Raw genomic sequence first — 106,641 nt, 5'->3', positions numbered from 1 at the left:
GTGCACGTCAGCGCGGCCGTAGAAGCGCTTGCCGATCCAGAAGTTGCCTTCGGGCAGGATGTCGAAGCCCTTGCCTTCCACGTAGATCTGGTTGATGCCCAGCTTGCTGTGGTCCAGCGACTGGTTCTTCGCGTCCTGGCCCGTCGCCCCGCGATCCACAGCGCCCGTGTCCGATCCGGGGCTGAACAGGTTCGTCATCAGCGCGGCCTTGTAGTCCACGCCGTCCGCCTTGAACCCCTGGCTCAGCAGGAACTCGCCGTACAGGTCGCACTCGTTGCCCAGCCGGTACTTCATGCCCTGGCCCGACAACCCGTAGCACGCCCGCGACGAGTCTTTCGACGTCGCGCCCGGGCCCGTTCGGAAATAACCGCCCCAATCGACGGCTTGTGCAGAGGTGGCGCCCAACAGACCCATCGCGGCGGCAACGGTCGCGAGCTTGAACTGACTCTTCATCAACTGACTCCTCAGAGGTTTTGCTTTGAAATGTGCCGAGCGCCTGGTCTGGGGGGACCCATTGCTGCAGCGGTTGGGGGAAACAGGGTGGGGCGAGCGGGTCGCAGTTCGCCCGGAATGGCTGGAAACGTGCGTTGTCTTCCTTGTGTCCAGCGAGTAGCACGGCTACATCGTTGGCTGTAAGGTTTTGTCAAGGTTGACTCTAGTAATCCGACTACAGCCGGTAAACGCGGGTTTTCCCCTCGTTTATCACAATAACCACACCCATCAGGGAAGTCCCGAATGCCCAGCTGTCGATACTTTGCAGCCGGCTTGGCTATCATGAAAAGTAGTTTGGCTACAAAGTCGAGCGCACGGTCCGGGTGCATGGCGCACCGAGGCGGGCCGCATCAGGGGGGCGCACTCTGCGTCGGGAGGCCGCGTGCGAATGGTCGCGCTGCGGCGAGGATCGTTGCCACGGGGTTTGCCTGCGGTGACTCGAACGAGAGAACGTTGACATGCAGGCAGATTCATTTCCGCGTTGGGTCGGTGACGTCGGTGGCACGAACGCGCGTTTCGCGCTGCAGCTGGCGCCTGGTGCCGAGCTGACGTCCATCGACACGCTGCCGGCTGCCGATCACCCGACGCTGCAGGACGCGATGGCGCATTACCTGCACACGCATTCGCCGGCCGTGCGGCCGCGCTGGTGCGCGATCGGCATCGCCAACCCCATCGTCGGCGACCAGGTGCAGATGACCAACCACCACTGGTCGTTCTCGATCGAGGCGGTTCGCCAGAAGCTGGGCCTCGAGCGCTTGTTGCTGATCAACGACTTCACGGCGCTTGCGCTGTCGCTGCCGTCGCTGAAGCCGGCCGAGCTGCGGCAGGTCGGCGGCGGGGCGGTGGTCGAGGGGGCGCCGGTCGGACTGATCGGTGCCGGCACCGGGCTCGGGGTGTCGGGGTTGTTGCGGGTGCCCGGCAGCGAGCGCGTGGTGCCGCTGAACGGGGAGGGCGGTCACGTGACGCTCGGCGGCGCCACGCCGCGGGAGGATGCGGTGATCGCGGCGTTGCGCCAGCGCTACGGCCACGCGTCGGCCGAGCGGGCGTTGTCGGGCCCGGGGCTGGTGAGTCTCTACGAGGCGCTGTGCCAGGTCGATCGCGCCACCGCCCAGCCGCTGAGCGCGGCCGAAGTCAGCGAGCGTGCGGTGGCGGCGAGCGATGCGCATTGCGTCGAGGCGCTCGACATGTTCTTCGCGCTGCTGGGCAGCGTGGCCGGCAACCTGGCGTTGTCGCTGGGCACGCGCGGCGGGATGTACATCGGCGGCGGCATCGTGCCGCGCCTGGGGGACCGGATCGACCGGTCGAGCTTCCGCGAGCGCTTCGTCGCGAAGGGGCGGTTCCGCGACTACCTCAATGCGATGCCGACCTTCGTCGTGCAGGCCAGCACCTCGCCGGCCCTGTTGGGGGCCTTGCGGGCGCTGGACGACCTGTGATCAGACTTCGGTGATGCCGCCCATCGCGTGGCTGAAGCCACCGTCGACATAGGTGATTTCCGACGTGACGCCGGCCGCCAGGTCGGACAGCAGGAAGGCGGCGACGTTGCCGACATCGTCGATCGTCACGTTGCGGCGCAGCGGCGCGTTCTGTTCGACCACGTCGAGGATCTTGCCGAAGCCCTTGATGCCCGACGCGGCCAGCGTCTTGATCGGACCGGCCGAGATGCCGTTGACCCGCACGCCCTTCGGGCCGAGGCTGGCGGCCAGATAGCGCACCGAGGCTTCGAGCGAGGCCTTGGCCAGCCCCATCGTGTTGTAGCTGGGAACGCTGCGCATCGCCCCCAGATAACTCAGTGTCAGCAGCGCGGCCTTCGGCGTCAGGCGCGACGCGGCCGCCTTGGCCAGCGCCGGGAAGCTGTAGCTGGAAATGTCGTGGGCGATCCGGAAACCCTCGCGCGACAGGCCCTCGAGAAAATCGCCGGCGATCGCTTCGCGCGGCGCGAAACCGATCGAATGGACGAAACCGTCGAATTGCGGCCAGGTCTCGCCGAGCTGGTTGAACATCGCGTCGATCTGTTCGTCGCTCGCGACGTCGCAATCGAACAGCAGCGTGGAGTCGAACTCGGCGGCAAACTCGGCCACGCGGTCCCGGAAGCGTTCTCCGACATAGCTGAACGCCAGTTCGGCGCCTTCACGCCGGCAGGCGCGGGCAATGCCGTAGGCGATCGAGCGGTTGGACAGAACGCCGGTGATCAGGAAGCGCTTGCCGGCCAGGAATCCCATGGAGTCTCCAGTCTGGTGTCATCGAAAAGGGGGTGCTCATTCTGGCACGCACACGTGCTTGACGGTCACAACCCTTGCCGGGTACTCGTTCACCGGGATACAATGCGTCTTTCGCAAGAAAACTGCATGGGCGGATTCTTCCAGCCCATTTTTTTTGCTTCTCCACATTTTTCATAACCTCTGAAGACACTCGCTGGATGATTTGGCAAGACGTTGTTGAGCGCACCGTGACCGGGCTGGGTTACGACCTCGTGAATTGCGAGCGCAGCCCCAAGGGTTTGCTGCGTGTCTTCATCGACCGTCTGCAGAATGATCCGAACGGCGAGTTCATCGTGGTCGAGGATTGCGAGAAGGTGACCCGCCAGCTGCAGCACGTGCTGGAGGTCGAGGGGTGCGCCTACGAGCGCCTGGAAGTGTCGTCGCCGGGGCTGGACCGCCCGCTGAACAAGCCTGCCGACTACCAACGCTTCGCCGGCTCGGAAATCGAGCTGACGCTGAAGGTGCCTTTCGAGGGCCGCAAGAAATTCCGCGGCGTGCTGGAGGCCCTGGGAGAGCAGTGGCGCCTGGTGTTCAACGACGGCAAGGTTGACCAGGCCCTGGATTTTTCGTTCGAGGAAGTGCGGGAGGCCCATCTGGTGCCAGTCCTCGATTTCAAGGGCCGGCGCTTTGCGCAGCCGGCTGCTGTGCCGCACGACGCCGACGTGCAGGCCGAAGATGTTGACGGAGATCCTAAGAATGAATCGTGAACTCTTGATGCTGGTCGATGCCATCTCGCGCGAGAAGAGCGTGGATCGCGAAGTCGTGTTCGGCGCGGTCGAGGCCGCCCTGGCCTCGGCCAGCAAGAAGCTGCACGGCGGCGAGGTCGACATGCGCGTCACCGTCGACCGCGACAGCGGTGAATACGAAACCTTCCGCCGCTGGCACGTGGTGCCGAACGAGGCCGGCCTGCAACTGCCCGATTCCGAGATCCTGTTGTTCGAGGCGCTCGAGCAGCTCCCCGACATCGAGGTCGACGACTACATCGAAGAGCCGGTCGACTCGGTGTCGATCGGCCGCATCGGCGCCCAGGCGGCCAAGCAGGTCATCCTGCAGAAGATCCGCGACGCCGAGCGCGAGCAGCTGCTCAATGATTTCCTGTCGCGCGGCGAGAAGATCTTCGTCGGCACCGTCAAGCGCCTCGACAAGGGCGACGTGATCGTCGAATCCGGCCGGGTCGAAGGGCGCCTGAAGCGCAGCGAGATGATCCCGAAGGAAAACCTGCGCTCCGGTGACCGCGTCCGCGCCTACATCGCCGAGGTCGATCCGACCCTGCGCGGCCCGCAGATCGTGCTGTCGCGCAGTGCGCCCGGCTTCATGATCGAGCTGTTCGCCCAGGAAGTACCCGAGATCGAGCAGGGCCTGCTGGAAATCAAGTCCTGCGCCCGTGATGCCGGTTCGCGCGCCAAGATCGCCGTGATCTCGCACGACAAGCGGGTCGATCCGATCGGCACCTGCGTCGGCGTGCGCGGTTCGCGCGTCAACGCGGTCACCAATGAACTCGCCGGCGAGCGCGTCGACATCGTGCTGTGGTCCGAAGACCCGGCACAGTTCGTGATCGGCGCGCTGGCGCCGGCCAACGTGCAGTCGATCGTCGTCGACGAAGAGCGCCACGCGATGGACGTCGTCGTCGACGAAGAGAACCTCGCGATCGCGATCGGCCGCGGCGGCCAGAACGTGCGGCTGGCCTCCGAGATGACCGGCTGGCGCATCAACATCATGACGGCCGAGGAATCGAAGGCGAAGCAGAGCGAGGAGTCCGACAGCGTTCGCAAGCTGTTCGTCGACAAGCTCGACGTCGACGCCGAGGTGGCCGACATCCTGATCGCCGAAGGCTTCAGCAGCCTCGAAGAGGTGGCCTACGTCCCGATGCAGGAAATGCTCGAGATCGAAGGCTTCGACGAAGACACCGTCAACGAACTGCGCACGCGGGCCAAAGACGCTTTGCTGACGATGGAGATCGCCCGCGAAGAGAAAATGGAAGACGTGTCGCAGAACCTGCGCGATCTCGAAGGGCTGGATGCGGACCTGATCCCGAAGCTGACCGAGAGCGGGATCAACACGCGCGACGACCTCGCCGACCTCGCGGTCGACGAACTGACCGAAATTGCCGGCATCGACGAAGACAAGGCCAAGGCATTGATCATGAAGGCACGCGAACATTGGTTCACGACCTGACATTGAACGACCTGATGCCCCAACGCCCGATCGAACGCTGCACTGCAAGTACCACGCAAGGATATTCACAATGGCTGTGACCACCGTCGCCCAGTTGGCTGCTGAGCTCAATCGCCCGGCGGCAGCGCTGCTCGAGCAGCTCCAGTCGGCCGGCGTCGCGAAGGCGTCGAGCGACGACGCGCTGACCGAGTCCGACAAGGAGCGGCTGCTCGACTATCTCCGCACGGCCCATGGCACGGGCGGGGGCGAGCGCAAGAAGATCACGCTGACCCGCAAGTCGACCAGCGAGATCAAGCAGGCCGATTCGAGCGGCAAGGCGCGCACGATCCAGGTTGAAGTGCGCAAGAAGCGCACCTTCGTCAAGCGCGATGAATCGGCGCCGTCCGAAGAGCCGGCAGCGCCGGTCGTCGACGACGCCGAGCTGCAGCGCCGCGAGGTCGAGGCGCAAGCCCAGGCCGAGCTGCTGCGTCGCCAGGAAGAAGAGCTGGCCGAGAAGCGCCGCCAGCGCGAGGAACAGGAAGCCCGCGAACGCGAGGCCGCCGAGGCCCGCGCACGTGAAGCCGCCGAAGCCGCCGCGAAGGCTGCTGCCGAGGAAGCAGCGAAAGCGGCGGCCGCAGCGGCTGCTGCCGCCGCGGCCGCCGCTGCTGCGCCCACGCCGGCTCCTGCCGCGAAGGCCGCCGCAAATGCCGCTGCCAAGGCTGCGCCGGCACCGAGCGCCGCGCCGGTTGTCGCCGCTGCTCCGGTGGCGCCTGCCGCCCCGGTCGAGCCGCCGAAGCCCGCACTGCGCGTGATCAAGGCCGCCGACGTCGTCGACGAAGAGAAGCAGCGCGCTGCCGACCTCGCCAAGCGCCGCAAGGCCGCCGAGGACGAAGCCGCCGCGATTCGCGCGATGATGAATGCACCGAAGAAGGTGCTGATGGCCAAGAAGCCCGAAGAGCCGCCCAAGCCGGAAGTCGGCAAGGAAGGCATCAAGGGCACGATCCACAAGCCGGCCGCCGCGCCGGGAACGACCACGGCCACCGCTGCGAAGCCGGGCGACAAGCCGGGCGACAAGAAGTCGGTCAAGTCCGAGAAGCTGTCGTCGAGCTGGGCCGACGATGCCGCGAAGAAGCGCGCACTGAAGACCCGCAACGACGCCGCGGCCCGTCCGGGCTGGCGTGCGCCGCGTGGTGGCCGCCGTGGCGACCGCAACGATTCGCAGGGCGGCAACTTCAGCGCCCCGCCGGAGCAGCAGATCCAGGAAGTGCACGTGCCGGAGACCATCAGCGTCGCCGACCTCGCGCACAAGATGTCGGTGAAGGCGTCCGAGGTCATCAAGCAGTTGATGAAGCTCGGCCAGATGGTCACCATCAACCAGCAGCTGGACCAGGAAACGGCCATGATCCTCGTCGAGGAAATGGGCCACAAGGCGTTCGCTGCCAAGCTGGACGATCCGGAAGCCTTCCTCGAAGACACCCAGACCGAATCGAGCCACGAAGAACTGCCGCGCGCACCGGTGGTCACCGTCATGGGTCACGTCGACCATGGCAAGACCTCGCTGCTCGACTACATCCGCCGTGCCCGCGTGGCCGCCGGCGAAGCGGGCGGCATCACGCAGCACATCGGCGCGTATCACGTCGACACGCCGCGCGGCATGATCACCTTCCTCGACACCCCGGGTCACGCGGCCTTCACGGCGATGCGTGCCCGCGGTGCCAAGGCGACCGACATCGTCATCCTGGTGGTGGCGGCCGACGACGGCGTGATGCCGCAGACCAAGGAAGCCATCGCGCACGCCAAGGCGGCCGGGGTGCCGATCGTGGTCGCGATGAACAAGATGGACAAGCCCGAGGCCAACGTCGAGCGCCTGAAGTCGGAGCTGGTGGCCGAACAGGTCGTGCCGGAAGACTTCGGCGGCGATTCGCCGTTCGTGCCGGTGTCGGCCAAGACCGGCATGGGCATCGACCAGCTGCTGGAGCAGGTGCTGCTGCAGGCTGAAGTGCTCGAACTGAAGGCACCGAAGGACGCTCCGGCCAAGGGCCTGGTGATCGAAGCCCAGCTCGACAAGGGCCGCGGCCCGGTCGCGACGGTGCTGGTGCAATCGGGCACGCTGAAGCGTGGCGACGTGGTGCTGGCCGGTTCGAGCTATGGCCGCGTGCGCGCCATGCTGGACGAGAACGGCAAGCCGACGACCGAAGCCGGCCCGTCGCTGCCGGTCGAGATCCAGGGCCTGACCGAAGTGCCGCAGGCCGGCGATGAGTTCATGGTGCTGGCCGACGAACGCCGGGCGCGCGAAATCGCGACCTTCCGTTCGGGCAAGTACCGCGACGTCAAGCTGGCCAAGCAGCAGGCCGCCAAGCTCGAGAACATGTTCGAGAACATGGGCCAGGGCGAAGCGCAGACGCTGGCACTGATCATCAAGGCCGACGTGCAGGGTTCGCAGGAAGCGCTGGCCCAGTCGCTGCTCAAGCTGAGCACGGCCGAGGTCAAGGTGCAGATCGTGCATGCGGCGGTCGGCGGCATCAGCGAAAGCGACATCAACCTCGCGATCGCCTCGAAGGCCGTGATCATCGGCTTCAACGTGCGTGCCGATGCCGGTGCGCGCAAGCTGGCCGAAGGCAACGGTGTCGACCTGCGCTACTACAACATCATCTACGACGCGGTCGACGACGTGAAGAAGGCGATGACCGGCATGCTGGCGCCGGAGCAGCGCGAAGAGGTGATCGGTACGGCAGAGATCCGCACGGTGTTCGTGGCGTCGAAGATCGGCACGGTGGCCGGTTCGATGGTCACCTCGGGTGTGGTGCGCCGCAACGCGCGCTTCCGCCTGCTGCGCGAGAACGTGGTGGTCTACACCGGCGAAGTCGAGTCGGTGCGCCGCCTGAAGGACGACGTGCGCGAAGTCAAGGAAGGCTTCGAGTGCGGTATCAAGCTGAAGAACTACAACGACATCGCCGAGGGCGACCAGCTGGAGTTCTTCGAGGTGAAGGAAGTGGCACGAACGCTGTAAAGCGGAGCGTGGGTCTCACCCCGAACCCCGCCCTCGACAAGACGGCGGGGTTTGTATTTGAAGACCCCCGCCCGCGTCAGCAGGAGCCTTGAACATGCGACACAAACGAGCCATCCCGAACCGCGGTTTCCGCATTGCCGACCAGATCCAGCGCGATCTGGCGGAGCTGATCCGCGACCTGAAGGATCCGCGCATCGGCATGGTCACGCTGCAGGCGGTGGAGGTCACGCCCGACTATGCGCATGCGAAGGTGTTCTTCTCGCTGCTGGTGGGCGACGTGAAGGAATGCGAGGAGGCCTTGAACGAGGCCGCCGGCTTCCTGCGCAACGGCCTGTTCAAGCGGCTGCAGATCCACACCGTGCCGACACTGCATTTCCATTTCGACCGCACGACCGAGCGGGCCGCCGAATTGAGCGCGCTGATCCAGCAGGCCAATTCGACGCAGGCGAAAGACGACTGACGCCGTGAACGCACAACGCCCGCGCATCCCGCGGCGCGCCGTCCACGGCGTGCTGTTGCTCGACAAGCCGCTCGGCCTGTCGAGCAACGACGCGTTGCAGAAAGCCAAGCGCCTGTACCGCGCCGAGAAGGCCGGCCACACCGGCACGCTGGATCCGCTGGCCACCGGGCTGCTGCCGCTGTGCTTCGGCGCGGCCACCAAGTTCTCGCAGGTCAGCCTCGATGCCGACAAGACCTACCGCGCCACATTGCAGCTCGGCAGCACGACCACCACGGCCGATGCCGAGGGCGAGGTGCTGCTGCAGCGCGAGGTGAACGTGACGCGCGCGCAGCTGCAGGCCGTGATCGAGCGCTTCACCGGCCCGATCCGCCAGGTGCCGCCGATGCACTCGGCGCTGAAGCACGAAGGCCGCGCGCTGTACGACTACGCGCGCGCCGGCATCGAGATCGAGCGCGAGGCGCGTTCGGTGACGATTCATCGCATTGCCATCGTCGACGACGACACTGCCGGGGCCGGCGACCGCTGGACGCTCGATGTGCGCTGCTCGAAGGGCACCTACATCCGCACGCTGGCCGAAGACATCGGCGAGGCACTCGGCTGCGGCGCCCACCTGGCCGCACTGCGCCGCACCGAGACCGGCGGGCTGACGCTCGGCCAGGCGCTCACGCTGGAGCAGCTGGCCGAGATGGACGAAGCACAGCGCGAAGCCGCGTTGCTCGACGCCGATGCGTTGCTGGCCGACTGGCCGGTGGTGCGACTCGGCGACGAAGACGCCGGCCGATTCCTGAGCGGCCTGCGCCGCCGCCTGCCGCTGGCAGATGCGGAGCAGGTCCGCGTCTACGGCCCCGACCCCCGTGCGTTCCTCGGCAGTGGCCGGGTCGACGCCGGAGAACTGATTTCGACGAGGCTCTTGAGCCCGGTGGAGGTGCAAGGCCTCCTGAAGACACCTTGAACGCAGAGAGCACGTCATGACCCGACAGATCCGCAACATCGCCATCATCGCCCACGTGGACCATGGCAAGACCACGCTGGTGGACCAACTGCTTCGCCAGAGCGGCACCTTCCGCCAGAACGAGAAGGTCACCGAACGGGTGATGGACAGCAACGACCTCGAAAAGGAACGCGGCATCACCATCCTCGCGAAGAACTGCGCGGTGGAGTGGAAGGGCACGCACGTCAACATCGTCGACACCCCGGGGCACGCGGACTTCGGCGGCGAGGTCGAGCGCGTGCTGTCGATGGTCGACAGCGTGCTGCTGCTGGTCGATGCGGTCGAAGGCCCGATGCCGCAGACCCGCTTCGTCACCAAGAAGGCGCTGGCGCTCGGCCTGAAGCCGATCGTCGTCGTCAACAAGGTCGACCGCCCCGGTTCGCGCATCGACTACGTGATCAACGCGACCTTCGAGCTGTTCGACAAGCTCGGCGCGACCGAAGAGCAGCTCGACTTCCCGGTGATCTATGCGTCGGGCCTGAACGGCTGGGCGACGCTCAACCCCGGCGAGGTCGGCACCGACCTGGCGCCGCTGTTCGACGCCGTGCTGCAACACGTGCCGGCACACGAAGGCGACCCGGCCGGCCCGCTGCAGCTGCAGATCTGCTCGCTCGACTACTCCACCTACGTCGGCCGCATCGGCATCGGCCGGGTCAACCAGGGCACGCTGAAGCCAATGCAGAACGTGGCCGTGTTCAGCGGCCCGGACAGCACGCCGTTCAACGCCCGCGTCAACCAGGTGCTGAAGTTCGAAGGCCTGGAGCGCCAGCAAGCCACTGAAGCCGGCCCCGGCGACATCGTGCTGATCAACGGCATCGAGGACATCGGCATCGGCGTCACGCTGACCAGCATCGAAGACCCGAAGCCGCTGCCGATGCTGAAGGTCGACGAGCCGACGCTGACGATGAATTTCTGCGTCAACAACTCGCCGCTGGCCGGCCGCGAAGGCAAGTTCGTCACCAGCCGCCAGATCTGGGACCGCCTGCAGCGCGAGCTGCAGAGCAACGTGGCGCTGAAGGTCAAGGAAACCGATGAAGACGGCATCTTCGAGGTGTCGGGCCGCGGCGAACTGCACCTGACCATCCTGCTGGAAACCATGCGCCGCGAGGGCTACGAGCTGGCCGTCAGCAAGCCGCGCGTGGTCTTCAAGGAAATCGACGGCGAGCGCCACGAGCCGATCGAGATGGTGACGGCCGACGTCGAAGACCAGCACCAGGGCGCCGTGATGCAGGCGATGGGCGAGCGCAAGGGCGAGCTCGTCAACATGGAGCCGGACGGCATGGGCCGCGTGCGCCTCGAGTACAAGATCCCGGCGCGCGGCCTGATCGGCTTCCAGAACGAGTTCCTGAACCTGACGCGCGGCACCGGCCTGATCAGCAACATCTTCGACGGCTACGAGGCCTTCAAGGGCGACATCGAAGGCCGCAAGAACGGCGTGCTGATCAGCCAGGACGACGGCGAGATCGTGACCTACGCGCTGGGCAAGCTGGACGACCGTGGCCGCATGTTCGTGAAGCCGGGCGACCCGGTGTATGAAGGCATGATCGTCGGCATCCACAGCCGCGACAACGACCTGATCGTCAACGCGGTGCGTGCGAAGCAGCTGACCAACTTCCGCGTGTCCGGCAAGGAAGACGCGATCAAGATCACGCCGCCGATCATCCTGACGCTGGAATACGGCGTCGAGTTCATCGCCGACGACGAACTGGTCGAGATCACGCCGAAGTCGATCCGCGTGCGCAAGCGCCACCTGAAGGAACACGACCGCAAGCGCGCTTCCCGCACCGAGTGACATGACCCACGGGCGGGCGGTGGCGGGCATGCTGCTCGTCACGCTGATGTGGAGCATCGCCGGCGTGGTGACGCGCCAGCTCGAATCGGCGCGCAGCTTCGAGGTGACGTTCTGGCGCAGCCTGGCCACCTTCGTGTGCCTGGGCGGCTACTACGCTTGGGCGCATGGCCGCAGCACGCTCGCGCTGCTGCGCGCGGGTGGCCGGCCGCTGTGGATCTCGAGCGTGATGTGGGCGGTGATGTTCACCTGCTTCATGGTGGCGCTCACGCTGACCACGGTGGCGAACGTGCTGATCACGATGGCGCTCGCGCCGCTGATCACCGCGGTGCTGGCGCGCTTCACGCTCGGGCACCCGGTCGCGCGGCGCACCTGGGCTGCGATCGTGCTGGCCGGGCTGGGCATCGCCTACATGTACGGGCAGGGCGTCAGCTCGGAGCCGCAGCACGTGATCGGCACGCTGGTCGCGCTGGGCGTGCCCATCGCGAGCGCGATCAACTGGAACACGCTGCAGCGCAGCGGCACGAGTGTCGACCTGGTGCCGGCCTTGCTGCTGGGCTCGCTGATCTCGGCGATCGTCACGCTGCCCTTGTCGCTGCCGCTGCAGGCGTCGGTGCACGACGTGGCGCTGCTCGGGCTGCTGGGGCTGGTGCAGCTGGCGATTCCGTGCGTGCTGGCGGTGCGCTTGGCGCGCCACCTGCCGGCGCCGGAGATGTCGCTGCTGGCGCTGCTGGAGATCGTGTTCGGCATCGCATGGGCGTGGCTCGGCACCAGCGAGCAGCCGTCGATGGCGGTGATGGTCGGCGGCAGCCTGGTGCTGGGCACCTTGTTCGTCAATGCATGGGTCGGGTTGCGGGAGGCGCGGGCATGAGTGGTTCGTCATCCAGTTCGTCGTTTGTCATCGCGGAAGTGCAGGGCGGCATCGGTCTGATGACGCTGAACCGGCCGCAGGCGCTGAACGCGCTGTCGCTGCCGATGATCCGCGACATCACGCGCGCACTGCTGGCGTGGCGTGATGATGCGGCCGTGCGGGGCGTGGTCGTGCGAGGCGCGACGCTGGAAGGCAAGGGCGTGGCCTTCTGCGCCGGCGGCGACATCCGCTTCTTTCACCAGGCGGCGCTGGCCGGCAACCCGGAGCTGGAAGACTTCTTCACCGAGGAATACGCGCTCAACCACCTGATCCACACCTATCCGAAGCCGTACGTCGCGCTGATGGATGGCATCGTGATGGGCGGTGGCATGGGGATCTCGCAAGGCGCTTCGCTGCGCGTGGTGACCGAGCGCACGAAGATGGCGATGCCGGAGACGCACATCGGGCTGTTCCCGGATGTGGGCGGCGGCTGGTTCCTCGCGCGCTGCCCGGGGCGGCTGGGCGAGTACCTGGCGCTGACGGGGCAGATCCTCGGCGCGGGCGATGCAATCGCGTGTGGGTTGGCGGATGTGTGCATCCCGAGTGGCGAGCTGCCGGCCGTGGTGGAGGCGCTGGTCGACCAACCGCATGAGAACGCGGAACAGTTGCAGGCGGCAGTGCGTGCGCGGGCGGTGACGCCCGCTGCGACGACATTGCTCGATCGCGCGTCGATCGACCGGCACTTCGCGGCGGAGTCGTTGACCGGCATCGTCGAATCGCTGCGCAGCGATGGCGGCGATTGGGCACAAGCCACGCTCGCGACCCTGGCCAAGCGCTCGCCGCTGATGATGGCGGTGACGCTGGAGCAGGTGCGACGCGCCCGCACGATGACGCTCGCCGACGACCTGCGCATGGAGCGCGACCTCGTGCGCCACTGCTTCCACCTGCGCCCCGGCGCAGCGAGCGAGACGGTGGAAGGCATCCGCGCGCTGGCGGTCGACAAGGACCACAGCCCGCGCTGGAACCCGGCGCGGATCGAGGACGTGACGCCGGCGATGGTGGCGGCGTTCTTCGAGAGCCCGTGGCCGGGGTTTGCGCATCCGCTTCGGTCGTTGGGCCAATTGTCATTTCTCGGAACTTGAGCGTAGATGCTGTGACTCAGCCTTGAGTGTGTTGACCCACCCGGGTTGGCGAATCATCGAGGACTGGAATGAACAAGATCAGATCGTGCAGGCTGGGGCCTATTGAACTCGGGCGTTTTAGCAGAACGAACGAGAACGAGCCGAGCGAGACAACGCTTACATACAACATCGACACCAACCTGATACGTGCAGAGGAGGGCTATGCGCGTGAAACTCATCCGCAATGGCGTGTCAATACGCGAATAGAGCTCGTAAAAGGAGCCGTCGGGAGCATCCTCGCTATTCATCGGCCGATGGTGGTGAACATTCAGGAATGTAGAAAGTGTGAAACCCGCTTTGGGGACACGGTCGACTCTGTCACCCCTCTTGTCGAGTTGTTTGAGTCTCATGGCTACCGTTCCTTGGTCATGGGTTACAACGAGGCGGGCGGCGATAAGGGATTCAAATTCATCACGGCTTACGATCCACAAAAACTGACCCTTGAGCGCAGCTATATGCGCTACCTTACCAAGACGCCGAAAGCACCGACACCGCGTCCGGATACGTCGAATATGACGCAGGCTGAGATCGTAGAGGTGCAGAAACGCATCAAGGACCACAATTTTGGTGAGGATTGGGAGCGAGGCGTTCTGGTGACACGGTTCAAGCATTGCGACATGACCGACCACTTCTACTCGATCAATGTCCATATGGCCATTCCAGAAGTCCACCGCCGCAAAGCCGCTGCGCTGCTCCTGGATTTCGTTGCAGAGATCGTCGCCGAGGAGTCAAACGCCAAAATTGTGATTCAGGGTGATTTCAATTCATTTTCGGATCGAGGTGGGCCTGAGCAATTGCAGGCGCTGCGAGAAGAGGTTTTTGAAGGGGAGAAGTTGCTGAACGAAGCCACGCAGGATCTTCGCTTTCCGAACGGTGAGAAGGCGAACTTATCGTTCATCGCCTTCCCATATGATCTTTTTGGATTTACTGGCCGCGATATCAAAGGAACGGATATCAGCCAAGTCATTGAATCTCTCGCTTGCGAGGATCACCGCCAGGAGGCTCATGCTGCTCTGGCAAGGGTTGTCAACCCTTTTAACGTCAACGTATTCCTTGCAGCGTTGGACGTGCCCTGCCGTAAGGTCATGATCCCCGCTTTATTCCAGCGTTGTCCCGCACTTGGGGGCATTCTCGATCGTGTTCTCCACCGTGGCTTGGACAAGAGCGCGGAAAGCACTGTGTTTCCCGTTACCCAATTCGACGATGCGTCAAAGATTGCGTCGTTTAACGACGAGGACAGCGTGCGGCAGTACATCCTCGATCACCATGAAGAGGGCCCTGCCTTCGCGTCGGACCATCAGCCAATTCTCACAAGGTTCACATGGGCAGGAGGCACAGCATCAAATTGAGTGGGTGCTCCGACCGTCATTGGTTTCGTTGATGACGGACGAGTAGATTGCGGGCTTCCCCGAGGGTCAGGGCTCGACGGCCCGCCCTAGCATCAGCCTCACCCCCAGGAGAGGCCCATGAAGCAGCTGTCCGGTCTGGACGCGTCCTTCCTCTACATGGAGACGCCCGAGATGCCGATGCACGTCGGCGCCTTGCACGTGTTCGAGCTGCCTGCCGCCTACAAGGGCAGCTTCCTCGCCGACGTGCGGCGCCACATCGGCTCGCGGCTGCCGCTCGCGCCGCCGCTGAGCCGCAAGCTCGCGTGGATGCCGTTCAACCTGGCCAACCCGGTGTGGGTCGATGCAACGCCGGACCTCACGCAGCACATCGTCGGCATCAAGCTGCCGAAGGGCAGCGGCCTCGCCGAACTCGACGCGCAGGTCAGCCAACTGCACCCCGTGCTGCTCGACCGCGAACGCCCGCTGTGGAAATTCCACGTCTTCGAAGGCCTCGCGCCGGGGCCGAACAAGGAGAAGCGCGTCGCCCTCTACACCCAGCTGCACCACGCCGCCGTCGACGGCCAGGCCGCGATCGCGCTGGCCCAGGCCATCCTCGACGTGCAAGCCACGCCGCGCGACATCGAACAGGAGAAACGCCCCGCGAAGAAGCTCGACATCGGCCTCGCCGGCATGCTGAGCGGCGTGCTCGCGAACCAGCTGCAGCAGTACGGCAAGCTGATGAAGGCCTTGCCGTCGACGGTGGGCGCGCTCTCCCAGGTGGCAGGGCAGGTGGCCGGCAAGGTGGCGAAGCTGCGCAACCCGTCCGGTGAGGCGCCGATGGCCCTCGCACCGCGCACGCGCCTCAACGCCTCGGTGACCGCCGGCCGCGCGTTCGCCGGCGTCAGCCTGCCGATCGCGCAGATCAAGGCGCTGCGCCGCGCGCACGACGCGACGCTGAACGACGTCGTGCTGATGCTGTGCGGCGGCGCGCTGCGGCGGCATTTTCTGCAGCACGGCCCGCTGCCGCGCAAGTCGATGGTGGCGGCGGTGCCGGTGTCGACCCGCGCGGCCGGCGACACCACCGCGAACAACCAGGCCTCGATGACGGTCGTGAACCTCGGCACCCACATCGCCGACCCGATGGAGCGCCTGCGCTACGTGCAGGCCGCCAGCGCCGCGATGAAATCCACGCTCGGCAGCGTCAAGAGCCTGATGCCCACCGATTTCCCGTCGCTCGGCGTGCCGTGGCTGATGAGCACCGTCACCTCGCTGTACGGAAAGGCCCGGGTCGCCGACCGCATCCCGCCGATCGCCAACGTGGTGATCTCGAACGTGCCCGGCCCGGCGTTTCCGCTGTACATGGCCGGCGCGCGCATGCTGACCAATTACCCGGCCTCGATCGTCGTGCACGGCGTCGCGCTCAACATCACCGTGCAGAGCTACGACGAATCGCTGGATTTCGGGCTGATGGCGTGCGCGAAGGCGATGCCCGAGGTGGCCGAGCTCGCGACGCACCTGGAAGAAGCGCTGGCCGAGCTGCTGGCGCTGCCGGCCACCAGCGAACCTGTCGCCAAGGTGACACCGAAGCCGACACCAAAACCCAGGCCGAAGGCCGCGCCCAAACCTAGGGCCAAGGCTCCAGCCAAAGCCGCCGCCGCCCGCTGATTGCCCACTAAGATGCAAGCGTATTCACGACGGCCCGATGCGGCCTCCCACCATGCCTCGTGACGGCGCGCAGCAGTTCTCCCCCGACGCCCGGAATGACCTGAAGGCCCCCAACGCCTTGCTCCTGATGCTCGAAGGGCGCGCGCCCTGGGAGTTCGCGGCGATGCTCGCATCGTCTCCGGTGCTGAACCGCGCGCTCGACAAGCTGCCGCCCGGCGACGGCCACCCGGTGCTCGTCTTCCCCGGCCTCGCCGCGGCCGATTTCACGACCGTGCCGCTGCGCAACTTCCTGCGCGACCGCGGCTACGTGCCGTACCCATGGGAGCAGGGCTTCAACTTCGGTCCGCGCGAGGGGGTGCTCGAACGCTGCGTCGAGATGGTCGACCTGCTGCACCGCCGCCACCAGCAGCCGGTCAGCCTGATCGGCTGGAGCCTCGGTGGCGTGTATGCGCGCGAGGTCGCAAAAGAGCGCCCGCAGCACACGCGCTGCGTGATCACGCTGGGCACGCCGTTCACCGGCCACCCGCGCGCCACCAACGCCTGGCGCCTCTACGAATGGGTCAGCGGCCAGAGCGTGCACGACCCGGCCTTGCTCGAACAGGTGCGCCGCCCGCCGCCGGTGCCGACCACCTCGATCTACTCGCGCACCGATGGCGTCGTCGCGTGGCAGTGCAGCATCAACGAAGACTCTCCGCTGGCCGAGAACATCGAGGTGCACGCGAGCCACATCGGCATGGGCGTGAACCCGCTGGCGCTCTACGCGATCGCCGACCGGCTCGCGCAGGACCCGGCGCACTGGAAGCGCTTCGAGGCCGCCGGCGCGCGCAAGTGGTTCTTCAAGACGGTCGGCGCATGAAGCTCGCGGCCAACGGCATCTCGCTCGAGGTCGAAGACCACGGTTCGCCGAACGGCGAGCCGCTGCTGCTGGTGATGGGCCTGGGCATGCAGCTCACCGCCTGGCCCGACGAGCTGGTGCAGATGCTGGTGGCGCGCGGCTTCCGCGTGATCCGCTTCGACAACCGCGATGTCGGGCTGAGCCAGGGCTTCGATCAGCTGGGCGTGCCGAACGTGCCGATGGCCGCGATGAAGTTCGCCTTCCACCTGCCGATCCGCCCGCCGTACCCGTTGCGCGCGCTGGCCGACGATGCCATCGGCGTGCTCGATGCGCTGGGCATCGCGCAGGCCCATGTGTGCGGCGCGTCGATGGGCGGCATGGTGGCGCAGCTGATGGCCATCCATCATCCGCAGCGCCTGAAGAGCCTGACGTTGATGATGACGAGCACCGGCTCGCGCCGCCTGCCGATGGCCACGCCCGAGGTGCGGCGTGCGCTGCTGAGCCGGCCCGAGAACCCGCGCGACCCGGCCTCGGTCGCGGCGCACCTGGGCCGCTTCATGCACCTGATCGGCAGCCCGGCGTACCGGCCCGATCCGGCCTGGATGCAGGCCAGGCTGCGCGCCGCAGTGGACCGCGCATACCGCCCCGCGGGCACGGCACGCCAGCTGGTCGCGATTGCGGCCGATGGCGACCGCAGCCGGCGCCTGGAGGGCGTGAAGCTGCCGTGCGGCGTGATCCACGGCCAGGCCGACCCGCTGGTGCCGGTGGCGGCCGGGCACGACCTGGCCCGCAAGATCGCCGGTGCCGAACTCGACCTGATCGACGGCATGGGGCACGACCTGCCGATGCCCTTGCTGCCGCGCTTCACGCAGGGCATCGCGCTCGCGGCCGGGCGGGCCTGAGGCTTCAGCGGCTGCACGGCAGCAGCGGATCGTTGCTGGCTTCAGGGCGCGCATCGCGCTGCACGGACACGCCTTGCTGCAGCCATTCGAGCGCGGCGTCACTCGGGTCCATGCCTTGCCAATAGGGCTCGGAGATCAGCGCCCACGCGAGGTGCTCGAGGTCGCTGCGGTCGACGCGCGGCCACTGTTCCTGCAGGCGCTCGGCGCACTTCAGCGCCCAGTTTTCAGAAGTGATGTCGGGGTTCATGGCGGTCATTCGGCGGAGTCGAGGAGCGATGCATAGTAGCCACTAACTGTACAAACGTACAGTATTCCCGAGTGCTGTCTGCAGCTGTCAGTTGCATGCCTCAAAACGCATCAGCGGCGTCTTGAAGGAAGATCGCGGGCTTGGCAGGAGAAGCAGGATGCAAGCGCCGTTCATCGACGAGTACAAGGGATACCAGCTGCACTGCGCACCGGACGCGCTGGTCGGCGGCGGCTTCGCGGCCAGGCTGCAGATCGGGCGTGCGTATGGCGCGCACCGCGATGACTACACGGTCGATGCCGGCGCGGGCGTCTTCGAGGTGCAGGTCGATGCGGCAAAGCATGCGCGGCAGGTGGGGCGGCAGTGGGTGGATGAACGGGCACAGCCGCCACGGGTGATGGCGACATGGCCTGCGGGCTGATTCCTGCCGGCATGAATGCATAGTGGTAAAGTGCATGCATCGAATGCAATCCGAAACGACGCCATGGCCATGCTCACCGTTCGCAACCTCTCCGACGAGGTCCACCGTGCTCTGCGCGTTCGTGCTGCCCAGCACGGCCACAGCATGGAGGCCGAGGTGCGCGAGATCCTGGAATCTGCGATCAGTCCCCAGGGGCGCGTGAAGCTGGGTTCGCTTCTGGCAGACATGGGCCGCCAGGCCAGGTTGAGCGACGAAGAGTTCGCCGTGTTCGAGCAGGTGCGCGACAAGGCTCCATCTCGCCCGGTGAGCTTCGAATGATTTTGCTGGATACGAATGTGGTGTCGGAACCGCTTCGCCACGCGCCCGAACTTCGCGTGATCGAGTGGATCGACGCCCAGGCGATGGAGACGCTGTTCCTCTCCTCCATCACGGTGGCGGAGTTGCGTGCGGGCGTGGCGCTGCTCCCCGCCGGCAAGCGGCGCGCGGGGCTCCAGGAGAACCTCGAAAAGCGCGTGCTGCCCCTGTTCGCCGGCCGCGTGCTGCCCTTTGACCTGGCCTGCACACAAGCCTTTGCGGCACTGATGGCGAAGGCCCGCGCCGCTGGCTTGGCCATTGCCACGGCGGACGGCTACATTGCGGCCATCGCAGCAGCCAATGGGTTCGCTGTCGCCACCCGGGACACGAGCCCGTTCGAGGCCGCCGGTGCGGCGGTCATCAACCCCTGGCTCGACAGCGCGAAATCCAATGAACCATAAGGAAAATCAAGAGGTCATGCTGGCAATGTCACCTTGGAGGTTGAGTGTCGCTCCAATGATGGATTGGACCGACCGCCACTGCCGCTACTTCCATCGCCTGCTGACGAAGCACACCCGGCTCTACACCGAGATGGTCACCACCGGCGCGCTGATCCATGGCGACCGGCCGCGGCACCTCGACTTCAACGCCGAGGAGCACCCGGTGGCCTTGCAGCTCGGCGGCAGCGAGCCGGCCGACCTGGCGTTCTGCGCGAAGCTGGCCGAGCAATGGGGCTACGACGAGGTCAACCTGAACTGCGGCTGCCCCAGCGAGCGCGTGCAGCGCGGGGCCTTCGGCGCCTGCCTGATGAACGAGCCGGCGCTGGTGGCCGACAGCGTCAAGGCGATGCGCGATGCGGTGTCGATCCCGGTGACGGTGAAGCACCGCATCGGCATCGACCAGGACGAGCGCTACGAGTTCGTGCGCGACTTCGTCGGCCAGATCGCCGAAGCCGGTTGCGAGGTCTTCATCGTGCATGCACGCAACGCCTGGCTGAAGGGGCTGAGCCCGAAGGAGAACCGCGAGGTGCCGCCGCTGCGCTACGAGACGGTGCACCGCCTGAAGCGCGATTTCCCGCACCTGACGATCGTGCTCAATGGCGGTGTCACCACGCAGGAGCAGATCACCGAGCAGCTGCTGCACCTCGACGGCGTGATGCTCGGCCGCGAGGCGTATCACAACCCGTGGCTGATGTCGCAGTGGGACGAGCTCTTCTTCGGCACGCCGCATCACGAGCTGGACCGCGCGGCGATCGAGCGGCAGATGGTCGACTACATGGAGCGCGTCGGCCTGAAGGGCGAGCCGTGGTCGCGCGTCGTGCGCCACATGCTGGGGCTGCGCAACGGGTTGCCTGGCGCGCGCCGCTGGCGGCAGGTGTGGTCGGACCACAAGCTGAAGACCGAGCCGGCGCGCGAGGTCGCGCGCATCGCGGGGGGCGAGTCAGTTCCGGCCTGAGCGCGACGGCCAGGTCGCCAGCAGCACGCCGGCGATCGCCAGCCCGAAGGCCGCCGCCTGCGTCGCGCTGATCCGCTCGCCGAGAAAGACCACGCCGACCGCCGCCGCGCTGATCGGCAGCAGCACCGTGAAGATGCCCGCCGACGACGCCGGCACATGGCGCAGCCCCGTCATCCACAGCCACACCGTCACCATGCTGGCCGCCAGCGAATAGAACAGCAGCAGCGACCACGCGCCCGGCAGCACCGCGCCGAAGTCGAACGACATCGCCTGCCACAGCCCGAGCGGCGTCACCAGCGCCAGCCCCCACAGGTTCACCAGCGCGCTGATGCGCTTGGCCGAAACGTTGCCGGCGAGCTTCTTGCCCATCACGACGTACGAGCCTTCGCACAGCACCGCGCCGAACAGCAGCAGGTTGCCCAGCAGCGAGCTGCCCTTGTCCTCACCGCCGTGCGCCACCACCGAGACCAGCGCGATGCCGCCCACCGCGCACGCAATGCCCGCGGCGACGCGCGGCTGGATGCGTTCCTTCAGGAACAGCCGCGACAGGATTGCCACCGCCGCCGGGATCGCCGCCATGATCACGCCGGCCGCCAGCGCCGAGCTCATGCCGACGCCGAACAGCATGCAGATCGAGAACAGGAAGTTGCCGAAGAACGATTCGAAGAACAGCAGCACGCGGTCGTGCCGGCTCAGCGGCGCCTCGCCCGGCTGGCGCCGCACCCAGCCGACCATCGCGACCGCTGCCATGCCGAAGCGCAGCCAGGCCAGCAGGAAGACCGGGAACACCGCCAGCAGCAGCTTCGACAGCCCCACATAGCTGCCCACCAGGGCCATCGAGCTGCCGAGGCAGAGGTAGGCGATCCACGGCGCGTGCACGCGGTGGCTGGCCGAGGCGGCCGACGAAGAGGAGTTCATTCAGGAGGCGTGGGCGAGAGAAAAGGAGGGGAGGTGCTCAGAACGCCGAAGCGTACCGCGCAATCTCCCAGCCGCTCACATGGCGCGCGTACTCCGTCCACTCGGCACGCTTCAGGCGGATGAACTCGGCCGACAGCGTCTCGCCCAAGGCCCCGCGGATCACCTCGTCGGCCTCGAGCGCGTTGACCGCTTCGCCCAGGCTCTGCGGCAGCAGCCCGATGCCGCGCTCGCGGATCTGCGCGAGGCTCAGCTGGAACAGATCCTCGGTGCACGCCGGCCCCGGATCGAGCTCGCGCGCGATGCCATCGAGCCCGGCGGCAATCAGCGCAGCCGTCGCCAGGTACGGGTTGGCCGATGCATCCGGCACCCGCCATTCGAAGCGGCCGCCCAGCGTGCGCACCAGCGCCGTCCGGTTGTTCGGCCCGTGCGCCACGTAGGCCGGCGCCCAGCTGGTGCCGGACAGCGATTCGCCGACCACCAGCCGCTTGTAGCTGTTGACGGTCGGCGCGGCCAGCGCGCACAGCGCGGCCGAATGCGCCAGCACGCCGGCGATGAAATGCCCGGCCAGCGTCGACAGCGGCTGCTGTCGGTCGGCGAACACGCAGTCGCCACCAGCCCACAGCGACACGTGAAAGTGCATGCCGCTGCCCGGCTGGTTCGCGAACGGCTTGGGCATCATCGAGAACACGCTGCCGTGCCGCTCGGCCAGCGCCTGCGCGGCCATCTTGAACAGCATCAGGTGGTCGGCGCTCTGCAAGGCCTCGGCATGGTGGAAGTTCAGCTCGTACTGGCCGTGCGCATCCTCGTGGTCGACCTGGAACACGTCGAGGCCGCAAGCGGTCAGCGCCTCGGACAGCTCGTGCAGAAACGCGGCCTGCCGAGGCAGCGTCTTCAGGTCGTACGAGGGCTTGTCGAGCGCGTCCTGCGCATCGGCCGGCGCGATGCCATCGGCGGTGCGGCGCAGCAGAAAGAACTCCGGCTCGATGCCGGTGCGCAGCGTCCAACCGCGCTCGGCCAGCTTCGCCACCTGGCGCTTCAGCACCTGGCGCGGGCAGGCGTCGAACGGCTCGCCGGCCACGAAGCCGTCGCAGACGATGCGCGCATAGCCCGGCATCCACGGCAGCGCCCGGGCGGTCTCGGGCTGGCCGCGGCCGTAGTACTCCGAGCGCGGGCCGGTGCGAGGCAGCCCGGTGCCCCAGATCGACGGGCCGGCAAAGCCCGCGCCTTCGGCCAGCAGGCTCTCCAGGTGCGCGAGCGGCACGTACTTGCCCTTGGCGACGCCGTGCACGTCGGTGAATTGCGCGACCAGCGTGTGCACGCCCTCGGCTTGCAGCCGTTCGCGAAGCTCCTTCATGCGGAGGCGGCAGCGGCCCGCAGCGACGCCTGCAGGATCGCGATCGCCTCGGCGAAATGCACGTCGGGAATCGTCAACGGGAACAGGAAGCGGATCACGTTGGCATTGACGCCGCAGCTCAGCAGGATCAGCCCGCGCTGCAGCGCTTCGGCCTGCACCTGCTTCGTGAACGCTGCATCAGGCTCGTCGGTGCCGGTGCGGTTGAACTCGACCGCCACCATCGCCCCCAGCCCGCGCACGTCGACGATCTGCGGCACGGCAGCGCGCAGCTCGTTCAGCACCGCCTTCAGCCGGTCGCCCAGCGCCTGGCCGCGCGCCGGCAGCTGCTCGTCGTGCATCACGCCGATCACCGCATGCGCGGCAGCAATCGCCAGCGGGTTGCCGGCGTAGGTGCCGCCGAGGCCGCCCGGCGCGGGCGCGTCCATGATCTCGGCGCGGCCGGTCACCGCCGACAGCGGCAGGCCGGCGGCCAGCGACTTGGCGCTGACAAGAATGTCAGGCAGCACCTCGGGGAAGTGCTCCATCGCGAACAGCCGGCCGGTGCGGCCGAACCCGGTCTGCACCTCGTCGGCGATCAGCACGATGCCGTGCTCGTCGCACAGCGCGCGCAGCCAGCGCAATGCCTCGGCCTGGATGACGTTGAAACCGCCTTCGCCCTGCACCGGCTCGAACACGATGGCCGCGACGCGCGAGGCCTCGATGTCGGCCTTGAACAGGTGCTGCACCGCCTTCTGCATCTCGGCGAGGCTGGTGCCTTCGGCAGGGAAGGGCGCGTGGTAGATCTCGGGCGGGAACGGCCCGAAGCCGGCCTTGTAGGGCTGCACCTTGCCGGTCAGCGCCACGGCGAACATGCTGCGCCCGTGGAAGGCGCCGCCGAACGCGATGACGCCGGCGCGCTTGGTGTGCGCGCGGGCGATCTTCACCGCATTCTCGATCGCCTCGGCGCCGGTGCTGAAGAAGGCGGTCTTCTTCGCGTGGCGGCCGGGTGTCAGCGCATTGAGCTGCTCGGCCAGCGCGATGTACCCCTCGTACGGCACGACCTGGTAGCAGGTGTGCGTGAAGCGCTTGAGCTGCGCCTCGATCGCCGCGATGACCTTCGGGTGGCGGTGGCCGGTGTTCATCACCGCGATGCCGCCGGCGAAGTCGAGAAAGCGCCGGCCTTCGACATCCCACAGCTCGGCGTTCTCGGCGTGGTCGGCGAAGAAGGTGCCCATCACGCCGACACCGCGCGGCGTGGCGGCGGCCTTGCGGGCCATCAGTTGTTCGTTCTGCGAGTGGTTCATCGCGGTTCTCCGGTCAATCGAGCCGTATCCAGGTCGTCTTCAGCTCGGTGTACTTGTCGAACGCATGCAGCGACTTGTCGCGCCCGTTCCCGCTCTGCTTGAACCCGCCGAACGGCACCGTGATGTCGTCCTCGTCGTACTGGTTGACGTGCACCGTGCCGGCCCGCAGCGCCCGCGCCACGCGGTGCGCGCGGTTGATGTTGCTGCTCCACACGCTGGCCTGCAGCCCGTACGCGCTGTCGTTCGCCATCGCGATCGCTTCCTCTTCGGTCTTGAAGCGGATCACCGACAGCACCGGCCCGAAGATCTCCTCGCGCGCGATCTTCATCGTGTTCGACACGCCGTCGAACACCGTCGGCTCGACGAAATACCCGCCGCTGTCCTTGCGCGATTGCCGGCCGCCGGCGGCCAGCCGCGCGCCTTCGCTCTGGCCGGCGTCGATGTAGCCGAGCACCGTGCGCAGCTGCGTGTCGTCGACCAGCGCACCCAGCTCGGTGCCGGCATCGAGCGGGTTGCCCGGCTGGTACTTCGGCGCCTCGGCCGTCACCGTCTTGACGAAATCGTCGGCGATGCTCTCGTGCACGAACACCCGCGACGGCGCGTTGCACGACTCGCCCTGGTTGAAGAACATGCTGCCGGCCACCGTCTGCGCGGCGCGCGTGAGGTCGTCGAAATCGGGGAACACGACGAAGGCCGACTTGCCGCCCAGCTCGTTGTAGACCCGCTTCAGGTTGCTGCGCCCGGCGTAGTCGAGCATCTTGCGGCCGACGCGCGTCGAGCCGGTGAAACCGATCGCGTCGACCTGCAGGTGCAGCGCGAGCGCCTCGCCGGCCTCGTGCCCGTAGCCCGGCACCACGTTGAACACGCCGTCGGGCAGGCCGGCCTGCAGTGCGAGTTCGGCCAGGCGCAGCGCGGTCAGCGGGGATTTTTCGCTCGGCTTCAGCACCACGCTGTTGCCGGCGGCGAGCGCGGGGCCGAGCTTCCACGAGGCCATGATCATCGGGTAGTTCCACGGCACGATCGCGCCGATCACGCCCATCGGCTCGCGCGTGATCAGCGCCAGCGCGGTCTGCGGCGTCGGCGCGATCTCGTCGTAGATCTTGTCGACCGCCTCGGCATACCAGGCGATGCAGCGGGCGGTGGACGGCACGTCGACGCTCAGGCTGTACTTGATCGGCTTGCCCATGTCGAGCGTCTCGAGCAGCGCGAGTTCTTCCTTGGCGCCGAGGATCAGCTCGGCGAAGCGCAGCAGCACCTTCTTGCGCTGCGCCGGCGCCTTGCGCGACCAGCGGCCGTCGTCGAAGGCACGGCGGGCGGACTGCACCGCCGCATCCACGTCGGCCGCCTGGCCGCGCGCCACCTGCGTCAGCGTGCGACCGTCGAGCGGCGAGACGCAGCCGAAGGTCTCGCCGGCGAGGGCCGCGACGCGCTGGCCGCCGATGAAGGCGCGGCCGTCGAATTGCTGTGCTGCCGCGCGCGCTGTCCAGTCGATCGAAGCCATGTTGTCTCCTTCGTCAGGTCCTTGATCAGAACGACACCACGACCGACGCGCCCAGCAGGTGGTTGCTCTTCTTGTAGCTGCCGTCGTTGGCGTCGATGAACACCGGCAGTGTCGCGCGATCCAGCCGGTATTCGGCCTTCAGGGTCGTGTTGCGGGTCATCAGGTAGTTGAAGCCGACCGCCAGCGCATAGCGGTTCGCGCCTTCGTCGCAGCCGTCGACCAGCGCACCCGGCGCACAGCCCAGCGCCGGATCCGGGCCGATGCCGTTGCGGTCGTCCGCGACCGAGTACTGCAGCAGCCCGCCGCCGTTCTTCTTGTTGTTGATGTAGTCGGCCCGCACCACGCCCTCGAAGCGCGGCTCGAACTTGTAGGCTGCGAGCGCCGACAGGCCCCACCACTTCGCGTCGCGCAGGCTGCCGTCGGCGGCAGGAACGATCGATGCATCGCGCTGCCGGCCGACGCCGATCTGGCCTTGCACCGTCCAGTCGCCGCGGATGAAGTAGCCGTCGATCTCGAACAGGTCGAGGCGGGTGTCGTCCTGCGGGATCACCTCGAGCGTGTTCGGATCGATCGCGCTCTCGGAGAAGTTGCCGGCCTTGCCGTGCACGCCGGCGAAGCCGAAGCCGTTGAACTCGCCCTTCGAGTAGTCGACGCGGTAGGCGAGCACCGGCGCCTTGTGGTTGGCGCCGTTCTTCGTCTTGTTGTAGTTGGCCAGCACGGCCTTGATGTCCCACTTGCCGCGGATGAACTCCAGGCCGGCGCCGGTGTAGACCGTCGGCTCGGTGAAGTCGAGCAGCAACCCGCGCGTGACCAGCTTGGTCAGCGGGCCCTGCACGTACTCGTAGCCCGACCAGTCGGGGATCTGGCCGAAGATGAAGCGCGTCTGCAGGTCACCGATCGGGATCGACGCCGAGGCCTCGTGCACGATCGAGTTGCCGTCCGGGTCGGCGATGGCGCCGGCGCCGCGGTTGGGCATCAGCGTCAGGCGCAGCTTGGTGCCGCCGTCGAGCTCCTTCTGGAAATCGAGGTTCGCCACGCCGAAGTAGCCGTTGTCGTAGTTGTAGCCGTCGTCCGAGACGCGGTTCAGGAACTGGAAGCCGGCGCTGTGCTGGTTCTTGTTGTAGATCCAGGTCGGGTCGAAGTAGCCGCCGATCTTCAGGCCCTTCAGCCCCTGCGCTTCCATCGCGTCTTCCAGCGCCTCGGTCTTGACCGAAATGCGGTTGAAATCCTGCGCCTGCTCCGGCGTCATGCCCCACTGCCGCTCTTGGGTCTTCTCCGTGGGCTTCGCGTCGGCGGCCGACTTCTCGGCCAGCTTCTTCTCCAGGTCGGCGATGCGCTGCTTCATCGCCTTCAGCTCGTCCATCAACTCCTTGTTCGACTGGGCCTGGGCGGGGGCCGCAAACGCGGCGGCAATGGCCAGCGCCAGGGTCGAGAGCTTCGCGAACTTCATCGGTTTTCTCCTCGGGGTTGGATTCGGGGTTGTTCTGGAGTCAGGCGCCACGCTGCGCCGCGTTCATTTCCTCGATGCGCTTTCGTTCGGCGCGTGCGATGTAGAGGCTGGCCGCGGCCACGCACACCGCGACGATCACGATGATCACGGTCGCGACCGCGTTGACGCTCGGGTTCAGGCCGAGGCGGGCGCGCGAGAAGATCACCAGCGGCATGGTCGTGGCGCCCGGGCCGGACAGGAAGGCCGAGACCACCACGTCGTCGAGCGACAGGCTGAAGGTGAGCAGCCAGGCCGAGGCCAGCGCCTGGCCGATCATCGGCAGCGTGACCAGCGTGAACACCTGCCAGGGCCGGGCGCCCAGGTCCATGGCCGCTTCTTCGAGCGACGGGTTCAGGTCCTGCAGGCGGGCCTGCACGACGACGGTGGCATACGAGATGCCGAGCAGCAGGTGGCCGAGCCAGATCGTCATCAGCCCGCGCTCGGGGAAGCCGATGGCCTTCTGCACCGACACCAGCATCAGCAGCAGCGACAGGCCGCAGATCACCTCGGGCATCACCAGCGGCGCGTTGACGAGGCCGTTGAACAGCGTGCGGCCGGCGAAGCGCCGGTACTTCACCAGCGAGAAGGCGGCCAGCGTGCCGAGCAGCACCGAGCCGCAGGCGCTGAGGAAGGCGATCTTCAGCGAGAGCCACAGGCCCGACAGCATCTCGCGGTCGCCGGCCAGCTTGACGTACCAGTCGAGCGTGAAGCCGCCCCAGACGGTGGGCAACGAGGACGCGTTGAACGAGTAGATGACCAGCGTGACGATGGGCAGGTAGAGGAACAGGAAGCCGCCGACCAGCCAGGCGCGGCCGAACCAGGCGGCCTTGGGGTGCACGGTGCCGCTCATCGCCTGCGCTCCTGGCTTTCGACCTGGTACTTGTTGAAGAGCGCCAGCGGGAACACGATCAGCAGCACCAGCACGACGGCGACGGTGGAGGCCATGGTCCAGTCGTTGTTGCTGAAGAACTCGTCCCACAGCACGCGGCCGATCATCAGCGTGCGCGGCCCGCCCAGCAGTTCGGGGGTGACGAACTCGCCGATGCACGGGATGAACACCAGCATCGAGCCGGCGATGATGCCGGCCTTGGAGAGCGGCACGGTGATGCGCCAGAACGCCTGCCACGGCGTGGCGCCGAGGTCGGCCGCAGCTTCGAGCAGGCGCAGGTCCATCTTCGCGAGGTTCGCGTAGAGGGGCAGGATCATGAAGGGCAGGTAGGTGTAGGTCATGCCGATCACGAGCGAGAAGGGCGTGTTCATCAGCTTGCCGGCGACCTCGATCATGTCGGCGCGCACCAGCAGCTGGTCGATGCCGAGCCCGACGACGACGCGATGCACCCAGCCGCCTTCCTCGAGCAGGCCTTTCCAGGCGTAGACGCGCAGCAGGAACGAGGTCCAGAACGGCAACATCACCAGCATCAGCAGGGCGGGTTGCAGGCTCGGCTTCGCGCGGGCCATGAAGTACGCGAAGGGGTAGCCGATCGCCAGGCACAGCACGGTGGTGACGAACGCGAACTTGACGCTGGACCAGTAGGCGGTGACGTAGAGCTTGTCGCTCGCGAGAAAGGTGTAGTTGGCGAACTTGAGGGTGATCTTCAGCGCCCCGTCGACCACGCTCGTCAGGTCGTTGGGGGTCACGGCGCCCATCTCCGACAGGCTGTACTTCAGCACGATCAGGAACGGGGCGAGGAAGAACAGCAACAGCCACGCGTAGGGGATGCCGATGACGGCGCTTCTTCCTCTCCACCAGGTTGGAGCCTTCATTGATTCGCTCCTTCTTGCTGCGCGCGCATGGCGTTGCGGGCGGAGAGTGTCAGGAGAAGGATTCGACGAAATGGCACGCTGGTTTTGCAGAGGCGCGGGCGGGTGCAAAGAAACCCCGTTCGCCCTGAGCTTGTCGAAGGGTCGGGCTGAGCTTGTCGAAGCCCTCGTGCCGCGAGTGCAGGCCCTTCGACAGGCTCAGGGTGAACGGGGTGCGGGTGGGCTGTCATTGCGTCAACACCACGTGAGCAGACGGAGACCAATGCGCCCAGACTTCGTCGTCCCAGGTGATCACGTCATCCCGATGCCGCTCGGAGTTGTTCTGGCTGACTTTCAGCATCGCCCCGCTCGGCAACTGGATGTGAAAGACCGTGAAGCTGCCGAAGTACGCGAGGTTCTTCACCTTGCCACGGGTCCGGTTGTGCGGCCCGTGCTCGCCAGCCGGTGCGTCCCGCGAGAGCTGGATCTTCTCGGGCCGCAACGCCACCGTCACCTCCATGCCCTCGGTGCCGGTGATGCCGTGCCCCACGTAGTGCGTGCAATCGGCGCAGCTGATCACCACGTGGTCGGGCTGGTCGACCGTCACCGCGCCGTCCATCAGGTTCACGTTGCCGATGAAGTCGGCCACGAAGCGCGTGGCCGGCGTCTCGTAGATGTCGGCCGGGGCGCCCACCTGCAGGAAACGCCCCTCGCTCATCACCGCGATCCGCGACGCCATCGTCATCGCCTCTTCCTGGTCGTGCGTCACCATCACGCAGGTCACGCCGACCTCTTCGATGATGTTCACCAGCTCGATCTGCGTTTCCTCGCGCAGCTTCTTGTCGAGCGCGCCCAGCGGTTCGTCGAGCAACAACAACTGCGGCTTCTTCGCCAGGCTGCGCGCCAGCGCCACCCGCTGCTGCTGGCCGCCCGACAGCTGGTGCGGCTTGCGCTTGCCGTACTTGCCGAGCTGCACCAGCTTCAGCATCGTCTCCACGCGGGCGGCGACCTCGGCCGCCGGCAGCTTGTCGCGCCGCAGGCCGAAGGCGATGTTGTCCCACACCGTCAGGTGCGGGAACAACGCGTACGACTGGAACATCATGTTCAACGGCCGCGCATACGGCGGCAGGCCCGCGAGGTCCTTGCCGTCGAGCACGATGCGCCCCGAGGTCGGCGTCTCGAAGCCGGCCAGCATGCGCAACAGCGTCGTCTTGCCGCAGCCGGATGAGCCCAGCAGCGCGAAGATCTCGCCCTTGGCAATGTCGACGCTGACGTGGTTGACCGCGACGGCACCGCCGCCGAAATCCTTCACCACGTCGTCGATGCGCAGGAAACCGGCTTGCGGTGTGCTGGTCATCGCCGCTCCGATCAGACGCCGGTCTTGAAGCTGGTGTAGATCCGCGTCATGGTTCGCCGGATGTCATTGGTCACCGCGTCGGGCAGCGCCATCTTCTGCATCTCGGCATCGCTCGGGAACACCGTCGGGTTGTTCGCGATCTCGGGCTTGATGAACTTGCGCGATTCCTTGTTCGGGTTGGCGTAGAACACCTTGTTGGTCAGGCTCGCGTCGACCTCGGGCTTCATGATGTAGTTGATGAACTTGTGCGCGTTGCCCGGGTGCGGCGCATCGGCCGGGATCACCATCGTGTCGAAGAACAGCACGCCGCCGGTCTTCGGGATCAGCGCCTCGATCTTCTGCCCGCTCTTGCTGTCGATCGCACGCTGGCGCGCGATGTTGATGTCGCCCGACCAGCCCAGCGCCACGCAGATCGAGCCATTGGCCATGTCGTTGATGTAGCCCGACGAGCTGAACAAGGTCACCGACGGGCGGATCTTCTTCAGCAGTTCCGGCACCGCCTGGTAGTCGCCCGCGTTGCGCGAGAAGGCGGCCTTGCCCAGGTAGTGCATCGCGGCCGGCACCACGTCGGTCGGCGAATCGAGGAAGGACACGCCGCACGACTTGAGCTTGCTCACGTATTCGGGCTTGAAGACCAGGTCCCAGGCGTTGTCGGGCATCGGCAGGCTGCCCAGCGCGGCCTTCACCTTGTCGACGTTGATGCCCACCGTGGTGTAGCCCCACAGCCAGTTCACCATGTAGTCGTTGCCCGGGTCGAGCTTGGCGAGCGTCGCCTGGATCTGCGGGTCGAGGTTCTTCAGGTTGGGCAGCTGGGCCTTGTCGAGCTTGCGCAACAGCCCGCCATCGGCCTGCAGCTTGGCCCAGTACGACGAAGGCACCACCACGTCGTAGCCGCTCTTGCCGGCGACCAGCTTCGCGTGGACGATCTCGTTGTTGTCGAAATTGTCGTAGCGCACCTTGATGCCGGTCTCCTTCTCGAAGTTGGCCAGCGTGTCCTCGGCGATGTAGTCGGACCAGTTGTAGATGTTCAGGACCTTTTCTTCCTCCTGCGCGAAGGCCTGCGTACCCCACAGCATTGCAGCCACAGCACATCCCAATGCACCGAACACCTGCTTCATGGTCATGTCCTTCATGTTGAGAAAAGTCGGAACGTGAAAATCAGATCCAGCCGCGCTGCTTGACGTCGGCGAGCGTGAGGTCGAGGCACTTGCGGATCAGCGCGACCATCTCGTCGAGCTGCGCGATCGTCATCACCAGCGGCGGTGCGACGATCATCCGGTCGCCGACGGCGCGCATGATCAGCCCGTTGCCAAAGCAGTGGCCGCGGCACACCATGCCCACTTCGAGCGCGCTGTCGAACACGCGGTTCGACGCCTTGTCCTTGACCAGTTGCAGCGCGCCCATCATTCCGCAGGTCTGCGCCTCGCCCACCAGCGGGTGCTCGCCGAGTTCGGCAAAACGCGCTGCAAGATGCGGGCCGAGTTCGTCGCGCACGCGGTCGACCAGCCCCTCGCGCTGGATCAGCCGGATGTTGGCCAGCGCCACCGCGCAGGCCACCGGGTGCCCGGAGTAGGTGTAGCCGTGGTTGAACTCGCCGCCTTGCTCGATCAGCACCTTCGCGATGCGGTCGCCGACCATCACGCCGCCGAGCGGGATGTAGCCCGAGCTCACGCCCTTCGCGAAGGTCATCAGGTCGGGCTTGAAGCCCATGGTCTCGCAGCCGAACCAGCGGCCGGTGCGCCCGAAGCCGGTGATGACCTCGTCGGACACGACGAGAATGCCGTGCTTGTCGCAGATGCGCTGGATCGCCGGCCAGTAGCTCGACGGGGGCACGATCACGCCGCCCGCGCCTTGCACCGGCTCGCCGATGAAGGCGGCCACCTTGTCGGCGCCCACCTCGAGGATCTTCGCTTCGAGCCAGTCGGCCGCGCGCACGCCGAAGGTCTCGCGGTTCATGCCTTGGCCGTTCTCGAACCAGAACGGCTGCTCGATGTGCACGATGCCGGGAATCGGCAACCCGCCCTGCGCATGCATGCCGCTCATGCCGCCGAGCGAGGCGCCGGCCATCGTCGAGCCGTGGTACGCGTTGTTGCGGCTGATGATCACCGTGCGCTCGGGCTGGCCGAGCACGTCCCAGTAGCGGCGCACCATGCGCACCACGGTGTCGTTGCCCTCGGAGCCCGAGCCGCTGAAGAACACGTGCTTGAACTGCGGCGGCGTCACCTGCGCCAGCAGCTCGGCCAGCTCGATCGCCGGCGGGGTCGCGGTCTGGAAGAACGAGTTGTAGAACGGCAACTGCTTCAGCTGCGCGGTGGCAGCATCGATCAGCTCCTGCCGGCCGTAGCCGACGTTGACGCACCACAGGCCGGACATCGCGTCGAGGATCTTGTTCCCCTCGCTGTCCCACAGGTAGATGTTGTCGGCCTTGGTGATGATGCGCGAGCCCTTGGCCGCGAGCGATTTGTAGTCGGTGAACGGATGCAGGTAGTGCGCCGCGTCGGCGGCCTGCCATTCCTGGGTGCTGCGTTGCGTGGTGCTCATCGGGATCTCCCGGTCAGACATGGAGGAGAAGGTGCTCGCGCTCCCACGGCGAGATCACCTTCATGAACTCGTCGTGCTCGATCTCCTTGATCTCGGAGTAGACGGTGATGAACGGCTTGCCCAGCACGTCGTGCAGGTCCTTCTCGTCCGCGAGCCAGCCCAGCGCCTCGCTCAGCGAGCGCGGCAGCTGGTACTCCGACAGGTAGGCGTCGCCCTTGCACTCGGCCGCCGGCTCGATCCTGTTCTTGATGCCGAGGTAGCCGCAGGCCAGCGTCGCCGCGAGCGCCACGTACGGGTTCGCGTCGGCACCGATCACGCGGTTCTCGACGCGGCGCGCCGCCGGCGTCGCCACCGGCGAGCGGATGCCCACCGTGCGGTTGTCGGTGCCCCACTGGATGTTGATCGGCGCCGCGGTCGAGCGCGCGAGCCTGCGGTACGAGTTGACGTAGGGCGCGAACAGCGCCATCGCCGCCGGCGTGTACTTCTGCAGCCCGCCGATGTACCAGAAGAATTCCTTCGACGGCGAGCCGTCCTCGTTGCTGAAGATGTTCTTGCCGGTCAGCTTGCTGACGATGCTCTGGTGCACGTGCATCGCGCTGCCCGGCTCGTTGGCCATCGGCTTGGCCATGAAGGTGGCGTACATCTCGTGGCGCAGCGCGGCCTCGCGGATCGTGCGCTTGAAGAAGAACACCTCGTCGGCCAGGCCCAGCGGGTGGTCGTGGAAGAAGTTGATCTCCATCTGGCCCGCGCCCACCTCGTGGATCAGCGTGTCGACGTTCAGCTCCATCTGCTCGCAGTAGGCGTAGATGTCCTCGAACAGCGGGTCGAACTCGTTCACCGCGTCGATCGAATAAGCCTGGCGCGAGGTCTCGGCCCGGCCGCTGCGGCCCTTGGGCGGGCGCAGCGGCTGGTTCGGGTCGGTGCTGCGCTCGATCAGGTAGAACTCCAGCTCGGGCGCGACCACCGGGTCCCAGCCCTCGGCGGCGTACAGGTCGCAGATGTTGCGCAGCACCGAGCGCGGCGCGTACGGGATCATCTTGCCGTCGCGGTCGAAGCAGTCGTGGATGACCTGCGCGGTCGGGTCGACCGCCCACGGCACGATGCGCACCGTGCTCGGGTCCGGGCGCAGGTGCATGTCGCGGTCGGTCGCGTGGATCACGTCGTAGTACGGGCCTTCCTCGGGGAACTCACCGGTGACGCCGATCGCGACGATGGCCTCCGGCAGCCGCATGCCGCGGTCTTCGGTGAATTTCTCGCGCGGCAGGATCTTGCCGCGGGCCACGCCGGTGAGGTCAGGCACCAGGCACTCGATCTCGGTCACGCGGCGATCATTGAGCCACTGCTCGAGGTCGCTGAAATTGAAGTTGTTCTTGTCCACCATGGGATCACCTGTTGGTTTCGTTGGCCGCCGTCGGGATTGACGGCGGTTGGGTCGAGCGTCAGGGCAGGGTGGAACGCACCTAACGGTCCGGGTCGCGGTGCGGCTCCCGGTGGCGATCGCGGAACGACTGGCAGGCGGCGCCGAAGGCCTTGAACAGGCGCAGCGAGATCGGGTTCTGCGCGGCCCGCCATTCGGGGTGCCACTGCACGCAGAGGTTGAAGGACTTGGCCTCGGCCATCGAGAAGGCCTCGACCAGGCCATCGGGCGCGCGCGCCTCGACGCGCAACCCCGGTGCGAGCTTGTTGACGCCCTGGCCGTGCACCGAGTTCACCTGGAACGAGGGCTTCTCGACGATGCCGGCGAGCGTGCCGCCGGGCACCACGGTGACCTCGTGCGCGAAGTCGTAGACCACCTCGGGCGGCGCATCCTTCAAATGCGGCGCGCCGCGGTGGTCGCGCTGGCCGGGCACCTCCTGCACCGCCTGGTACAGCGAGCCGCCGAGCGCGACGTTGGCCTCCTGGAAGCCGCGGCAGATCGCGAACAGCGGGATGCCACGTGCGAGTGCGCGCGGGATCATCGGCAGCGTCCAGTCGTCGCGGTCGGGGTCGAGCGGGAGGGACGGGTCGTGCACCTCTTCGCCGAAGTGGCTGGGGTGCACGTTCGACGGCGAGCCGGTGAGCAGCACGCCATCGGCGACGTCGAGCAGCTCGTCGATCTCGGCCGCGGTGGAGGAGGGCACGACCAGCGGCAGGCAGCCGGCCAGGCGCACCGCGTCGATGTATTTCTTGCCGGCGATGTGGAAGGGATGCAGGCCGACGAGTCGGTTGCACGCGGGGATCAGGACGACCGGCTTGTTGGGTGTTTTCATTGGGCTTGCTGCGCGCCGCTTGTTGAGCGGGAGCGCACTGGGCTTACTGGCAACGCAAGAGACAGCAGAAGTGGAGCAATGAGTGTGCCCGCACGGGATGCAAAGTCAATCGGCAGGCACCTCACAGCATGTCCCTCAGCCTGTAGTACGCCATGCCCATCACCAGGGCCGGCGTGCGCAGCAGCGGGCCGCCGGGGAACGGGCGGTGGCGCAGCTTCGCGAAGGTGTCGAAGCGGGCCGCGTGGCCGTCGATCGCCTCGGCGACCAGCTTGCCGGCGAGGCCGGTCAACGCAAGCCCGTGGCCGGAGAAACCTTGCAGGTAGTAGATGTTGTCGTGGTGCGGTTTCGCGCCTGCGCCTGCACCCTCGGTGGGCAGGCGCCCGAAATCGGGCGCGCGGTTCATGCTGATGTCGACGAAGCCGCCCCACGAGAACTCGACCGCGGTGTCCTTCAGCTGGGGGAAGGTGCGCGCCATGCGGCGCTGCATGCTGGCCGCGAGGTTGATCGGCGTGCTGGTGCTGTAGCTGACGCGCCCGCCGTACAGCATGCGGTGGTCGGGCGTCGGGCGGAAGTAGTCGAGCACGAAGTTGGTGTCGCATACCGCGGACTGCGACGGGATCAGCGAGCGCGCGAGTTCGGGATCGATCGGCTGCGAGGCGACGATGTAGGTGCCGACCGGCATGATGCGGCGTTCGAGTTGCGGCGCGAGGCCTTGCAGGTAGACGTTGCCGGCGAGCAGCACGTGCTTCGCACGAAGCTCGCCCTGCGGCGTGGCCAGGCGCACCGTGGCACCGGGCGTGATCGACGTGACCGGCGATCGCTCGAACAGCTGCACGCCGACGCCCGCCGCCGCACGCGCGAGACCGAGGCTGTACTTCAGCGGATGCAGGTGGCCCGAGCGCGCGTCGTGCGCGCCGCTGTGGAAACGCGGGCTCGCGATCCACCGCGGCAGCTCGGCCGGCGCGATCCAGGTGGTGTCGTGGTCGTAGCGCTCGCGCATCAGCACGTGCCAGTCGTGCAGCTCGCGCGCTTTGCGGGCATTGACGGCCACGCTCAGGTAGCCCGCCTGCCAGTCGCAGTCGATCGAGAAGCGCCGGCAGCGTTCGTGGATCAGGTCGAGTGCTTCGAGCGTCATCGCCCACACGCGGCGCGATTCGGCCAGGCCGAGCTGGTCCTCGATCACCGTCTGGTCGCAGGCGAGCCCGGCGATGGCCTGGCCGCCGTTGCGGCCCGAGGCACCCCAGCCGACTTCGCGAGCTTCGAGCAACGCGACGCGGTAGCCCCGGTCGGCCAGCTCGATCGCCGCCGAGAGCCCTGCGAGTCCGCCACCGACGATGGCGACATCGCATTCGAGCGATGACGACAGCGTGGGAAAGCCCTGCGTCCGCTGCACGGTCGCGGCGTAGTACGAGTGGCGGGTGAGATCGCTGTCGGCGCTCAGGAAGCTCATACGGTAGGCGCTAGGCAAGGCCCTTTGATGTGCGGTTGAAAGGACGGACCATGGTCAGGCCGCGCGCTTGATCGCGTCGGACAGCGTGCCGATCAGCTGGTCGATGTGCTTGTTCTCGATGATCAGCGGCGGCGACAGCGCGACCGTGTCGCCGGTGGTGCGGATCAGCAGGCCCTTCTCCCAGCAGTCGAGGAAGACCGAGAACGCCCGCTTGCCGGGCTGGCCGTCGATCGGCGCGAGCTCGATGCCGCCGACCAGGCCGAGGTTGCGCACGTCGATCACGTTCGGCAGGTCCTTCAGCGAATGCACCGCGCGCTCGAAGGTGGGTGCCATCGCTTCGCCGCGCGTCAGCAGGCCTTCGTCGGCATAGGTGTCGAGCGTGCCGAGCGCGGCGGCGCAGGCGAGAGGATGCGCCGAATAGGTGTAGCCGTGGAAGAACTCGATGGCCTGCTCGGGGCCGTTCATGAAGGCGTCGTGCACGTGCTGCTTCGCGAACACCGCGCCCATCGGCACGGCACCGTTGGTCAGGCCCTTGGCGACCGTCATCAGGTCGGGCGTGACGCCGAATTTCGTCGCGGCGAACGGTGCGCCGAGGCGGCCGAAGCCGGTGATGACCTCGTCGAAGATCAGCAGGATGCCGTGCTTGTCGCAGATCGCGCGCAGGCGTTCGAGGTAGCCCTGCGGCGGCACCAGCACGCCGGTGGAGCCGGCGACCGGCTCGACGATCACCGCGGCGATGGTCGATGCATCGTGCAGCGCGACCAGGCGCTCCAGGTCGTCGGCCAGCTCGGCGCCGTGCAGCGGCTGGCCTTGGGTGAACGCGTTGCGCGGATCGTGCGTGTGGCGGATGTGGTCGACGCCGGGCAGCAGGCTGCCGAACATCTTGCGGTTGGCGACCAGCCCGCCGACCGAGATGCCGCCGAAGTTGACGCCGTGGTAGCCGCGCTCGCGGCCGATCAGCCGGGTGCGCTGGCCTTCGCCGCGGGCGCGGTGGTAGCCGATGGCCATCTTCAGCGCGGTCTCGACGGCTTCGGAGCCGGAGTTGGTGAAGAACACCTTGGTCAGCTCGGCCGGCGCCAGCTTGACCAGGCGCTCGGCGAGTTCGAAGGCCTTCGGGTGGCCCATCTGGAAGGGCGGCGCGAAGTCCATCTCGGCGGCCTGGTCCTGGATGGCCTTGACGATCTTCGGCCGCGCATGCCCGGCGTTCACGCACCACAGGCCGGCGGCACCGTCGAGCACCTGGCGGCCCTCGGGCGTCCAGTAGTGCATTCCTTCGGCCTTGGACAGCAGGCGTGGCGCCTGCTTGAACTGCCGGTTGGCGGTGAAGGGCATCCAGTGGGCGTCGAGCTTGTTGTCCATGACCGGTTCAGATGGCTTGTGAATTTCGTCACGCAGTCTAGCCGGCTTGCCGCGAAATTTGCTTGCGCAAAGCGGCTCGATTTCGGTGCGTGCCGCAATATCATGCGACTGAACACTCATGGATTAGCAGAATATGGCAAGCAGCAAGCCGAAGGTGCAACTCGATGCGATTGATCGCCACATCCTGCGGGTCTTGCAGGTCGAGGGCAAGCTGGCCAATGTCGAGCTGGCCGAACGGGTTCACCTGTCGCCTTCGGCCTGTTTGCGGCGCGTCAAGGCGCTGGAAGACGGCGGGGTGATCGCGCAGTACGTGGCGCTGATCGATTCGAAGGCGGTCGGGCAGCCGGGCACCAGCTTCACGATCGTCAACCTCGAGAAGCTGACGCAGGCCGCGATGGCCGAGTTCGAGCAGGCGGTGCGCGACGTGCCGGAGATCCTCGACTGCTTCTACGTGGCCGGCACCAACGACTACCTGCTGCGCTTCACGTACTGCGATGCAGGCGACCTGGAGCGCTTCCACACCGAGGTGCTGGAGCGGCTGCCGGGGGTGGTGCGCTCGAACTCGATGCTGGTGCTGCGGACGGTCAAGAAGACGACGGCGCTGGCCGTTTGAGGATCAGCGGTCTGGCGTGCATACTCAAACCAGATGATGGACTTGCCGATGGAAGGCCAGCATCTTGCGGCGGGTTGCAAGGGAGGACAGACCATGACCGATCGCATCGGCAGTTGCCTCGGAGCGCCATCCACGGTCTGTGTGACAGGTGGAGCGGGTTTCATTGGGAGATGGCTGGTACAGCGGCTGATCGCCGACGGTCATCACGTGGTGGTGCTGGACGACCTGTCCAGCGGAACGCAGGCCTGTTCCGAGACACCGCGCCTTCGGTTTGTCTGCGGTTCCGTGCTGGATCGCAGCGCCGTTGAATCGGCGACGCGGCGTGCGGACCTCGTCGTGCACCTGGCGGGCCTGGTCGGGATGCGGCTTGCAACCCGCGAGCGCGAGCAGGCCTATCGGGTTGCCGTCGAGGGTACGCAGATGCTGCTCGATCGAACCCCGTCGGGCGTGCCGATCCTGATGGCATCGTCGTCGGCCATCTATGGTCTGTCGGACGATGGTGCCGTCGATGAGTCGATGGGCGACTCCGAGGCTTCGGCGCTGACCTACGACGGCGGCGTTCCGGGGTATGCGGTCGGCAAGTGGCGCATGGAAGCGCTGGCGCGCGAGGCCGATCGACCGGCGCTGTGTGTCAGGCCGTTCAATGTGGTGGGTGTCGGACAGGTCAGCCAATGGGGCATGGTGATCCCGTCGTTCGTCACTCGCGCCCTGGAGGGTGAACCCCTGACCGTCTACGACGACGGGCACCAGACCCGCAGTTTCGGATCCGTGGTCACGTTCGTGGATTGCCTTCTGGCCGTCATGCGGGCTCCCGGGGCATGGAGCCTGCCTCGACGTGCCCTCAACATCGGTGCGTCGACGCCCACGTCGATCCTTGATCTGGCGCAAATGGTGGTTGCGCGCACCGGCTCGGCCTCGCCGATCGTCCATGTGCCTTATGCATCTGCGTTTCCCGGGCGCACGGACTTGCGGTCGAGAATCCCGCAGACACGGACGCTGCAATCGTTGATCGGCCCCGTGTCGTGGCCTTCCATCGAATCCATCGTGGACGCCGTCATCGGCGCGGCACGCCCATGACGATGGCCGAGGTCCTGGTGCTGGGTGGCGGACTGGGAGGGTTGTCCGTCGCTTCGTGCCTCGGCCAACGGGCACTGCTGCTCGAGCGTGCATCGCAGCCGGGTGGATTGGTGCGATCCTTCGAGATCGACGGCTGGTGGTTCGATCACGTCATCCACCTGCTGCATTTCCGCGACGACTCGACGAAGGCACGCATCCGTCGCTTGCTGGGTGACGTTCTCCAGCCCTGCAAACCGGCTGCCTATGTCGTGTGTGAAGCAGGGACGGCACGTTTCCCCATCCAGGATCACCTCGGGCACCTTGATGCGGCCACGGCCGCGGCCTGTGTGGCGGACCTGACTCGGGAGTCGGCCGGGCCCGCAGCGCAAAGGGTTGCGAACTATCAGGAATTGCTGCTGCGCAGCTTCGGCGAATCCCTTTGCCAGCTGTTTTTTCTTCCGTACAACGCGAAGATGTGGCGCCGGGACTTGTCCACGATCGAGCACGCGGGGATGGTCTGGAATCTCTCCCGGCCCGATCCGGCCAAGGTGCTGGAGGGGCTTGCGCGCCCCGACGATTCCAAGCGCGCCTACAACGAGGACGGTTGGTATCCCCATCCGCCCGCTGGTGCGTCGCAGAGGGGAATGGGCGTGCTCTCCATGGCGCTGGCCGCAACAGTGGACAAGCTGCGTTTGAACCACGAGGTCGTCGCATTGAGCCCGGCCTCGCGCAGCGCCACCGTGCGCACGCCAGCCGGGCTGGCGACGGTCGGGTGGAGCGTGTGCTGCGTCAGCACCTTGCCGCTGTCGCGGCTGGTTCACCTGTGTGACGGCGTGCCCGGCGATGTTCGTGCGGCGGCCGGGACGCTGGAGCACAACAGGGTTCTTTCCGTGGCCTTGCGCATCAAGGGGCCGCGACCCGACGCAGGGCTGTGGCGGTACTACCCTTCCAGCGAGGTTTGCTTCACTCGCCTGGTCTTCCTGCATTCCTTCGATCCGTTGATGGCACCACCCGAAGGCTGGCCCCTGCTGGCAGAGGTCCCATGGCGATTGGACGAGCTTGTGCCGGCCGGACTCGCGCATTGCGTCGAGGCACAAGCGCGAGCGGTCGGTGCCCTCATGCCCGAACACGAGGTACTGGATGCCACCCTGATCGAGGCCGACCCCGCCTATGTCGTGTTCAAGCACGGCACAGAGCAGGCGGTGCGGACGGTGAGCGCCTGGCTGCGGTCGGTCGGGATCGAACCGCTGGGACGCTACGGACGCTGGGAATATTCTTCCATGGCGCAGGTGATGCACGATGGGTTCGTCCTGGGGGCGACGCTCGCCAATCGGCTCGCGGAGGCAGCTTGATCCGGCTGTGGCTGTTGTCGTTCGTCTGCGGATACGGAGCAACACGGGCAGCCGAGTGGATTGCCCGCGCGTGCGCATTCGTCTCCAGGCCCAATCCGATCGTTGCGCAGCATGTGACCCCGGTGGCCTATCTGGGCGGGTGGGGCGTGCTCGCAGGCCTGCCCATCGCAGGGGTGGTGAACGCTCGGGAGGGGTTGTCGTTCACGGTGTTGGTCGGCGCTGTGCTCTACACCGTGCTCGGCACGGTCGACGACGCCAGACCGTTCCGGCCGGCCCCGAAGTTCGCATGGCAGGCGGTGATTGCCGCCGTGCTGGTCTTGCTGGGTCTGCAGGCGCCGGTGACGGGCTTGTGGTGGGTCGACGGCGCGCTCAGTATGTTCGCGATGCTGGTGATGGTGAACGCCGTCAACTTCACGGACGTCTGCGACGGGTTGGTGGCCAGCCTCGGCGTCGTCACGTTGCTCGCGGTCGCCTTGTTGCTGCAGGGTCGAAATCCATCGCTGTGGATCGCCGGCAGCGGTGCATGCGCCGGTTTTCTTGTCCGCAATCGCCCGCCAGCGCGCATCTTTCTCGGGGATGCTGGTAGCCACTTGATCGGCTTCCTGCTGGCGGCAGCGTGGATCGACCCGGCCGGCATGAGTGCAGGAGGGGGGGGATTCATCGCCGCGCTGCTCGTTTGCGGGGTCTTTCTCTTCGAGCTGTGTTTCATCACCGCCGTGAGGGTGAAGAAGGGGCTGCCTTGGTGGCGCGGCAGTCCGGATCACTTCAGCCTGCGCCTGCAGGCCGCGGGCTGGTCGCGCGCGCGAGTGGACCTGACTGCCGGAGTGATCTCGGCAAGTCTTGCAGGCCTCGCGTGGGCGGTTCCAGAGCTTGGTGCGGCGAGCGCCTTGTCGCTGTACCTCCTGGCGGCAGTCCTCGCCTGCGGCTACCTGCTTCGCTTCGAGGTCAAGCGCTAGCGGAGACGAGTACATGCCGTCGGGCTGTCCGCCCGCACAGGTACGTCCACACGAAATTCGCCGCCGCATAGCTGGTAAGTTCTGCGTGGTCGTACGGCGGCGACACCTCCACGCAATCCATCCCGACGAAGGGCAGGTCGGCCAGTTCTTCCAGCACCGTCAGCACCTGCGTGGTCGCGAGACCGCCGGGCTCCGGCGTGCCGGTGCCGGGCGCGAACGCCGGGTCGAGGCAGTCGATGTCCAGGCTCAGGTAGACGGGCGGGTTGTCATGCCGCGACAGCCGGCTGCGGATCGCCGACAGGACCGGCTGCATCTGCGCCGCGCCGTCGAGGCCGCGCAGCTCGCGTGCGGTGAAGATCTGCCCGCCCTGGTCGCGCACGTACTCGCGCGCCTCGCGCTGGCCGGCCGAGCGGATGCCCAGCTGCGTGAAGCACTCCTTGATCACCAGGCCTTCGTTGATCGCCTCGTAGACCCAGGTGCCGTGGCCGCTCGGCTCGCCGAAGTGATCGGCCCAGGTGTCGCAGTGCGCATCGAAATGGATCACCGCGAGCGGCTTGCCCAGCCACTCGACATAGCTGCGCAGCAAGGGCAGCGTGATCGAGTGGTCGCCGCCCAGCCAGGCCATGTGGTGCGCGCGGATCAGCGGCGCCACCTTCGGACCCATCGCGGCGCGCATGCGCTCGAGGCTGGTGTTCGGCAGCAGCAGGTCGCCGGCATCGCCGAGCAGCCCGTCGGGCGTGCTGTCGAAGAACGGGTGGATGCCGTCGCACAGCATGTGGCTCGCCTCGCGGATCGCGCGCGGGCCGAAACGGGCGCCGGGGCGGTTCGTCACCGCGCCGTCCCACGCAATGCCGGCCACCGCGAAGGGCGTGTCGGCCGAGGCCGTGGGCGCCTTCAGGAAGGCGTTGTTCGACAGGAAGGCGAAGCTGCTCATCCTGCGATTCTGCGTTTTTATTTCCGCGGTTTCCTGTCCCGGCGCAGCGCATCGATCTGTGCCAGCCGGCTGCGGCAGTCACCTGCCACCGTCGGGCACAGGTCCTGGTCGCTCAGCTTGAAACGCTTGCGCAGCGCGTCGACGCGGGCCAGGTAGCCCCGCGCGCAGTCCTCGGAGTGCAGCGTGGCGATGCGCGCGGCCGACACGCAACCCACCAGCCCCAGGTAGGCCATGCCGAGCTGTTCCACGGGTTTGCCCGCTGCGCCCAGCAGCCGCGCATCGACACACGCCGAGAACTCGTCGGTGTCGTGGTGCATCTCGTGCAGGCAGGCCTGCGAGGTCTGCTGCACGGCCTCGTTCAGGGCGCGCCGTTGCGCCGCGGCGAGCGCCCAGGCCGGCAGCGCCTGCAGGCCGCAGAGCGCACCGACGACGGTCCCCGCCGCCGCCCTGGCCAGGCTCCAGCGACGCCGCATCAGTTGATGCGCGTGATGCGCGGGGTCGTGGGCGCGACCGGCGATTTCTCGCGGAAGTAGGCAATCATCGCGTCGAGGTCGATCACCTTGGAATCGACCACGTTGGTCCCCTGCGTCGCCAGCACGTTGAAGTTGTCGCCGCCGCTGCCCAGGCCCAGGAAGTTGTTGGTGCTGACCGTGTAGGTCTTGGCGAGGTCCAGCGCCACGCCGTTGACCTTGACCGACGAGACCACCACCCGGTGCCCGGTGCCCGCAGCCGCGCAGTCGGTCGGGCTGGCGCCGGTGGTCCAGCCGTTGACGCTGTTGTCATAGCTGTAGGTCAGGCCGTTGGACACCTGTAGCAGGCGCCCGTACTGCAGCGTCGCAGGGTTGAACTTGGCGGTGCAGTTCGGCGCTTCCCATTGCTGCTCGAGCAGGCGGATCACCTGCGCGCCGGTGACGTTGACCTTGACCACCGTGTTGGCAAACGGTGCGACCGTGTTCACCTGCGCGTAGGTCACCGGGCAGGGTGCGCTCACGCCGGTGGCGCAGGTCAGGTCGGCGCGCACGCCGCCCGGGTTGACCACCGCGAAGTCGGCGCCGTTGGGTGTGCCGTACAGGTAGGCGTCGGCCATCACCGAGCCCATCACGCCCTCGGCGGATTCGTCGCGGTTGGTGGTGCCGGTGAACAGCGCCCGCATCAGGTTGCCGCCGAGCGTGCCGACCTGCTTCTGTGCCAGCGTGTTCGAGACGTCGACATAGTGGTTCACCAGGGCCGCGATGTCCGCGTCCTTCGCGAAGGTGGCAAAGGCGGCCGGCACCGTGACGCCGGCGTTGTTGTCGGCCTGGATGACCGGCACCGTGGCGGCGTCGATCGAGGTCACGCCCTGCTTGAGCTTGATGCCCAGGTTGATGTCGGTGACTGCGCCGCCGTAGAAGCCGGTCTGCGTGACCACATAGCGCTTGCCGCTGGCCTTGCCGGTGTAGTTGCAGACGTATTCCTGGTGGCTGTGGCCGCTGACGACCACGTCGATGTCGCTGCTGAGCTTGTCCAGGATGCCGCCCAGGTCGCCGAAGCTGACCGGGCAGCTGGTGTCGTTGACCGTCGTCGCGGTCGACACGCCGCCCTGGTGGATCAGCACGACCACGGCTTGCACGCCCGCCGCTTTCAGCGACTTCGCCTGGCTGTTGATGGTGGACGACTCTTCCAGGAAAGCGAGGCCGCTGATCCCGGTGCCGGCGACCAGTTCGGTGGTGCCCTTCAGCGTCAGGCCGATGAAGCCCACCGCCACCGGGCCGAAGCGCTTGATGGCCGTGGCCGGCAGCAGCGGCGCGTTGCTGGTTTGGTCGACGACGTTGGCGGCCAGGTACTTGTACTTCGCGCCGCTGAAGCTGCCGCCGCTCGCGGACCAGGTGCCGGTGGCGGCGTCCATGAAGCAGGTATCGGCCCCGGCCACGCCCTGGGCGCCGGAGACCGGGAAGCAGCCGCCGTTCTGCTTGCGCAGCAGTTCGGCCCGGCCGTAGTCGAACTCGTGGTTGCCGACCGAGGTGATCTCGAGCCCGATGCGGTTGAGCACGTCGACCGACGCTTCGTCGTGCGTCGCCGACGAGACGAAGGGCGAGGCGCCCGTCATGTCGCCCGCGCCCACCACCACGCTGTTGGGGCCCTTGGCGCGCAGCGCCTTGATCGCGGTGGCCACGTAGGCCGCACCGCCCACGTTGACCTTGGTGCCCGCGGCATGGGCCGGGTCGGGCAGGGTCACCGTGCCGCCATTGGTGGCGGCCGGCGCGGTGATGGCGCCGTGGAAGTCGTTCATCGCCACCAGCTTGATGCTGAAGGTCTTGGCGGCGAGCGCGTCGAGGAGCTGGTCGTGCTCGTTGCCGGGCACGCCGCCCGAAGCGGCGACCAGCGCGCCGGCCAGGAAGTCGCTCACCGAGGCGGGAATGCTGATCGCGTTGGCGACCAGTTCGTCCTTGACCGCGGCCTGGGCAGCGGAGACCTTGGCAGCGCTGAGGCTGGCGCCCGCGGCGGCGTCGAAGCTCGCGAACCAGGCCACGGTGTCCGCCGAGAACTTGCCCACCACGGCTTCCGTCAGCGGCGTGATGTTCGCCGTGGCGCTGCTGCCGCTGCCCGTGGCCAGCGAGTGCAGCTTGCCGAGCGCGCCTGCGTCGGCCTCCAGCAGGCAAGGCAGCTTGCCGTTGAAGGCCGTGGAGTAGCCGCCATCGGCGCGGGTGGTGGCACTGCCCTGGCTGCCGTCGGCGCAGCGGACGGCGACCTTGGCATTCGCCAGCGCGCTGCCGGTGGCCGCGGTGCCGGAGAGGGTCAGCGAAGCGGCAGGCTCGCTGGGCGACGGCCCATCGTCGCCACCACAGGCGCTCAGGCCTGCACACACCACGGCCAGCAGACACAGCCGCACAGGGCTCGGGAAACGACGGTACGACATGGGCAGACCCTCCTCGAAAGATTCGCGATCTTGGCTGCGCAGCATGGCGCGCAGGTGACAGACGCGCACCTTGCAAGATGTGCGCCTCGCGCTGCGGCTTTCCGCATCAAGAAAACATCATTTCGCATTGCGGCATTACAAGGAGGTCACGGCGAAGTCATTCTTCCAGATGGAAGAAGCCGATTTCATATCCAGAAATCATCGGATCAAGTCATTGATTTCATTGGAGTTTATTTTTAGTCTTATATAAGACACAAGTCTTCCGAAAGAGACGGGCGGCTCCTATTCTTGGAGTCATCAAGTCCTCGTTTTTCTCACCACCTCACTTCCGGAGACCGACATGACCCAAGCGACCCGCGAACAACAGATCGCCGCCCTCGAAAAAGACTGGGCGGAGAACCCGCGCTGGAAAGGCATCAAGCGCGGCTACAGCGCGGCCGATGTCGTGCGTCTGCGCGGCTCGCTGCAGATCGAGCACACGCTGGCCCAGCGCGGCGCCGAGAAGCTGTGGGACCTCGTCAACACCGAGCCCTTCGTCAACTCGCTCGGCGCACTGACCGGCAACCAGGCGATGCAGCAGGTCAAGGCCGGCCTGAAGGCCATCTACCTGAGCGGCTGGCAGGTGGCGGGCGACGCCAACCTGGCCGGCGAGATGTACCCCGACCAGTCGCTGTACCCGGCGAACTCGGTGCCGATGGTGGTGCGCCGCATCAACAACACCTTCCAGCGTGCCGACCAGATCCAGTGGTCCGAAGGCAAGGGCCCGGGCGATGCCGACTACCGCGACTACTTCGCGCCGATCGTGGCCGACGCGGAAGCCGGATTCGGCGGCGTGCTGAATGCCTTCGAGCTGATGAAGTCGATGATCGAGGCCGGTGCCGCCGGCGTGCACTTCGAGGACCAACTGGCTTCCGTGAAGAAGTGCGGCCACATGGGTGGCAAGGTGCTGGTGCCGACGCGTGAAGCGGTGGCCAAGCTGGTGGCGGCGCGTCTCGCGGCCGACGTGATGGGCACGCCCACCGTGCTGCTGGCCCGCACCGACGCCGAGGCGGCCGACCTGGTGACGAGCGACGTCGACGACAACGACAAGCCGTTCACCACCGGCGAGCGCACGATCGAAGGCTTCTACCGCACCCGCAACGGGCTGGAGCAGTCGATCAGCCGTGGCCTAGCCTATGCCGAGTACGCCGACATGATCTGGTGCGAGACCGGCAAGCCCGACCTGGCGTTCGCGAAGGCGTTTGCCGACGCGATCCACAAGAAGTTCCCCGGCAAGCTGCTGGCCTACAACTGCTCGCCGAGCTTCAACTGGAAGAAGAACCTCGACGACGCGACGATCGCGAAGTTCCAGCGCGAGCTGGGTGCGATGGGCTACAAGTTCCAGTTCATCACGCTGGCCGGCTTCCACAGCCTGAACTACTCGATGTTCAACCTGGCCTACGGCTATGCGCGCAACAACATGACCGCGTTCGTCGAGCTGCAGGAAGCCGAGTTCGCCGCGGCCGAGAAGGGCTTCACCGCGGTGAAGCACCAGCGCGAGGTCGGCACTGGGTATTTCGATGCGGTGACGACGACGATCGAGCGCGAGGCATCGACAGCGGCGCTGAAGGGCTCGACCGAAGACGAGCAGTTCTTCGACGAGCGCAAGGTGGCCTGAGCGATTTGATCGCGACGGGGGTGCTCATTTGAGCGAGACTGTTCGCGACCTGCGGCTGGCTTGAGGCGCGGCGCCCCCCTTACATCGAAGCCAGCAGCATCTCGCGGTAGTCCTCCCGCGTCGCGAGGCGCGGGTTCGTCTTGTGGCAGTGGTCGACCATCGCGCCGTCGATCACGCGCTCGAACAGCTCTTCGGTCACGCCGAGGGCCGCGAGCCCCGGCGCCAGGCCGAGCCGCGCATTCATCTCGCGGACCGCCTCGGCGATCTCGGTGCCCCTCGAGTCGCATGAGCCGATGCCCATCGCGTGCGCCATGCGCGCCAGCCGTCGCTCGCGCACGATCGATTCGGCGCTGGCATTGAAGCGCAGCACCGCCGGCAGGAACATCGCGTTCAGCGTGCCGTGGTGCAGCTTCGGGTTCACGCTGCCCAGGCTGTGGCTCAGCGAATGCACGCAGCCGAGGCCCTTCTGGAAGGCCATCGCGCCCTGCAGGCTCGCGCTCATCATGTTCCAGCGCGCGTCGCGGTCCTGGCCGTTGCGCGTCGCCCGCTCGATGTGGCCCCAGCCGCGCTCCAGCCCGTCGAGCGCGATGCCGTCGGCGGGCGGGTTCACCGCCGGCGCCATGAAGGTCTCCATGCAATGCGCGATCGCGTCCATGCCGGTCGCGGCCGTCAGCAGCGGCGGCAGGCCGAGCGTCAGCGCCGGGTCGCAGATCGCCGCGCGCGGCAGCAGGTTCCAGTTGTGGAAGCCGAGCTTGCGGCCGTCGTCGACGATCACGATCGCGCCGCGCGCGACCTCGCTGCCGGTGCCCGCCGTCGTCGGCACCGCGATCACCGGCGTCACGCGGTCGGTGATCTTCGTGCTGCCGCCCTCGATGGTGGCGTAGGTCTTCATCGGGCCGTCGTGGGTCGCGGCGATCGCGACACCCTTGGCCAGGTCCATGCTCGACCCGCCACCGACCGCGATCAGCCCGTCGCAGCCGTGCTCGCGCCAGACCTGCACCGCGGAACGCACCGCTGCCTCGGTCGGGTTGAACGGCGTGCCGTCGAACACCGCGTGGGGCAGGGCGCCGAGCGCGGCCAATGCCTGGTCGAGCACGCCGGCCGCGCGCACGCCGGCATCGGTGACGACCAGCGGCTTGCGAATGCCGATGCGCTCGCATTCGCCGGGCAGCAGCTTCAAGGCGCCGAAGTCGAGCTGGATCTGCGTGAGGTAGTAGATGAAGGCCATGGCGGAACGGAGCGTTGCGATGGGACCGGCCAGTATGCTCTGGCACACTCGCCCCCCGTGAGCTCGCATCCCCTGACCCCCGCGATGAGCAGCCTGCTGTATCGCATCGGCCGCGCCAAGCGCCCCCCGTTCCACACCATGCCGGTCGCGCAGGCTCGCGAGGTCTACACCGCGGCTGCCGAAACCATCGACCCGCCGCGTGCGCCGCTGGCGCGCGTCGAGGATTTCACGCTGCCTGCCGACGACGGCACGCCGTTGCGCGCCCGGCTCTACGCGCCGTCGACCGGCCGGCTGCCGCTGATGATGTACCTGCATGGCGGCGGGTTCACGATCGGCAACCTCGAGACCCACGACAGCCTGTGCCGCCAGTTCGCGCAGCGCAGCGGCACCGCGGTGGTCGCGATCGACTACCGGCTCGCGCCGGAGCACCGCTTCCCGACCGCGGTGGGCGATGCCTGGGCCGCCATGAGCTGGCTGGCGGCGCATGCCGAGACGTTGGGGCTCGACGCCCGCCGCATGGCCGTCGGCGGCGACAGCGCCGGCGGCACGCTCGCCGCAGTGAGCGCGATCCACGCGCGCGACATCGGCCTGCCGCTCGCGCTGCAGGTGCTGATCACGCCCGGCACCACGGCCTACGCCGACACGCCGTCGCACCGCGAATTCGCCGAAGGCTTCCTGCTCGACGCCCCCGGCATCGAGTGGTTCTTCGGCCACTACATCGCCCACGCCGACCGCGGCGACTGGCGCTTCGCCCCGCTGAACGCGCCCGATCTCGACGGCGTCGCGCCGGCCTGCGTGGTGCTGGCCGAATGCGACCCGCTGGTCGACGAGGGCGTCGCCTACGCCGACAAGCTGCGCACCTCCGGCGTCGCGGTCGACCTGGAGCTGTACCGCGGCGTCACGCACGATTTCATCAAGATGGCGCGCGAGCTCGACGAAGCGATCGCCGCGCAGGACGCCATCGCCGCCGCACTGAAGAAGGCCTTGCTGTCATGAAACGCACCGATTTCCGATTCCTCGAGCGGCTGCGCGTGCGCTGGGCCGAGGTCGACCTGCAGCAGATCGTCTTCAACGGCCACTACCTGATGTACTTCGACACCGCGGTGGCCGGCTATTGGCGGGCGCTCGCGATGCCGTATGCATCGACGATGCACTACCTGGGCGGCGACCTGTTCGTGCGCAAGTCCACCCTCGAGTACGAAGGCTCGGCACGCTACGACGACGTGCTCGACATCGGCGTGCGCTGCGGGCGCATCGGCACCTCGTCGATGGTGTTCAGCGCGGCCGCCTTCCGGCAGGACCAGCTGCTGGTCAGCGCCGAGCTGGTCTACGTGTTCGCCGACCCGGTCGCGCACACCTCGAAGCCGGTGCCGCAGGAGTTGCGCGAGCTGCTGCAGGATTTCGAGGCCGGCAAGCCGATGGTGGAGGTGCGTGTCGGCGCCTGGGCCGAGCTGGGCCGCGATGCGCAGCGCATCCGCACCGAGGTGTTCGTCGAAGAGCAGAAGATCCCGCCGGAGCGCGAATGGGACGATGCCGATGCCGACTGCCTGCACGCCGTCGCGTACAACCATTTCGGCGCGGCGCTGGCGACCGGCCGGCTGCTGGAGCACGTGCCCGGCGTCGCGAAGATCGGCCGCATGGCGGTGACGCAGGCGATGCGCGGCAGCGGCGTCGGCCGGGCGGTGCTCGACGCGCTGATGAAGGCGGCGCGCGAGCAGGGCTACCGCGAAGCGGTGCTGCATGCGCAGACCTCGGCCGAGGCGTTCTACACGCGGGCCGGGTTCGCGCCGCGCGGGCCGGTGTTCGAGGAAGTCGACATCCCGCACGTCGAGATGGTGCGCAGCCTGTAGCGGCCATCGGATCGAGGGGCCTTGGTCGAATCCACCGTTGCGAGCGGCGACGCCGGCGCGTATACCGTCATGGTTGTCTCTCGGTGTTGGGCGATGGACCTAGATTATTTCGGGTCGGAGCAGGACGTTCAGGCGCTGGAACGGCAATTGACCGTCGTCGATGAGGCGCTGCGCCCGCAACGGCTCGCCGCGCTCGCCTGGTACCTGCGCCAGCGCCACACGCAGCGCGCGTTGGCGCTGGTCGACGAGGCGCAGGCGCTGCTGGCGGCCGGCGCACTCGACGCGGCCGGCGAGGCGCCACGCATCCGCTGCCTGGCCCGCCTGCAGCTGGTCCACGGCGAGGCGAAATGGCTGTTCGCCGAACTCGATGCGGCCAAGGGCCTGCTCGCGCAGGCGCGCGAGGGTTTCGAATCGATCGGCGATTTCACCGGTGCCGGCGACGCCTCGCTCGCGCAGGCGATCCTGCTGCAGTACCACGCCGACGAGCCCGCGCGCGCCAACGAATGCTTTGCCGACGCGCTGGCCGCCTACCAGCGCGCCGGCGACGCGGTGCGCCTGCGCTGCGCCGAGGCCAGCCTCGCGCTGGGCCAGTTCATGCAGGCGCCGGCGGCGGCCGTCGCGCGCTGGGGCGAGCTGCTGGCCGCCGCTGCGGCCTCGGGCCACGCCGGGCTCGATGCCCGCATCGCGGTGACGAACGGCTGGTTCGCGCAGTTCCGCGGCGAGCTGGTGCACGAGATCGCCTTCAACCAGCGGGCGTTCTCGCTGGCGCTGGCGGCCGGGCAGTTGCGCACCGCGATCATCGTCGCCGGCAACGTCACCCGCGCCTTCCTGAGCCTGAACGACCCGGCCCAGGGGCTGGAGTGGGCGGAGCGCGCCGTCGCGCTGGCCCGCAAGACGGGCTGGCCGGCGACGCTGACGCTCAGCCTCGGCTGGGTCGGCCTGGCGCTGCATCGAACCGGCCGCTCGCCGGCCGCGCGCGAACTGCTCGCCGAAAGCCTGGCCGGGCTGGGGGCGGCGTCGCGCGCGGGCACCTTCCACACCATTGCCGCCACGCTGCTGGGCGACGTGTGCTTCAGCCTGGGCGAGCATGCGGCCGCCGCCGACGCGTATGCGGTCAGCGAAGACATCGAGCGGCGTGCCGGCCGCGCCACCTGGTACCTGGCCGATGCGCTGCGCGGCAAGTCGCTGGTGCTGTCGCGCTTTCGCCGCAAGAGCGAGGCCATCGCCGCGGCCGAAGAGGCGCTCGCGATCCACGTGAAGGCGGGCGTGCGCTGGCGGCAGGCCGCCTGCCTGCAGGCGCTGGCCACCATCGCCCGCGAACATCAACTGTCGCCGCCGGCCGGTTCGAGCGCGGCGACCGGCGCGATCCACTACCTGGAACAGGCGCTCGCGATCGACGAGGAGACCGCGGGCAAGACGGTGTCCGACGAACTGTGCAGCGAGCTGTCGCGCGAGTACGAAGCGGTCGGCGATCTCGCGCGGGCGCTTGCCTTCGAACGGCGGGCGATGGCGGCACGCACCCGCATCCAGTCGAAGAAGGCGACCGACCTGACGGCGGCCATGCAGGTGCGCTTCGAGACCGAGCGTGCCAAGGACGACGCCGAGCACAACCGCGCGCTGGCCGAAGCCGAGGCGCGCCGGGCGGACGCAGAGGCGGCGGCCAACCGCGCGAAGAGCATGTTCCTGGCGAGCATGAGCCACGAGCTGCGTTCGCCGTTGAACGCGATGCTGGGCTTCTCGCGGCTGCTGATGCGCGACGCCAGCCTGGGCGAGCGCGCGCGCCGCGACGTCGGCGTCGTGCTGTCCAGCGGCGAGCACCTGTACCAGGTGATCAACCAGGTGCTGGAGCTGTCGAAGATCGAGGCCGGGCACATGGGCGTGCAGCCGGTCCGCTTCAACCTGCCGGTGGTGCTGCACGAGCTGGAGGAGGTGTTCGCGCTGAGCGCGCGGCAGAAGGGCCTGCGGCTGGCGGTGCAAGCCCGCTCGCCGCTGCCGACCCACGTGGAGGCCGACGTGCTGAAGCTGCGGCAGGTGCTGGTCAACCTGCTGGGCAATGCGATCAAGTTCACGCCGCAGGGCAGCGTGACGCTGGCGGTCCGGATGGTGGGCGACGGCCGGCTGCGCTTCAGCGTCACCGACACCGGCGTCGGCATTGCCGCCGGCGAACTGGCGACGCTGGGCGAGGCCTTCGTGCAGGCCCAGGCCGGCCGGCAGGCGGCCGAAGGCACCGGCCTCGGGCTGGCGCTCAGCCGCGGCTTCCTGCAGGTGATGGGCGGTGAACTGCACATCGAGAGCGAACACGGCCGGGGCACGACGGCGCAGTTCGAGATCCCGGTGCGCGTGCTCGAGGCAAGCACGGCGGTGGGTGCCGCGGCGGCGCCGGGCCGCGCCGTCGCGCTCGCCGCGGGCACGCCGCAGCAGCGCATCCTGGTCGTCGACGACCAGGCCGACGGCCGGGCGCTGCTGGTCCGGCTGCTGCAGCCGCTGGGCTTTGCGGTGCGGGAGGCGGCCAACGGGCGCGAAGCGGTGGACCTGTGGCGGCAGTGGGCGCCGCAGCTGATCCTGATGGACATGCGCATGCCGGTGATGGACGGGCGTGAGGCGACGCGGCAGGTGAAGACGGGCGTGGGGGCGGGCACAGTCGTGATCGCCCTGACCGCCAGCAGCTTCGAAGAGCAGCGCGAGGAGTTCCTCGGGCTCGGCTGCGACGACTTTCTCGGCAAGCCGTTCAAGGAAGAAGCGCTGCTGGAGATGATCGGCCAGCACCTCGGCCTGCGCTATGAGCATGAGCAGTTGCCGGCCGTGCCCGCCGAGGCGGTGCTCGACCCGCAGCGGCTGGCGCGGATCCCGCCGCCGCTGCTCGCCGGGCTGCGCAGCGCGCTCGATCACGGCGACCCGCAGTCCATCGAGCTGGCGCTGCAGCAGATCCGGCCCGGCGATGCCGACACCGCCGATGCGCTCGCGGCGATGGCCGCGCGGTTCGAGTTCAAGCGGATCCAGTCCTTGCTGAACGGGGCCCGCCCAGGACAGGAGCAAGGTCCATGAGCATCACGACGCGCCGGCAGTTCATCGGCCACGCCAGCGCCGCCCTCGGGGCCGCGGCCTTGCTCGGCCGCGTGGCGCGGGCAGAGCCGCCGGTCGACCCACCGATCGACACGCTGCGCATCCTCATCGGCTTCGCGGCCGGCGGCTCCGGCGACCTGCTGGCCCGCAGCGTGGCCGAATCGCTGCGTGGCACGCATGCGCGCACGACGCTGGTCGACAACAAGATCGGCGCCGGCGGCCAGCTCGCGCTGCTGTCGCTGAAGAACGCGCCGGCCGACGGCAGCACGCTGCTGCTGACGCCGTCGTCGATGCTGACGCTCTTTCCGCACACCTACAAGCAGCTGCCCTACGACCCGCTGCGCGACGTGGCCCCGGTGTCGCTGGCCTGCACCTTCGACCTGGCGTTCGCGGTCGGGCCGCTGGTCGATGCCTCGGTGCAGACGCTGGCGGATTTCCTCACGTGGTCGCGCGAGCATCCGGACGCCGCCAACTTCGGCAGCCCGGCCACCGGCTCGTCGACTCACTTCGTCGGCGAGATGCTCGCCCGCGCCGGCAACGTGCCGCTGCGCCATGTGCCGTACCGCGGCAGCCGGCCCGCCATCGTCGATCTGATGGGCGGGCAGATCGCCGCGGTCTGCGCCCCGCTGGGCGACATGCTGCCGCTGCTGCAGGCCAGGCCGATCCGCCTGCTGGCCGTGTGCGGCATACGGCGCAGCCGCTTCGCGCCGCAGGTGCCGACCTTCGTGGAGCAGGGCTTCAAGGACATCGTCGCCGACGGCTGGTACGCCTTCTACCTGCCGGGCGGTGCGAACGCGCAGGTCGTGCAGCGTGCGAATGCCGCGCTGCGCGCCGCCCTCGACGATGCGCAGGTGGTCGCGGAGCTGGCCCGGATGGGCTTCGATCCCGCCGGTTCTTCGGCGGCCGAACTCGCGGCACTTCAGCGCCGCGACAGCGCACGCTGGGCCGCCATCGTCAAGGCACTCGGGTTCAGCGCGGTGTGATCAATCAGTCGGCGGCCGGCCGGGTGCGGCGCGGCCGTTCCGGCTTCAGCAGGCTGCGCACCCGCGTCTTGCGCGGCACGGCCGCGCCGCGGTTCGGCGGGTCGTCCGCCTCGTCGACGCTGCCCTGGGCCGGGGCCTCGGCCGGCGGCGCCTCGCTGTAGCGGGGCGGCCAGTCCTTCAGCGTCGAGCGGCGCAGCAGCGCCATGCCGCCGCTGGCGGCGTAGGTGCGTTCGAGCACGTGCGTGACGAGCCGCTTGTTGACGCGCTCGGTGATCACCAGCGTCGAGCAGCGGGTGCCGTAGCTGCCGTCCGGCGTGCGGATGAATGCGGCCGACAGCAGCTTTTCCCACTCGGGCGACACGCCGGTCGACGGCAGCAGCGCGTCGTCGGCCAGCGTGCGGTCGCCGAGCGCTTCGAACAGCCGGGAGCTGAGGGTGTCGACGCTGTCGCTCGCCGACAGCGCCGCATCGACGCGCGCCTTCAGCAGGTCGACCTTGGGCCACGGCGCATCGAGCCGGCCGTTCGACAGGCCGAACAGCCCGCGCTCGAGCCGCACCGGGTGCACCTCGTGGCTCGACGCCCAGAAGCATTCGCCGCGCTGGAAATCGGCGGCCACCAGGTTGAAGCCGTTGTGGCCGGCCAGCGCGGTGCGCATCCAGAAGCGGTCGGTCTGCAGGTCGCCCGACAGCCAGCGCGGCACGATCTCGCCGCGCGACGGCGCCTGCGGATCCTGGCGCGACGGATCGCGCACGTTGGTGATGAAGGCGAGGCGCCCGGCGGCGGTCAGGCCGAGCCAGGTGCCGCCGGCTTCGAGGTCGCGCCCGCCGAGGATGTCGGGGCGGCCTGCGCCGGGCGACCACCAGGCCAGGCGGGCGGTCGGGCGCTTGAAGAACTCGTCGCGGTTCGCCGCGATCACCAGCGGGAAGCGGCGCGACTGGTCGATCGCCAGCGCTACGAGGCACATGGCACGAAGCGCTCGCAGTGGCGGGGGCCGACGATCCACGGCGCGAGCACGGCGCCGAGCCGCGCTTCGATCTGGCGCGCCAGCGTGTCGTCGATGCCGTGGGGCGCGAAGGCGTAGGTTTCCATCCAGGTGTGGTGTTCGTCGCGGGAGTCGGGTCGGCGCAGCAGCCGGGCTTGGAGCCCGGGCCAGGCCGACTGCAACTGCGCCTGTGCCGCGAGAATCGCGGCCGACAGCGCCTCGGCGTCGCCAGCCTTCGCCCGATAGTAGATGAACAATTCGTGCACGCTGCCGCCGCCGCTGCGGGTCCGTGAAGTCGTGCCTGGAATGGCTGGAATGCCTGAGGCCGCGCGGCCGGTCAGGCCGTCACGTCGATGTCGACGTCGTAGGGCATCGGCTGGCGCACCAGCACCGGCCCGTCGGCGGCACCCAGGTGCAGGCTGCCGGCGTCGAGCGCCGCGAGCTTGACCTCGGCCAGCACGCGCTGCCCGGCCGCATTGACGACGAGGCCCGCCGGCTGGCCGGGATCGCCGCTGTGGAAGATCTCCTGCCCGGCGCTCGCCGGCACCGCGGAGTCGAACAGGAAGCTGCGCCGCTTGATGGTGCCGCGGTACTGGCTGCGCGCGACGATCTCCTGCCCGGGGTAGCAGCCCTTCTGGAAGTCGACGCCGCCGACCAGCTCGAAGTTGAGCATCTGCGGCACGAACTGGTCGACGGTGGCGGCTTCGACGCGCGGCACCGCGCTCGCGACCTCGCCCTCGCGCCAGGCGTCGAGCGACAGCGCGGGCAGGGCAGGGGCGGCGCTGCCGGCCGGCGCGGCCCACAGGTAACGTTCGTGACCATCGGCATCCGGCAGGCGCACCAGGCTGCCGCCGGCGTGCTCGCTGCGCTGCCACGGCGCGGGCAGCGCGGCTGTGCCCAGCCACGCCTGTGCCGAGGCACCGGCCAGGCCGTGCAGCACGAACTCGGCCGACGCGTCGCTCAGCTTGCACTGCGCGCGCAGCACGAACATCGACAGCCGCTTCAGCGTGGGCGCCAGCAGGTCGGCGCTGCAGGCGAGCAGCAGCTCGTCGGGCGCCGGCGCCCACACCACGAAGCTCGCGAGCAGCCGGCCCTTGGCCGAGCAGTAGCCGGCCAGCCGCGCCTTGTCTGCACCGAGTTGCGCGACGTCGCTGGTCAGCTGGCCGTGCAGGAACGACGCGGCATCGGCGCCGCGCGCGCGGATCACGCCCCAGTGGGAAAGGGTCGCGATGCCGTCGAGGGAGAGGGTTGTGCTCATTGGATACAAGCCGTGCAGGAGTGCCGATTATCATCAGCGCCCGTCATCGGGTCCCGACCGGGGTCTCCAGGCCTTCTTTCGAGCTTCCCGCCGTGAAATTCCTGCGCCGTCTCGTCCTGCTGGTGTTCGTGCTGGCCCTCCTCGCTGCCGGCGCGGCCGTCGGCGGCACGGTGTGGTGGCTGCAGCAGCCGCTGCCGCTGAATGCCGATGCGGTCGAGGTGTCGATCGAACCCGGCACCTCGCCGCGCGAGGTCGCGTTCGCGTGGACCCAGGCCGGCGTGCAGGCGCCGCCGGTGCTGCTTTACGAATGGTTCCGCTGGTCCGGCCAGGCGCGCAAGATCCGCGCGGGCAGCTATGCGATCACGCGCGGCATCACGCCGCGCGGCCTGCTCGACAAGATGGTGCGCGGCGACGAGGTGCTGTCCACCGTGCGCCTGATCGAAGGCTGGACCTTCCGCCAGTTCCGCGCCGAACTCGCGAAGGCCGAGAACCTGAAGCAGACCGTCACCGGCATGAACGATGCGCAGCTGATGGCCGCGATCGGCGCGGCCGGCCTCGCGCCCGAAGGCCGCTTCTATCCCGACACCTACGCCTACAGCAAGGGCGCGAGCGACGTCGCGGTGCTGAAGCGGGCGCACCGCGCGATGCAGCGCCAGCTGGAGCTGGCTTGGGCCGAGCGGGCCGCCAGCTCGCCGCTGCGCAACGCCGACGATGCGCTGACGCTGGCCTCGATCGTCGAGAAGGAAACCGGCACGCCGGCCGACCGCAGCCGGGTGGCCGGCGTGTTCACGAACCGGCTGCGCATCGGCATGCCGCTGCAGACCGACCCGACCGTGATCTACGGGCTGGGCGAGCAGTTCGACGGCAACCTGCGCAAGCGCGACCTGACCACCGACGGCCCGTACAACACCTACCTGCGCACCGGCCTGCCGCCGACGCCGATCGCGATGCCGGGACGGGCCTCGCTGCTGGCCGCGGTGCGGCCCGACACCACCAAGGCCTTGTACTTCGTGGCCCGCGGCGACGGCAGCAGCCAGTTCAGCGAGACGCTGGCCGAGCATAATCGCGCGGTCAACCAGTACCAGAAGTAGCCCACCAGTGCCCGTGCGCGGACGATTCATCACCTTCGAAGGCATCGACGGCGCCGGCAAGTCCACGCACATCGACGCGCTGGCCGAGCACCTGCGCAGCGCCGGCCAGCCGGTCGTGCTGACCCGCGAACCCGGCGGCACGCCATTGGCCGAGCAGTTGCGCGAGCTGCTGCTGCATTCGCCGATGGACCCGCTGACCGAAGCGCTGCTGGTGTTCGGCGCGCGCCGCGACCACCTCACGCAAGTCATCGAGCCGGCGCTGGCCGCCGGCCGCACCGTGCTGTGCGACCGCTTCACCGATGCGAGCTTCGCCTACCAGGGCGGCGGCCGCGGCTTCGATGCCGGCGTGCTGGCCACGCTGGAAGGCTGGGTGCACCGCCACCTGCAGCCTGACCTGACCTTCTGGTTCGACCTGCCGGCCGCGCTGGCCGCCGAGCGCCGCGCCGCGGTGCGCGCGCCGGACCGCTTCGAACAGCAGGACCTGGCGTTCTTCGAGCGCGTCCGCTCGGGGTATGAATCGCGCCGGCAGTCGGCGCCGGATCGCATCGTCCGCATCGATGCCGCCGCGCCGCGCGAGCAGGTCTGGCAGCAAGTTCTCGCGTCCCTGGAGCAGCACCCGTGGTAGATCCCGAAGGAAAGCTGCCCTTGCCCTGGCTGGCAGCGGCGCTCGACGAGGCGCTGCGCACGCAGCGCGGCCATGCGCTGCTGATCCACGGACCGCAGGGCATCGGCCAGTTCGAGCTGGGGCTGACGCTGGCGCAGTCGTGGTTGTGCGAGGCGGCGCCGGCAAGTGGCCCGTTCAAGCCCGCCTGCGGGCGTTGCGCGAGCTGCCACCTGGTGCAGGCGCGCTCGCATCCCGACCTGCTGGTGCTGCTGCCCGAGGCGCTGCGCGAATCGCTGGGCTGGGACAACGCCGACGACGGCGACAGCGAAGCCAAGGCCTCGAAGGCCAAGCCGAGCAAGGAGCTGAAGGTCGAGGCGATCCGTGGCGCGGTCAACTTTGCGCAGACCACCTCGGCGCGCGGGCGCGGCAAGGTCGTGCTGCTGCACCCGGCGGAGCGCATGAACGGCATCTCGGCCAACACGCTGCTGAAGACGCTGGAAGAGCCGCCCGGCCAGGCCCGTTTCATCCTCAGCAGCGGCTCGCCCGATGCGCTGCTGCCGACGATCCGCAGCCGCTGCCAGGCGCTGCCGCTCGCGCTGCCGCCGACCGACCAGGCGACGCGCTGGCTCGCCGAGCACAAGATCGCGCAGCCCGAGGTGCTGCTCGCCGCCGCCGGTGGCCAGCCGCTGCAGGCGCTCGACTGGGCGCAGGACGGCGTCGACGCGGTGGCCTGGCTGCGCCTGCCGAAGCAGCTCGCGGCCGGCGACGCGGGCCAACTCGCCGCGTGGCCGCTGCCGCGGCTGCTGGAGGCGATGCACAAGCTCTGCCATGACGCGCTGTGCCTGTCGTGCGGCGCGGCGCCGCGCTACTTTCCGCCGGCCTCGCTGCCCGCGGCGATGCCGCTGTACGGCCTGACGCGCTGGGCATCGGCGCTGTCCACCGCGAGCCGGCATGGCGAGCACCCGTGGAATCAGCCGGTGATGGTGGAATCCTTGGTGCAACAGGCCCGCGAGGCGCTGGCACCGGCGCGCCATGTCAAGGGTCCTTCGGTACACTCGACCCGATGAGCGATTCCTCCGCCACTCCCTCCCGCGCAGTCGCACCGGCCGCGGCCTCACGGCCGAGCGTCATCCAGCTGGTCTTCCGCGAAAAGGGCGCGCTGTACGCCGCCTTCATCCCGCTGTTCAGCGAAGGCGGCCTGTTCGTGCCGACCACCCGCGAGTACAAGCTCGGCGAAGACATCTACCTGCTGCTGTCGCTGCCGGACGACCCGCAGCGCTACCCGGTCGCCGGCAAGGTGTCGTGGATCACGCCGCCCAATGCGTCGGGCGGCCGCACCCAGGGCGTCGGCGTGCGCTTCCCGACCGACGAGAAGACCCGCGTGCTGAAGCTGAAGATCGAAGAGATCCTCGGCACCTCCATCCAATCCGCGAAGCCGACGCAGACGATCTGAATCGTTTGCCGCGCCGAGCGCGCCACCCCCTGCGATGTTCGTCGACTCCCACTGCCACCTGAGCTTTCCCGAGCTGCACGCTCGCCTGGACGAGATCCGCGCCGAGATGGCGGCCGCGCAGGTCGACCGCGCGCTGTGCATCTGCACGACGCTCGAGGAGTTCGACGGCGTGCAGGCGCTGGCGGCCGCCCACGACAACTTCTGGGCCTCGGTCGGCGTGCATCCCGACAACGAGGACGTGCTGGAGCCGAGCGTCGAGACGCTGGTGGCGCTGAGCCGCCGCGACAAGGTGGTCGCGATCGGCGAGACCGGGCTCGACTACTACCGCCTGAACGGCCGCAGCATCGCCGACATGGAATGGCAGCGCGAGCGCTTCCGGGTGCACATCCGCGCCGGGCTCGAGCGCGACCTGCCGCTGGTGATCCACACCCGCAGTGCGTCGGACGACACCGTCGCGTTGCTGAAGGAGCAGGGCGCCGGCCGCTCGCGCGGCGTGTTCCATTGCTTCACCGAGACGATGGCCGTCGCGCGCGACGCGCTCGACCTCGGCTTCCTGATCTCGTTCTCCGGCATCCTGACCTTCAAGAGCGCCGTCGAGCTGAAAGAGGTGGCGCGCTACGTGCCGCTGGACCGCTGCCTGATCGAGACCGACAGCCCGTACCTGGCCCCCGTGCCGTACCGCGGCAAGACCAACTCGCCGGCCTATGTGCCCTACGTGGCCAAGCAGCTCGCCGAGCTGAAGGGCTGCACGGTGGAAGAGGTCGCGGCGCAGACCAGCCGGAATTTCGAAGCGCTGTTCCGGCTGCCCGAGCCCGCCGGAATGTAAGCATCTGGATTTCAAGAATTGCATGAGGTAACTCATTCAATTCATTGATCCGTAACGATAAATATGATTTCATACGGAGCTGGATCACCGGCTTCCGCGGGCCACCACCGACAGACATGTCAGGGTTCTTCTGACCCCTCGTTTGGAGCAGTACCGACTACGAGGAAGAGGGTGCGGCGCCTACAGTGACTCCATCGATACACCCCGTTCACTGGAGCGTCACCATGCAGAGCACCGACAGCACCGAGATCGTTGGCAACCCCTTCGTTCTGATGATGAACCCGGCGGAGGTGTTCCAGGCGATGGAGCGCTCCGGGCGACTCGAGCGCCTGCAGCGCCGCATCTGCCGCCCGCTGGACAAGCCGCTGATCCCGCGCGTCGAATCCGACATCAACGCCTACGATCACCTGATCGACGCGGAACCCGAATCGGAAGGCGATTCAGCCGACTGATTTCCTCGGGGTCTGTCTCGTCCGGCCAGGCCGGCCTGACGTAGCATCGATGCACAACGCATCGATGACATGACCGCCAAGACACCCGCTTACGACGCGCTGGCCGCCCTGAGCCAACGCCTTCACCACTTCGATCACCTTCGTGCCATCGCCGGCTGGGACCAGGCCGCGATGATGCCGCCTAAGGGCAACGATGCCCGGGCTGCCGCGGTGGCCGAACTCTCGGCGCTGATGCATCGGTTGCGCACCGATCCGTCGACCGCCGGCGAACTCGAACGCGCCGGGCAGGAACCGCTCGACGACTTCCAGCGCGCGAACCTGCGCGAGATCCACCGCGAATGGCGGCTCGCGAACGCACTCCCCGAATCGCTCGTGCAGGCCCGCTCGCTGGCCACCGCACGCTGCGAACACGCATGGCGCACCCAACGACCGGCCAACGACTGGGCCGGCTTCGTCGTCAATTTCCGCGAGGTGCTGCGCGTCGGCCGCGAAGAAGCCCGCCTGCTGTCGGAGCAGACCGGCCTGTCGAAGTACGACGCACTGATGGACCGCTACGAACCCGGCATGACCAGCGCCGAGGTCGACCGCGTCTTCGGCGACCTGCAGCAATGGCTGCCGGGGCTGATCGCCCAGGTGCGCGAGCGCCAGGCCCGCGAGGCCTGCATCGAGCCGGTGGGGCCGTTCCCGGTCGAGCAGCAGCGCCGGCTGTGCGAGGCGGTGATGCACCTGCTGGACTTCGATTTCGACGCCGGCCGGCTCGACACCAGCGCCCATCCGTTCTCCGGCGGCGTGCCCGAAGACGTGCGCCTGACCACCCGCTACCGCGAAGATGGCTTCCTGCAAAGCCTGATGGGCACCATCCACGAGACCGGCCACGGCCGCTACGAGCAGAACCGCCCGCGCGGCTGGCTCGGCCAGCCGGTATCCAATGCGCGCTCGATGGCCCTCCATGAAAGCCAGAGCCTGAGCTTCGAGATGCAGCTCGGCTGCAGCCGCGGCTTCACGCAACTGCTGGCGCCGATGCTGGCCACGCATTTCGGTGCGCAGCCGGCCTTCGCGCCCGACAACCTCTACCGCCTGGTCACGCGCGTGAACCCGGGCTTCATCCGCGTCGACGCCGACGAGGTGACCTACCCGGCCCACGTGATCCTGCGCTACCGGATCGAGCGGGCGCTGATCGAAAGCGAGATCGAGCCGGAGGACGTCCCCGGCCTGTGGGACGCCGGCATGATGGAACTGCTGGGCGTCGACACCCGCGGCAACTTCACCAACGGCCCGCTGCAGGACGTGCACTGGCCCGAGGCGCTGTTCGGCTATTTCCCGTGCTACACGCTGGGTGCGATGTATGCCGCACAGTGGTTCGCGACCTTGCGCCGCCTGCACCCCGACCTCGATTCGCGCATCGCCGCCGGCGACCTGTCACCGGTGTTCGACTGGCTGCGCGAGAACGTGTGGCAGCAGGCGAGCCGCTGGACGACGGCCGAACTCGCGGTGCGCGCGAGCGGCGAGCCGCTGAACCCGCTGCACTTCCGCAGGCACCTCGAAAGCCGCTACCTGGGCTGATCGGTCGGCCGATCGGGGAGGGCGCTGCGGCGCGGCCGCACCATCGCGTCGAGCAGCCGTTCGAGCGCGCCGGGCAGGTCGCGGCAGCGCCCGGTGTGCACCGGCGAGGTCTGGATCGCGGTGCTGCGGGGCGCCACCAGCCAGTCGAAACGCTCGCGCGGCAGCAGTCGGCCGAGCGCGCCCGCATCGGCGCCGCCGCGGCAGATCGCCGGGATCGCGGCCAGCGACGCGCGGATCGCGGCCAGGTCGAGCCCCGGGTCGAGCGCGAGCAGCCGCGCCTCGTCGACCTCGATGCCGGCCTGCAGGAAACCCGAGGGCGCGCAGGAGACGATCGCCCCGACGTTGATGAACTCGCCGCGCTCGACCCGCGGCACCACGCGCACGATCGCGTAGTCGTAGGTGCAGAGGTCAGCGGAGCTGGGAGCGGGCACGGATCGCCTCCTCGACAAAGACATGCGACGCCGCCAGCCGGCGCGTCAGGTAGTCGGCATAGGCCTGGCGGTGCGCGGCATGGTCGGCGAACACCTCGGGCTCGTCGAGCCAGGCATCGGGAATCAGCGCGACGATGTCGGCGATGGCCTGCGGCGTGATCGCTTCTCGCATGCGCTGGTCGGCCTCGGGCAGCGCGGCGGCGAACGGCAGCAGCACATGGTCGCGCACCAGCGCGAACGGGCTGGCCGCGCGGTCGAGGTGGCCGTCCCACGAATGATGGAAATACAGCGCCGCGCCGTGGTCGATCAGCCACAGCCGGCGGTGCCACATCAGCAGGTTGCTGTTGCGCGGCGTGCGGTCGACGTTGGTGACGAAGGCGTCGTGCCAGACGATGGCCGACGCGATGTCGGCGGCCGGCTGGTCGGCCAGCGGGTCGAAGGTGACCGAGCCGGGCAGGTAGTCGAGCGCGAGGTTCAGGCCGGCGCTCGCGCGGATCAGGTCCTGGATCTCGGGGTCGGGTTCGGTGCGGGCGAGTTCGGCCTCGAGCTCGACCAGCACGATCTCGGGCACCGCGAGGCCGGCCACGCGCGCCAGCTCGCCGCACACCAGCTCGGCGATCAGCGCCTTCGGGCCCTGGCCTGCACCGCGGAACTTCAGCACGTAGAGGCCCTGATCATCGGCCTCGATGATCGCGGGCAAGGAACCGCCTTCACGCAGCGGCGTGACGTAGCGGTGGGCGCAGACGGTGCGCAGGGTCGGGCGGGGCATCGGGCGATTGTCGCCGCATCGGCCCGCCGCACCCAGGCGCTACAGTGCCGATGCCACTGCCTCCCCTTCCATGAACGACGCCAGCAGCCCCGACAACCTCGCCGCTCAGCCTTTCGACACTGCGACATGGGCGGCCGCCCTCGACGACAGTGCATTGCGCCGCGCCAGCAGTTCGGCGATCTTCCAGCGCGGCAAGACCTACGCCGGCTCCGGCGCCGTGGACGTGACGGAAGAGGAGCGGGGCGACAGTCCGTCGATCCGCGCCACCATCACCGGGACCAGCCCTTACGCCACCGAGGTGTGGATCGAGGATGGCGAGGTCGGTGGCGACTGCGACTGTCCGAACGCGGAAGACGGCTGGTTCTGCAAGCACCAGGTGGCCCTCGCGCTGGTCTGGCGCGAGCGCCTGAGCGGCCAGGCGCCGACCCTCGACGAGGAATCCCGCAAGAAGGTCCAGGCCAGCGTGAAGCGGGCGCAGACCCTGAAGGACCGCCGGCAGGCGCTGGCGGACTTCCTGCATTCGCAACCGGTCGCCGTGCTGGCAGATCGCCTGCTGGGCCTGGCCGATCGCGATCACGAGATCGGCCGCGAGCTGCAGCAGTGGCGCAAGCTGAGCGACGCGCCTGACAAAGCCTCCAACCTCAAGGCGCTGGTGACCGAGATCATGGCGCCGGGCCGTGACTTCATCAGCTGGGACGAGAGCCACGCCTATGCCCGCAGGGCGGAGGCCGTCCTGCCTCTGCTGGCACAGACTCGCGAACGGGATCCTTCCGGGGCCGCTGCGCTGTGCCTGCACGCCATGCGCCGGGGTTGGGCGGTGCTGATGCAGGCCGATGATTCCAACGGAGACGTCGGTGGCTTGATTCAAGACATCGGTGCCGAATGGGTTCGGGCGCTGTCAGGAGCCGGCCCTCAGCCGGCAGCGTTCGGGGAGGCGTACCTGCAACTGCGGCTCGACGATCCGTTCGGATGCTTCGACACGGCCGCGGCTGAAGCTGCGATGGGCACGCCAGCACTCGCGCGCTACCGCAAGGCACTCGCCACGCGCTGGCGCGAAACCAAGGACGCCGTGCTTGCGGTCCGTGCAGAGCACGCGGCCCAGGTGGCACAGGCGAACGCGAACAGGAAGCGACCGCCGCCTTTCGACCCGCAGCGCGAAAGCGACATGCGGTTGTGGGCGCTGGAACGCATGCACCTGGACCGGCTTGAGGCGGATGGCGACATCGACGGTGCCCTCGCGGTGATGCGGGAAGGCATGACGCGGGAAGGCATGACCGCCCCCGGCGACTACCACCGGGTCACCGTGTTCCTGGAGCGGCATGGACGGCTGCGAGACGCCTTCGCGAATGCAGAACTGGGATGCAAGCTGCACCCGGGCGAGTCCTGGCTGGAGGACGATCTACTGCGCTGCTACGAGCGCGATGGCTGGGTCGAGGAGGCCTTCGTGTTGCGGCGGCATCGGTTCGGCAGAAGTCCGGGCGTTGACCGCTACCACGAGACGCTGAAGGCCGGGGCCGCCGCCGCACGCGATGCCGAGGCGCTGCGGGCCGAGTTGCAGCAGGTGCTGGTCGCTGACGAGGAACGCGAAATGGGGCGTTCTGCTGCGCACGGGGGGAGATTCTTTCCAGGCCGCATCGGCGCGCGCGCCGAGCAGCGGAATGTCTCGCTGCGGGCCGAGGTGCTGTGTTCGGAGGGGCGGTGGGACGAGGCGCTGGCCCTGGTGCAGCCGCCGGCGTGGTGCCGCAACAGCGTGCTGACCCACCTGGCCAGGCGGCTGGGACCGCAGCAGTCGGCGCAACGCATCGAACTCCTGATGCGCGTGTTCGCCGCAGAGATGAGCGATTCGAAGAGCCCGTACCGGCAGGAACTGGAACTGGTCGAAGAAATCGCCGGGCTGCTCGACGCAACACGCCGGGTGCAATGGCTCCTCGAGCTTCGTCGCGAGTACAAGGCCAAGAGGAACTTCGTGCGCGATCTTCCTCCGGCGTGACCGTTGGTGGCGCTTCAGGTGCCGCCGTAGCGCTCGGTGCGGATCGTCGCGGCATCGAGGCCGGCGGCGCGCAGGCCGGATGCGATGACCTCGACGAAGGGTGTTGCGCCGCAGACGAACGCCGATGCGGGGGCATGGCTCCAGTCGGCCAATGCCTCGCGCAGCAAGGCGTCGTCCAGTCGGCGATCGAAGTCACCAGGTCGGCGGCGGGGCTCGCGCGTGGTGACGAAGACCAGCCGCAGCGACGGATCGGCCTGCGCCATCACGGCGAGTTCCTCGGCGCAGATCAGCTCTTCATGCCGGCGCGCCGAATACAGCAGCAGCGTCGGCACGCCGTGGCCCGCCGCGTGGCGCAGCCGCAGCATCGCGAGCAGCGGCACCACGCCCGAGCCGCCGCCGACCAGCAGCAGCGGGCCGCCATCCACCGGCTGCCACACGAAGTGCCCGCCGATCGGGCCGCGCGCTTCCAGCGTGTCGCCGGCCTCGGCCACGTCGTGGAACCACGGCGAGACCTCGCCGTCGTCGAGCCGCTCGACCATCAGCTCGACCCGCGCCGCGCCGGGCGCCGACGCGATCGAGTAGCTGCGCTGCGCCTGGTAGCCGTCGGGCGCCGTCAGCCGCAGGTCCAGGTGCTGGCCGGCCAGCGACGCGGGCAACCGCAGGCGCAGGAACACGCTGACGACGCGCGGCGTGCGCCGCACGATCTCGTCGATCGCGACCTCTTGCCAGGTGCCGGTGGCCATCACGGATCGTTCGTGTAGCGCTGTTCGCGCCACGGATCGCCGCGCAGGTGATAGCCGCGCAGCTCCCAGAAACCGGCCTCGTCGCGCGCGGTGAAGCGCAGGCCCTTCAGCCACTTCGCGCTCTTCCAGAAATACAGGTGCGGCACCAGCAGCCGCGCCGGGCCGCCGTGCTCCGGGGCGAGCGGGGCGCCGCCGAAGCGGGTCGCGACCATCGCCTGGCCGTTGACCAGGTCGGCCAGCGGCACGTTGGTGTCGTAGTCGTCGAACGAGCGCGCCAGCACATACGGCGTCGGCGCCTCGAGGCCGGCGGCGCGCAGCAGGTCGTCGATGGTGACGCCCTGCCATTCGGTGTCGAACTTCGACCAGGTGGTTACGCAGTGGATGTCGCCGCGCCAGGTGGTCTGGGGCAGGGCGTTGAACTCGTCCCACGACCAGCTGGCCAGCGGCCGCGGCCCGTGGTGCAGCGTGAAGCGCCAATCGGCCAGCGGCACCTCGGGCGTCGGTCCGTACGACAACACCGGGAAGTCATCGGTGAGGTGCTGGCCGGGGGGCAGCCGCTTCACCACGTCGGTGGCGGGGCGGCGGCCGAAGAATCCGCGGGTTGCCATGAATCAGAGTCTCCTGGTTGATCACAAGCCGCGCACGTCGGATTCGACGCGGGCGAGTTCGGCGCCGATCTCGTCGAGCGCCGCGCCGAGGTTGCTGACCGTGCCAGTGTGCACGCTGTCGGCCAAGGCCATCGCGAGCGTGGCCAGCCGCTCGGCGCCGAGCTGCTGGCCCGAGGTGGCCAGCGCATGGGCGGCGCGCTTCAGCTCGGCCCATTGCACCGGTTCGCCGGCCGCCGCGCGCATCTGCTGCAGCAGCCGCGGCGCCTCGCCCAGAAAGGTCGACGTGACCGAATGCAGCAGGTCGTGCATGCCCGGCCGCTGGCGGGCCCGCAGCTCGGCCAGCGCCTGCGGCGCCAGGCGCGGCGGCGCGCTGAGCCAGCGCTGCAGCACATGCTCGATCACGTCGCGGGTGAAGGGCTTCGCGATGTAGTCGGTCATGCCGGCGGCCAGGCAATCGTCGCGGTCGCCCGCCATCGCGTTGGCGGTCAGCGCGATGATCGGCAGGTCGCGATCGCCGTGGGCACGGATGCGCCGCGTCGCCTCGAGCCCGTCGATGCCGGGCATCTGGCAGTCCATCAGCACCGCGTCGTAGACGCGTTCGCGGCAGCGAGCGATGGCCTGCAGCCCGTCGCTCGCGCGGTCGACCTGCAGGTTCAGCGATTCGAGCATCGCCGCGGCCACCTCCATGTTCACCGGGTTGTCTTCGGCCAGCAGCACGCGCCGGCCGGCCAGCGGCGCGCCCTGGGCGCCCGATGCGGCCGGCCGCTCGCGCGGGGCGGGGGCGCCTTGCGCCGCGGCGAACGGGATGCGCACGCAGAAGGTGGAGCCGCGCCCCTTCGCGCTGTCGACCGCGATCGTGCCGCCCATCAGCGTCACCAGCTGGCGGGTGATCGCCAGGCCCAGCCCGGTGCCGCCGTAGCGCCGGGTCATCGAGCCGTCGGCCTGCATGAAGGGCTGGAACAGCTGCGTGCGCGCCGCCTCGTCGATGCCGATGCCGGTGTCGCGCACGCTGAACTCGATGCGCGGTCCGGTAGCCCCGGCGCTCAGCTCGCCCAGCGCCGCGAGCTTCAGCTCGATCTCGCCGCGCTCGGTGAACTTGACCGCGTTGCTCAGCAGGTTGGCGAGCACCTGGCGCAGCCGCATCGGGTCGCCGCGCACCACTTGCGGCACGCCAGGGCCGATCTCCACCGTGAGGGCGACGTCCTTGCGCCGGGTTGCCGCGGCATACATGCCGAGTTCGTCGTGCACCAGCGCGGACAGGTCGAAATCGATGCTCTCGAGTTCGACCTTGCCGGCCTCGATCTTGGACACGTCGAGGATGTCGTTGATCAGGTGCAGCATGGTTTCGCCGGAACCGTAGGCGGCGGTCGCGAGGTCGCGCTGGCGGGCCGTCAGCTCGGTCTGCAGCAGCAGCTCGGTCATGCCGAGCACGCCGTTCATCGGCGTGCGGATCTCGTGGCTCATGTTGGCCAGGAAGGCGGATTTCGCGCGGCTCGCGCTTTCGGCGGCAGAGCGCGCGCGCTCCAGCTCGCTCAGCATGTGGTCGCGCCGCTCCAGCAGCCGGTAGACCGACAGCGTCAGCCAGAGCAGCAGGGCGTTCATCCCCAGGGCCAGCGAGGCGACCAGCCAGGTGGAGCGGCGCCAGTGCGCCAGCACGACGGTTGCGGTCGCGATGATGCTGACCACCATCGGGTAGGTCTGCGACACCGCCGGGGCCACGATGCGCAGCCGGGAGTCGCTCGGGTCGGTGGCGCGCGGGTCATTGAAGATGGCGGTGCCGCCGACCTGCGGTCCCTCGGTCAATGCGCGGAACGACGCGCTGCCCTTGATGACCTGGCCCATGAAATCCTCGCGCGGCGGGTAGCGCGCCAGCAGCGTCGCGTCGCCGCGCAGCAGCGCGAGCGAGACATCGCTCTGCTCGAAATTCATCGACCGGTAGAAGCGCTCGAAATACTCGCTCTCGATGCCGACCTGCGCGGTGCCGATCATCCGGCCCTGCGGATTGCGCAGCTTGCGCGAGAGGTAGAAGGTCCAGCGGCCGTTGCCGCGGTTCTTGACCGGCTCGGACAGGAAGACCTCCAGCGTCGGGTTGGCCAGGTGCGTCTTCAGGTAGTCGCGGTCGGACAGGTTGATGTCGGGCGGTGGGTAGCCGCGCGAGAAGTTGACGAGGTCGCCCGCGGTGGTCGAGATCGAGATCACGTCGATCTGGGGCAGGTCTTTCTGGCGCTCGCGCATCATGTCGAACACCGATTGCCGTCCGGCGATGCGGCGCAGCGCGCTCTCGTCGATCGGTTCGGACTTCTGGATCTCGTCGACGACGCGACCGAGCACGGCATCGGCCGCAGCGAGCGTCTGGTCGGCATGGCGCACGGCCAGCGTCGACAGCTTCGACAGGAACAGCCGCCAGTCGTCGAGGGCATCCTGGCGGCTGCGCCAGCTGACGAAGCCGGCGGCCGACAGCGTCAGCACCATCACCGCCAGCCCCGCGACCAGCACCGATTGGCTGCGGCGCAGGCCGGTGCGGCGAGGGGCGAGGGGTGCCCCGGCCGACGCCACGCCGGACCCGGTTACTGCTTCCGGGGTGGCCGGACTGTCGTGATGCCCCATCCTCATGCGCGGATGATGCCGCGTTTTGCCGGCCCGGGGCCGCGGGGATCCCGGTGGGGCGTCAGGTGATCATCGGCGTCAGCGCGCGGGTCACGCGGTTGGCTTGCTCCTCGGTCAGCATGCCGGTGAGCAGCTGGAAGAAGCGGGGTTGCTCGATGCCGGAGACGATGTACTGCCAGCGGTAGGCCTTCAGCATCACCGCGTGCAACTGGGCCAGTTGCTCCGGCGAGCGCAGGCCGCGCAGGCGGACGAAGTACCGCACGTCGGACTGGCTCTGCAAGACCAGCAGGCCGTCGATGGCCCGCATCAGCTCGATCAGGTCGTTGACGGACGCATCGCGCTGGGCCGGCGTCAGCTTGGCGTCTTCGCGCAGCCATTCCAGCTCGTCGAGCACCGCGTGCTGCGATTCCTCTTTCCAGTGGAACAGGAACACGTCCTTGAACAGCTCCGACAGGTCGGGGTCGACGTGGATGCTGCGCTGGTAGTGCGTCTGCGTGAAGAGCTCGATGTGGCAGGTCAGCGCCAGCACGGCCCAGGTCGACTTGCTGAGGACCAACTGCGCGACGGGATCGGCCTCGGGCACGAACTGGTAGCCGGGTTCCATGCCGACGGCCATCAGGTGCTCGAGCCGGCGGAACAGCGCCTGGTGCTTCAGTTCCTCGTCGCTGAAGCGGATCAGCGCCTCGAGCGCGACCTGGTCGCCGAGCCAGTGCTCGCGGCTCACGTCGAGCAGCTTGGCATTGATGAAGCGCTCGACCATGCAGAACATGTTGACGTAGGTGCGGCCCTGGATCTGGCTCAGCAGGTACTTCTCGCCGGTGCTGAAGTCGCGCAGGTGCTCGAGTTGCGTCAGCCCGTCGGGCAGGAACTTGCGGTCGAAGTCGAAGTTGCGGCTGCGGATGACATCGCGGTCGATTTCCCAACGCACGCGCTTGGAGATCTCGATGCAGCGCGCGTAGCGGGCGGTGGTTTCCGGGTCCATGGCCTGCGGGGCGGGGGGTGCGAGTACGTCGGTGCTCATGATCAGTCCTCCTGAATGTGATTGCGGATCGGTGGAGCACCGGCGACGCTAGCCACAACAAGAGGAGAAATTGTGCAGTTCACCCTGCTGTCGAAACGACTTCAGGTGCTGCAAACGATGCCAGGCAGAGCACGCAGCGCATGGAGACGCTGCGGCTGCTGCCGGGCAAGGCTCAGGCCGTGCCCGCGCCGGCCGCGCGCTGCGGCAGGGTCGGACCGGTCTTCGGTCGTCGTCGGCCGATGCGCCCGCGCATCACCGGCGTCGAGATCGGCGCGGTGATGGCGGCGGCCGTGGCCTGGATCGGCTGCGTCAGCCACGTGGGTGGCTGCCAGTCGCCGAACCAGATCGGTGCCGGCTGGGCGGTCACGCGCGGTGTGAGCTGCTCGTCGACGATGCGGCCGAGCTTCATCAGCAGCGCGTGCGCGTAGTCGGCCTCATCGGCGACGAGGTGCTGCAGTTCATCGCGGATCTGCATCACTTGCAGCCGCAGCTGCTGCACCGGCGCAACGTCGGCGTGGCGTTCGATCGCCACCAGGTGGTCATGGGTCAGTCGAGTCATGGACGAGGTCCCTCCGGGTTGGATTGACTGGATTCATTGGCAACACGCGATTACCTTTCAGTGCTTGCGGCGCGGACGCGGCCGTGGCAGCAGTGTCTGGTTCGGGGCGGAGGGGCCGGCAGACCCATGCGAATGCGCGATGGCAAATGCGAAGCTGGGGCGATGGGCGGCCGGGTGTGGTGTCCGGGCTGCACCTCGATAAGCGCGACAATGTATATTATGTAAACTTACCGAGGCACTCTACCTTCTGGCTCTCAGCAAAAACCGTCCGGCGAAAGCTCACCTGGCTGCCGGAAGTCCCGGTGATCCAGATCCCGCAGTGCAGATGATCAATCGGGCGATAAAGACCCCGTTTTTGCTGCCGCAGGATCAGGTCTGCTTCCGAATGGCTGCCGATGGATCAGCGCCACTACCCAAACCGCTTGTTGGGCACTTGGATCACCAGAAGTAGCGACTGGCTGCCGACTGACGAGCTTCACTACCTGGCATGCGCCGGTCGGATCAACTCCACTGCAGGCCAACGCGTTCTTGTTGCCCAAGGATCATCTCGCCTTCCAAAAGTGCTGCTGGCGGATCAACCCATCTGCCTTTTTGGCGTCACGCGGATCATCGCCACTGCACGAGTCGAGACGGCTCCCAGTAGCTGGCCCTTGCACGCCGCCGCGGCGTTGGGTGCGCAGGTGGTGGCGCCGCAGCCGTACCGGAAGGGCCAACCCGCGGAGTTCAACGCCCGCTTCCAGTCCATCGAACTGGGATGCCGCTGAACCGTTCCTTGCGCTCCGCAGCGACGCATTGGGGCGTGTCATCGCTTCAAGCGGCTGACCCCGAGGGCTAGAACCATTCCAAGCCGACGACGCATGCTTGGCCGCCGGTCCCGACCTCCACGAACAGGGCGTGGGCGTAGCCGAGCTGCCGCTTGTAGCCCTGCAGCTTGCGACTGTCGATGTCACGGCTGACGTGGCTGGTGGACTTCTTGAACTCCAGTACGAGGAAGTTGTCCTCCACGCCGCGGTGGTGCGCGATGACATCCGGATAGACGGTCTTCGCCTCGTCGTCGTGATCGTCCGGATAGAGCGCCAGATGGCCGAGTCGCTTCGGTTCGATGCCATCTCGGTTGAACTCGCAGTCCACCTCCCACTCGGGCAGGTAGGCCTGCAGGTACGTGGCGAAGCGGAAGGTGATGGAACGCTCGTTGGCATCGACCTGCAGAAGATGAGCGTCACGCTCCAGGAGATCGCGCAGGGCACGGGTCACGGCGGCACCGGCCGGGGTGCGGCTGAGGTAGGCCTCTTGCTCGGCGCTGAGCGCCACGTGGGTCGGCTCCGACATTGCGTGCCCTCCTCTTACTCAACCGTTTTTCTCCATCCTCGCCGCGGCGTCCGCGGCACACCCTTCTCGTCTCAGTACAGCGGATCCTCTTCTTCGCGTGTGTCGCTGGCTTCAACGTCGTCCAGTCAGCGTCATCCCGTGCGGCACGAGGGCTGTACTTGGCCTTGCATTCGATGAATCCGGCCAAGACGCCCTTCACATAGGGAAGCCCGCTGGGCGCTGTGGCGGGCAAGCCGAGGTCCTTGGCCTTCAACCCGGACAAGACGTTCGGTCTGGACAGCAGGTGGTAACAGACGTCCACGGCGACCTCCATGGCGAATGGTCGACTACGGGAATCGTAATTAATTTGTGCTCGTCGAAGTGACCTTTGAGCCCCAGGTGGCTGCCTGATAGATCGTCGGGGCCGCCGTCTGCCCCGCGCTGGTTGCGCAGGAAATCTGGTGATAAGGTGGTGCAAGTCCGCGCCCCACACGTAAATCTTAACCTTAGGCAGTCAACGCTGGAAGCATCGACGAATGACGCACATCCGAACTACCGCAACCCTGGTCTCAAAGCTGAAGGCTGAAGCCAAAGCTTTGGTTCGCGAGTCGGGTGAATCACTGCAGGCATGCCAGGAGACCGTCGCAAAACGCCACGGCTACAAAAACTGGAAGCATGTCACCGAGTCCCGGGCTGCGACCGAGGTGGCTAGTCAGACAGGCACATAGCTCTCGGTACGGCATTGCTGTCGAGCGAGCTCAGCCGAAGCGGCATAGGCCTTCATCAACGTGGTCACTGGCTGCCGGAGGGAAACCTCGTCTTCCTTTCGGCGTTAACGCGCACCGTCAAGCGAAAACCGAACGTCTGCGGCCGAGCCCCGATGATCTAGGCTTCCCTGCGGCCGCACAATGCTGAGCATTCCCTGCGCAAGGCTCACCCAAACCAGGAGGCGCTAGCGCGCGGCGGGCTTCATTTCTTCATGGGCTGCGGACACTGCCCCTTGACCCGCACGGTCATCCTCAAAGATATGGTTTTACATATCGTATGGTCTTACATATCATGTGGATGACCACTACGAGGCGACGTCACCATGTCCATCGAGGGCCGTCAGGCAAGGGATGCAAGAGTAGGCCGAATCCTTCTCTGGGAAGGACGGATCAGCCGCAGCCGGCTCATTGTCGAGTACGGTCTGAGTCCCATACGGGCCAGTGAGTGGCTGCGGGACTTCAGGGCATCCTTTCCTGAGTGGGTGACGTGGGACAGCAAGCTCAAGGCTAACTTGGCCACAGCGAAGGCTTACGCCGACGCCGAGCGCGCGGCGAAGTCCTCTCTGCCCAGCCCAATCGACGAGATGCTGGTGCCCTACGCGCCGGACGCGCCGGGTCGGCCGCTGTCCGTCTCCTGGGACTTCGTCCACACCTCGCCCCGCACATTCTCCCGTTTGAACCTGGCGATCACCGATCGCCAGCGTGTGAAGTTCCTCTACTGCTCCATGAACAACCCGGAGCTGCACGAGCGGACCATCGAGCCCCACAGCCTGGTGCGGGCTGGCCGCCGGTGGCACGTCCGCGGTTTTTGCCTGTTGCGGCAGGACTTCCGAGACTTCGTGTTGGGCCGCATGACCAAAGCCCAACTGTTGGCGGAACCCTGTACTGCCGACGCTTCGGCTGACGTCAGCTGGTCAACGGTTCTCAAAGTCAGGCTGGTTGCACACCCTAGACTCAGCCCTGCACAGCAATTGGTCGTTCGAAACGAATACTTCAACGGGGCCTCCGCGCGCGTCGAAAGCTGCAGGGCTGCCCTCCTGAACTACATGGTGCAGGAGCTCATGGCGGCGGCGGACGTAAAGCGGCAAGTGCCTCCCGACTACCAACTGGCGGTTGAGAACACGGAGGAGTGCCGGCAATGGCTGTTCATGACCTGACCGACCAAATTCGCCAGGAGAAGGTGGCCGAGCGCTACCCTCCCCTGTTCAAACGGCTGCCGGATCGGCTGTTCACGCCACTGGCGTCGGCCAACCGCTTCCAATACTGGACCTTGTTATGCGTCTTGCACGCCAAGCGGTTCGGCCCTGAGGCCCCGTTGCCGCCCAGCGCCGGCTTCCTGATGCGCGAGATCACGGCCGACATCGCCGAGGAGCTCCAGTACCAGGACTGGGCCCCCGACGGGGATGACGTGACGCCGTCGACGCCGTTGGCGATCCGCGCCATCATGGTCTTCAACCGATTGCGCGACGCCGGCTGGATCCGTGTAGACCGAGTGGGCGTGCGCGAGATGGTGACGATGGCACCGGCCGTGGCTCATTTCATGAACCGCCTGGTCGAGTTCGCTCACACCGGTCCAGAGTTCGTCTCCGGCAAGATCCGCAGCATCGAGGCCAACCTGAAGCTGCTGCTCGACGAGAGCACGGACGGTGCGTCGCTGCAGGAGGCGGCCCGGCAGTCGCGCGCCCTCCTCGAACACGTCGGCATCGCCGGCACCAACGTGCGCGACCTCATGCTGGAGATCGGCCGCGTGGACGCCACCGGCGAGTTCGTGCGGCGGTTCTTCGATGACTACGTCGAGCGCATGTTCATCGGCGACTACAAGGAACTGCGCACGCGCGAGCACCCGCTGGCCCGGCGCCAGGAGATCCTGCGCTTGGCCGCCCACGTCCAGCAGACGCCGCAGCTCCGCGCCCGGCTCATCCAGTGGTACCTCGAAAAGCAGGCCGGCCGCGACCCTGCCCGTGCCGAAGCCATGTTCGAGCGCGACATCCAGAAGGTCGAGGACCTGCGCCGCATCGATGAGTACCTGGATCGGCTGGACGACGAAATACGGCGGGCCAACAAGCTGGCCCTGGCGTACCTGGACTACCGGCTGCGGGCCGCGCGGCCGCTCGAAGAGCTGATCGGTCAGGCCATTGACGCTGTCGTCAAGCATGGCAGCCGGGCCGCCGCCCTGGCGCCGTTCGCCCCGGGTGACTGCATCGGCGGTGAGCGGCTCGCCTCGCCCCGCGTCGAGAGCAAGCGGCCGCCGCCCGGCGGACTCCGCAAGCAGGTCATGTCGGCCGAGCAGGAGGCGCGTGCCCGCCTGGCGTTGATGGCCCGGGACCGGCGCACCATGTCGCTGCCCAAGCTCGCTGCGTTCGTGCGCCAGCAACTCGGCGAAGCCGACGCACTGCCCAGCGCCTCGCTCCAGGTGGACGCCATCGAATCGGTGCGCGCGCTGCAGGTCCTGTGCACGATCGCGGCGGCGAACGCGACGCCCAGCAAGCTGCTGCGTGCGAACGCGCGGGCGATGGCCAGTGGATTCACCACGGTCCGGATGGAAGGCGAAGAAGACCACACCAAGGGCATCTCTCACCTGCCCTTCACGATCGCGAAAACAACCAAGACAGCCAAGGGAGGAAGCCAATGAGTTTCTGGGCGAATGCGGTTGAGGCCACCAAGAACGTGGTCACGGAGGATGAGTTCGAGGCGGCCGCGAACCGGCTGGTCACCGAGCAGGTGCTGTATGCCGCGGACCGGGGCAGCAAGGTCGCCTACGGGCTGATCCGCGAGTTCGAGCGCGATTTCAAGCGAGCCCTCGAGCCGCTCGGCTACGTCGTGCGGGTCAACAGCCAGTTGCGCTACGCATGCGCGATCCCCAAGCACGCGAAGACATCGCCGGTGAGCGTCGACCAGACCCTGCTGGCCCTGGTGCTCCGCAAGATCTTCGACGAGGAGACCCGCAGCGGCCATCACGACGAGAACGGCGAGGTGGCCTGCGATCTGGTCACGCTCGAGGTGAAGTACAAGCAGCTCACCGGCGGCCGCGAGCTGGCCACCGGCGGCAAGCTCGCCGCGCTGATGCAATGGATGCGGCGCTGGGGCCTCGCCAGGATCGCGGATGAGGAAGGCGACCTGCCGGGGCACGATGCGGATCAGCCGTATGTGGTCATCCTCCGGCCTGGCATCGCCGAGGTCCTGGGAGAAGCGGCGCTGGCGCGCATCGCGCTGTTCGTCAGCCCTGACGACAAGGTCGAGGTCGTGGACAGCGCGGACGGCATGGTCGCCCCCACGGAAGAAGGCGGTGCGGCATGAAGAAGCTGATCCGTATCCGGGTAGTCCAGTTCTTCCTGTACGAGATGCGCGATGTGGACGTCGGCATGAACTGCGGCATCTTCGGCGCCAATGGCAGTGGCAAATCCTCGCTGCTGGACGCCGTGCAGATCGTCATGCTGGGCGCCAATGAGAGCCGCGGCAGCGCCGGCGTCGTCTTCAACGCCCAGGCCGACGAGTCGAACCACAACAGCCGCAACATCCGCAGCTACTGCCTGGGTCAGTTCGGCGATTCGCCCGACGCCCGGGTGCGCGACAACGCCAACACCTACATCACGCTGGTGTGGCAGGACACCATCACCAAGGAGATCGTCTCCACGGGCGTCTGCATCTACGTGAGCGCGGACCGCGAGAAGCCCGACGTGCAGGGGCGCTACATCATTCCATCGGACATCACGCTCGACGACCACCTCGAGCTTGTCGATGGCGAGTACCGGCCTCGGCCTTGGGCCAGCTTCAGGCAGATGCTGTCGCAGCGCGCTCAGGGGGAGGAGGTGCTCTTCCACGACTCGGAGCGCTTCGTCAACGCGATGTTGTTCCGGCTGCGGGGCTCGCGCGGTGCGCCGCGCCTGGACGCCTATCGTCAGGCTTTCCGCTTCGGGCTGCGCATGAAGTTCGACCGGAGCGTCGACGACATCGTGCGCCAGCAGGTGCTGGAAACCCGACCGACCAACATCAAGCGCTTCAAAGAGGTGTTGCACACCTTCCAGGAGATGGCGGCCCTGGTGCGCAGCGTGCAGGCCAAGCTCGATGAGGCCGAGCTGATCGAGGCGGACTTTGCCGATGCGCACCGACGCAACAGCCACGCGGTCTCCCTTGCCGCGCTGGCCCAGGCGGCCGAACTCGAGGTGGCCAATGAGGCGGTGACCGCAGCCGAGGAGGCCGAGGGGCGTGCAACGGCGGCACTGGACGCCGCCAACACACGACGTGACACGGTCAGCCGCCAGGTCCAGGCGGCCGAGCAACTTGCCCGCGACACCGCCTCGGATCGGGACAAGCACGCCTCGCATGCCGACGCGGCGCTGCTACAAGAGAGCCTCGCCGGGGCGCAGAAGCGGCATACCGAGCAAAGGACGGGGCTGCATCGGAGCATCCGGGCCATCGGCCGGGCCATCGATGCGCAGATCCCGGGCAAGCTCGTCGCCGACAGCGCTGAAGCCACAGGGTTGGCGTTCAAGGATATCCACGTCTTGCTGGAGGGCGACAAGGCCGGCAACCGCGAGGCAGTGGAATCCACGGTCCGCAAGGCGCTGCGCGCGGCGAAGCTGCTGAGCAACGAGGTCTTCGAGGAAATGCAGGCCGTTGGCCGCGCCCAGACCGCGGCCGAGACCGACCTCGCCGGCGTGCGCGAAAACCAGGAGCGCATCGCCAAGGGCAAGCCGCCCCTGGAGGGCGCGGCCGCGGCGCTCAAGCGCGTGTTGGCCAACGCCGGCGTGGAGGCCACCCCGGTGTGCGACCTGGTGCGCGTCGATGATCCGGAATGGCAACCGGCCATCGAGTCCTACCTGGGCGTGTCGAACATGCAGGCCCTGCTGGTCGACCAGGCTGACGAACGTCAGGCGTTTCGGGTGTCGCGCCAGGCGGGGGTCTACGAGGCCAAGGTCGTGATGCCGAGCAAGTTCGCCAATCGCGCGAGCCCCAGGCGCGGAGCCGTGGCCGAGCTGATCAGCGGCAACAGTGTCCCTGCGGTCAACTACCTACGGGCCAAGTTCGGCGACACGCAGCGGGCCGAGACCGAAGACGAGTGCTTCACCCATCGGTTTGCGATGACCAAGGACGGCATGCTGATGGCCGACGGCGAAATGGTGCGCAAAAAGCCGACCGATCCTGCCCTCTTCAAGATCGGCCCGACGTCCACGGCGACTCGCAGCTCGATCGCCGAGCGAGCCCGCCAGCTCCAGGAGCAGGTGGAGGCGCTCAAGGACCGCTACGCCAAGCTCAAGGTCTTGCTGAATAACCTCGGCCCGTTCGTGGGTGGGGAGCACGACAAGGTTCACGAGATTCTCGAAGCGTTCGACCGGGTGACCAAGGAGGCCGGCAGCGAGGCGGATCTGACACGACGCCTGCAGGCTCTGGATACCGAGGAATACCGTCAGCTGGTGAAGGCAGCCGAGGACGCAGAGACAGCGATGGGCACCCTGCGTCAGCAACTGCTTGCCGCGGTGCAGGCAGTCGGCGCGGCCGAGACCGCGCGCCAGCAGAAGAGTGAGGAGACCAAGAAGCGGCAAGCCTGGGCCGCCACCCAGAAGGAGATCGCCGAGTCGGCTCGTTCGGTCACTGGCTACGACGCCGACTACGCGTCGGATCAGTGGGAGAAGCTCCTGACGCGGCAGGGCCTGTCGTTCCCGGAGATTGCTGCCGACTGCAAGCGGCGCAGCAACCGTGCCGAAGAAGACTCCCGCCAGAAGGCGTCGAGCGCGATGCAGAAGCTGTCCGCCTTCCTCGTCAGGCACAACGAGTTCATGCCGGCCGGCACCCAGGACGACTGGCGGAGTGCCCGGGTCTGGCTGGATGCGCGTGTCCTGATCCTGAAAGAGACCGGCCTGCGCGAGAACAAGGCACGGATGGAGGACGCGCTGAGCGCCGCCAAGAGCACCTTCCGCAACGACGTCGCGGTGGCCCTGCATGAGCACCTGGAATGGCTGAGCGACACGATCAACCGAATGAACGAAGCCCTGCGTCTGGCGCCGATGTTCACCAACAACGAGCGCTACCAGTTCCGCACGCATGTGCGGCCGGCCTTCGCCGTGCTGCTGAAGTTCATCAAGGACGTGGCCCAGTACGGGCCGACCGAGGACCTGCTCGGTGGCGCCGGCGAGCTGCCCAAGGAGTTTGAAGAGCTGATGCGCGACAAGACGGCCGTCGGCGCCGCCGCAGTCAAGTCGCCGCTGGACGACTACCGCGAGTTCTTCGACTTTGACATCGAGGTGCTGCGGGAAGAAGCCTCTACCGGCGCAACCAAGCACATCGGCTGGCTCAGCAAGCGGGTCGGATCCGGCTCCGGCGGCGAGCATCGCGCGCCGCTGTACGTGATCGCCGGCGCCGCCCTGTCCTCGGCCTACCGGCTGGAGCGCGGTGACGACACGGGCATCCGGCTGCTGGTCATCGACGAGGCGTTCATCAAGATGGACCCGCGCAACATCGTGGCCACGATGCGCTACTTCGAGGAGCTCGGCCTGCAGGTCTTCATGGCCAGCACGGGCGATGCCTTGGGCAGCCTGACCGCGTTCCTTGATCGGTACTACGACATCATGCGCGACGCCGAGAGCAACGTGGTCGTGCTCGAGGGCCACGACGTCACACCTGATACGCGCGAGATGTTCCGCGCCGACCTGCCCGAGTTCAGCCCGGAACTGGTCGAGGCGGAGATCCGGCGGCAGTACCAGCCGCGTACTGGAGCGACGGAAGGCGTCGCAGCATGAGCGGTCGCGAACCGGCCGAGATGAATCTCTTAGCCAGGAAGGCGCTGGAGCGCTTATTGAAGTCTGCAGACAAGCACGAAGCCGGTGTCGCGACGCGGCGCCCTGCCCTCACGAGTTCGGCACTGGCCGGCTACCACGCGTTGCGCAGCCTCAAGCACAAGGAGGACTTCGAGGCCGTGATGGCCTATGCGCAATCGGAGGGCGCGATCCAAGTGCAGCACCCGCGGCTGGATCCCCATGGGCTCATCGAACGCATCGAACTAGTCGACGTCGATAGGCTGGCCGTGCTTCTTGGCGAAGTGCCCCATGCGGCGCGGGTCCGGATGGCGAAGCAGACGCTTTCCACTCACCTCGCCGCTTACCCGGTGCTGCGCGACGTCCTGTCCAGCTGGGAGAAGCTGAGGAAGGTCCGCAGCACCGGCCCCGATGACGCCGCTCTCTGGGCGAAGGCCTGCGACGCCATCGCCTACTGCAAGTCACAGGTCGCCCTCGGCGTCACGGAGACCCCGGTGCGGGACGCGAGCGCGCGGCTGTTCAAGGACAGCAAGCTCATCGAGTCCTTGGTGCCCCGCCTCGATGTGCTGTTGGCCGGCAACATTGAAGACGATGCACGCCCCGAGGCCGAAGTGCTGCAGGAGCTCGGCCTTTACCGTGAGCAGCAGCCGGCACGCATGGCCGGCAACGTCGTGGTCCGTCGCGAGCGCGGCGCCTTTGCCTTGGATCGCCCCTACTGCGCGCTGCCTCCGGCCACGGTGCTGGGCCTCGGCGCCCTGCCGCGCGAGGTTCTGACCATCGAGAACCAGACTACCTTCCATGTCTGGGCGCGCCAGCACTGCGACTCCGACGTGCTGTGCCTCTACACCGCCGGGATGCCCTCCCCTGCCTGGCGGGCCATGTATCTACGGCTGCTGGCCGAACTGCCCACCAGCACGCCGGTGTTCCACTGGGGTGACGTCGACGAGGGAGGCTTCCGGATCGCTGCCTTACTGAGCCAGTGTGCGGCCGAGGCCGGTCACACCCTGGAGCCGTGGAAGATGCGCCCCGCGGACGTGCCGAAAGCCTTTCGCCGCAATGCGCCCGCGCGCACGGTGGAGCGGATGGTCAAGTACGCCGGTGAGGCCGGTTGGAGCGAAATCGCAGGCGAGCTGGGCGAGGCCAAGTTCGTCGCCGAGCAAGAGGGCTGAGCGGCGCAAGGAACACGCTCGCCTGCATCTACGGCAGGACAACGGGATCAAACCCAGCAGGGAGAGATAGTGGCAGCCACGCGCCAACCTCAGGGCGATGACAAAACCAGCTGAGGTTGCTGACTTCGACACGTTAGGTCTTGTACCTCCCTCGACGGCCCGACGTCCACAGCGACTCGTAGCTCGATTGCCGAGCGAGCATCGATCTGGCTGATTCCGCGCGGCATTGCATATCCTCGCAGTCGACTATGGAGCCGCCACGGACTTCTTCTTCTTGACCACCGAGGGCAGCGACGGCAAGCACTCGAAGAGACGCTCAGCGTACGCGAAGCCAATGCGCTTCACGGCGTCGGCATCGAAATAGAGCAGCCAACTCGCGAGCAGCGCCACGGAGATCACCAACGTCATTGCAGCAGCCAACCCGGGGCGCGCAAGGTTGGCCAGTTTCACAGCGAGTGGATCGAGTTCAACCACGCCCGCCAGCACCAGGCCGTAGAGGAGTCCGAGCAGGCAGGTCACGATGCCGATGGGCTTCATGGCCAGCATGTTGCGGTGAAAGCCATAGGCGATGTTCTCCTTCAGCAGCAGGCTCTTGTTGCTCCGCGTCAGCTCACGCAGGCGCTTGGTGGCCCCGATGTAGGTGTCGTCGGCCTTCGCAGGGTCCGCCGCCTCTTCTTCGGCCGTCGGCATCGCGATGCCGAGCTTGGAGACGATGGCATCGTGATAGCGACGCTTGCTGACGCTGTCCAGGGTCTGGTCACGATGGCGCAGTGCCAGGGTGGTGGGCATGCCGCCCCAACCTTTGACCAGCCTGTCCTCGAGCTTCTTGCCGCGCACGCGCGCGACGCTTGCCAGCGTGTACATGGCGCCGCAGCCCGCCAGCAAGCCAACCAACGCGGTCAAGATCGGGTGCCGCGCGCCGTAGACGCACACCAGCGGCACCAGCAATGGCAGCGTGGCAAGGAGGCCGGGCGCGAGCCGCGCCTTGCGTTCATAGGGGTCCTTGGCGAGTTCGACCAGAGCGAGCATTCGAGGTCCTTAGTTGGATGCGGTGAGCGCGTCGATGTAGGGTTGCAACTCGGTGCGATTGCTGAGGCTGATCTGTTGAGCGGCGGGATCGCTCGGCGTCTGCGTGTGGAGTCCGAGGCGGCGCATGGTGTAGTACAGAAAGGCTTGCCGGCACTTCAGAGCGACCTGCCCGTCCTTCATGCAGTAGTCCAGCTCGATCACGCGCTTCTTCGCGGCAGAAAGATCCGGATGAGGCACGAGAACCAAGGTGAGGATCGTGTGCCAGAAGCTGTCCGTGCCAGGGTCAACGTTGCTGGGCCCCGCACCCTTGAGGTCCAGGATGCGCGCCAGCACGAAGTCGCTGAAGCGCTCCCGCTTGTGGCAGTACGCCCGCACATGCCAGCGAAACCCGTCGAAGCCGAGCGCATGCGGCGAGATCGTGCGGCTGCTCGCATCGACCGACGTCATCGACTGGTAGAGGACCGCGACAGTCGCCTTGTCTTGGATTGCGCGAACCACTGCGTGCACCACTTCGTCGCTAACTGCACGCCAAGGAGACGGGGCGGTGTCGATGGCGGGTGCGTGACCGATAAAGCTGGCACCGTGCTCCAGCAGGCCAGTGGTCTTTGCGTGAAGCTCCGCCAGATACCGCCGAGCCGAGCTTCGGGGGAACAGCGTCCTAAAACTTGTACCCGCCACATAGGTCCGTGAACTCCGGTCGTACTCGAGGTTGCCCGGGGCCAGTTCCAGGTAACGGGCGATGTCCAGAGATGCCTGCGGCGTCGAGATGCTGAAGTGCTCGATGAGGTCGGTTCGGTTCAATCTACCTTCCCATCGCAACCGGAAATCTATGAATTGAAGGCGGCGGTCCAGCCCCCAGCTCACGCCGGGCGCGCCGGTCGAACCGGCGTCAGGTGAATGTGTCTCGTCATCCATGCGTAGAGTCTACTTTATAGACGAACATAAAATATAAGCGTATCATTTCTATACGTGTCCAGCACTTTCGGGCATGTCAAGGAACTCGAAATGCCGACCACCGTTACTTTTTTCCCCGTCGACAACGGCGATATGACGCTGATTCGCCTGGGCGACGTCGATGCCACCACCATCCTGATCGACGTGAACATCCGCGCCGATGCGGACGACCCGAACAGCAAGGTCCGCGATGTCGCGAAGGATCTGCGCGGGCAGCTGAAGAAGGATGCCGACGGTCGACCGTATGTGGATGCGTTCTTGCTGAGCCACCCTGACCAAGACCACTGCCGCGGCTTGACCCGCCACTTCCACCTGGGGCCCCTGGCGGACTACCCGGACGACGACAAAGAATACAAGGACAAGAAGATCGTCATCCGCGAGCTGTGGTCGTCCCCGATCGTGTTCCGCCGTGCCAGCAAGAACCACACGCTGTGCGACGACGCCAAGGCCTTCAGTAAGGAGGCCCGCCGCCGCGTCCAGGTGAACAAGGACCACTATTTCGCCGTATCGGACGGCGACCGCATCCAACTCATGGGCAAGGACATCGAGGGCAAGACGGACGACCTGGTGTCGATCGTTCGCCCGGTGGACAAGGCGTTCAACACCATCTGCGGCCGCACCTCGAATTTCTTCAGCGCCTTCCTGTTGGCGCCCATCGATGCCAGCACCGACGAGGAGGTCGAAGAGTGCCTCGTGAAGAACCAGTCGAGCGTCATCATCAACTTCACGCTGGCCGCCGACGACAACACGCCGGACGGCGCCAAGTTCCTCAGTGGCGGTGATGCGGAAGTCTTCATCTGGAACCGCCAGTGGGACCGCCACAAGAAGGACCCGTCGGTCCTCGAGTACGACCTGATGCAGACACCCCACCACTGCTCTTGGCACTCGCTGTCGTACGACAGCTGGTCGGACAAGGGTGAGGACGCGAAACTGGATGCGGACGCACGCAAGGCGTTGTCCCAGACCCGCAGCGGCGCTGTGATCGTGGCCAGTTGCAAGCCCATCAAGGACGACGACAGCGACCCGCCGTGCATCCGTGCCAAGCGCGAGTACGTGGCGATCGTTGACGATGCCGAGGGTAAGTTTTATTGCACCGGCGAGTACCCCAAGGCCAGTGAGGAGGAGCCCATGGTCTTCACCGTTACGGCCCAGGGCGTGGCCCTGGCGCAGCGCCGCGAGGCCGGCTCCAAGGCAGCCGCCTTCACTTCGACGACGCTCACGCCCCTGCCCCACGGCGCGGCATGACGGCGCTCGATGACGCCATCGAGCAGTTGCGTCGGCACCGGGGAATCTCGCGGGTCGGCGACCCGGAGATCGTCGAAGGTGGCGATGGCGGTTGGCTCGTGGAGATCGATATCCCAGTGGAGCTGCCCAGCCGAGCGCGCGCTGCAGGGATTACTGCGACCGGCGTCAAGGCCATCGAGACCTGCACGCTGGCCTTCACACGCTGGCCGCTGCGGGCGCCCAGGCCCTACTTGCGACCCGATTTCCCACGGGATCTGCCGCACATCAACGCCCACCGCGAGGGAGACCCCGTGCCGCCCTGCGTATTCGAAGGGTCGTTGGACGAGTTGCTTCACCGTCTCGGCCTGGATGCGGTCATCGATCAGATCATCGACTGGCTTGGCAAGGCTGCCAGCGGCACGCTCATCGACCTGAGCCAAGGTTGGGAGCCCACGCGCCGCGATTCCTGTCCTTCCACGGTCGAATTCAGTGCCGAGCGCCTCATCGCCGCAACGCCGGCCGACGGCGCGGTCCTGACGACCAAGGCAAGCTACTTGACGGTCGGTGACGGCGTGTACTGTCGTGTGATGCCCGAGCTGACGCCCCAGGCGAGCGTCACCTTCACGCAAATGCTGCGTGGCAAGCCAGAAAGGCAGTTCGGGTCGGGCGATTTCCCCGCCTTCATCGCCCGAGCCGCTGCTACCGACGGCCAGTTCCCGGTGATCGGCAAGTACCAGCCCGACACGGTCGTTGACCTGCCCTCTCTCCTCGATCTGGCGGCTGCGTTGGGTATCGATCGGACGGCCCTGGAAACAGCTCTGTCTGACTACTACCGTGCATCCGTCATCGGCTTGCAGAACTACAAGGATTGGAAAAGAGGCTTGCTGGCCCTCGTCGTGCTTGTGGTGAAGCGCCCGGCCCCGCTCGTGGGGTCGGACGGCCGCGACGTGGAAGTCCTGCCCTACGTGATCAGGTACGACATCGACCCGACGTCGGCCTTCAAGTTCACGAGCAGCGTCCACGCCGCGTTCCACTCGCACACCGTATCGCCTGAGCTGCTCGCTCGCACGTCAGGGCTGCCACAGTCCGTCACGCATGCGAAGACTGTGTTGATCGGCTGCGGCAGCCTGGGCTCCAAAATTGGCATGCACCTGGCGCGCGCCGGCATTGGACAGCAGACGTTCGTGGACAACGACGTCATGTCGCCGCACAACTTTGCCCGGCACGCCTTGCTGGAAGACGAACCCACGCTGGTTCCGTACAAGGCCGAGCAAATGAGGGTCGCGCTTGGACGCCTCTCTCACGTCGACGCCAAGGCGTATGACCTCGACGCCGTCGACCTCTTCAGAAACGACGAGAAATTTGCTGAGGTGGTGCCGGCTGATGCGGCATTGATCATCGAGACCACGGCGTCGCTGCAGGTTCTCATCGCCGCATCAGTTTCCGCTGCACTGACCGCGAGCCCGGTTCGGCTTGCACGGGCCGCGCTGTTTGGGCAAGGGCGATGCGCCGTGCTGATACTGGAAGCGGAGGGTCGGAAGGCCCGTGTGGACGACATCACCGCCTTTCTCTTTGAGTTGAGCCGCTGGCTCCCAGCTTTACGCGCGGGGATGGCAGGCACCTCCACTGACCCCAGGAGGATCTTCGTCGGCGACAACTGCAGATCCCTCACGACACCCATGGCCGACGCACTGATCTCTCGGTCGGCTTCCATGGTGGCGATGCAGGCTCAGAAATGGATTTCGGAGGGCAAGCCGCCGAGCGGCCAGCTTTGCGTGGGCGTCGGGGACCCGTCCAACATCGGCAGCAGTTGGGATGTGTTGGAAGCAGGCGAGACGACCGTTCTCGATATTCCTGACGATGGTGGTTGGCAGATCCGCGTGCTGGCCCACGTCGCGCACGCCATCGACGAAGAGGCGCGTCATTGGGGGCATCTTGAAACCGGCGGCGCGTTGGTCGGACGCGTGTCCTATGAGGCGCGCACTATCACTATCGCCGGCATGGTGGCGGCGCCGCCCGACAGCGTTCGTCGCGAAGCGGCCTTCATCCTGGGTACCGAGGGCCTGGCCCAGGCCCTGACGGAAGCGCATGCGGCGAGTGTGGGGCACCTGATGTTTGTAGGCACCTGGCACAGCCATCCCATGGGGGGCAGTCACTCAGGGATCGACAAAAACACGCTCAGGACGATCGCCACTGACGGCCGAGGGTTGCCTGCGGTATCACTGGTGTGGACGCCCCAAGGCCTCATCTGCGCAGTCGACCGCTGGTAGCCTGCTCATTGGTCGAGACAATGCCAGCCAAGAAATGAACCACAAACGTGCAAGACCAAATCGCGCCTGAAAGCAGGGACCGTAGCTGATTCACTAGGATGTCATCGAGATGTTCATTGCTCCTCACCTCGGCCGCGAGAGCGGCATCTGCCCGGCACTGCTTGATGACTACGGGTGCAAGCCGAAGCTCGTCATCATCAGCGACGACTATCTGCAGCACGACATTCAGGCAACCCCTACTACCGCGACAAAACTACTGGCTACCAGTTCAAGTCCGCAGGGACGACGCGGTACGTGCAGATGACCCGCAACGACGGCATGATTGATTCATGTCCAGCGGCACGGGGCAATCCGTCTTCTAAGGTACCGCCGTGACCAACCTCCTTCACGATGGCGCCCTGCAAATCTTCGATGTTGACCACGGCCAGTGCGCGCTTCTAACCATCCCGACGAACTGGGGCACGTGCTATCGGGTGCTCATTGATTGCGGGCATGCTGCGAACTTCCGTGGAAACCCATGGTACCCAGGGCATCACCTCCAGGCGGCGGGGGTGACCTACGTCGACATGCTGGTCTGCACAAACTTCGACGAAGACCACATGTCAGGCTTTCCGGACTTGGAAGAGCGGGGCATCACAGTCGGCTGCATCCTCGGCAACCCGACAGTGCCACCGGCAACCATAGTCAAGCTTAAGACAGAGGACGGCCACGACAACCTCGGCAAGGGTATCGAAGCTGTCGCTCGTAGCCTTGCCTTCCGAGGCAGCATCGGCTGGCAGCAGGTTCCGCCGCAGATTCCTGGCGTAAACATGATTTGGACTTGGAACTGCTACCCGCACTTTGAAGACGAGAACAACCTGAGTTTGGTGTTCACGCTTGACGTCTTCGGGCATCGGTTCATGTTCCCCGGAGACATGGAGTGCGCCGGATGGCGGCACCTTTTCGCCAACTGCACGCAGTTTTTCCCCGTGGTGAGCGGTGTGGAGGTGCTCGTCGCTGCTCACCATGGCCGGAACAATGGCATCTGCCCGGACATGTTCGGTGTCTATGCCTGCAAGCCGAAGCTGGTTGTCATCAGCGACGACTACAAGCAGTTCGAGACCCAAGAGACGACGGACTTCTACGGATCGAAGGCGAGCGGCATCTACGGTTTCCGTACCGACACAGGCGTCCGTAAGGTGCTGACCACGCGCTGTGATGGACCGCTGGTGTTCTCATTTCAGGGGTCGAACTGCGTCGTCTATTGAAGAAGCGACAAGAACAGCGCAAGGCTGCCTCACCACGACCGTCCGCCCATTGATTCGCCCGGTCAGACCCAGCACAGTGATATCAACGCGCACTTGGTTGAGAAGGGCCTGCTGCCCCAGCCAAGATGGAGAAGGAGTTGGCTGAGCTGCGGGCGCGGCGCCAGCTGTCTGACCGCAAGGCGGTGGCCCTCGACGCCGGAGACGGTTTCGTACTGCCAAGCTCACGGAATGCCTCACCGCCACAAGTACGACTGCCATCTCGAAGTAGTCAACCGGAGCTCGCCAACACGATGGCCACGGAAGAGGTCGTAGCCGCGTTGCTCGAGGAGCTGCGTGCGCTCAGCGTCACGGCACACACGACGTCTACTCGACGCCCGAGGGCTTCGGAGTCGCCGAGGAGGCTTTGCCGCTAGCTAGCGCGAATGTCTCGCGGCGGGTTGGCGTGCCTATCGCCGCAGCTGCACCACGTTTACCCCAGCCCCGAACACCTGCTGTACGTGAGGCAGTAGATGATCGTGATGGCTCAGGAACAGCACCTGAGTCTTCGTGGAGAGTCCCCGCAAGGCCTCAAGCCCAGCCGTCGACCGCTCGTCGTCAAAATTGATGAACAGGTCGTCGGCCACGAATGGCAACGCCTTCGCCTTGGCCAGGTGGAGCTCCAAGGCCGCGAGCCGCAGCGCCAGGTAAAGCTGGTCGCGCGTGCCCTCACTCAAGCCTGGGACCTCGACGGGCTTGCCATCTTTCCGGGTCGCAGACAACGTGTACGGCGTGCTGTCGAAATCGACGAAGAGCTTCGTGTACATGCCTATGGTGAGCGCCGAGAAGATGGCGCCGGCGCGCGTCAGCATCGGGCCTTGGTTCTGCTCCCGATAGCGTTCGATGGCCCAGCTCAGCAGCTTCGCAGCCGCGGTCACTTTGATGTAGCGCTCCGAGGCGTCTGCCATGCTGGCCAGCGCCTCCTGCCTGCGTGCCTCAGCGACAGCAGCGTCACTTCCGCCGCCAAAGGCTGCCACTTCCGACTTCGCTTGTGTGAGCTCCGACGCAAGGCTTGTCTGGTCCGCTTGCACCTGATTGATCTGGTCATTCGTCCTCGTCAGGTCGACGGCGACTTGAGCCAAGTCGCAGCCGTCCACCTCCGCAATCACAGCGTCCAACGTAAGCCCGTCGGAGCCTTGAGCGAGCGCCGTGCGCGCGAGTTCAATTTCCCGAACAAGCCTGCGCTGGGTTTCCGACGCAGTGACCAACGGCGTGGCCTCCTCGAGCGCCGTAACACCGGCCGCGGTAAGGAGAGGCGCAACCCTTGCCTTGACCTGTTCAACTTGGTTCTGGGCGCTTTCGCGCTGCTTGGTGGCGGCTTTGAGGGCGTCGTCCGCGGCGGTCCGGCGGGCTTCGCTAGCTTCGGCCTCCTTCAGCCTGGGGGACAGGGCACGCACGACATCTCTCGCATCAACGCCGCGCAGTTCCTCGAGGCTCAATGCATCGACAACTGCGGCGGCGGCCTTGCCAAACTCGTCGAGGTCGCGCTTCATGGTGTCGATGCGCTCGCGCCGAATGGCCGTGGCCTTGTCCAGGCTTTGGCGGATCGCTTCCAGCTTGTCGAGCGCCTGCTCCGCGTCGTCGACGGACTTCACGTATTCAGCGACTTTGGCCCCCGCCACCGCGGTTTCCCACTTCTGCTCCCACGCGGCCAAGGCCGTACTGGCGGCATCTGCCGTGGTCTGCAGGCGGCTCAGCGTGTTCGAGCTCGTACCTTGCTGCTTGACGAGCTGCCCGCGGCGCGCAGCCGAGCTATCGGCGTCGGATACCAGGTCCTCGGCGGCCGTCAGGATGGCGGAAAGGGGGCTCTCGGAAGGCAAGCTCACACCTGCTTGGCCGAGTTGGGCTGACAGGACACCTGCCGCGGCGCCGGCGTCTGCCACCTCCTGTTGGAGGGCCTCCTCTTTCTCGCTGAGCGTCGCAACGGCAGACAGGACTTGCTCGCGCTTCGTCATCCAAGCTTGAGCGTCAGCTAACGCGAGCCCTGGGAGGGCAAGAGCGACGGTCTGCGCCACCCAATCCTCGTCGAAGGCAGTCAGCTCGGATGCCCTGCGCTCCTCGGTCTGCTTGGCCGCAGTCAAAGCTGACTTAGACCGCTCCACCTGCTGCCTGAGACTCTGGAGCCGTGATGCGTCTGCTGTAGAGCCCAGCTGCGTGTCAACGAGCTGGTCCGCAAGGTCGATGGCCGAGTCCAGGCCGGCTGCGCCGGAATCGAGGGGGGTGGTTCCATCCTTTATGGCCTGCCAGTCGGCGTCGCGTTTCTCCCGGGCCTCCCGGACGTCGGAGCCCGTGACGATGTGGCGCGCTTCGGCGAACTGCTTCACCTCCAGCTGTGCATCCGCAAGGTCTTGCTCGGCCTGCGCCACGCGGTCGGCCGCCGTGCTGAGGTCGGAATCCAGCCGTTGGCGCTTGGCCACCAAGCCGGCCAGCCGCTCCGACGAGGGCGGCGACATCTGCTGAAGCTCCCCCACCGCCCTCCTCCACTGCCCCAGGCTTGCAAGGGCGGTATCCAGCGCACGCTTTGCGGTCTTCACGGCCGAGTCGGCTTTGCTCTGGGCTGCGAACGTGTTCCGGTAAGCCTGTGCGTCGGACAGCGCGCTGCGCAAGGCCGGCGATACCTCGGCGACCGTGATCGCTTTCAGCTCAGCTTCAACCTCCTCCAGCTCGGCCCTCTTGGTCGCGACGCTTTCTGCCGCGGATGTCTTGGCCTGGAGCAGACCACCGTGTTCGTTGACTAGGCGCTGGACCTCGCGGAGGGTGAGTTGGGTCGGCAACCGCGAGCGCAACACTGCCTCATCCTTCGAATCCGGCCAGCCCAGGTCTTCCGCGGCAGCCCCTGCGAGTTCCAGGGCGCGATCAACCTCCGCTTGTCGGGTGACCAGGCCGGTGTAGTGGTTCCGGACGCTCTCGCCAGTGGCCGCCAAGGCCTGGATGTCGTCTCTTGAGGCGAGGACCGATGCATCGAAGACCACCTGGTCCCGCTGTTCCGTCAGCTCGGTCACTGCCCGCTCGCACTGCCGAAGCGTGGTCTCAGCGACGGACAGGTCCTGCTCCCCTTTGGTCAGCGTCTCCTGGGCGTTCACGGGCAGGTTCAGCGCGTCGCCAAGCGCCTCCAGTTCGGCGAGCTTCTGCTTCAGCTCGACCACCTTGGGAGCTAGCCGGCGAACCCGCTCCAGCTTGTCACGCGTGGCCTGCAACTGCCCCTTGAGGGCGGTCGCAGCAGCGATGCGTGCTTCCACGTCATCGAGCGCAGACCGAGCGTCCCCAAAGCTCTTGGAGCGCACAGTGGCCGCCTTCAGGTCCCTGTTGGCTTGGTCGAGCTGGTCGCTGGCAATGTAGTAGGTGCGGTTGCCCGAATGCCGCGAGGCCCACAGCCGGTCAGCTTCGGCGATGAGCCCATCCTTGACCTTGCCGAGCCCGGCGATGCCTGCCGCGGACTGGAACAGCACCTGGCTGACGTCTTTGGAAGCGTCCAGGATCAGCTCGCCGCCGGCGACGAGCTGGGCATGGCTCAACCCGAACATCGTTTCGAAGAAGGCACGGTCCGCCGAGCCTATGAAGGGCAAAAGGGCGTTGTCGGGCAGAGGCACGTCGGCCGGAGTGCGCAGCGTGTTCTTGAGTCCCTTGGTCCGCATGATTGCGAGGCTCTCGCCTCCATCCGCGACCGTTGCCGCAAGGCACAGCTCGGACTGCTGGTGCACGAACGCCATCGCCGCATAGCGCGTAGGGAATCCGAAGATCAGGTCAGCGATGGCGCCGCGGACCGTCGACTTGCCTGCCTCGTTGGGCCCGACGATGAGGTGGAAATCGTGCTCGGCCTTGGGCAGAGCGATGTCGGTGCCGGTGAACTTGCCGAACCGGACTAGATTCAGGTTCTGTAGGCGCATGGGTCACTCCGCCTGAGCCAGGTGCGCCAGGAGGCCTGGCCCGACTTCTTCGATGAGCTCCTTCAAGTCGCCGGTTCGAATCTTCTCGATGAGCGGCACCACCTCCTGCAGGTCCAGCGGGGCCTTGGCTGCAAACGGCGCCAGCGCGGTCTTCAGCTCCTCAATGAAGTCGACATCCGTGGCGGCCTCCTCCAGGAGGTCCTGCAGGTCTGTGAAAGCGTCCAGCCGCTGGTGCAGCTTCTCCGGATCGACCAAGGGCTTCGTGGTGATGCGCACCTTCTCGAGCCAGAGGCGCTCGTTGCCGATGCTGGCAATCTGCGCGAGCACTTCGCTGCGCAGCTGGGCTTCCTGCCCGAAGAGCGCGCCGTGGGCCTTCGTGTTCCCTTGGATGGTGATGCGCGCAGCCCGCGGCACTTCGCCGTCGGTGTCGAGGAGTTCCTCCAGGGCTCGGCCAGTCTTGTGCACGACATCCGCGAGCGTCTCGCAGTCGGAGACGTCCACGGTTAGCTGCTCCCAGCGCAGCACGTCAATGAAGATGCGTTCGATGGTGACCTCTGCTGCATCATCGACCGTCACCATCACGGCACCTCGCCGGCCGCATTCCTTGACGCTGCGCCCCTGCAGATTCCCGGGAAACACGATGGTCGACGCACCCGTCCACTTCTGGAACTCATGTACATGACCCAGCGCCCAATAGCCGTAGCCCTTGGCGTGCAACTCAGCAATGGTGCATGGCGCGTAGTAGGCGTGCGCCTTGTAGCCTTCGAGCGCCGTGTGCAGCACGCCGATATTGAAGTGCCCCGCGGTCGGCGCTGGATAGCCGGTGACCAGGTTTGTGTTGACATCTCGCTGCTTGAAGCTCTGCCCATGCAGAGTCACGGCTAAGCCGTCCACCTTGAATGTTTGAGGCTTGCTCGGGCCGAAGACGTGGACGTTGTCCGGCATCTCCAACCTCTTCGTCATCTCGCTCTCGGCATCGTGGTTGCCGAAGAGCACGTAGACGGGGATGCCCTCGCGCCTAAGGCGCCCCATTTCCCGTACGAAGAAGATGCCCGTGTTGAAGTCTCGCCAGGTGCCGTCATACAGGTCGCCAGCAATCACCATGAAGTCGACCTCTTCGGCGATTGCGACATCTACCAGTTCGCCGAAGGCGTCGCGAGTCGCGCTGCGAAGCTGCTCGGCGGGCGCGTCTGGATAAGCGGAAAGCCCGTTCAGCGGGCTGTCCAGATGGATATCGGCTGCGTGGATGAACTTCATCGCGACCCTCCCCGGGGATGCGTTTTCTGGAATGGCCGAAATCGGCCGTCGTGAAAGTGCCACCCTACCCTAGTCCGGACCCCGGGGCTGACGCGTGTCGCAGGCTCAGGATCCATATGCGATATCTAGAAACTATCGCGCGCGGAAACCTCTCGTCTGGCAGTGGGACTTCGTCCGCCCCTCAGCAGACAAAGACATACCTCAGATTGTTTCCATGAAAGATTCAGACCTCCTGTCGATTCGCATCGAGCCCCAACTGAGGGCCGAATTCGAGAGCGTCCTGACCAACGGCGAGAGGTTGTCGTCGTTCGTCGAATCGTCAGTCCGGCGCGCAGTGGAGGCACGGCGTGTCTCGCGCGATTTCGAAGCTCGCTGCAAGGCGGCGCTGAGCAACTACGTTGCGGGAGGCGAGAGTTTCAGCAGTGTAGAGGTCGTCGCTGAGCTGCGCAGGAGAACCGAGGTCCGGAGAGCGTAGATGCTGGGCAACGCAGACGCACCCTGAACCATGGGGGCCACACCTTTCGAACCGATACTCTCGCGGGGGCGCGATACGGACGCTGCGGAGGGCACAGATCAAGCCAACCTTGCGCACCGACCCTTTGGCCCGTTCCGCAAGCGCCCTGCTCTGCCGCGCATCAGCACGGAAGGTTGCTGCATTGCTGCCGGAAGACGCAGGATGCGTTCGCCAAGTGTTTCGTCGCCCAGAAGGAGCGGCTGAGGGCGATGGACATTCGCGAGGTGGAAGAAGTCGATTCGAACCGGCAGGCTCTACTTGACATATACGTGGCGATTTCGCTCTCGACGCCCTACAACAACTTCAACAATCACTGAACGTCGCCGGCCGGCGGCTGACTACGACCGACATGGCGCTCTCCTGATGCGATTGTGATCCGTGTGGGCCGACTCAAGGTGTCGCTCGTATGGTCTTCGCCTTCTTGGTCCGAATCGTGCCTGCGCTGGGCCTGAGCTGATCCAGCAAATCTCTGGTGGCTTGGTCCCGAGCTGAAGCTTGGAGCATTTGCTCGCGCTGAGAGGTCAGCTGTTCCTGCAGTCGCCGGTTATCGTCCATGCGCTCTGCCAGCACTACTTGAAGATCCGTCAGGGCCTGCTTTGTGCTAGCGGCGACGCTCCGCAGTCCCGTCACTTCTTCAGCGTGTTGGACCGCCACATCGCGCGCGTGACCTTCGACCTCTGCCAACCGCGCCCGGACGGCCTCGAGGGTCTTGTCCGATTTGATTCGTGCCTGGCGCTCCTGTTCGATCTCGAGTGCTGCACGTCGCGTGGCCCCGTCAGCGCGCTGCCCGGCCGCCTCGACCGCCTCGCGGTGCTGAGCGCGCTCAGCGGTCAATGTCTCTTCGCTGCGCGCAAGGCGAGATTCCAAGCGTTCAATGGACAGTCTCGCATTCGCCAAATCTGCCAGTGCGGTTGCGCGTGCGAGCCGTTCCGTTTCGAGGGCGGCCAAATGCTGCGCGAGCTGGCCCTGCAGGTGAGCCAACTTGCTGGTGGCCTCGAACGCTGCAGCGGCGCTCTGATTGGCGCGTTCCTTTTCAGCCTCGACGTTGGTGATCGCCGCGGCCATGCCTTCTCGTAGCCGTTCGTCGAAGTCCTGTCGCGTCTCGGTCAGCGCGACCTCCCAGAAGTGCTTGGCCGCCTGAAGGACCGGGTGAGGTACGTCTGAAGGCGCCGAGAACGCGCCCGGATCCTTGATGCGCCCGCCCAGATGCCGGAACCAGGTCTCCAGGTACGGGCTGACCGTGTTGGGCGAGCCGCTGCCGATCTTCTGCCGCACCCGTTCAATCGTCGGCCTGGCGCCCTCAAGAAGTAGTGCATCACAGGCGTTCCAGACGTCGGTTTGACTGATTCCGCGCGGCATTTTCGGTCTCCTTGATCGGCGCCCTGCTTCGGGCCTACATTAGTCACGATAAGTGATAGTTATCGCGATTTATTTACTATGTACGTTATACATCATACAGTTTACATATGAAAATAGAGAAAAAGCGGCCCGCGGCGCTTGTTCCTGGAATCGCTGGATCAACTCCGCTGAATCCGACGCAACTGGGCTCAATGGCGCAAGAGGCTGAAGCGGCGCTGCTTCGGCAAGGCGAATCAGAAAATACGTTGCGCAGCTATCGCTCTGCCCTGCGCTACTGGGCTGCCTGGTACGCGCTGCGGTACCAATGCTCAATTGCACTGCCGGTCGAGGAAGCGGCTGTCGTTCAATTCATCGTCGATCACGCGCTGCGCCATGACAGTGACGGTGAACTCGTCAGCGAGTTGCCGTCAGCGATCGATCAAGCTCTGGTCGACGGTGGCTACAAGGGCAAGATCGGCGCTCCGACGCTCGGCACCCTCGTGCATCGCATCAGCGTGCTGTCCAAGGCGCACCAAGTGCAGATGGTGGACAACCCGTGCGCGCAACCGCGGGTGCGCGAGTTGCTATCGAAAGCACGGCGCGCCTACGCGAAGCGTGGCGCCCTGCCGCACAAGAAACCGGCCCTCACGCGCGAACCTCTGGAGGCGCTGCTCGACACATGCGACGCGTCGCTGGCGGGTTTGCGCGACCGCGCCCTCCTCCTCTTCGCTTTTTCCAGCGGCGGTCGCCGGCGCTCGGAGGTAACGTCAGCCAGCATGGAGAACACGCGCCGCGTCGGTGATGCATTCATCTACACACTGAGCCACTCGAAGTCGAATCAGGCTGGTGCTGATCGTGCTGAGAACGACAAGCCTATCGCCGGCCGTGCAGCCAGCGCATTGCAAGCTTGGTTGTCTGCGTCCCAGATCGTGGCCGGTCCGATCTTCCGGCGCGTGCGACGTGGCGGCAAGGTTGGTGAGCCTCTCTCTGCTCCCGCCGTACGCGACATCGTCAAGAAGCGCTGTGCGCTGGCTGGCATCGATGAAGGGTTTTCAGCTCACTCGCTGCGCTCGGGATTCGTGACCGAGGCTGGTCGTCAACAGATCCCGCTCGGTGAGACGATGGCGATGACGGGGCATCGGTCGACGGCCTCATTGGTGGGGTACTTTCGTCACGCCACGCTCGACAGTGCGGCAAGTCGGCTACTAGACTCAGAGAGAAAGAATTGAGTTGGAGCGCCTTACGCAACAGCTCCCCGCGTGTTCGAGGCATTAGCGCTGAGCAAATGGCAGCTAGAGGCAACAACTCAGGCTGTCTGGCCTCGAACAGAAACTTCAGCCTGCGACAGGGGACGCCGTCGCACAGTCTGTTCACTTCGCGACCCAGCATCTGATGATCGACGCACGAACCGCCTTCCTTCTCGCTGGCTTGCTGTTCGTAGCACTGCCGGCCACGACCTGGACTATCCTGCACCGCCGCCATGACCTTCGCTCGGTGGCAGCCTGGTGCAGCGGCAGCCTCCTGTACGGCTTCGGGTTCATTCTGCTGGGCTTGCGCGAAGCGCTGGATCCCATCCTCGCGTTCGGGATTGGCAACGTACTGATGTTCGCCGCCTATCCGCTGCGCGCCGCCGCGCTGCGGCGCGAACTGGGTGAGACCGCGTTGGACATCAAGCGCTTCGTTCTGCCGTGGCTGGCGGCCTCGACAGCCTATCTCACTGCACTGGGCGTGAGCGATCTCGAGTCCCCGCGGCTCGCGATCTCCGTGCTCGCCAACATCGGCGGCGCGGCATGGCTGGCCCGTCTCGCATGGACGCTGCACCGGCGCAGCGGCTCCCGCAGTGCCGCGATGCTGGCATGGACCGAAGCGCTGTTCGCCACGGCGCTGACGGTCCGGCTGGTCGTGGTCGCGAGCGAGTGGCAATCGGCGCGCGCGCTGGCAGGCAGCATTGACGTGGCTTTGGCGCTTGTCTCCAGCGTGGTGGCCTCGCTGTACGGCAACCTGGGCTACATCGGCATCGCCCTCGAGGCGGCACGCAGCAAGGAGCTCACCCGCGAAGCTGAACTCGCCCGCGAGCAGGAGCGCCGCATGCAGACCGAGCTGCGGCTGCAGGAGCAGGCGATGGCGCACGAGGAGCTCGGGCGCCTGCTCGCGCAGCGCGGGGAGATGCTCGCGATGATGGCGCACGAGGTGCGGCAGCCGCTGAACAATGCGTCGGCCGCGTTGCAGAGCGCGGCCGAGGCCGTAGCCGACGAGCAGCGCGATCGACAAGCCGCCGCCGGCCGGCTGCAGCGCGCCAGCGCGGTGCTGTCGCAGATCACGAAGGCACTCGACAACACGCTGGCCGACGCCGTGCTGCTGAACGACGCCGGTCCGCTGGCGCGGCAGGACATCGACATCGACACGCTGGTCAAGCTGGCGCTGGCCGATGTCGAGCCCGCCGAGCGCGCGCGCCTGAACCTGGAGCGCGCCACCAGCACACGCACCGCATCGATGAACGCCGGGCTGATCCGGCTGGCGCTGCGCAACCTGATCGCCAATGCGCTTGCCTACGCGCCTGCCAACACGCCGGTGACGATTCGGATCTCCGACTCGGACGACCCGCTGGCGCTGGTGATCGAGGTGATCGATGCAGGCCCCGGCATTTCCGCCGACCTGCGGCCGCGTCTGTTCACGCGCGGCGCGCGCGGCACGACACCTGGGCAGCGCCAGGGCCACGGGCTGGGCCTGTACATCGTGTACCGCGTGATGGCCCTGCATGGCGGTGAGGCGCGCGTGGAGCACCCGCCCGCCGGCGGCCTGTCGATGGGCTTGGTGATCCCGCAGTCCTTCGGTGCGTGAGCGGCTGGTGGCACCGAGGCGCGGCCGGCTCAGGCCACCGACAGCGTCGCCCGGAACACGTAGCCCACGCGTGATTGCGACTGCAGCGGCACCACCGTCGGCGTTGCCCGCTCGATGCGGCGGCGCAGCCGGTAGATCGTCGCGTGCAGCACGTTGTCGGGCTGCTCGCCGTCCGCATAGCCGAGCCGCTCGCGCAGCGCCTCGCGCGATACGCTGCCGCCCCGTGCCTGCGCGAAGCACTCCATCACGGCCATGTCGGTCTCGCTTAGCGCGATGCGCGCACCGTCGGGCGCCACCAACTCGCTGGTGCGGCGGTCGAGCTTCCAGCTGTTGACCTGCTCGCGCGCCGTCACCGCTCGCCGCTGCACCGCCTTCACCGCCAGCGCCACCTGCTCGAAACGCACCGGCTTGGCCAGGTACATGTCGGCACCGGCGTTCACCACCGACTCGAAGACGTCCGGCGCCAGCCGGCCCGACACCACGAGCACGCCTGCGTTCGTTCGCCTGCGCAGGATGCGCAGCAACTCGACGCCATCAACGCCGGGCAGCGTCAGGTCGAGGACGTAAAACTCGAATTCATAGGCTTGGGGGTCGACCAGCAGGTCGCTGCTGTCACCGAACACCCGCACGGCCACACCGCGCGCCTGCAGGTACTGCGAAAGAAACTCCGAAAACTCGGCGTCGTCGTCGACGAGGGCAAGCGTCTTGGGAAACATGGACGGACCGACGGGGTGAAGGAATCGCGCGCAGGTTACCGCATCGACTCCGCCCTGCCGCAGTGAACAAATTCATGATTTCAGCGCTCATAAATGATCAAGTCAATTGCGATATGACCGAAAACTAACCGAGGACGGGCTCCGACGACCGAGTCGTGCCCGTCTCAGTTCTGCCAGAAGCCGTACCGGAGATTGACGACATGTCGCACCGAATCCCACTTCCCCTGCAAAACACCAGCCTGAACTCCGGGTTTGGGGAATTCTTCCGCTACCACGGCTGGCTCGCGCCGGGCATCCGGCTGTTCCGATCGATCGGTTTTCGCGCCAAGGCGCTGTGGGTCGCTTGCGCCTTCATGGCTCCACTGGTGGTCGCGCTGTACTTCCTGCAAACCGACGAAAGTTCGCAGATCGACGTCGGCCGCGCCGAACTGCGCGGGATCGACTATCTGCGCCCGGCCATCGACCTAATGCGCGCAGCACAGGCACGCCGCTACGCGCTGACGGCCCAGTTGCCCGACATCGCGGAGCGGCAGGACAAGGTGCGCGAGGCATTCCGTGCGCTGTCAGCGCATCACGACGCGCTCGGCAAGGAGCTAGACGACGCCGCCGCATTCGCGGTGCTGCAGAAATCGCATGAGGCGCTATTGAGCGGTCCCGCGCCGGCCACGCCGGACGAGGCCTTCCGGAGCCACAGCGAGTACGTGGCGATGGTGACGGCGTTGATCGGTCAGGTCGCCAACGGCTCGCAGCTCGCGCTCGACCCCGAACTCGACACCTACCACCTGATGAACCTCGCGGTGCTGCGCCTGCCGCTGCAGGCCGAGACCACGGCGCAGCTTCGCGGCATCGCAACGCTGGCGCTGCGCACCAAGGAGTTGAGCCTCCCACGCCGCGATCGCATGACAGGCGACATGGCCGTACTGCGCTACCTCGACGCCGAGATCCGGAACTCGCATCGGGAAGGCGTCGAGAACATCCCGGAGAACGCCCGGTTGGTCGACGCGCGTGACGCGAGGGCGGCGACGCAGGCCTTCGAAGCGGCGATTGCCCGGATATTGTCCGACGGCTCGCACGACCTCACCCCGGCCATGCTCGACAACGCCGGCACCGCCGCGCTCGACCACCAGTTCGCGCTACAGAAGCAGGCGCTCGACCGGCTCGAGGCGCGCCTGCACACCCGCATCACCCACCTGCATGCCGAGCTCTACGGCCAGTTCGGCGCCGCGCTCTTCTTCATCGCGCTGGCCGGCTACCTGCTGCTGGCGTTCTACAAGGTGATGATGGGTGGCCTTCAGGAGGTCTCCGGCCACCTGAAAGAGATCACTCAGGGCAACCTGACGACCGCACCGCGTCCCTGGGGCACCGACGAAGCCGCGCAGTTGATGATCACGCTCGGCGAGATGCAGATCAGTTTGCGCCGCATCGTCAGCGTCGTGATCGACAGCGCCGAGAACGTGCAGACCGCCAGCGGGGAAATCGCGTCCGCGTCGATGGACCTGTCGCAGCGCACCGAACAGGCGGCCGCCAACCTCCAGCAGACCTCTGCCAGCATGGAGCAGATCTCGTCGTCGGTGACGCAGTCGGCCGGCACTGTGGCGCAGGCCAGCGCGAGCGTGCACGACAACGCCGGCGCAGCCGAGCGCAGCGGCCAGGCGATCACCGAGGTGATCCGCACGATGGACAACATCCGCGCCTCGTCGGGGCGCATCGGCGAGATCATCGGCGTGATCGACGGCATCGCGTTCCAGACCAACATCCTCGCGCTGAATGCCGCCGTCGAGGCGGCGCGCGCCGGCGAGCATGGCCGCGGCTTCGCGGTCGTGGCGTCAGAGGTGCGTGCGCTCGCCGGCCGCTCGGCCACTGCCGCACGCGAGATCAAGTCGCTGATCAGCGCCAGCATTGAGCAGGTGCAAGGCGGCTCGACCGTCGTCGGCCGCGCCGGGGAGATCATGCAGGCGGTGGTGTCAAACGCCGGCCGTATCGAGACGCTGATGCGCGAGATCGCCGACAGCACGCAGCACCAGCACCGCGGCGTCGGCGAGGTCAGCGGCGCGGTGCGCGAGCTCGACCAGTTCACGCAGCAGAACGCCGCCCTTGTCGAGCAGACCGCCGCCGCCTCCACCGCGCTGGCTGAACAATCGCGCCGCCTGAGCAGCGAGATCAGCTTCTTCAAGCTCGCATGATCAAGAAGATCCCGGTCGACCAGTTGCGGCTGGGGATGCACGTCCACGAGTTCTGTGGCTCGTGGATGGACCATCCGTTCTGGCGCTCCAAGTTCATGCTGAAGAGCGACGCCGACTTCGAACGCATCAAGTCCGGCGGTGTCAGGGAGCTGTGGATCGACAGCAGCAAGGGCCTCGACGTCGACGGCCCGGCCGCCTGCGTACGGGCCATCACGCGCGAGGCAGTCGCCGCCGAGGTCGAGCGCGAGTTGGAGTTCGCCGCGTCGATGCCGTTCGCGCTCGACGAAGCGGAGCACGGCGAACAGGCGCTCGCGAAGGCGGCTGCGCTGTACCGCCGCTCGGTGCCGAAGATCGCGTCGATGTTCGGCGAGGCGCGCCTGGGCAAGGCGATCGACGCCGGCCAGTGCGAGGAGCTGGTCGAGGAGATCTCCGAATCGGTGCTGCGCAATCCCGGCGCACTGATCAGCGTCGCGCGGCTCAAGCGCGCCGACGAATACACCTACATGCATTCGGTGGCCGTGTGCGCGCTGATGGTGTCGCTCGGCCGCCAGCTCGGCCTGCAGGGCGAGCAGCTGAAGAAGGCGGGCCTGGCCGGCATGCTGCACGACCTGGGCAAGGCGGTGATGCCGCTGGAGGTGCTGAACAAGCCCGGCAAGCTCACCGACGCCGAGTTCGACATCATGAAGAGCCATCCGGAGCGCGGCCACGAGATGCTGCTCGAAGGCGGCAGCGCCGGCGCGGTGGTGCTCGACGTGTGCCTGCACCACCACGAGAAGGTCGACGGCAGCGGCTACCCGCACAAGCTCTCCGGCGAGCAGATCAGCCTGTTCGCGAAGATGGGCGCGGTGTGCGACGTGTACGACGCGATCACCTCGGTGCGGCCGTACAAGAGCGGCTGGGATCCGGGCGAGGCGCTGCGCCGCATGGCGCAGTGGAAGGGTCACTTCGAGCCGCGCGTGTTCCAGGCCTTCGTCAAGACGGTGGGCATCTACCCGGTCGGCTCGCTGCTGCGCCTGCAGTCCGGCAAGCTGGCGGTGGTGACGGCGCAGAACGCGCAGAACCTGCTGCAACCGAAGGTCAAGGCCTTCTTCAGCACCAAGTCCAACATGCGCATTGAGCCGCTGGAGATGGACCTGGGCAGCGCGTACTGCCAGGACAAGGTCGCCGCTTGCGAATCGCCCGACGACTGGAACTTCAAGGACCTCGACCGGCTCGCCGGCCTGCCGAAACCTTGACCTCGATCGAGTCGCCATCATCGTGAAGACCTGAGCGGTGCTGATCGTGACCTGCAGTGCGCGCTGTCGCTTGTGGCCACCTCCGCCTGCGTCGCTGCCGCACGCGGCCTGGCGCGGCGTGCTGCTGCAGCGGCTGGAGGCGCTGCAGCAGCACGCTTCGACACGGTGTTCCTCGACAAGACCGGCACGCTGACGCAGGAGCATCCGCGCTGCTCGGCGGTGCGGGTGCCGGGCCGCCCGGGGAGTCGCGGCCGGCCCTGCTGCACCGCGCCGCGCCGCTTCGCTGGCGCGCCGGTCGCGCCATCCGTTGTCGCAGGCGGTGGCCGGGCTCGCGCCGCACGACGGCATTGCCTGGTCGGAGGGTTCAGCCGTGCCGGCGAGGCGCTGCTGTGCCTGGAGTTCGACGAGCATCTCGCGACGTTGCCGTCGGCGCACTGCAGGCGCTCTGCGCGGCCGGCTGGCGCCGCGTGCTGCTGTCCGGCGACATGCGGCGGCGGGTCGAGCCGACCGCGCGATGCGCGTCGGTGCCGATGCTGCGATCGGCGCGGCGACCCAGCCGCCAAGCTGGCCGCGGTGCAGCGCGAGCAGGCGGCCGGCCACTGCGTCGCGATGGTCGGCGACGGCATCAACGACGGGCCGCTGCCCCCTCGCGCCACCCGCCGCGACGCGACGCGCCAGCGCGATCAGGCAGCAGCCAGTCCCTCAGCAACGCCGCGCAATGCAGGCTTGTCGACGATATCGATCTCCCGCAGCCGCACTCGCAGACAGCCCGCCGCGCGCAGCCGCGTCAGCACGTGACTCACCGTCTCAATGCTCAAGCCCAGGTGGCTGCCGATATCCTCGCGGCTCATCGGCAGGCGCAGCTCGGTGCCGGATTGTCCGCGCTCCAGCGCGCGCTCCGACAGCCCCAGCAGGAAGGCCGCGATGCGCGCCCCTGCCTGGCGCTGGCCGAGCAGCCGCATCAGCGCGTGGTCGCGCACGATCTCGCGGCTCATCAGCTGGTGGAAACGCCGCTGCAGCGTGCTCGACGCCGCCAGCACCTGCTCGACCTGGTCGTACGGCAGCTCGCACACCTCGGAATCCTGCAGCGCGATCGCCTGGCAACAGTGCAACCCGGCATCGATCGCGTCCAGCCCGAGCAGGTCGCCCGGCAACGCGAAGCCGGTCACACGCCCGCGCTGCGGCGGTGTGCCCACACAGGTCTTGAAGGCGCCGCTGCGCACCGCGTACAGCGATGCGAAGGCCTCGTCCTCGAGGAACAGGCAGTCCCCCGCGGCCACCGCGCGCATGCTGCCGGCCACCACCGATTCGATGTCGTCGCGCACCACCGGCAGGCACAGATTGCGCCGCTCGCATAGCATGCAGTCGGGCTCGGAGGGGAGCGCAGGAAGGCGGTTCATCGGAGGCATTTTGAAAGTACATCGGCAGGCCCCGCTTGATCCAGCGCAAACCGCCGCAGCGCGCGCCGCACGACAGTGGCGACATGAACGCCACACACCCCTCCCCCGCGCTGGAAGTCGCATTGGACGACGCACTGGACGACGAACTGCTGCGCCGCTTCGACGTGCCCGGTCCGCGCTACACCTCGTACCCGACGGCCGACCGCTTCGGCGACGCGTTCGACGCCGCGCAGTACCAGCGAACCCTGGTCATGCGCAGCAGCGACAGCGGCAAGAGCGCCGCGCCGCTGTCGATCTACGTGCACATCCCGTTCTGCGAATCGGTCTGCTACTACTGCGCCTGCAACAAGGTGATCACGCGCCACCACGAGCGCGCCGTCGAATACCTCGACGCGCTGGCCACCGAGATCGAGCTGCACGCCACCGCGCTCGACACCGGCGTGCCGGTGTCGCAGCTGCACCTCGGCGGCGGCTCGCCGACCTTCCTGAGCGATGCCGAGCTCACCCGGCTGATGGCGATGCTGCGCGGCGCGTTCCGGCTGCTGCCCGATGCCGAGGTCTCGATCGAGGTTGACCCGCGCACCGTCACGCCGCAGCGCCTGGCGCACTTCCGTTCGCTCGGCTTCAACCGCATCAGCTTCGGCGTGCAGGACATCCAGCCCGAGGTGCAGCAGGCGGTGCACCGCGTGCAGCCGTTCGAGGACGTGCGCGTGCTGGTCGCCGCTGCGCGCGTGCAGGGCTACGAATCGATCAACGTCGACCTGATCTACGGCCTGCCGAAGCAGACGCCGCAGACGCTGGCCGAAACAGTGGCACGCGTCGCCGAGCTGCGCCCCGACCGGGTCGCGCTGTACGGCTACGCGCACCTGCCGGAGCGCTTCAAGCCGCAGCGGCGCATCGTCACCGCCGAGCTGCCGACCGGTGCAGATCGCGTCGCGATGCTGCGCCGCGCGATCAACGGCTTCCTCGGCGCCGGCTACGAGGACATCGGCATGGACCACTTCGCGCTGCCCGGCGATGCGCTCGCCCGCGCACGCCGCGCCGGCCGGCTGCACCGCAACTTCCAGGGCTACGGCACGCAGCCCGACTGCGACCTGATCGGCCTCGGCGTCTCGGCGATCGGTCGCATGGGCAGCAGCTACAGCCAGAACGCGAAGACCCTGCCCGAGTACTACGAGGCGCTCGCGCAGCGCCGCTTCCCCGTGGTGCGCGGCCTCGCGCTCGACAGCGACGACCTGCTGCGCCGCGAGGTGATCATGGCGCTGATGTGCCAGGGCCGCGCCGACCTGAGCACGCGCGGCCATGCGCACGGTGTCGACGGCGCGGCGTACTTCGCGCCCGAGCTGGCATCGCTGCAGGTGTTCGTGGCCGACGGCCTGGTCGAGATCGACGGCGGCGCGACCGTGCAGGTCACGCCGCGCGGCTGGCTGCTGGTGCGCGCCATCGCGATGGTGTTCGACCGTCACTTGCAGGCCGCACGGGCCCGGGTGCGCGAAGGCCGCACCGGGGAGGCCGGCGGCGCGCGCTTTTCGCGCGTGCTGTGACGCGGCGATGAGCCTTGCGCTGCTCACCGGCGCCGCCTTGCTCGGCCTGGCCGGCTCGGCGCACTGCGCCGCGATGTGCGGTGCCAGCAGCGCCGCGATCGTGCGCGGCTGCGGCAGCGCGGCCGGCGGGCGCACGCTGCCGGCCGCGCTCGCGTTCCAGGGCGGGCGGCTGTTCGGCTACGCCGCGGGCGGCGCGCTGGTCGCCTCCAGCGTGTCGGCGCTCGCCTGGCTCGGCCAGGCCACGCCGGCCTTGCGGCCGCTGTGGGCCTTGCTGCACGTGGCGGGCGTCGCGCTCGGGCTGTGGCTGCTGTTCAGCGGCCGGCAGCCGCGCTGGCTGGCGCGGCTCGGGCAGGCGCCGGCACCACTGCATGCGCCCCGTGCCGACGGCTGGCAGGCGATGGCCGGGCCGCTGAAGGCGGGCGCCGCCGGCACGCTGTGGGTTGCGTGGCCGTGCGGGCTGCTGCAGTCGGCATTGGTGCTCGCGGCGCTGGCCGATGGCGCGGTGGCCGGTGCCGGCGTGATTGCCTCGTTCGGCCTCGCGTCGTCATTCGCACTGTGGGGCGCGCCGGTGCTGTGGGCGCGGCTCGACCGGCGTGCGCTCGCATGGAGCATCCGGCTGGCCGGCCTGTGCCTGCTGATCGGCTCCGGCTGGTCGCTCGGCCACGGGCTGTGGCCGGACTCGCCGCTGTTCTGCGTGACCTGATCGGCACTGCTTGACGCCCGTCAAGCCGATGGCGAGGCGCCGCGGATTCAATGACGGCAGACCCTGAACTCTGCAGACAACGACCATGAGCCATTCCACCTCACCGCGCGCCTTCATCGTCGGCAGCGGCATTGCCGCGCTGTCCGCCGCCGTGCTGCTGATCCGCGACGCCGGCTGGCGCGGTCGCGACATTCGCATCCTCGAGGAATTGCCGGTTGCCGGCGGCGCGCTCGACGGCAGTGGCGACGCCATCGGCGGCTTCATGTCGCGGGGCGGACGCATGTGGACCGAGGAGGCCTATGTGTGCCTGTGGGACGTGCTGTCAAGCGTGCCCTCGCTCGGCGACGCGAAGCGCAGCGTGAAGGACGAGGTGCGGCAGTTCAACGCCGAGGTGCTGACGCACGCGCACGCGCGACTGGTCGACCGCGGGCACCACATCCTCGACGCGAGCGAGCTCGGCTTCGACCTGCACGACCGGCTCGACCTGGTGCGCCTGCTGGTCACGCCGGAGCGGCTGCTCGGCACGCGCCGCATCGACGACTGGTTTGCGCCGCACTTCCTCGAGACGAACTTCTGGACGATGTGGCGCACCACCTTCGCGTTCCAGAACTGGCACAGCGCGGTCGAGCTGCGACGCTACATGCTGCGCTTCCTGCAGGAGTTCCCGCGCATCCACACGCTGGGCGGGGTGCGGCGCACGGCGCTGAACCAGTACGACTCGGTGGTGCGGCCGATGCACGACTGGCTGGCCCTGCACGGCGTCGTCTTCGAGCACGGCAGCCGGGTGCTCGACGCCGACTTCGTCGACGAGGGCGCAGGCCGGCGCATCGAGGCCCTGCACGGCGAGCGCAAGGGCCGGCCCTTCAGCCTCTCCGTCGGCCGCGACGACAAGGTGTTCCTGACGCTCGGGTCGATGACGGCCGACTCGCGCCGCGGCGGCCACGACCGCGCCGCCGAGTTGGTGCGCGAGCCGCTCGACGGCGCCTGGACGCTGTGGAAGCGGCTCGCGCGCAAGGCGCCCGGTTTCGGCCGCCCGCAGGCCTTCTGCGGCGACGTCGACCTGAGCAAGTGGCTGTCGTTCACGCTGACGCTGCGCAACCCGGCGCTGATCCAGCGCATCCGCGAGTTCTCGGGCAACGCACCCGGCACCGG

Annotated in this window: 90 protein-coding genes; 51 read left to right on the top strand and 39 right to left on the bottom strand. The window is 67.3% G+C overall.

The window, feature by feature from the left end; genetic code table 11:
• Positions 1–453, bottom strand: a 453-nt coding sequence (locus BUE42_RS32550) for a carbohydrate porin (protein ID WP_200799019.1), incomplete at its 3' end; no start/stop codon positions are given.
• A 497-nt stretch (positions 454–950) separates the two neighbouring features.
• Here BUE42_RS32550 and BUE42_RS24290 point away from each other — a divergent pair.
• Complete coding sequence (locus BUE42_RS24290) at positions 951–1,925, top strand: glucokinase (protein WP_073467869.1); 975 nt, start codon at positions 951–953, stop codon at positions 1,923–1,925.
• On the opposite strand, the gene fabI is transcribed toward BUE42_RS24290, so the two are convergent.
• Positions 1,926–2,711, bottom strand: coding sequence for an enoyl-ACP reductase FabI (gene fabI / locus BUE42_RS24285; protein ID WP_073467868.1), 786 nt, complete (start codon positions 2,709–2,711; stop codon positions 1,926–1,928).
• 197 nt (positions 2,712–2,908) lie between these two features.
• Here fabI and rimP point away from each other — a divergent pair, with 197 nt between their 5' ends.
• The 12 genes from rimP to BUE42_RS24225 all read left to right on the top strand — a co-directional run bounded on the left by rimP (position 2,909) and on the right by BUE42_RS24225 (position 17,915).
• Complete coding sequence (gene rimP, locus BUE42_RS24280; RefSeq protein ID WP_073467867.1) at positions 2,909–3,457, top strand: ribosome maturation factor RimP; 549 nt, start codon at positions 2,909–2,911, stop codon at positions 3,455–3,457.
• Positions 3,447–4,925, top strand: coding sequence for a transcription termination factor NusA (nusA, locus tag BUE42_RS24275; protein ID WP_073467866.1), 1,479 nt, complete (start codon positions 3,447–3,449; stop codon positions 4,923–4,925). Before rimP ends, nusA begins: the two co-directional genes overlap by 11 nt.
• A 70-nt stretch (positions 4,926–4,995) precedes the next feature.
• On the top strand, positions 4,996–7,914 hold the full coding sequence (gene infB, locus BUE42_RS24270; protein WP_073467865.1) for a translation initiation factor IF-2: 2,919 nt from the start codon (positions 4,996–4,998) through the stop codon (positions 7,912–7,914).
• A 94-nt stretch (positions 7,915–8,008) separates the two neighbouring features.
• Entirely contained in the window at positions 8,009–8,374 is a 366-nt protein-coding gene (rbfA, locus tag BUE42_RS24265) for a 30S ribosome-binding factor RbfA (protein WP_056809543.1), read from the top strand.
• 4 nt (positions 8,375–8,378) lie between these two features.
• Entirely contained in the window at positions 8,379–9,326 is a 948-nt protein-coding gene (gene truB, locus BUE42_RS24260) for a tRNA pseudouridine(55) synthase TruB (protein WP_073467864.1), read from the top strand.
• A 16-nt stretch (positions 9,327–9,342) separates the two neighbouring features.
• The gene (gene typA / locus BUE42_RS24255; RefSeq protein ID WP_073467863.1) at positions 9,343–11,157 is read left to right on the top strand and encodes a translational GTPase TypA; all 1,815 of its coding nucleotides are present in this window, start codon (positions 9,343–9,345) and stop codon (positions 11,155–11,157) included.
• Position 11,158: 1 nt separating this feature from the next.
• The gene (locus BUE42_RS24250) at positions 11,159–12,025 is read left to right on the top strand and encodes a DMT family transporter (RefSeq protein WP_073467862.1); all 867 of its coding nucleotides are present in this window, start codon (positions 11,159–11,161) and stop codon (positions 12,023–12,025) included.
• On the top strand, positions 12,022–13,146 hold the full coding sequence (locus tag BUE42_RS24245; protein ID WP_073467861.1) for an enoyl-CoA hydratase/isomerase family protein: 1,125 nt from the start codon (positions 12,022–12,024) through the stop codon (positions 13,144–13,146). Before BUE42_RS24250 ends, BUE42_RS24245 begins: the two co-directional genes overlap by 4 nt.
• 68 nt (positions 13,147–13,214) lie before the next feature.
• Entirely contained in the window at positions 13,215–14,534 is a 1,320-nt protein-coding gene (locus tag BUE42_RS24240) for a hypothetical protein (RefSeq protein WP_143171718.1), read from the top strand.
• A 117-nt stretch (positions 14,535–14,651) separates the two neighbouring features.
• Positions 14,652–16,178, top strand: a complete 1,527-nt coding sequence (locus BUE42_RS24235) for a wax ester/triacylglycerol synthase family O-acyltransferase (RefSeq protein WP_073467859.1) — start codon at positions 14,652–14,654, stop codon at positions 16,176–16,178.
• Between the two features lie 52 nt (positions 16,179–16,230).
• Positions 16,231–17,034 carry an esterase/lipase family protein gene (locus BUE42_RS24230; protein ID WP_073467858.1) on the top strand — a complete coding sequence of 268 codons (804 nt, stop codon included), beginning with the start codon at positions 16,231–16,233 and terminating at the stop codon, positions 17,032–17,034.
• Positions 17,031–17,915 (top strand): alpha/beta fold hydrolase, encoded by an 885-nt coding sequence (locus BUE42_RS24225; protein ID WP_073467857.1) that lies wholly within the window; start codon positions 17,031–17,033, stop codon positions 17,913–17,915. The genes BUE42_RS24230 and BUE42_RS24225 overlap by 4 nt, the downstream gene beginning before the upstream one ends.
• Before the next feature lie 4 nt (positions 17,916–17,919).
• On the opposite strand, the gene BUE42_RS24220 is transcribed toward BUE42_RS24225, so the two are convergent.
• Positions 17,920–18,162, bottom strand: a complete 243-nt coding sequence (locus BUE42_RS24220; RefSeq protein WP_073467876.1) for a hypothetical protein — start codon at positions 18,160–18,162, stop codon at positions 17,920–17,922.
• Positions 18,163–18,319: 157 nt separating this feature from the next.
• Between BUE42_RS24220 and BUE42_RS24215 the strand changes: the two genes are divergently transcribed.
• The 4 genes from BUE42_RS24215 (at position 18,320) to dusA (ending at position 20,329) form a co-directional block, all read left to right on the top strand.
• Entirely contained in the window at positions 18,320–18,580 is a 261-nt protein-coding gene (locus BUE42_RS24215; RefSeq protein WP_073467856.1) for a hypothetical protein, read from the top strand.
• 63 nt (positions 18,581–18,643) lie between these two features.
• Positions 18,644–18,898 (top strand): FitA-like ribbon-helix-helix domain-containing protein, encoded by a 255-nt coding sequence (locus tag BUE42_RS24210; protein WP_073467855.1) that lies wholly within the window; start codon positions 18,644–18,646, stop codon positions 18,896–18,898.
• Complete coding sequence (locus BUE42_RS24205; protein ID WP_073467854.1) at positions 18,895–19,335, top strand: type II toxin-antitoxin system VapC family toxin; 441 nt, start codon at positions 18,895–18,897, stop codon at positions 19,333–19,335. Before BUE42_RS24210 ends, BUE42_RS24205 begins: the two co-directional genes overlap by 4 nt.
• Positions 19,336–19,351: 16 nt before the next feature.
• On the top strand, positions 19,352–20,329 hold the full coding sequence (gene dusA / locus BUE42_RS24200; RefSeq protein WP_073467853.1) for a tRNA dihydrouridine(20/20a) synthase DusA: 978 nt from the start codon (positions 19,352–19,354) through the stop codon (positions 20,327–20,329).
• Here dusA and BUE42_RS24195 read toward each other — a convergent pair.
• From BUE42_RS24195 to BUE42_RS24130, 14 genes are all read right to left on the bottom strand, one after another.
• Complete coding sequence (locus BUE42_RS24195; RefSeq protein WP_073467852.1) at positions 20,315–21,247, bottom strand: DMT family transporter; 933 nt, start codon at positions 21,245–21,247, stop codon at positions 20,315–20,317. The genes dusA and BUE42_RS24195 overlap by 15 nt on opposite strands.
• A 37-nt stretch (positions 21,248–21,284) precedes the next feature.
• Entirely contained in the window at positions 21,285–22,601 is a 1,317-nt protein-coding gene (gene glnT, locus BUE42_RS24190; protein WP_073467851.1) for a type III glutamate--ammonia ligase, read from the bottom strand.
• Positions 22,598–23,884: a 4-aminobutyrate--2-oxoglutarate transaminase gene (gene gabT, locus BUE42_RS24185; protein WP_073467850.1), complete on the bottom strand. Its 1,287-nt coding sequence runs from the start codon at positions 23,882–23,884 to the stop codon at positions 22,598–22,600. Before gabT ends, glnT begins: the two co-directional genes overlap by 4 nt.
• A gap of 13 nt (positions 23,885–23,897) precedes the next feature.
• Positions 23,898–25,385 (bottom strand): aldehyde dehydrogenase, encoded by a 1,488-nt coding sequence (locus BUE42_RS24180; RefSeq protein ID WP_073467849.1) that lies wholly within the window; start codon positions 25,383–25,385, stop codon positions 23,898–23,900.
• Positions 25,386–25,410: 25 nt separating this feature from the next.
• On the bottom strand, positions 25,411–26,835 hold the full coding sequence (locus tag BUE42_RS24175; protein WP_073467848.1) for a DUF3138 family protein: 1,425 nt from the start codon (positions 26,833–26,835) through the stop codon (positions 25,411–25,413).
• 40 nt (positions 26,836–26,875) lie between these two features.
• On the bottom strand, positions 26,876–27,724 hold the full coding sequence (locus BUE42_RS24170) for an ABC transporter permease (RefSeq protein WP_073467847.1): 849 nt from the start codon (positions 27,722–27,724) through the stop codon (positions 26,876–26,878).
• Positions 27,721–28,638 carry an ABC transporter permease gene (locus BUE42_RS24165; RefSeq protein ID WP_073467846.1) on the bottom strand — a complete coding sequence of 306 codons (918 nt, stop codon included), beginning with the start codon at positions 28,636–28,638 and terminating at the stop codon, positions 27,721–27,723. The genes BUE42_RS24170 and BUE42_RS24165 overlap by 4 nt, the downstream gene beginning before the upstream one ends.
• 223 nt (positions 28,639–28,861) lie before the next feature.
• On the bottom strand, positions 28,862–29,971 hold the full coding sequence (locus BUE42_RS24160) for an ABC transporter ATP-binding protein (RefSeq protein ID WP_073467845.1): 1,110 nt from the start codon (positions 29,969–29,971) through the stop codon (positions 28,862–28,864).
• An 11-nt stretch (positions 29,972–29,982) separates the two neighbouring features.
• Entirely contained in the window at positions 29,983–31,095 is a 1,113-nt protein-coding gene (locus tag BUE42_RS24155) for a polyamine ABC transporter substrate-binding protein (protein WP_369822998.1), read from the bottom strand.
• Positions 31,096–31,129: 34 nt separating this feature from the next.
• Positions 31,130–32,512 (bottom strand): aspartate aminotransferase family protein, encoded by a 1,383-nt coding sequence (locus tag BUE42_RS24150; RefSeq protein WP_073467843.1) that lies wholly within the window; start codon positions 32,510–32,512, stop codon positions 31,130–31,132.
• A 13-nt stretch (positions 32,513–32,525) separates the two neighbouring features.
• Entirely contained in the window at positions 32,526–33,893 is a 1,368-nt protein-coding gene (locus BUE42_RS24145; RefSeq protein ID WP_047512597.1) for a glutamine synthetase family protein, read from the bottom strand.
• A gap of 79 nt (positions 33,894–33,972) precedes the next feature.
• Positions 33,973–34,761 (bottom strand): gamma-glutamyl-gamma-aminobutyrate hydrolase family protein, encoded by a 789-nt coding sequence (locus BUE42_RS24140; RefSeq protein WP_073467842.1) that lies wholly within the window; start codon positions 34,759–34,761, stop codon positions 33,973–33,975.
• 121 nt (positions 34,762–34,882) lie between these two features.
• Positions 34,883–36,211, bottom strand: coding sequence for an NAD(P)/FAD-dependent oxidoreductase (locus tag BUE42_RS24135; RefSeq protein WP_073467841.1), 1,329 nt, complete (start codon positions 36,209–36,211; stop codon positions 34,883–34,885).
• Positions 36,212–36,265: 54 nt separating this feature from the next.
• A complete protein-coding gene (locus tag BUE42_RS24130; RefSeq protein ID WP_073467840.1) occupies positions 36,266–37,570 on the bottom strand; it encodes an omega-aminotransferase AptA in 1,305 nt (434 codons plus the stop codon).
• A 133-nt stretch (positions 37,571–37,703) separates the two neighbouring features.
• Between BUE42_RS24130 and BUE42_RS24125 the strand changes: the two genes are divergently transcribed.
• The 4 genes from BUE42_RS24125 to BUE42_RS24110 all read left to right on the top strand — a co-directional run bounded on the left by BUE42_RS24125 (position 37,704) and on the right by BUE42_RS24110 (position 41,547).
• On the top strand, positions 37,704–38,183 hold the full coding sequence (locus BUE42_RS24125; protein ID WP_073467839.1) for an Lrp/AsnC family transcriptional regulator: 480 nt from the start codon (positions 37,704–37,706) through the stop codon (positions 38,181–38,183).
• Positions 38,184–38,276: 93 nt separating this feature from the next.
• The gene (locus BUE42_RS24120) at positions 38,277–39,260 is read left to right on the top strand and encodes an NAD-dependent epimerase/dehydratase family protein (RefSeq protein ID WP_159445491.1); all 984 of its coding nucleotides are present in this window, start codon (positions 38,277–38,279) and stop codon (positions 39,258–39,260) included.
• Between the two features lie 2 nt (positions 39,261–39,262).
• Complete coding sequence (locus BUE42_RS24115; RefSeq protein WP_159445490.1) at positions 39,263–40,591, top strand: protoporphyrinogen/coproporphyrinogen oxidase; 1,329 nt, start codon at positions 39,263–39,265, stop codon at positions 40,589–40,591.
• Entirely contained in the window at positions 40,588–41,547 is a 960-nt protein-coding gene (locus tag BUE42_RS24110; protein WP_159445489.1) for a glycosyltransferase family 4 protein, read from the top strand. Before BUE42_RS24115 ends, BUE42_RS24110 begins: the two co-directional genes overlap by 4 nt.
• Here the strand turns inward: BUE42_RS24110 and speB are convergent.
• The 3 genes from speB to BUE42_RS24095 are packed head-to-tail and all read right to left on the bottom strand — an operon-like array spanning position 41,537 to position 45,377.
• Positions 41,537–42,481 (bottom strand): agmatinase, encoded by a 945-nt coding sequence (gene speB, locus BUE42_RS24105; RefSeq protein ID WP_073467835.1) that lies wholly within the window; start codon positions 42,479–42,481, stop codon positions 41,537–41,539. The genes BUE42_RS24110 and speB overlap by 11 nt on opposite strands.
• Positions 42,482–42,498: 17 nt before the next feature.
• Positions 42,499–42,954 carry a hypothetical protein gene (locus BUE42_RS24100; RefSeq protein WP_073467834.1) on the bottom strand — a complete coding sequence of 152 codons (456 nt, stop codon included), beginning with the start codon at positions 42,952–42,954 and terminating at the stop codon, positions 42,499–42,501.
• A complete protein-coding gene (locus BUE42_RS24095) occupies positions 42,954–45,377 on the bottom strand; it encodes a bifunctional metallophosphatase/5'-nucleotidase (protein ID WP_235002573.1) in 2,424 nt (807 codons plus the stop codon). The genes BUE42_RS24100 and BUE42_RS24095 overlap by 1 nt, the downstream gene beginning before the upstream one ends.
• 340 nt (positions 45,378–45,717) lie before the next feature.
• Here BUE42_RS24095 and aceA point away from each other — a divergent pair, with 340 nt between their 5' ends.
• On the top strand, positions 45,718–47,034 hold the full coding sequence (gene aceA, locus BUE42_RS24090) for an isocitrate lyase (RefSeq protein ID WP_073467833.1): 1,317 nt from the start codon (positions 45,718–45,720) through the stop codon (positions 47,032–47,034).
• 79 nt (positions 47,035–47,113) lie between these two features.
• On the opposite strand, the gene BUE42_RS24085 is transcribed toward aceA, so the two are convergent.
• Positions 47,114–48,262: an iron-containing alcohol dehydrogenase gene (locus BUE42_RS24085; RefSeq protein ID WP_073467832.1), complete on the bottom strand. Its 1,149-nt coding sequence runs from the start codon at positions 48,260–48,262 to the stop codon at positions 47,114–47,116.
• Positions 48,263–48,346: 84 nt separating this feature from the next.
• On the opposite strand from BUE42_RS24085, the gene BUE42_RS24080 reads away from it, so the two are divergent.
• From BUE42_RS24080 to BUE42_RS24065, 4 genes are all read left to right on the top strand, one after another.
• The gene (locus BUE42_RS24080) at positions 48,347–49,258 is read left to right on the top strand and encodes an alpha/beta hydrolase (protein WP_073467831.1); all 912 of its coding nucleotides are present in this window, start codon (positions 48,347–48,349) and stop codon (positions 49,256–49,258) included.
• Positions 49,255–50,112: a YbgC/FadM family acyl-CoA thioesterase gene (locus tag BUE42_RS24075; protein ID WP_073467830.1), complete on the top strand. Its 858-nt coding sequence runs from the start codon at positions 49,255–49,257 to the stop codon at positions 50,110–50,112. The genes BUE42_RS24080 and BUE42_RS24075 overlap by 4 nt, the downstream gene beginning before the upstream one ends.
• A gap of 147 nt (positions 50,113–50,259) precedes the next feature.
• Positions 50,260–53,157: a hybrid sensor histidine kinase/response regulator gene (locus tag BUE42_RS24070; RefSeq protein WP_073467829.1), complete on the top strand. Its 2,898-nt coding sequence runs from the start codon at positions 50,260–50,262 to the stop codon at positions 53,155–53,157.
• Entirely contained in the window at positions 53,154–54,158 is a 1,005-nt protein-coding gene (locus BUE42_RS24065) for a tripartite tricarboxylate transporter substrate-binding protein (RefSeq protein WP_073467828.1), read from the top strand. The genes BUE42_RS24070 and BUE42_RS24065 overlap by 4 nt, the downstream gene beginning before the upstream one ends.
• 4 nt (positions 54,159–54,162) lie before the next feature.
• On the opposite strand, the gene BUE42_RS24060 is transcribed toward BUE42_RS24065, so the two are convergent.
• The 3 genes from BUE42_RS24060 to BUE42_RS24050 all read right to left on the bottom strand — a co-directional run bounded on the left by BUE42_RS24060 (position 54,163) and on the right by BUE42_RS24050 (position 56,398).
• A complete protein-coding gene (locus tag BUE42_RS24060; RefSeq protein WP_073467827.1) occupies positions 54,163–55,122 on the bottom strand; it encodes an NRDE family protein in 960 nt (319 codons plus the stop codon).
• Positions 55,110–55,397 (bottom strand): DUF4936 family protein, encoded by a 288-nt coding sequence (locus BUE42_RS24055; protein ID WP_073467826.1) that lies wholly within the window; start codon positions 55,395–55,397, stop codon positions 55,110–55,112. The genes BUE42_RS24060 and BUE42_RS24055 overlap by 13 nt, the downstream gene beginning before the upstream one ends.
• Before the next feature lie 80 nt (positions 55,398–55,477).
• Positions 55,478–56,398, bottom strand: a complete 921-nt coding sequence (locus BUE42_RS24050) for a CAF17-like 4Fe-4S cluster assembly/insertion protein YgfZ (protein WP_073467825.1) — start codon at positions 56,396–56,398, stop codon at positions 55,478–55,480.
• A gap of 92 nt (positions 56,399–56,490) precedes the next feature.
• On the opposite strand from BUE42_RS24050, the gene mltG reads away from it, so the two are divergent.
• The 7 genes from mltG (at position 56,491) to BUE42_RS24015 (ending at position 62,387) form a co-directional block, all read left to right on the top strand.
• Entirely contained in the window at positions 56,491–57,489 is a 999-nt protein-coding gene (mltG, locus tag BUE42_RS24045; protein ID WP_073467824.1) for an endolytic transglycosylase MltG, read from the top strand.
• Positions 57,490–57,502: 13 nt separating this feature from the next.
• The gene (tmk, locus tag BUE42_RS24040) at positions 57,503–58,114 is read left to right on the top strand and encodes a dTMP kinase (protein ID WP_073467874.1); all 612 of its coding nucleotides are present in this window, start codon (positions 57,503–57,505) and stop codon (positions 58,112–58,114) included.
• A 20-nt stretch (positions 58,115–58,134) separates the two neighbouring features.
• On the top strand, positions 58,135–59,160 hold the full coding sequence (locus tag BUE42_RS24035; RefSeq protein ID WP_235002571.1) for a DNA polymerase III subunit delta': 1,026 nt from the start codon (positions 58,135–58,137) through the stop codon (positions 59,158–59,160).
• Positions 59,157–59,546, top strand: coding sequence for a PilZ domain-containing protein (locus BUE42_RS24030; protein WP_073467822.1), 390 nt, complete (start codon positions 59,157–59,159; stop codon positions 59,544–59,546). Before BUE42_RS24035 ends, BUE42_RS24030 begins: the two co-directional genes overlap by 4 nt.
• Positions 59,547–59,580: 34 nt before the next feature.
• The gene (locus BUE42_RS24025) at positions 59,581–60,372 is read left to right on the top strand and encodes a TatD family hydrolase (RefSeq protein ID WP_073467821.1); all 792 of its coding nucleotides are present in this window, start codon (positions 59,581–59,583) and stop codon (positions 60,370–60,372) included.
• A gap of 224 nt (positions 60,373–60,596) precedes the next feature.
• Positions 60,597–60,824: a hypothetical protein gene (locus BUE42_RS24020; protein WP_073467820.1), complete on the top strand. Its 228-nt coding sequence runs from the start codon at positions 60,597–60,599 to the stop codon at positions 60,822–60,824.
• Positions 60,825–60,893: 69 nt separating this feature from the next.
• Positions 60,894–62,387, top strand: coding sequence for a carboxypeptidase M32 (locus tag BUE42_RS24015; RefSeq protein ID WP_073467819.1), 1,494 nt, complete (start codon positions 60,894–60,896; stop codon positions 62,385–62,387).
• On the opposite strand, the gene BUE42_RS24010 is transcribed toward BUE42_RS24015, so the two are convergent.
• The gene (locus BUE42_RS24010) at positions 62,375–62,818 is read right to left on the bottom strand and encodes a DUF3037 domain-containing protein (RefSeq protein ID WP_235002569.1); all 444 of its coding nucleotides are present in this window, start codon (positions 62,816–62,818) and stop codon (positions 62,375–62,377) included. The two genes, BUE42_RS24015 and BUE42_RS24010, sit on opposite strands and share 13 nt — an antisense overlap.
• Complete coding sequence (locus tag BUE42_RS24005) at positions 62,796–63,587, bottom strand: HipA family kinase (protein WP_143171717.1); 792 nt, start codon at positions 63,585–63,587, stop codon at positions 62,796–62,798. The genes BUE42_RS24010 and BUE42_RS24005 overlap by 23 nt, the downstream gene beginning before the upstream one ends.
• A gap of 70 nt (positions 63,588–63,657) precedes the next feature.
• On the opposite strand from BUE42_RS24005, the gene BUE42_RS24000 reads away from it, so the two are divergent.
• Positions 63,658–65,577 carry an SWIM zinc finger family protein gene (locus BUE42_RS24000; RefSeq protein WP_073467817.1) on the top strand — a complete coding sequence of 640 codons (1,920 nt, stop codon included), beginning with the start codon at positions 63,658–63,660 and terminating at the stop codon, positions 65,575–65,577.
• Between the two features lie 14 nt (positions 65,578–65,591).
• Here BUE42_RS24000 and BUE42_RS23995 read toward each other — a convergent pair whose 3' ends face one another.
• The 5 genes from BUE42_RS23995 to BUE42_RS23975 all read right to left on the bottom strand — a co-directional run bounded on the left by BUE42_RS23995 (position 65,592) and on the right by BUE42_RS23975 (position 71,115).
• Positions 65,592–66,320, bottom strand: a complete 729-nt coding sequence (locus BUE42_RS23995) for an FAD-binding oxidoreductase (RefSeq protein WP_073467816.1) — start codon at positions 66,318–66,320, stop codon at positions 65,592–65,594.
• A complete protein-coding gene (locus tag BUE42_RS23990; protein WP_073467815.1) occupies positions 66,320–66,928 on the bottom strand; it encodes a sulfite oxidase-like oxidoreductase in 609 nt (202 codons plus the stop codon). The genes BUE42_RS23995 and BUE42_RS23990 overlap by 1 nt, the downstream gene beginning before the upstream one ends.
• 21 nt (positions 66,929–66,949) lie before the next feature.
• Complete coding sequence (locus BUE42_RS23985) at positions 66,950–69,535, bottom strand: ATP-binding protein (protein ID WP_159445488.1); 2,586 nt, start codon at positions 69,533–69,535, stop codon at positions 66,950–66,952.
• Positions 69,536–69,596: 61 nt separating this feature from the next.
• Positions 69,597–70,556: a hypothetical protein gene (locus tag BUE42_RS23980; protein WP_073467813.1), complete on the bottom strand. Its 960-nt coding sequence runs from the start codon at positions 70,554–70,556 to the stop codon at positions 69,597–69,599.
• Between the two features lie 172 nt (positions 70,557–70,728).
• Positions 70,729–71,115 carry a hypothetical protein gene (locus BUE42_RS23975; RefSeq protein ID WP_073467812.1) on the bottom strand — a complete coding sequence of 129 codons (387 nt, stop codon included), beginning with the start codon at positions 71,113–71,115 and terminating at the stop codon, positions 70,729–70,731.
• A gap of 395 nt (positions 71,116–71,510) precedes the next feature.
• Here BUE42_RS23975 and BUE42_RS32545 point away from each other — a divergent pair, with 395 nt between their 5' ends.
• Positions 71,511–71,879, top strand: coding sequence for a hypothetical protein (locus BUE42_RS32545; protein ID WP_143171716.1), 369 nt, complete (start codon positions 71,511–71,513; stop codon positions 71,877–71,879).
• Between the two features lie 67 nt (positions 71,880–71,946).
• Here BUE42_RS32545 and BUE42_RS23965 read toward each other — a convergent pair whose 3' ends face one another.
• On the bottom strand, positions 71,947–72,444 hold the full coding sequence (locus BUE42_RS23965) for a hypothetical protein (RefSeq protein ID WP_235002568.1): 498 nt from the start codon (positions 72,442–72,444) through the stop codon (positions 71,947–71,949).
• A 1,069-nt stretch (positions 72,445–73,513) separates the two neighbouring features.
• Between BUE42_RS23965 and BUE42_RS23960 the strand changes: the two genes are divergently transcribed.
• From BUE42_RS23960 to BUE42_RS23935, 5 genes are read left to right on the top strand one after another with little or no spacing between them, the layout of a single operon-like run.
• Positions 73,514–74,347: a helix-turn-helix transcriptional regulator gene (locus tag BUE42_RS23960; RefSeq protein ID WP_073467810.1), complete on the top strand. Its 834-nt coding sequence runs from the start codon at positions 73,514–73,516 to the stop codon at positions 74,345–74,347.
• Complete coding sequence (locus tag BUE42_RS23955; RefSeq protein ID WP_143171715.1) at positions 74,329–75,822, top strand: Wadjet anti-phage system protein JetA family protein; 1,494 nt, start codon at positions 74,329–74,331, stop codon at positions 75,820–75,822. Before BUE42_RS23960 ends, BUE42_RS23955 begins: the two co-directional genes overlap by 19 nt.
• Positions 75,819–76,487, top strand: a complete 669-nt coding sequence (locus tag BUE42_RS23950) for a DUF4194 domain-containing protein (protein ID WP_073467808.1) — start codon at positions 75,819–75,821, stop codon at positions 76,485–76,487. The genes BUE42_RS23955 and BUE42_RS23950 overlap by 4 nt, the downstream gene beginning before the upstream one ends.
• Complete coding sequence (locus BUE42_RS31740; RefSeq protein ID WP_083614491.1) at positions 76,484–79,927, top strand: SbcC/MukB-like Walker B domain-containing protein; 3,444 nt, start codon at positions 76,484–76,486, stop codon at positions 79,925–79,927. Before BUE42_RS23950 ends, BUE42_RS31740 begins: the two co-directional genes overlap by 4 nt.
• Complete coding sequence (locus BUE42_RS23935) at positions 79,924–81,111, top strand: Wadjet anti-phage system protein JetD domain-containing protein (RefSeq protein ID WP_083614489.1); 1,188 nt, start codon at positions 79,924–79,926, stop codon at positions 81,109–81,111. The genes BUE42_RS31740 and BUE42_RS23935 overlap by 4 nt, the downstream gene beginning before the upstream one ends.
• Positions 81,112–81,357: 246 nt before the next feature.
• Here BUE42_RS23935 and BUE42_RS23930 read toward each other — a convergent pair whose 3' ends face one another.
• Together BUE42_RS23930 and BUE42_RS23925 are read right to left on the bottom strand one after the other, a co-directional pair.
• Positions 81,358–82,140 carry a hypothetical protein gene (locus tag BUE42_RS23930; RefSeq protein WP_073467806.1) on the bottom strand — a complete coding sequence of 261 codons (783 nt, stop codon included), beginning with the start codon at positions 82,138–82,140 and terminating at the stop codon, positions 81,358–81,360.
• Positions 82,141–82,149: 9 nt separating this feature from the next.
• Positions 82,150–83,055, bottom strand: coding sequence for a helix-turn-helix transcriptional regulator (locus tag BUE42_RS23925; protein WP_073467805.1), 906 nt, complete (start codon positions 83,053–83,055; stop codon positions 82,150–82,152).
• Positions 83,056–83,145: 90 nt separating this feature from the next.
• On the opposite strand from BUE42_RS23925, the gene BUE42_RS23920 reads away from it, so the two are divergent.
• From BUE42_RS23920 to BUE42_RS23910, 3 genes are all read left to right on the top strand, one after another.
• Positions 83,146–84,339 (top strand): ComEC/Rec2 family competence protein, encoded by a 1,194-nt coding sequence (locus BUE42_RS23920; protein ID WP_073467804.1) that lies wholly within the window; start codon positions 83,146–83,148, stop codon positions 84,337–84,339.
• Entirely contained in the window at positions 84,336–86,588 is a 2,253-nt protein-coding gene (locus BUE42_RS23915; RefSeq protein WP_073467803.1) for a ThiF family adenylyltransferase, read from the top strand. Before BUE42_RS23920 ends, BUE42_RS23915 begins: the two co-directional genes overlap by 4 nt.
• Before the next feature lie 371 nt (positions 86,589–86,959).
• A complete protein-coding gene (locus BUE42_RS23910; RefSeq protein ID WP_073467802.1) occupies positions 86,960–87,835 on the top strand; it encodes a ComEC/Rec2 family competence protein in 876 nt (291 codons plus the stop codon).
• Between the two features lie 446 nt (positions 87,836–88,281).
• Here the strand turns inward: BUE42_RS23910 and BUE42_RS23905 are convergent, their stop codons facing one another.
• Positions 88,282–91,758: an ATP-binding protein gene (locus BUE42_RS23905; protein WP_073467801.1), complete on the bottom strand. Its 3,477-nt coding sequence runs from the start codon at positions 91,756–91,758 to the stop codon at positions 88,282–88,284.
• 3 nt (positions 91,759–91,761) lie between these two features.
• Complete coding sequence (locus BUE42_RS23900; protein WP_073467800.1) at positions 91,762–93,015, bottom strand: DNA repair exonuclease; 1,254 nt, start codon at positions 93,013–93,015, stop codon at positions 91,762–91,764.
• A gap of 214 nt (positions 93,016–93,229) precedes the next feature.
• On the opposite strand from BUE42_RS23900, the gene BUE42_RS34205 reads away from it, so the two are divergent.
• Positions 93,230–93,490 carry a YlcI/YnfO family protein gene (locus BUE42_RS34205; protein WP_073467799.1) on the top strand — a complete coding sequence of 87 codons (261 nt, stop codon included), beginning with the start codon at positions 93,230–93,232 and terminating at the stop codon, positions 93,488–93,490.
• A gap of 429 nt (positions 93,491–93,919) precedes the next feature.
• Here the strand turns inward: BUE42_RS34205 and BUE42_RS23885 are convergent, their stop codons facing one another.
• Positions 93,920–94,888, bottom strand: a complete 969-nt coding sequence (locus BUE42_RS23885; protein WP_073467797.1) for a DNA-binding protein — start codon at positions 94,886–94,888, stop codon at positions 93,920–93,922.
• Positions 94,889–94,995: 107 nt separating this feature from the next.
• Here BUE42_RS23885 and BUE42_RS23880 point away from each other — a divergent pair, with 107 nt between their 5' ends.
• Both BUE42_RS23880 and BUE42_RS23875 read left to right on the top strand, forming a co-directional pair.
• Positions 94,996–96,096 carry a site-specific integrase gene (locus tag BUE42_RS23880; RefSeq protein ID WP_369822997.1) on the top strand — a complete coding sequence of 367 codons (1,101 nt, stop codon included), beginning with the start codon at positions 94,996–94,998 and terminating at the stop codon, positions 96,094–96,096.
• 163 nt (positions 96,097–96,259) lie between these two features.
• On the top strand, positions 96,260–97,708 hold the full coding sequence (locus BUE42_RS23875) for a sensor histidine kinase (RefSeq protein WP_073467795.1): 1,449 nt from the start codon (positions 96,260–96,262) through the stop codon (positions 97,706–97,708).
• Between the two features lie 29 nt (positions 97,709–97,737).
• On the opposite strand, the gene BUE42_RS23870 is transcribed toward BUE42_RS23875, so the two are convergent.
• Positions 97,738–98,424 (bottom strand): response regulator transcription factor, encoded by a 687-nt coding sequence (locus tag BUE42_RS23870; RefSeq protein ID WP_073467794.1) that lies wholly within the window; start codon positions 98,422–98,424, stop codon positions 97,738–97,740.
• A 200-nt stretch (positions 98,425–98,624) separates the two neighbouring features.
• On the opposite strand from BUE42_RS23870, the gene BUE42_RS23865 reads away from it, so the two are divergent.
• Both BUE42_RS23865 and BUE42_RS23860 read left to right on the top strand, forming a co-directional pair.
• Complete coding sequence (locus BUE42_RS23865; RefSeq protein ID WP_073467793.1) at positions 98,625–100,607, top strand: methyl-accepting chemotaxis protein; 1,983 nt, start codon at positions 98,625–98,627, stop codon at positions 100,605–100,607.
• Positions 100,604–101,842 (top strand): HD-GYP domain-containing protein, encoded by a 1,239-nt coding sequence (locus tag BUE42_RS23860; protein ID WP_073467792.1) that lies wholly within the window; start codon positions 100,604–100,606, stop codon positions 101,840–101,842. The genes BUE42_RS23865 and BUE42_RS23860 overlap by 4 nt, the downstream gene beginning before the upstream one ends.
• A 683-nt stretch (positions 101,843–102,525) precedes the next feature.
• Here the strand turns inward: BUE42_RS23860 and BUE42_RS23855 are convergent.
• On the bottom strand, positions 102,526–103,242 hold the full coding sequence (locus tag BUE42_RS23855) for a helix-turn-helix domain-containing protein (protein WP_073467791.1): 717 nt from the start codon (positions 103,240–103,242) through the stop codon (positions 102,526–102,528).
• Positions 103,243–103,325: 83 nt separating this feature from the next.
• Between BUE42_RS23855 and hemN the strand changes: the two genes are divergently transcribed.
• The 3 genes from hemN to BUE42_RS23840 form a co-directional block, all read left to right on the top strand.
• A complete protein-coding gene (gene hemN / locus BUE42_RS23850; RefSeq protein ID WP_073467870.1) occupies positions 103,326–104,786 on the top strand; it encodes an oxygen-independent coproporphyrinogen III oxidase in 1,461 nt (486 codons plus the stop codon).
• A 7-nt stretch (positions 104,787–104,793) separates the two neighbouring features.
• Positions 104,794–105,489 (top strand): sulfite exporter TauE/SafE family protein, encoded by a 696-nt coding sequence (locus tag BUE42_RS23845; RefSeq protein WP_073467790.1) that lies wholly within the window; start codon positions 104,794–104,796, stop codon positions 105,487–105,489.
• A gap of 85 nt (positions 105,490–105,574) precedes the next feature.
• On the top strand, positions 105,575–106,641 hold a 1,067-nt coding region (locus BUE42_RS23840), incomplete at its 3' end, for an oleate hydratase (RefSeq protein ID WP_073467789.1).

Origin of the sequence: Rhizobacter sp. OV335, from assembly GCF_900142965.1 — a bacterium.
Taxonomy (GTDB): Bacteria; Pseudomonadota; Gammaproteobacteria; order Burkholderiales; family Burkholderiaceae_C; genus Rhizobacter.
The sequence above is the reverse complement of the archived record's forward strand: the minus strand, read 5'-3'. Positions and strand labels throughout refer to the sequence as shown.

What these genes read in the sequence shown, in the direction of transcription:
- BUE42_RS24145 (WP_047512597.1), bottom strand. Translation starts at nt 33,893, where the DNA reads ATGGTGGACAAGAACAACTTCAATTTCAGCGACCTCGAGCAGTGGCTC.
- fabI (WP_073467868.1), bottom strand. Translation starts at nt 2,711, where the DNA reads ATGGGATTCCTGGCCGGCAAGCGCTTCCTGATCACCGGCGTTCTGTCC.
- BUE42_RS23915 (WP_073467803.1), top strand. Translation starts at nt 84,336, where the DNA reads ATGACGGCGCTCGATGACGCCATCGAGCAGTTGCGTCGGCACCGGGGA.
- BUE42_RS23960 (WP_073467810.1), top strand. Translation starts at nt 73,514, where the DNA reads ATGTCCATCGAGGGCCGTCAGGCAAGGGATGCAAGAGTAGGCCGAATC.
- BUE42_RS32545 (WP_143171716.1), top strand. Translation starts at nt 71,511, where the DNA reads ATGGATCAGCGCCACTACCCAAACCGCTTGTTGGGCACTTGGATCACC.
- gabT (WP_073467850.1), bottom strand. Translation starts at nt 23,884, where the DNA reads ATGAACCACTCGCAGAACGAACAACTGATGGCCCGCAAGGCCGCCGCC.
- hemN (WP_073467870.1), top strand. Translation starts at nt 103,326, where the DNA reads ATGAACGCCACACACCCCTCCCCCGCGCTGGAAGTCGCATTGGACGAC.
- BUE42_RS24060 (WP_073467827.1), bottom strand. Translation starts at nt 55,122, where the DNA reads ATGTGCCTCGTAGCGCTGGCGATCGACCAGTCGCGCCGCTTCCCGCTG.
- BUE42_RS23985 (WP_159445488.1), bottom strand. Translation starts at nt 69,535, where the DNA reads ATGGGGCATCACGACAGTCCGGCCACCCCGGAAGCAGTAACCGGGTCC.
- glnT (WP_073467851.1), bottom strand. Translation starts at nt 22,601, where the DNA reads ATGAAGGAGCTTCGCGAACGGCTGCAAGCCGAGGGCGTGCACACGCTG.
- BUE42_RS24080 (WP_073467831.1), top strand. Translation starts at nt 48,347, where the DNA reads ATGAGCAGCCTGCTGTATCGCATCGGCCGCGCCAAGCGCCCCCCGTTC.
- BUE42_RS23990 (WP_073467815.1), bottom strand. Translation starts at nt 66,928, where the DNA reads ATGGCAACCCGCGGATTCTTCGGCCGCCGCCCCGCCACCGACGTGGTG.
- BUE42_RS23925 (WP_073467805.1), bottom strand. Translation starts at nt 83,055, where the DNA reads ATGGATGACGAGACACATTCACCTGACGCCGGTTCGACCGGCGCGCCC.
- BUE42_RS24100 (WP_073467834.1), bottom strand. Translation starts at nt 42,954, where the DNA reads ATGCGGCGTCGCTGGAGCCTGGCCAGGGCGGCGGCGGGGACCGTCGTC.
- BUE42_RS23935 (WP_083614489.1), top strand. Translation starts at nt 79,924, where the DNA reads ATGAGCGGTCGCGAACCGGCCGAGATGAATCTCTTAGCCAGGAAGGCG.
- BUE42_RS31740 (WP_083614491.1), top strand. Translation starts at nt 76,484, where the DNA reads ATGAAGAAGCTGATCCGTATCCGGGTAGTCCAGTTCTTCCTGTACGAG.
- BUE42_RS24095 (WP_235002573.1), bottom strand. Translation starts at nt 45,377, where the DNA reads ATGTCGTACCGTCGTTTCCCGAGCCCTGTGCGGCTGTGTCTGCTGGCC.
- BUE42_RS23980 (WP_073467813.1), bottom strand. Translation starts at nt 70,556, where the DNA reads ATGAGCACCGACGTACTCGCACCCCCCGCCCCGCAGGCCATGGACCCG.
- BUE42_RS23955 (WP_143171715.1), top strand. Translation starts at nt 74,329, where the DNA reads ATGGCTGTTCATGACCTGACCGACCAAATTCGCCAGGAGAAGGTGGCC.
- BUE42_RS24240 (WP_143171718.1), top strand. Translation starts at nt 13,215, where the DNA reads ATGAACAAGATCAGATCGTGCAGGCTGGGGCCTATTGAACTCGGGCGT.
- BUE42_RS24140 (WP_073467842.1), bottom strand. Translation starts at nt 34,761, where the DNA reads ATGAAAACACCCAACAAGCCGGTCGTCCTGATCCCCGCGTGCAACCGA.
- BUE42_RS24250 (WP_073467862.1), top strand. Translation starts at nt 11,159, where the DNA reads ATGACCCACGGGCGGGCGGTGGCGGGCATGCTGCTCGTCACGCTGATG.
- BUE42_RS23965 (WP_235002568.1), bottom strand. Translation starts at nt 72,444, where the DNA reads ATGTCGGAGCCGACCCACGTGGCGCTCAGCGCCGAGCAAGAGGCCTAC.
- BUE42_RS23900 (WP_073467800.1), bottom strand. Translation starts at nt 93,015, where the DNA reads ATGAAGTTCATCCACGCAGCCGATATCCATCTGGACAGCCCGCTGAAC.
- BUE42_RS24170 (WP_073467847.1), bottom strand. Translation starts at nt 27,724, where the DNA reads ATGAGCGGCACCGTGCACCCCAAGGCCGCCTGGTTCGGCCGCGCCTGG.
- BUE42_RS24050 (WP_073467825.1), bottom strand. Translation starts at nt 56,398, where the DNA reads ATGAGCACAACCCTCTCCCTCGACGGCATCGCGACCCTTTCCCACTGG.
- BUE42_RS23905 (WP_073467801.1), bottom strand. Translation starts at nt 91,758, where the DNA reads ATGCGCCTACAGAACCTGAATCTAGTCCGGTTCGGCAAGTTCACCGGC.
- BUE42_RS24290 (WP_073467869.1), top strand. Translation starts at nt 951, where the DNA reads ATGCAGGCAGATTCATTTCCGCGTTGGGTCGGTGACGTCGGTGGCACG.
- BUE42_RS23845 (WP_073467790.1), top strand. Translation starts at nt 104,794, where the DNA reads ATGAGCCTTGCGCTGCTCACCGGCGCCGCCTTGCTCGGCCTGGCCGGC.
- BUE42_RS24025 (WP_073467821.1), top strand. Translation starts at nt 59,581, where the DNA reads ATGTTCGTCGACTCCCACTGCCACCTGAGCTTTCCCGAGCTGCACGCT.
- BUE42_RS34205 (WP_073467799.1), top strand. Translation starts at nt 93,230, where the DNA reads ATGAAAGATTCAGACCTCCTGTCGATTCGCATCGAGCCCCAACTGAGG.
- BUE42_RS24085 (WP_073467832.1), bottom strand. Translation starts at nt 48,262, where the DNA reads ATGGCCTTCATCTACTACCTCACGCAGATCCAGCTCGACTTCGGCGCC.
- BUE42_RS24005 (WP_143171717.1), bottom strand. Translation starts at nt 63,587, where the DNA reads ATGCCCCGCCCGACCCTGCGCACCGTCTGCGCCCACCGCTACGTCACG.
- BUE42_RS24205 (WP_073467854.1), top strand. Translation starts at nt 18,895, where the DNA reads ATGATTTTGCTGGATACGAATGTGGTGTCGGAACCGCTTCGCCACGCG.
- BUE42_RS24135 (WP_073467841.1), bottom strand. Translation starts at nt 36,211, where the DNA reads ATGAGCTTCCTGAGCGCCGACAGCGATCTCACCCGCCACTCGTACTAC.
- BUE42_RS23995 (WP_073467816.1), bottom strand. Translation starts at nt 66,320, where the DNA reads ATGGCCACCGGCACCTGGCAAGAGGTCGCGATCGACGAGATCGTGCGG.
- BUE42_RS23880 (WP_369822997.1), top strand. Translation starts at nt 94,996, where the DNA reads ATGAAAATAGAGAAAAAGCGGCCCGCGGCGCTTGTTCCTGGAATCGCT.
- BUE42_RS23950 (WP_073467808.1), top strand. Translation starts at nt 75,819, where the DNA reads ATGAGTTTCTGGGCGAATGCGGTTGAGGCCACCAAGAACGTGGTCACG.
- BUE42_RS24220 (WP_073467876.1), bottom strand. Translation starts at nt 18,162, where the DNA reads ATGAACCCCGACATCACTTCTGAAAACTGGGCGCTGAAGTGCGCCGAG.
- rbfA (WP_056809543.1), top strand. Translation starts at nt 8,009, where the DNA reads ATGCGACACAAACGAGCCATCCCGAACCGCGGTTTCCGCATTGCCGAC.
- BUE42_RS24150 (WP_073467843.1), bottom strand. Translation starts at nt 32,512, where the DNA reads ATGAGCACCACGCAACGCAGCACCCAGGAATGGCAGGCCGCCGACGCG.
- BUE42_RS24120 (WP_159445491.1), top strand. Translation starts at nt 38,277, where the DNA reads ATGACCGATCGCATCGGCAGTTGCCTCGGAGCGCCATCCACGGTCTGT.
- BUE42_RS23885 (WP_073467797.1), bottom strand. Translation starts at nt 94,888, where the DNA reads ATGCCGCGCGGAATCAGTCAAACCGACGTCTGGAACGCCTGTGATGCA.
- BUE42_RS23920 (WP_073467804.1), top strand. Translation starts at nt 83,146, where the DNA reads ATGCCGACCACCGTTACTTTTTTCCCCGTCGACAACGGCGATATGACG.
- BUE42_RS24245 (WP_073467861.1), top strand. Translation starts at nt 12,022, where the DNA reads ATGAGTGGTTCGTCATCCAGTTCGTCGTTTGTCATCGCGGAAGTGCAG.
- dusA (WP_073467853.1), top strand. Translation starts at nt 19,352, where the DNA reads ATGCTGGCAATGTCACCTTGGAGGTTGAGTGTCGCTCCAATGATGGAT.
- BUE42_RS24115 (WP_159445490.1), top strand. Translation starts at nt 39,263, where the DNA reads ATGGCCGAGGTCCTGGTGCTGGGTGGCGGACTGGGAGGGTTGTCCGTC.
- speB (WP_073467835.1), bottom strand. Translation starts at nt 42,481, where the DNA reads ATGAGCAGCTTCGCCTTCCTGTCGAACAACGCCTTCCTGAAGGCGCCC.
- aceA (WP_073467833.1), top strand. Translation starts at nt 45,718, where the DNA reads ATGACCCAAGCGACCCGCGAACAACAGATCGCCGCCCTCGAAAAAGAC.
- infB (WP_073467865.1), top strand. Translation starts at nt 4,996, where the DNA reads ATGGCTGTGACCACCGTCGCCCAGTTGGCTGCTGAGCTCAATCGCCCG.
- BUE42_RS24230 (WP_073467858.1), top strand. Translation starts at nt 16,231, where the DNA reads ATGCCTCGTGACGGCGCGCAGCAGTTCTCCCCCGACGCCCGGAATGAC.
- BUE42_RS24065 (WP_073467828.1), top strand. Translation starts at nt 53,154, where the DNA reads ATGAGCATCACGACGCGCCGGCAGTTCATCGGCCACGCCAGCGCCGCC.
- rimP (WP_073467867.1), top strand. Translation starts at nt 2,909, where the DNA reads ATGATTTGGCAAGACGTTGTTGAGCGCACCGTGACCGGGCTGGGTTAC.
- BUE42_RS24165 (WP_073467846.1), bottom strand. Translation starts at nt 28,638, where the DNA reads ATGAAGGCTCCAACCTGGTGGAGAGGAAGAAGCGCCGTCATCGGCATC.
- typA (WP_073467863.1), top strand. Translation starts at nt 9,343, where the DNA reads ATGACCCGACAGATCCGCAACATCGCCATCATCGCCCACGTGGACCAT.
- nusA (WP_073467866.1), top strand. Translation starts at nt 3,447, where the DNA reads ATGAATCGTGAACTCTTGATGCTGGTCGATGCCATCTCGCGCGAGAAG.
- BUE42_RS23855 (WP_073467791.1), bottom strand. Translation starts at nt 103,242, where the DNA reads ATGAACCGCCTTCCTGCGCTCCCCTCCGAGCCCGACTGCATGCTATGC.
- BUE42_RS24030 (WP_073467822.1), top strand. Translation starts at nt 59,157, where the DNA reads ATGAGCGATTCCTCCGCCACTCCCTCCCGCGCAGTCGCACCGGCCGCG.
- BUE42_RS24015 (WP_073467819.1), top strand. Translation starts at nt 60,894, where the DNA reads ATGACCGCCAAGACACCCGCTTACGACGCGCTGGCCGCCCTGAGCCAA.
- BUE42_RS24195 (WP_073467852.1), bottom strand. Translation starts at nt 21,247, where the DNA reads ATGAACTCCTCTTCGTCGGCCGCCTCGGCCAGCCACCGCGTGCACGCG.
- BUE42_RS24225 (WP_073467857.1), top strand. Translation starts at nt 17,031, where the DNA reads ATGAAGCTCGCGGCCAACGGCATCTCGCTCGAGGTCGAAGACCACGGT.
- BUE42_RS23875 (WP_073467795.1), top strand. Translation starts at nt 96,260, where the DNA reads ATGATCGACGCACGAACCGCCTTCCTTCTCGCTGGCTTGCTGTTCGTA.
- BUE42_RS23975 (WP_073467812.1), bottom strand. Translation starts at nt 71,115, where the DNA reads ATGACTCGACTGACCCATGACCACCTGGTGGCGATCGAACGCCACGCC.
- BUE42_RS24155 (WP_369822998.1), bottom strand. Translation starts at nt 31,095, where the DNA reads ATGACCATGAAGCAGGTGTTCGGTGCATTGGGATGTGCTGTGGCTGCA.
- BUE42_RS23870 (WP_073467794.1), bottom strand. Translation starts at nt 98,424, where the DNA reads ATGTTTCCCAAGACGCTTGCCCTCGTCGACGACGACGCCGAGTTTTCG.
- BUE42_RS24125 (WP_073467839.1), top strand. Translation starts at nt 37,704, where the DNA reads ATGGCAAGCAGCAAGCCGAAGGTGCAACTCGATGCGATTGATCGCCAC.
- BUE42_RS24210 (WP_073467855.1), top strand. Translation starts at nt 18,644, where the DNA reads ATGGCCATGCTCACCGTTCGCAACCTCTCCGACGAGGTCCACCGTGCT.
- BUE42_RS24075 (WP_073467830.1), top strand. Translation starts at nt 49,255, where the DNA reads ATGAAACGCACCGATTTCCGATTCCTCGAGCGGCTGCGCGTGCGCTGG.
- BUE42_RS24130 (WP_073467840.1), bottom strand. Translation starts at nt 37,570, where the DNA reads ATGGACAACAAGCTCGACGCCCACTGGATGCCCTTCACCGCCAACCGG.
- BUE42_RS23930 (WP_073467806.1), bottom strand. Translation starts at nt 82,140, where the DNA reads ATGCTCGCTCTGGTCGAACTCGCCAAGGACCCCTATGAACGCAAGGCG.
- BUE42_RS24000 (WP_073467817.1), top strand. Translation starts at nt 63,658, where the DNA reads ATGAACGACGCCAGCAGCCCCGACAACCTCGCCGCTCAGCCTTTCGAC.
- BUE42_RS24235 (WP_073467859.1), top strand. Translation starts at nt 14,652, where the DNA reads ATGAAGCAGCTGTCCGGTCTGGACGCGTCCTTCCTCTACATGGAGACG.
- BUE42_RS23860 (WP_073467792.1), top strand. Translation starts at nt 100,604, where the DNA reads ATGATCAAGAAGATCCCGGTCGACCAGTTGCGGCTGGGGATGCACGTC.
- BUE42_RS24215 (WP_073467856.1), top strand. Translation starts at nt 18,320, where the DNA reads ATGCAAGCGCCGTTCATCGACGAGTACAAGGGATACCAGCTGCACTGC.
- BUE42_RS24180 (WP_073467849.1), bottom strand. Translation starts at nt 25,385, where the DNA reads ATGGCTTCGATCGACTGGACAGCGCGCGCGGCAGCACAGCAATTCGAC.
- BUE42_RS24160 (WP_073467845.1), bottom strand. Translation starts at nt 29,971, where the DNA reads ATGACCAGCACACCGCAAGCCGGTTTCCTGCGCATCGACGACGTGGTG.
- BUE42_RS24020 (WP_073467820.1), top strand. Translation starts at nt 60,597, where the DNA reads ATGCAGAGCACCGACAGCACCGAGATCGTTGGCAACCCCTTCGTTCTG.
- BUE42_RS24175 (WP_073467848.1), bottom strand. Translation starts at nt 26,835, where the DNA reads ATGAAGTTCGCGAAGCTCTCGACCCTGGCGCTGGCCATTGCCGCCGCG.
- BUE42_RS23865 (WP_073467793.1), top strand. Translation starts at nt 98,625, where the DNA reads ATGTCGCACCGAATCCCACTTCCCCTGCAAAACACCAGCCTGAACTCC.